The 115343-nt window shown below is 41.5% G+C and carries 82 protein-coding genes (1 of these 82 running past the window's edge); 22 read left to right on the forward strand and 60 right to left on the reverse strand.

Annotated features, from left to right (window positions below; all coding sequences use genetic code 11):
* Positions 1-241: 241 nt before the first annotated feature.
* On the forward strand, positions 242-397 hold the full coding sequence (locus AC1D0K_RS24145) for a hypothetical protein (RefSeq protein ID WP_477399748.1): 156 nt from the start codon (positions 242-244) through the stop codon (positions 395-397).
* 65 nt (positions 398-462) lie between these two features.
* Here the strand turns inward: AC1D0K_RS24145 and AC1D0K_RS24150 are convergent, their stop codons facing one another.
* Positions 463-642, reverse strand: a complete 180-nt coding sequence (locus tag AC1D0K_RS24150; RefSeq protein WP_477443199.1) for a hypothetical protein — start codon at positions 640-642, stop codon at positions 463-465.
* Between the two features lie 438 nt (positions 643-1080).
* On the opposite strand from AC1D0K_RS24150, the gene AC1D0K_RS24155 reads away from it, so the two are divergent.
* Complete coding sequence (locus tag AC1D0K_RS24155) at positions 1081-1323, forward strand: hypothetical protein (RefSeq protein WP_477399752.1); 243 nt, start codon at positions 1081-1083, stop codon at positions 1321-1323.
* On the opposite strand, the gene AC1D0K_RS24160 is transcribed toward AC1D0K_RS24155, so the two are convergent.
* From AC1D0K_RS24160 to dgoD, 5 genes are all read right to left on the reverse strand, one after another.
* A complete protein-coding gene (locus AC1D0K_RS24160) occupies positions 1306-2127 on the reverse strand; it encodes an alpha/beta hydrolase (protein WP_477443201.1) in 822 nt (273 codons plus the stop codon). The genes AC1D0K_RS24155 and AC1D0K_RS24160 overlap by 18 nt on opposite strands.
* A 191-nt stretch (positions 2128-2318) precedes the next feature.
* Complete coding sequence (locus AC1D0K_RS24165) at positions 2319-2975, reverse strand: bifunctional 4-hydroxy-2-oxoglutarate aldolase/2-dehydro-3-deoxy-phosphogluconate aldolase (RefSeq protein WP_477397104.1); 657 nt, start codon at positions 2973-2975, stop codon at positions 2319-2321.
* Positions 2972-3949, reverse strand: coding sequence for a 2-dehydro-3-deoxygalactonokinase (locus tag AC1D0K_RS24170; RefSeq protein WP_477397106.1), 978 nt, complete (start codon positions 3947-3949; stop codon positions 2972-2974). Before AC1D0K_RS24170 ends, AC1D0K_RS24165 begins: the two co-directional genes overlap by 4 nt.
* Complete coding sequence (locus AC1D0K_RS24175) at positions 3933-5237, reverse strand: MFS transporter (RefSeq protein ID WP_477397108.1); 1305 nt, start codon at positions 5235-5237, stop codon at positions 3933-3935. The genes AC1D0K_RS24170 and AC1D0K_RS24175 overlap by 17 nt, the downstream gene beginning before the upstream one ends.
* On the reverse strand, positions 5231-6379 hold the full coding sequence (gene dgoD, locus AC1D0K_RS24180; RefSeq protein WP_477397110.1) for a galactonate dehydratase: 1149 nt from the start codon (positions 6377-6379) through the stop codon (positions 5231-5233). The genes AC1D0K_RS24175 and dgoD overlap by 7 nt, the downstream gene beginning before the upstream one ends.
* Before the next feature lie 580 nt (positions 6380-6959).
* On the opposite strand from dgoD, the gene AC1D0K_RS24185 reads away from it, so the two are divergent.
* Positions 6960-7937, forward strand: a complete 978-nt coding sequence (locus AC1D0K_RS24185) for a formylglycine-generating enzyme family protein (protein WP_477443203.1) — start codon at positions 6960-6962, stop codon at positions 7935-7937.
* Here the strand turns inward: AC1D0K_RS24185 and AC1D0K_RS24190 are convergent.
* Positions 7934-12118, reverse strand: coding sequence for a hybrid sensor histidine kinase/response regulator transcription factor (locus AC1D0K_RS24190; protein WP_477397115.1), 4185 nt, complete (start codon positions 12116-12118; stop codon positions 7934-7936). The two genes, AC1D0K_RS24185 and AC1D0K_RS24190, sit on opposite strands and share 4 nt — an antisense overlap.
* 319 nt (positions 12119-12437) lie before the next feature.
* Between AC1D0K_RS24190 and AC1D0K_RS24195 the strand changes: the two genes are divergently transcribed.
* From AC1D0K_RS24195 to AC1D0K_RS24215, 5 genes are all read left to right on the forward strand, one after another.
* Complete coding sequence (locus tag AC1D0K_RS24195) at positions 12438-15557, forward strand: SusC/RagA family TonB-linked outer membrane protein (RefSeq protein WP_477397117.1); 3120 nt, start codon at positions 12438-12440, stop codon at positions 15555-15557.
* 19 nt (positions 15558-15576) lie between these two features.
* A complete protein-coding gene (locus AC1D0K_RS24200) occupies positions 15577-17082 on the forward strand; it encodes a RagB/SusD family nutrient uptake outer membrane protein (protein ID WP_477397119.1) in 1506 nt (501 codons plus the stop codon).
* Between the two features lie 91 nt (positions 17083-17173).
* A complete protein-coding gene (locus AC1D0K_RS24205) occupies positions 17174-19750 on the forward strand; it encodes a glycoside hydrolase 5 family protein (RefSeq protein ID WP_477442660.1) in 2577 nt (858 codons plus the stop codon).
* 47 nt (positions 19751-19797) lie between these two features.
* The gene (locus AC1D0K_RS24210; protein WP_477397124.1) at positions 19798-22155 is read left to right on the forward strand and encodes a glycoside hydrolase family 2 protein; all 2358 of its coding nucleotides are present in this window, start codon (positions 19798-19800) and stop codon (positions 22153-22155) included.
* A 32-nt stretch (positions 22156-22187) separates the two neighbouring features.
* Positions 22188-23198 (forward strand): SMP-30/gluconolactonase/LRE family protein, encoded by a 1011-nt coding sequence (locus AC1D0K_RS24215; RefSeq protein ID WP_477397126.1) that lies wholly within the window; start codon positions 22188-22190, stop codon positions 23196-23198.
* A 428-nt stretch (positions 23199-23626) separates the two neighbouring features.
* Here AC1D0K_RS24215 and AC1D0K_RS24220 read toward each other — a convergent pair whose 3' ends face one another.
* From AC1D0K_RS24220 to AC1D0K_RS24280, 13 genes are all read right to left on the reverse strand, one after another.
* Positions 23627-25144, reverse strand: a complete 1518-nt coding sequence (locus AC1D0K_RS24220; RefSeq protein WP_477442662.1) for a glycoside hydrolase family 28 protein — start codon at positions 25142-25144, stop codon at positions 23627-23629.
* Between the two features lie 83 nt (positions 25145-25227).
* Complete coding sequence (locus tag AC1D0K_RS24225; protein WP_477391337.1) at positions 25228-26895, reverse strand: RagB/SusD family nutrient uptake outer membrane protein; 1668 nt, start codon at positions 26893-26895, stop codon at positions 25228-25230.
* 29 nt (positions 26896-26924) lie between these two features.
* Positions 26925-30230, reverse strand: coding sequence for a SusC/RagA family TonB-linked outer membrane protein (locus AC1D0K_RS24230; RefSeq protein WP_477391338.1), 3306 nt, complete (start codon positions 30228-30230; stop codon positions 26925-26927).
* Positions 30231-30478: 248 nt separating this feature from the next.
* A complete protein-coding gene (locus AC1D0K_RS24235) occupies positions 30479-31486 on the reverse strand; it encodes a FecR family protein (protein WP_477391339.1) in 1008 nt (335 codons plus the stop codon).
* 81 nt (positions 31487-31567) lie between these two features.
* Positions 31568-32146, reverse strand: a complete 579-nt coding sequence (locus tag AC1D0K_RS24240; RefSeq protein ID WP_477391340.1) for an RNA polymerase sigma-70 factor — start codon at positions 32144-32146, stop codon at positions 31568-31570.
* A 218-nt stretch (positions 32147-32364) separates the two neighbouring features.
* Positions 32365-34662, reverse strand: coding sequence for a GH92 family glycosyl hydrolase (locus AC1D0K_RS24245; protein ID WP_477391341.1), 2298 nt, complete (start codon positions 34660-34662; stop codon positions 32365-32367).
* A 134-nt stretch (positions 34663-34796) separates the two neighbouring features.
* Positions 34797-35735: a glycoside hydrolase family 43 protein gene (locus tag AC1D0K_RS24250; RefSeq protein WP_477391342.1), complete on the reverse strand. Its 939-nt coding sequence runs from the start codon at positions 35733-35735 to the stop codon at positions 34797-34799.
* Positions 35736-35818: 83 nt separating this feature from the next.
* Entirely contained in the window at positions 35819-38290 is a 2472-nt protein-coding gene (locus AC1D0K_RS24255) for a glycoside hydrolase family 95 protein (protein ID WP_477463111.1), read from the reverse strand.
* Between the two features lie 12 nt (positions 38291-38302).
* A complete protein-coding gene (locus AC1D0K_RS24260) occupies positions 38303-39802 on the reverse strand; it encodes an alpha-L-fucosidase (RefSeq protein WP_477391344.1) in 1500 nt (499 codons plus the stop codon).
* A gap of 365 nt (positions 39803-40167) precedes the next feature.
* Entirely contained in the window at positions 40168-41637 is a 1470-nt protein-coding gene (locus AC1D0K_RS24265) for a RagB/SusD family nutrient uptake outer membrane protein (RefSeq protein ID WP_477391345.1), read from the reverse strand.
* Between the two features lie 19 nt (positions 41638-41656).
* The gene (locus AC1D0K_RS24270) at positions 41657-44776 is read right to left on the reverse strand and encodes a SusC/RagA family TonB-linked outer membrane protein (RefSeq protein WP_477442668.1); all 3120 of its coding nucleotides are present in this window, start codon (positions 44774-44776) and stop codon (positions 41657-41659) included.
* Positions 44777-45516: 740 nt separating this feature from the next.
* Positions 45517-46947, reverse strand: a complete 1431-nt coding sequence (locus AC1D0K_RS24275; protein ID WP_477391347.1) for an arabinose isomerase — start codon at positions 46945-46947, stop codon at positions 45517-45519.
* A gap of 70 nt (positions 46948-47017) precedes the next feature.
* On the reverse strand, positions 47018-50257 hold the full coding sequence (locus AC1D0K_RS24280) for a family 78 glycoside hydrolase catalytic domain (RefSeq protein ID WP_477391348.1): 3240 nt from the start codon (positions 50255-50257) through the stop codon (positions 47018-47020).
* Between the two features lie 559 nt (positions 50258-50816).
* On the opposite strand from AC1D0K_RS24280, the gene AC1D0K_RS24285 reads away from it, so the two are divergent.
* The 4 genes from AC1D0K_RS24285 to AC1D0K_RS24300 all read left to right on the forward strand — a co-directional run bounded on the left by AC1D0K_RS24285 (position 50817) and on the right by AC1D0K_RS24300 (position 59585).
* Complete coding sequence (locus AC1D0K_RS24285; RefSeq protein WP_477391349.1) at positions 50817-51710, forward strand: helix-turn-helix domain-containing protein; 894 nt, start codon at positions 50817-50819, stop codon at positions 51708-51710.
* Between the two features lie 147 nt (positions 51711-51857).
* Positions 51858-54002 (forward strand): glycoside hydrolase family 31 protein, encoded by a 2145-nt coding sequence (locus AC1D0K_RS24290; RefSeq protein WP_477391350.1) that lies wholly within the window; start codon positions 51858-51860, stop codon positions 54000-54002.
* A 254-nt stretch (positions 54003-54256) separates the two neighbouring features.
* Positions 54257-56779, forward strand: coding sequence for a glycosyl hydrolase (locus AC1D0K_RS24295; RefSeq protein ID WP_477463112.1), 2523 nt, complete (start codon positions 54257-54259; stop codon positions 56777-56779).
* 28 nt (positions 56780-56807) lie between these two features.
* On the forward strand, positions 56808-59585 hold the full coding sequence (locus AC1D0K_RS24300) for an alpha-L-rhamnosidase (protein WP_477391352.1): 2778 nt from the start codon (positions 56808-56810) through the stop codon (positions 59583-59585).
* Positions 59586-60007: 422 nt separating this feature from the next.
* Here AC1D0K_RS24300 and AC1D0K_RS24305 read toward each other — a convergent pair whose 3' ends face one another.
* From AC1D0K_RS24305 to AC1D0K_RS24340, 8 genes are all read right to left on the reverse strand, one after another.
* On the reverse strand, positions 60008-61009 hold the full coding sequence (locus AC1D0K_RS24305; protein ID WP_477391353.1) for an NADP-dependent oxidoreductase: 1002 nt from the start codon (positions 61007-61009) through the stop codon (positions 60008-60010).
* Positions 61010-61043: 34 nt separating this feature from the next.
* Positions 61044-61811 (reverse strand): SDR family oxidoreductase, encoded by a 768-nt coding sequence (locus AC1D0K_RS24310; protein WP_477391354.1) that lies wholly within the window; start codon positions 61809-61811, stop codon positions 61044-61046.
* A gap of 45 nt (positions 61812-61856) precedes the next feature.
* Positions 61857-62957 (reverse strand): alkene reductase, encoded by a 1101-nt coding sequence (locus AC1D0K_RS24315; protein WP_477391355.1) that lies wholly within the window; start codon positions 62955-62957, stop codon positions 61857-61859.
* Between the two features lie 214 nt (positions 62958-63171).
* Positions 63172-63762, reverse strand: a complete 591-nt coding sequence (locus AC1D0K_RS24320) for a TetR/AcrR family transcriptional regulator (protein WP_295715151.1) — start codon at positions 63760-63762, stop codon at positions 63172-63174.
* A 175-nt stretch (positions 63763-63937) separates the two neighbouring features.
* Positions 63938-64522: a TetR/AcrR family transcriptional regulator gene (locus AC1D0K_RS24325; protein ID WP_477391356.1), complete on the reverse strand. Its 585-nt coding sequence runs from the start codon at positions 64520-64522 to the stop codon at positions 63938-63940.
* A 59-nt stretch (positions 64523-64581) separates the two neighbouring features.
* Positions 64582-65874 carry a TolC family protein gene (locus AC1D0K_RS24330; RefSeq protein ID WP_477391357.1) on the reverse strand — a complete coding sequence of 431 codons (1293 nt, stop codon included), beginning with the start codon at positions 65872-65874 and terminating at the stop codon, positions 64582-64584.
* A gap of 10 nt (positions 65875-65884) precedes the next feature.
* Entirely contained in the window at positions 65885-68992 is a 3108-nt protein-coding gene (locus AC1D0K_RS24335) for an efflux RND transporter permease subunit (RefSeq protein WP_477391358.1), read from the reverse strand.
* 9 nt (positions 68993-69001) lie between these two features.
* Positions 69002-70060, reverse strand: a complete 1059-nt coding sequence (locus tag AC1D0K_RS24340) for an efflux RND transporter periplasmic adaptor subunit (RefSeq protein ID WP_477391359.1) — start codon at positions 70058-70060, stop codon at positions 69002-69004.
* Between the two features lie 292 nt (positions 70061-70352).
* Between AC1D0K_RS24340 and AC1D0K_RS24345 the strand changes: the two genes are divergently transcribed.
* A complete protein-coding gene (locus AC1D0K_RS24345) occupies positions 70353-70943 on the forward strand; it encodes a TetR/AcrR family transcriptional regulator (protein ID WP_295715161.1) in 591 nt (196 codons plus the stop codon).
* A 285-nt stretch (positions 70944-71228) separates the two neighbouring features.
* Here the strand turns inward: AC1D0K_RS24345 and AC1D0K_RS24350 are convergent, their stop codons facing one another.
* The 22 genes from AC1D0K_RS24350 to AC1D0K_RS24455 form a co-directional block, all read right to left on the reverse strand.
* Positions 71229-73505, reverse strand: coding sequence for a histidine kinase dimerization/phosphoacceptor domain -containing protein (locus tag AC1D0K_RS24350; protein ID WP_477391360.1), 2277 nt, complete (start codon positions 73503-73505; stop codon positions 71229-71231).
* 467 nt (positions 73506-73972) lie between these two features.
* Positions 73973-74428: a cupin domain-containing protein gene (locus AC1D0K_RS24355; protein ID WP_295715166.1), complete on the reverse strand. Its 456-nt coding sequence runs from the start codon at positions 74426-74428 to the stop codon at positions 73973-73975.
* 94 nt (positions 74429-74522) lie between these two features.
* Complete coding sequence (locus AC1D0K_RS24360) at positions 74523-74978, reverse strand: hypothetical protein (RefSeq protein ID WP_477391361.1); 456 nt, start codon at positions 74976-74978, stop codon at positions 74523-74525.
* Between the two features lie 219 nt (positions 74979-75197).
* Complete coding sequence (locus tag AC1D0K_RS24365; protein WP_477391362.1) at positions 75198-75749, reverse strand: DUF1569 domain-containing protein; 552 nt, start codon at positions 75747-75749, stop codon at positions 75198-75200.
* Positions 75750-75867: 118 nt separating this feature from the next.
* Positions 75868-77496 carry an MFS transporter gene (locus AC1D0K_RS24370; protein ID WP_477391363.1) on the reverse strand — a complete coding sequence of 543 codons (1629 nt, stop codon included), beginning with the start codon at positions 77494-77496 and terminating at the stop codon, positions 75868-75870.
* Entirely contained in the window at positions 77493-78542 is a 1050-nt protein-coding gene (locus AC1D0K_RS24375) for an HlyD family secretion protein (RefSeq protein ID WP_477391364.1), read from the reverse strand. The genes AC1D0K_RS24370 and AC1D0K_RS24375 overlap by 4 nt, the downstream gene beginning before the upstream one ends.
* A 30-nt stretch (positions 78543-78572) precedes the next feature.
* On the reverse strand, positions 78573-79922 hold the full coding sequence (locus tag AC1D0K_RS24380; protein WP_477391365.1) for a TolC family protein: 1350 nt from the start codon (positions 79920-79922) through the stop codon (positions 78573-78575).
* A gap of 32 nt (positions 79923-79954) precedes the next feature.
* Entirely contained in the window at positions 79955-80575 is a 621-nt protein-coding gene (locus AC1D0K_RS24385) for a TetR/AcrR family transcriptional regulator (protein WP_477391366.1), read from the reverse strand.
* Positions 80572-81291 carry a pirin family protein gene (locus AC1D0K_RS24390; RefSeq protein WP_477391367.1) on the reverse strand — a complete coding sequence of 240 codons (720 nt, stop codon included), beginning with the start codon at positions 81289-81291 and terminating at the stop codon, positions 80572-80574. The genes AC1D0K_RS24385 and AC1D0K_RS24390 overlap by 4 nt, the downstream gene beginning before the upstream one ends.
* A gap of 272 nt (positions 81292-81563) precedes the next feature.
* Positions 81564-82436 carry a helix-turn-helix domain-containing protein gene (locus tag AC1D0K_RS24395; RefSeq protein WP_477391368.1) on the reverse strand — a complete coding sequence of 291 codons (873 nt, stop codon included), beginning with the start codon at positions 82434-82436 and terminating at the stop codon, positions 81564-81566.
* Between the two features lie 135 nt (positions 82437-82571).
* Positions 82572-83144, reverse strand: a complete 573-nt coding sequence (locus AC1D0K_RS24400; protein ID WP_477391369.1) for a cupin domain-containing protein — start codon at positions 83142-83144, stop codon at positions 82572-82574.
* 101 nt (positions 83145-83245) lie between these two features.
* Positions 83246-83542: a cupin domain-containing protein gene (locus tag AC1D0K_RS24405; protein WP_295715186.1), complete on the reverse strand. Its 297-nt coding sequence runs from the start codon at positions 83540-83542 to the stop codon at positions 83246-83248.
* A gap of 52 nt (positions 83543-83594) precedes the next feature.
* Positions 83595-84056, reverse strand: coding sequence for a hemerythrin domain-containing protein (locus AC1D0K_RS24410; RefSeq protein WP_477391370.1), 462 nt, complete (start codon positions 84054-84056; stop codon positions 83595-83597).
* Between the two features lie 12 nt (positions 84057-84068).
* Positions 84069-84362: a cupin domain-containing protein gene (locus AC1D0K_RS24415; protein WP_295715191.1), complete on the reverse strand. Its 294-nt coding sequence runs from the start codon at positions 84360-84362 to the stop codon at positions 84069-84071.
* Positions 84363-84467: 105 nt separating this feature from the next.
* Positions 84468-84878: a cytochrome C gene (locus AC1D0K_RS24420; protein WP_295715193.1), complete on the reverse strand. Its 411-nt coding sequence runs from the start codon at positions 84876-84878 to the stop codon at positions 84468-84470.
* On the reverse strand, positions 84875-85141 hold the full coding sequence (locus tag AC1D0K_RS24425; protein WP_295715194.1) for a hypothetical protein: 267 nt from the start codon (positions 85139-85141) through the stop codon (positions 84875-84877). The genes AC1D0K_RS24420 and AC1D0K_RS24425 overlap by 4 nt, the downstream gene beginning before the upstream one ends.
* 20 nt (positions 85142-85161) lie before the next feature.
* On the reverse strand, positions 85162-86199 hold the full coding sequence (locus tag AC1D0K_RS24430) for a cbb3-type cytochrome c oxidase subunit II (RefSeq protein WP_477391371.1): 1038 nt from the start codon (positions 86197-86199) through the stop codon (positions 85162-85164).
* A gap of 13 nt (positions 86200-86212) precedes the next feature.
* Positions 86213-88369, reverse strand: coding sequence for a cbb3-type cytochrome c oxidase subunit I (locus AC1D0K_RS24435; RefSeq protein WP_477463113.1), 2157 nt, complete (start codon positions 88367-88369; stop codon positions 86213-86215).
* 432 nt (positions 88370-88801) lie between these two features.
* Positions 88802-89920 carry a sensor histidine kinase gene (locus tag AC1D0K_RS24440; protein ID WP_477391373.1) on the reverse strand — a complete coding sequence of 373 codons (1119 nt, stop codon included), beginning with the start codon at positions 89918-89920 and terminating at the stop codon, positions 88802-88804.
* Complete coding sequence (locus AC1D0K_RS24445; protein ID WP_477391374.1) at positions 89917-90276, reverse strand: hypothetical protein; 360 nt, start codon at positions 90274-90276, stop codon at positions 89917-89919. Before AC1D0K_RS24445 ends, AC1D0K_RS24440 begins: the two co-directional genes overlap by 4 nt.
* 9 nt (positions 90277-90285) lie before the next feature.
* Positions 90286-90693, reverse strand: a complete 408-nt coding sequence (locus tag AC1D0K_RS24450) for a hypothetical protein (RefSeq protein ID WP_477391375.1) — start codon at positions 90691-90693, stop codon at positions 90286-90288.
* A gap of 245 nt (positions 90694-90938) precedes the next feature.
* Positions 90939-92897, reverse strand: coding sequence for a sigma 54-interacting transcriptional regulator (locus AC1D0K_RS24455; protein WP_477441471.1), 1959 nt, complete (start codon positions 92895-92897; stop codon positions 90939-90941).
* 641 nt (positions 92898-93538) lie between these two features.
* Here AC1D0K_RS24455 and AC1D0K_RS24460 point away from each other — a divergent pair.
* Both AC1D0K_RS24460 and AC1D0K_RS24465 read left to right on the forward strand, forming a co-directional pair.
* Positions 93539-94414 carry an AraC family transcriptional regulator gene (locus AC1D0K_RS24460; RefSeq protein ID WP_477391377.1) on the forward strand — a complete coding sequence of 292 codons (876 nt, stop codon included), beginning with the start codon at positions 93539-93541 and terminating at the stop codon, positions 94412-94414.
* A gap of 356 nt (positions 94415-94770) precedes the next feature.
* On the forward strand, positions 94771-95010 hold the full coding sequence (locus tag AC1D0K_RS24465; RefSeq protein ID WP_477391378.1) for a hexameric tyrosine-coordinated heme protein: 240 nt from the start codon (positions 94771-94773) through the stop codon (positions 95008-95010).
* Between the two features lie 483 nt (positions 95011-95493).
* On the opposite strand, the gene AC1D0K_RS24470 is transcribed toward AC1D0K_RS24465, so the two are convergent.
* Together AC1D0K_RS24470 and AC1D0K_RS24475 are read right to left on the reverse strand one after the other, a co-directional pair.
* Positions 95494-95934: a carboxymuconolactone decarboxylase family protein gene (locus AC1D0K_RS24470; protein ID WP_477391379.1), complete on the reverse strand. Its 441-nt coding sequence runs from the start codon at positions 95932-95934 to the stop codon at positions 95494-95496.
* Between the two features lie 227 nt (positions 95935-96161).
* On the reverse strand, positions 96162-96800 hold the full coding sequence (locus AC1D0K_RS24475) for a hypothetical protein (protein ID WP_477391380.1): 639 nt from the start codon (positions 96798-96800) through the stop codon (positions 96162-96164).
* A 253-nt stretch (positions 96801-97053) separates the two neighbouring features.
* Between AC1D0K_RS24475 and AC1D0K_RS24480 the strand changes: the two genes are divergently transcribed.
* Positions 97054-99615 (forward strand): tetratricopeptide repeat-containing sensor histidine kinase, encoded by a 2562-nt coding sequence (locus AC1D0K_RS24480; protein WP_477391381.1) that lies wholly within the window; start codon positions 97054-97056, stop codon positions 99613-99615.
* A gap of 235 nt (positions 99616-99850) precedes the next feature.
* Here AC1D0K_RS24480 and AC1D0K_RS24485 read toward each other — a convergent pair whose 3' ends face one another.
* The 4 genes from AC1D0K_RS24485 to AC1D0K_RS24500 form a co-directional block, all read right to left on the reverse strand.
* A complete protein-coding gene (locus AC1D0K_RS24485) occupies positions 99851-100576 on the reverse strand; it encodes a PAS domain-containing protein (protein WP_477391382.1) in 726 nt (241 codons plus the stop codon).
* Positions 100577-101561: 985 nt separating this feature from the next.
* On the reverse strand, positions 101562-101861 hold the full coding sequence (locus AC1D0K_RS24490; RefSeq protein ID WP_295715218.1) for a DUF3892 domain-containing protein: 300 nt from the start codon (positions 101859-101861) through the stop codon (positions 101562-101564).
* A 261-nt stretch (positions 101862-102122) separates the two neighbouring features.
* On the reverse strand, positions 102123-102788 hold the full coding sequence (locus AC1D0K_RS24495) for a response regulator (protein ID WP_477391383.1): 666 nt from the start codon (positions 102786-102788) through the stop codon (positions 102123-102125).
* A gap of 11 nt (positions 102789-102799) precedes the next feature.
* Positions 102800-104470, reverse strand: a complete 1671-nt coding sequence (locus tag AC1D0K_RS24500; RefSeq protein WP_477391384.1) for an ATP-binding protein — start codon at positions 104468-104470, stop codon at positions 102800-102802.
* A gap of 215 nt (positions 104471-104685) precedes the next feature.
* On the opposite strand from AC1D0K_RS24500, the gene AC1D0K_RS24505 reads away from it, so the two are divergent.
* From AC1D0K_RS24505 to AC1D0K_RS24515, 3 genes are all read left to right on the forward strand, one after another.
* Positions 104686-104916 carry a hypothetical protein gene (locus AC1D0K_RS24505; RefSeq protein ID WP_477391385.1) on the forward strand — a complete coding sequence of 77 codons (231 nt, stop codon included), beginning with the start codon at positions 104686-104688 and terminating at the stop codon, positions 104914-104916.
* Between the two features lie 562 nt (positions 104917-105478).
* Positions 105479-106423 (forward strand): hypothetical protein, encoded by a 945-nt coding sequence (locus AC1D0K_RS24510; RefSeq protein ID WP_477441476.1) that lies wholly within the window; start codon positions 105479-105481, stop codon positions 106421-106423.
* Between the two features lie 300 nt (positions 106424-106723).
* Complete coding sequence (locus AC1D0K_RS24515; protein WP_477391387.1) at positions 106724-108175, forward strand: PQQ-dependent sugar dehydrogenase; 1452 nt, start codon at positions 106724-106726, stop codon at positions 108173-108175.
* Between the two features lie 526 nt (positions 108176-108701).
* On the opposite strand, the gene AC1D0K_RS24520 is transcribed toward AC1D0K_RS24515, so the two are convergent.
* A complete protein-coding gene (locus tag AC1D0K_RS24520) occupies positions 108702-109592 on the reverse strand; it encodes a winged helix-turn-helix domain-containing protein (protein WP_477391388.1) in 891 nt (296 codons plus the stop codon).
* Positions 109593-109832: 240 nt separating this feature from the next.
* Here AC1D0K_RS24520 and AC1D0K_RS24525 point away from each other — a divergent pair, with 240 nt between their 5' ends.
* The 3 genes from AC1D0K_RS24525 to AC1D0K_RS24535 all read left to right on the forward strand — a co-directional run bounded on the left by AC1D0K_RS24525 (position 109833) and on the right by AC1D0K_RS24535 (position 113263).
* On the forward strand, positions 109833-110930 hold the full coding sequence (locus AC1D0K_RS24525; RefSeq protein ID WP_477391389.1) for a WD40/YVTN/BNR-like repeat-containing protein: 1098 nt from the start codon (positions 109833-109835) through the stop codon (positions 110928-110930).
* 418 nt (positions 110931-111348) lie between these two features.
* Positions 111349-112209: an AraC family transcriptional regulator gene (locus AC1D0K_RS24530; protein ID WP_477391390.1), complete on the forward strand. Its 861-nt coding sequence runs from the start codon at positions 111349-111351 to the stop codon at positions 112207-112209.
* Between the two features lie 64 nt (positions 112210-112273).
* The gene (locus AC1D0K_RS24535; RefSeq protein WP_477391391.1) at positions 112274-113263 is read left to right on the forward strand and encodes an aldo/keto reductase; all 990 of its coding nucleotides are present in this window, start codon (positions 112274-112276) and stop codon (positions 113261-113263) included.
* 46 nt (positions 113264-113309) lie between these two features.
* Here the strand turns inward: AC1D0K_RS24535 and AC1D0K_RS24540 are convergent, their stop codons facing one another.
* The 3 genes from AC1D0K_RS24540 to AC1D0K_RS24550 form a co-directional block, all read right to left on the reverse strand.
* Positions 113310-114113, reverse strand: coding sequence for a helix-turn-helix domain-containing protein (locus AC1D0K_RS24540; RefSeq protein WP_477391392.1), 804 nt, complete (start codon positions 114111-114113; stop codon positions 113310-113312).
* The gene (locus tag AC1D0K_RS24545) at positions 114110-115156 is read right to left on the reverse strand and encodes an SDR family oxidoreductase (protein WP_477391393.1); all 1047 of its coding nucleotides are present in this window, start codon (positions 115154-115156) and stop codon (positions 114110-114112) included. The genes AC1D0K_RS24540 and AC1D0K_RS24545 overlap by 4 nt, the downstream gene beginning before the upstream one ends.
* Before the next feature lie 138 nt (positions 115157-115294).
* A protein-coding gene (locus tag AC1D0K_RS24550) for an alpha-L-rhamnosidase-related protein (RefSeq protein WP_477391394.1) crosses the window boundary here: on the reverse strand, positions 115295-115343 show its 3' portion. The gene runs 2309 nt beyond the window's last position; only the last 49 of its 2358 coding nucleotides appear in the window; its start codon lies off the right edge, out of view — the gene reads right to left on this strand; the stop codon is at positions 115295-115297.

A 115343-nucleotide genomic window follows, 5' to 3' on the forward strand; every position in this document is an offset into this window, starting at 1 on the left:
GATTCAAACATAGGTTCGTTGCCTACGCATACCTCTACACTTGCAAAGGATTGAATGTCAGATTCCATTCTTACTTGCTTTCTTCCCTGCTGCACCCATGCAGTTGCCACCTGCATAAATGAGGAAAGTGTTTTCATCTGTTCAAATAGATGGAATGGTGTTTCCATTCACCAGATAATCAGTTATTACAAAGAACATCTTGTAATGTCCGCTTACTTTACTCACGGACAACAAGTCACACATGCCGCTCTTATCCCTGATGCCCCCCGATGCCCTTTGCCAGGCCCTTACATTCGCTATGCTGCATTCCGGACCAGACCGGGCTGCGCTGCAAAAGCCTGCCTGCCGTATGCCCGGTGCCAAACCCGGATCAGACCGTACGCGCTGCTTAACCTGACTGATCCCTCCCGCTTATCCCTCAGGCAGGCATTTGCTTTTCCAACAGGCTTTGGCGTTTACTGACTATACTTGCGAAGCCTGCTTGCCTTTTATCCGGTTCATCATTCCGCCCTGCTTCATGCTTTCACCAGATGCGGCCGGCGGAGCAAAAGCCTGCCTGCCGTATGCCCCGCACACCATCCGGATCAGACCATACGCTTCCGCTCTTAACTGATCCCTCCCGCTCATCCGGCAGGCAGGCACTTGCTCTTAACCTGGCTTTCGGGTTTCTCCACGGTTCAAAAACTGTAAACAGGTTTCCGCTTGTGTATCAATCTATGTTCAGCGCTCCGTATTGTTTTTATCGAACGGATAAAAAGATGTCAGCCAGGAAGAAATTTACCGGATGTTTTTTGGTATTGAACAACTGGAACAGAATTATCACAAACGCCCCTTCAGTAAATTCAAACATGACATTCTGAAAGAACTGCTGCTGATAGGCTAAAAACCAATTTATAAAGAAGCAATTTTCTTCAAATCTTCTATAATGGTGTTCGAGAACTGCGGTCGGACCGTCCGGATAATTGTATCATCCCCTATCTGATTTTATGCGATTAAACGCCCCAAAAGCTGAATATCCTCCAAAAGGTGATTGTATAGCTGTATCGTTAAGTGTACTTAAGAATCGACACAAAGCCTGGTATGAAAATATCAGGCTTTGTTGTTTATATCAACACCACCCCAACCGGGATTAATGGTGAAAATCAGGAAATGAATATGAATATCGACTTGCGCAGTATTACCGACCAATCGCTCAAGTTGATCACAGATGACCGAGGATCTTTAGGTTTGAAACAACAGGATATCAAAAACGGGTTATCGCTTACAATTCCAGGCCTCACGGAATATCCGACACAGCACTTTCATTTATTCTTTTCCATTTAAAAAACCATTGTCCACCAACCAAAGCCTTACTTGTCCGGGCCACTCTGTGTAAGAACCTTTATTTGTTTCCCGGATGCCAAAGCCATGCCCCACGCTTGAGTAAATATGCAACTCTGCTGGTACACCGGCTTCTTTATATTTAAGATACAGTTGGGCTACCCCTTCTGATATATCCTTCCTATCTTTATAACCACCGGCAATGAATACAGGGGGAGCTGCCGGGCTTACAGAAAGTCTGTTAATATTGCCGGGATAAATTAAACACTGAAAATCAGGCTTATCGCTTTCACGATCAATAGGATCTTTGGCGCTTTGATCTTTTGCTGTATAGCGCATTGCCGCTAATGCTGCAAGCTCGCCACCAGCCGAAAATCCCATAACTCCTATCCTGGCGGTATCAATTCCCCATTCTTTCGCCCGGCTTCTTACTAATCTGATAGCACGTTGAATATCAGCCACCTCTTCCTTATCAACCGTATAAGTTGAATTGGTATCGCGCGCCAGGCGGTATTTTAAAACAAACGCAGCAATGCCACGATCCCTGAACCATTTTGCCGGGCTATAGCCTTCGTGACTTATCCACAGCTCACTGTGGCCTCCGCCGGGTGCAACTATAATAGCAGTTCCGGTAGCTTTATCAGCGTCGGGCAAATAGGGTGTTAAAGAAGGTTTATGCACACTTGAAATTATGATATCGCCTTGGTCGGTTACGCGTGTTTTTTGAGGGGCCGTTTTTCCCGCTGATCCCGGTGCGCCATTGGGCCAAAGTAATATCTCTTTCGGCTCATCGGTAACTGCGATCATAGCACAGAATAAAAAAAATGTAAAAACTGATTGCAATAGCACTTTATATCTCATAACAGTAAGGCATTAACTTTATAAATTGGTTTTGATGATTTGCAAAGCTAAATAACTGTAAATAAACCCTATTTTATTGTGCTATTGATTATCATTTTGGTGCTATTGATTTATAATGTAATAAATCAGTTACTAACCTATACCGCTTTAGTATTGACGTATGCTTTATATCGCTCCGTGTATAAAACATAAATTTCCTGTAGTTTATCCCAGTCTTCACTTTCCAGGATATCTTTTGGAAACAGGTGGCTGCCAATTCCAACAGCCTTTGCCCCTGCTGCCAGGTAGCCTGTAAAATTTTCAAGATTTATTCCGCCGGTTGGCACCAGGCTTATATGATTTAACGGGCCTAATACTTCCCGGATATATCCTGTGCCTAAAGTAGTCGCCGGGAAAACCTTTACCATTGTTGCACCCAGGCTCCAGGCTTTATATATTTCGGTAGGCGTATAAGCCCCCGGAAAAACAGGTACTTTTTGAGCAGCACAGGTACCAATGACATCTTCATTTACAATTGGTGTAACAATAAATTGAGCCCCGGCATTTAATGCCTTTTCCAGATCCTGAACGGTACAAACCGTTCCGGCGCCAATATTTAATTTATCGCCATATGTATTAACTAATGATGAGATTGTTTCATCCGCATCGGCAGAATTCATTGTAACTTCAAGGCAGGTTAAGCCCGACTGCTGATAAACTTGGCCGATGCTTTCTGTATATTCCCTGGAAATATTCCTCATAATGCCGATAATGGGCATCCGGTTAAAAAGCTCCCATGAAAATTTGTTGTTCATTGCATTGTTGTTTTAAAAATTTTATGTTGACCGCGCACAACCGCTTCATCAGCCCAGATTGAATTCACTACCCGTATTTTTGATGAAAGGCCTAATTCTTCCAGGGCGCATCGGTAATATTCACCCAAATTTGAGCCGCCAAGGAGGTTTATTTTTTGTATGCCCGAGGCTTTTAAATCCTTTAGTTCAGTTGCTATCAATAAACCGCTCAGGTAATTATAGTTCTCCCTGTTTGATGGCTTGTTCAGCAGGCTATTTGTTCTTACTTTAAAAGCAGCGTTTAATAAGTTGGCATCAATTGCATCATTCACCCCCATCTTAAAGCTGGCGGAAGTTTGTGGATCTGTATGCTCATCATTATTTTCAACACTTAGCCTCAATATACTTTTTTGCGACAGCAGTTCAAAAAACTCCCCGGTCATATAGGTCCTGATGCCAGTTATTTGATCATTTGATACAAAAATATGTTTTGAATGCGTGCCTGGGAAAATGAACAATTCATCATCGATTTTTCCGTATGATGGATCAATACAACCAATCAGCTGGGTTTCTTCACCCCTAACTACATCATCATCAGACCGCAAACCCGAAATAACCATCACATCATGCGCAAAATGCCCATCTGCAGAAATAGATTGTGTTTTAATATTCGTTCCATCTGTACCAACAGGCAGCTGACTATAAGGAATATCAATAAAACCTATCGTCGAAGATGCCATCCCCGAAATGATGAGTTGCACATCACTTAGGGACCTACTTGTTTTACTTTCAATCTTTTTGATGGATTTATTTATTACATCCAGATAAAATGAACGTCGTTTTTCTTCGGGTTGGCCACTTTGTTTCCATAAAGCAAAAGTGGCTGCAATACCGTTGGTATCTGTTTCCTCGGCTAATATTTGATATTCGTTCACATCAACCAGCCGCAGCCTAAAGCTGGAAGTTCCCCAATCGCAGCTAAGAAACTGTTTCATTATGCAGTAATTTTAAATTTGGATTCTCCTGATCTGGATTGTTGACATTACCAACTAAAAACAGGTATGATATCACACCTGCAAAGGCTAATATTCCTATAAATAGTATGGAAGATGTAAAACTACCGTCTTTAGCTAAATAACCGATAACCAGCGGAACTATTATTGATGACAGGCCACCCATAAAATTAAAAACACCTCCCGTAAGGCCGATAAGGTTTTTGGGAGCAAGTAAAGAGACAAACACCCAGGCTATTGATGCCAGGCCGTTCCCAAAAAAGGCGATAGTCATGAATAAAATTACAAGCGTGGTATTGTTAACATAGTTTGCCCCAATAATAAACGTTGATAGCAGCAAACCAATTATTACAGGCGTTTTCCGTGCTTTATTGAATGAGATGCCTTTTTTTATTAACCGATCGGAAATTAAACCGGATAATATGACCCCGGCAAATGCAGCCAAAAATGGTATTGAAGATAAAAACCCGGATTTTAAAAAATCAAACCCGCGATATTTAACCAGGTAAGTTGGAAACCAGGTTAAAAAAAACCATAAGGTTGATGTAACCGCAAACTGGCCTAAATAAATACCCCATAATTTGCGATTGGTTAGTACCTGCTTAAATTCCTTTCGGGTGATTTTTTTTGAGGGAATGTTAACCGCCAGAGTATCATTTTTTGTAACAGGTAGTGCCTCATCTATTACGGGATCTCGGTAAAAGCTATACCAAACCAGGCTCCAGGCTATGCCAACTACACCTGTACTAATAAATAAACCACGCCAACCCCAGTAATTTTGAATAACTGCTAAAAGAGGAGTTAAAAATGCGAGCCCGATGAATTGTCCCGAGGTATAAACAGCTATTGCGGATGCCCTTTCGTTTTCAGGAAACCAGCTGCTGACAACCCGGTTATTTATGGGGTATGAAGGTGCCTCGAACATACCGGTGGCCATCCGGAGACCTAATAAAGAATAAAATCCACGGGTAATACCCTGCAACAACGTTACAACCGACCAACTGCATAATGTTATGGCATATAATACGCGGGGGCTAAAACGATCGATAATAATTCCACCCGGAATTTGGAAAGCGACGTACATCCAACCAAAAGCCGAAAATATCAGCCCCAATTGTATGGTGCTTAATTTCAGGTCGGCACTGATTGCGGTGGCCGCGACCGAAATATTGCTGCGGTCCATATAATTGATAATAACGTTTATAAATAAAAAAGCTAATACCCGGAACCTGGTTCTGCTATATTTATTGTTGTTTACCGTAGTTACCATTCCGCTACGCTCCCATCCTCATGGCGCCAGAGCGGGTTAGTCCAGTTATGCCCAATAGCTGCCATTTTGCGTACATGGTCTTCATTTATTTCGATGCCCAAACCTGCGCCTTCCGGTATGTTTACAAAGCCGTTTTCATATTTAAATACATCTTTATTGGTGATATAATCCAGGATATCACTCCCCTTATTATAATGTATACCCAGGCTTTGCTCCTGTATAAAAGCATTGTGACACGTCGCATCAACCTGTAAACAGGCAGCCAGCGCGATGGGGCCAAGCGGGCAATGCGGCGCGGCTGCCACATCAAAGGCCTCGGCCATTGATATGATCTTTTTACATTCAGTTATCCCGCCGGCATGTGACAGATCTGGCTGGATAATATCTACATAGCCCTCTTTTAAAAGGGTTTTAAACTGCCATTTAGAGAACATCCGCTCGCCGCAGGCTATTGGGATAGCAGTATGCCGGGCAATTTCGCGCATTACCTCGTTATTTTCGGGCAAGGCCGGCTCTTCAATAAACATAGGGCGAAATACTTCCAACTCCTTAGCTAATATTTTGGCCATCGGTTTATGTACACGGCCATGAAAATCAATACCGATGCCCACATAGTTACCAACAGCTTCGCGTACCGCTGCTATACGGCTAATGGCTTGGTCAATTTTTTCATAGGAGTCCACGTATTGCAGTTCTTCGGTGGCATTCATTTTTACCGCGCCAAAACCGGCTTTAACCATTTCTTTTGCTGCATTACCCACATCAGCAGGTCTGTCTCCTCCTATCCAGGAATAAACTTTCATTTTATCCCTGGCTTTCCCCCCAAGCAACTGATGTACCGGCGCATTGTAATATTTCCCTTTAATATCCCACAGCGCCTGATCAATGCCTGCGATAGCACTCATTAAAATTGGACCACCTCTATAAAAACCACCTCTGTACATTACATTCCAGTGGTCCTCTATATTCATGGGGTCTTTACCAATAATATAGTTCATCAATTCTTCAACAGCGGTTTTAACCGTTGCTGCTTTACCTTCAATAACAGGTTCGCCCCAACCCGTTATACCTTCGTCGGTTTCTATTTTAAGAAATAGCCAGCGTGGGGGTACTGTGAATAATTCAAAGCTTTTTATTTTCACTGCAAATGATATTTATCGGAGTAAGTTATTTTTAATGTAGGTTGCGCTTTTGGCAATGCTTATATAAGGGTCAATATCGATATAATTTTCCTGTTCAAGAATATTTCCAGCATTTCCTGCGCGTCTCTCGCCATATAATGATCGCTGTGGTTTATAATCAGGTCGCAAAGCAAATAACAGCCAAAATGGCTTTTAATGATTGTTCAATTGTGCATATTTTTAATGCAATCGGTTTTATTTAATGCCCAATACAAGTGTATCTATGCTTTTATTTCTAATGTGTTATTTTCACTAAACGGCAGCATAAAAAACACATTTTTAATTAGCTTCAAGATATCTATCTTAATATAATAAATTGATTTACAGAAACTTAATTAAACAATCTTTCAATAAAACACCTTCAGGTTAAAATTTATAATCTCATAATAATATACCTGTATTTAAAGCTTTAAATGAACGATATACCCGCCTGCCGAAAACTCACCGGCAATTCAAGGGATAATTTTTGCTTAATGTGTTTTCTATATTTAACCAGCAATTGGGCCTTGATAAAACGCCTTCAGTCACCTTAAATATTGATATGAAACCATTATTATTGATCTCCTTATTTTTTGCCACGTTATATTTATATCCCGGCAACCTTTCGGCGCAGCAAAATACGGATTCACAAGTCCCTATTGCCGGTAAGGCCTGGCAATTATCTTTGAATGAAAAGGCAATATTACCGATGAGCTGGATCCCTGCGGGCACATTTGTTATGGGCAGCCCCGAAACTGAAGCTGGGCGAAAACCAGATGAAAGCCCTCATACAACGGTAACGTTAACCAAAGGCTATTGGATTGGCAATACCGAAGTTACTATTGGAGAGTGGAAGGCCGTTACAGGAATGAATGTGCGTGATAAGGTTAATAAACTATTGAATGATACAACGATGTATGATTTTATGGGGAAAAGGATGCTGATAAGGGATTTTATGCATTTTGACAAAAATGATCCGGATAAAGTACTGGCTAATGAAAACGATGAATTGCCGATGTATTTCGTAAACTGGAACGAAGCTATGCAGTTTTGCAAAATGCTTACCAGCCAGGAACGTGCTGCACACAGGCTGCCCGCAGGCTATGAATATACATTGCCAACAGAGGCCCAATGGGAATATGCCTGCAGGGCTGGCACCACCAGTGCAATATATGGCAGTACCACTGATCATATAGCCTGGTATGGCGGTAATAGTTTTAAAGATTATAAGGGCAAAGGGTTTGGCAATCCTGTTACCGGTTCGCGTAATGTTGCCGCAAAGCTGCCCAATAAATGGGGTATGTATGATATGCTTGGCAATTTATGGGAATGGTGTTATGACTGGTACGGGCCATATACCGGCGGCCAGGTAACGGATCCTGTTGGCCCGGCAACCGGGATATACCGTGTAAACCGGGGCGGTAGCTTTGGCAGCGGCAGCAATGATGAACGAAGTGCCAACAGAGCCACAAATCCGCCTAATGAAGACAGTGCATGGCGTGGCTTTCGCATTGTGCTATCGTCAGCAAAAAAATCTTAATTCATTTTTTTACCGGTTTTAATTTCGCTTAAAAACTGCGAAGGCGTTTTACCGAACTCTTTTTTGAAAGCTTTGGTAAAATAGGATTGCGTTTGTATGCCTACCCGATACATGACATCCGTTAACAAAATATCCTCGTGCGAGATAATATAAGCCGCTTTTTTTAGTCGAAACGTTCTGACAAATTCACCGATGGATAAGCCGGATATCTTTTTTATTTTATTATATAGCTTTGTTTTACTCATGCCCATTTCACGGCATAGATGATCCACATCCAGATCCGGGTTGCCTAATTGCAACTCTATTACCTGAACCAATTGATCCAGGAAACTATTATCGCTTTGCTGATCCGTGGCTTCATGTGCCTCGATGAAATAGTTCTTTATATGGCTTTTTTTGAGTGTGCTCTGCTGTCTGAAAATGTTATGGATTGAAAGCAACAACAGGTTTATGCTTACAGGTTTTGGAAAATAAAGATCGGCGCCAGACTCCGCGCCTTCAATTTTAGACTCAAGCGCATCTTTTGCAGAAAGGATAATAAACGGTATCTGGCAAGTTTCCGGATGTGATTTAATTTCCTCGCAAAAATCGATGCCGTTCATTCCAGGCATCATCAAATCACTTATGATCATGTCGGGAAATTCAGTTTTTACCTTTTCAAGGCCATCTATACCGTTTACAGCTTCTATTACCTCGTAAAACTCATCTAAGCTATGATGAAGAAAATTTCTCAGTTCATCATTATCATCAACTACAAGTATCTTATTCAACTGCCCCTTTTCCCGCCTTTCTACTGGATCAGTTTCGGCTGTTTTGTAATTCTGGTGCAGAAACGTGCTGATGCTTTCCAATTGTATCCCGCTGTTATCAGCATTGTTAATCCATCTTTCCTCAATTGCATAATCCGCTTTATCAACGGGTATTTTTACGATAAAGTCGGTGCCTTTATTTTTCTCGCTATAAGCAATTATACTTCCTTTGTGTATCAGGATAAGGGTTTTTACAAATGCAAGCCCCACTCCCGACCCCATGTGCGCATCTGTAATGCGATAATACCTTTCAAACAAATGATGGATCGAGTCATTAGAGATGCCAATACCGTTGTCTGAAACCCTTATGTAGATGTATTTTTTTGCACGGTAATTACTGTTAACCATCATGGAGTGCTTATACGCGGTTTCAAATCCATCCGGGTTGGCATAAAGCTCAATGGTTATTTCGCCGCCTATATTGGTGTATTTATAGGCATTATGTATCAGGTTAATAATGATCTTTTCAATTATCTGCCTATCAAACCATGTCTCTCCAAGATTGCGCTGGGTAGTGAGGTGCAATGCGATGTGTTTTTCGGAAGCAAGACTCTTGAAATCCTCCACCACTTCAGAAATAAACTGGTCGAGATTACCGGGCATAACTTTCAATTTTAACGATCCGCTTTCTGCTTTCCTAAAATCGAGAAGTTCGTTAATTAATAAAACCAGCCTATTCGCATTTCGGTGTATCGTATCATAATACAGGCGAAAGACCTGGCTTTTATCTTCGCTCATTATTTTTTCGAGCGGACCCAGTATTAAACTTAGTGGTGTTCTAAATTCATGGGAGATGTTTGTGAAAAACTGCAATTGGATTTTGTGCATTTCCTCACGTTTGTTTTCTTCTATTTTTTGCAAATCGAGGTTCTTTTTGAAACGCAGTAAATAATAGCTGGCCGTAATACCTGAAAACAAAACAATTAACCGGAACCACCATGTTGACCAAAACGGAGGCGAAATACTGATATCAATGTAGGCACTTTTATTATTCCATATCCCATCATTGTTTGATGCCTTTACGTAGAAGGTGTAATTACCCGGGCTCAAATTGGTGTAGTTGGCTTTCCGTTCGGAGGTGTATTGCCAATCTTGATCAAAGTTTTTTAGTTTATAAGCGTAATGGTTATTCTCTGAAGCAGTGTAGCTTAATATGGCAAAGTCAAATGACAAGGTAGACCGCTTGTAATCCAGCTTGATTTCATGAGTTAAACTAATATCACTTTTCAGTGGCGATTTCTCATCACCTGGCAGTATGTCTTTATTAAAGATCTGTAAACCGGTGATATATACCGGCGCCACAAAGTGATTCACCCGGATGTCCCTCGGATAAAAGTGGTTTACGCCGTTAATGCCGCCAAAATACATTTCACCACTTTTAGTTTTCATGTATGCGCCGGCTTCAAACTCAAGGCCCTGTAAACCATCGGCTACATTGTATTTCTTTAACTCACGTGTATTGGGATTGAATTTAGTGAGGCCGTTTGAGGTACTGATCCACAAAAAACCAAAGTTGTCCTCTGTAATCCCCTTTATAAACTCGCTTGATAAGCCCCCCTTGTTGGTATAAATATTAAACTTATTTGTAGTTGGGTTAAAAAGGTACAACCCTTCCTGCCCAACCCATATCCGGTCTTTGCTGTCAGTAAATATTACCCTTATATCAGGGGTTTTATCCCCGCTTATAAAATAGTGCGTAAATGTTTTTTTAATAAGATTATAGCGATTCAGACCGCCGTCATCGGTACCTATCCACAGATTCTTTTCTTTATCCTCATTTAACGCAATAATGTTATTTCCGTATAAGCTGCTTTTGTCGTTTATCGTATTGGTGAGCCGCTTAAAAATATGTGTCTTCGGGTCAAACAGATTTAGGCCCCCATAATATGTCGCCACCCAAAAATTTCCTTCGCTATCCTGCAGTGTGGTTTGTACGTAGTTCGAGCTTATAGAATTTGCGTCAGAAGGTTTATTTACAAAATGGGTAAAGGTGCCCATTTTTCGGTCCATCAGGTTTAAGCCACCGCCCCAGGTACTAATCCAAAGGTTTTTGTTCCTATCCTCGGTGGTGTTTAACACCGCGTCAGAACTGATACTGGTTAAGTCAAAAGCATTATATTTATAATGTTTGAAGTTATTTGTTTGTTCGTCGTATTGATTCAGTCCTTCATCATCGGTACCTATCCATATAATTCCTTTACTGTCCTCGTAAAAAGACTTTACATCATTGTAGCTCAGGCTATTTTCGGTAGCGCCCTGCTGCAGTAGCTTAAATTTTTCGGCAAGTGGCGCATAAAAATTTACACCACCCCGATGGGTCCCTATCCACAGGTTGTTTTGATTATCCTGAAACAATGACGAGACTGTTTTTTGTGACAAGCTGAGGGAGTTACCCGGTTCATTTTGCGCATGCAGAAAAGTGTTACCCGACGGGTTCAAAAGGTCAAGGCTGCCATTAACTCCTCCAGTCCACACGTTTCCTTTATTATCAACCAATAAGCTCCTGATTAAATTGGTGCTGATGCTGTATGTTTTTTTGTCGTCATGTAAAAATTGTTTAAAAACGTGATTGACCAGGTTTACCATCACTAAACCATTGTTTATGGTTCCCAGCCAGATATTACCTTGCTGATCTTCCTGAAGCCTTAATGTTGGAAGGCTTATCACGAAAGCGGGGTTGTTATTAAGGTTAAAACTTGTATTTACAGTTCCCTTTTTTTTATCGAGCAAGCCCACACCTTTATCGGTGGCTAACCAAAAATTATTTTTGCGGTCTTCAAGAACACTGTTTACATCAAAATTATCAATTGCGAGCGGCTGGCTATTTTTGGGCACAAAACGTTTGAATTCATTTTTTCCGGCATCGAACACGCTCAAACCACCGCCATTGCTACCAACAATAAGCAGCCCGCTTTTAGATTTATAAATACAATTAATACCATTACCCGGAAGACTTTGATTATTAACCGGGCTATGGCCATATCTTGTAAAAGTGTTTTTGTAAGCGTCAAAACGGTTTAGGCCATCGCTGGTACCTATCCACAAATTATGGGATGCATCTTCATTGATACATTTTATAAAATTATCGCTTATGCTGTTTTTATTATTAGGATCGTTCCTGAAAACAGTAATCTGATAGCCATCATATTTATTCAAGCCATCCCTTGTACCAAACCAGATAAACCCTTTGCTATCCTGGTAAATTGATTCAATGGTGCTGTTTGATAACCCCTGGCCTATATTGATGTGCTTAAATTTGAGGTTCAACGTTTGTGCATGGGCATATCCCGTTGTAAAAAGCAGTATGAATATAATTGATTGCGGTAACAGGCGCAGGTACCTGCGTGTTTGACTATGATTCTTCAGCAGCATGATTTCCCGGTGTGGTGAAATGATTGTAGTAATTGGTAATAACAAATTAATATGCAGATAAAGTTATACATAAAAGGAAAGATGAAAACTGCCGAAGGACTTGTTGTATTCTAAATGTCCGATTGAACAAAATATATGAATAATAGCACAAATCATATCATAGTAAATAGTCTTTCATTTGTTCACCAATTTAAGCGCCCCATTTCACGCTTCGAAAGATTGCAGGACTTGAATGTGTTTTAACAGTTGCTGTTATTCGGGCGGAGGCTTCTTTCATTGGGGAGGAACTCTAATATAAACCAATTAACCCTAATTTATTATGCAAAATTTTACTTTTTTGTTTAAAAGGCGGTGGCCTTTGCTCCTGTTCTTACAATTGTTGTTTTCAATTTCAGTTTTCGCGCAGCAAAAAACCATTACAGGTAAAGTTACTGGGGCTGCGGGCGAGACATTGCCTGGCGTAACCGTTACCGTAAAAGGTACCCAATCCGGCACGCAAACAGATAATGATGGAAATTACAAATTAACCGTAAATGGCAATACGAGTACGCTTGTTTTTTCATTTATAGGCTATATCACTAAAGAAGAAGCCATTGATGACCGTGTAAAAATCAATGTTCAGCTAACATCCGATAGCAAATCATTGAATGAAGTTGTTGTACTGGGCTACGGCACATCAACCAAGAAGGATGTAACCGGCTCTGTTGTTTCGGTAAAAACGTCAGATCTTCCGCAGGTAGCCCAAACGTCCATTAACAATTTATTACAAGGTCAGGCGGCAGGTTTAACGCTTGATACCAGAAGCGCACAGCCGGGCGGCGGTTTAACCGTAACCATCCGCGGTGCAATTTCACCGCATGGCGCCAACACCCCCCTCTACATTATTGATGGTGTTCCCATAACAAATAACAGTTCTGCAACACCGTCTATAAACGATAAAGACCTCGGGTTTTCTGGTGGCGTCGATCAGGATCCCTTGAGTAGTATCAATCCTTCAGATATCGAAAATGTAACCGTACTTAAGGATGCCAGCGCCACTGCCATATACGGTGCCGCGGCCGCTAACGGTGTAATATTGGTAACTACCAAAAGAGGAAAAAAAGGAAATGCGGTAGTTTCATACAGTGGCAGTTATACCATACAAAAACCAAAGTCGTATTTTAATCTGTTGGATGCAACCGGCTTTGAAACTCAACAGGTAAGGTTGGCACATGATAAATATTTATTCGATAACGGCCTTGCTCCTTACGGCAATAATAGTCCGGCTGCAGCACCGGGATTTACGCCGCTGTTTACCCCTGACCAGATTGCATCTGCAGGTAAGGGAACAGATTGGCTGGGGTCGATCATAAGAAATGGTTATGTTGATGAACATAATATTTCCGTATCCGGCGGCACCGATAAAACCAAGATATTCTCATCATTCAACTTTTACGACAATAAGGCTATCCTGCAAAACTCCAACTTTAAGCGTTATTCGGGTCGTGTAAACATCGATCAGCAATTGGGTGAAAGGGTAAAATTTTCATTAAACCTTACTTTCAGCCAAATAAACAGCAACAATGCATCTACAGGAAGCAACAGCGGTGGTGCCGAAAAGTACAATCAGTTGCAGGCGGCTTATTCATTTGCACCTAATCTCAATGCTTTCAATAGCGATGGTTCGTACACCAAAAGTTATGACAACATTATAACAAACCCAGCAGCGTTTCTAATCATACAAAACAATACAAATACCAACCGTTTTATGGCATCGCCAAATATCGAAGTAAAGATAACTGACGATTTAAAATGGAATACAGTAGTAGGTATTGACAAACAAACCAGCGAACTGCAATTTTTCCTGCCTGTAAAAGCACAAAATTACCAGTTACCTACAGGTATGGCTCAGTTAACAAATAACCACATACAAAACTATAGTGCAGAGTCATTTTTTACCTACAACAAAAGGATAAACAGTGATAACAACTTTTCGGTAGTTGGCGGTGTGGGCTACTATAAAAGCTCGAATGAAGGCTATGGTCTGGAGGCTGTAGGTTTCCCGACAGATGCGCTTGGATTTTATAATGTAGGCCTGGCAAGTGATAAGGACAAAAGCTTTGATTTCTCCAATCGCGACCGCGATTTAATTAAGGTTTCAGGTTATTTCAGGGCAAATTACTCTTACAAGAATAAATACCTGTTAACAATAACCGGACGCGAGGATGGTGAAAGCTACTTCGCTACCAACAAACAATTCGGTTTCTTTCCGGGTGCCTCACTGGGATGGAGAATAAACCAGGAAGATTTTCTTAAAAACTCCAAAGTTATTTCATCACTGAAACTACGTGCAGGCTATGGTACATCAGGTAACTCACCAATTTTAGGATCGGGTGCATTGCCGCTTTACGGATCGGCAGGCCCAATTTTTGTTATCGGCAGCACCTACTATCCGGGTATCGGCATTACCCAGATTGCCAATAATAATTTAAAATGGGAAACCGACAAAACAATCAACTTTGGTTTGGATTATGGCTTATTTAATGACCGTTTAACAGGTTCGATAGATGTGTTTCAAAAGACAGCATCAGGCCTGATAGATTATGACCCTCTGCCTGTAAATAACGAGGTAGGACAGGTAGTGACCAACATTGGTTCAACCCGCAGCCGCGGTATCGAGTTTTCAATATTATCGCAAAACGTAAAAACCGAAAACTTTAACTGGACAACTAACTTCAATATATCAGCCTATAAAAACTACTGGGTTGCCAGAAATCCAGAAACGCCTTTGGCCTCATACATCGGCTATAAAGATCCTATAAGGGAAGTATACGGCTGGCAAACTGATGGCATCATCCACAATAAAAGTGAAATTCCATCATACATGCCAAATGCAAACCTGGGTAACATTATCTACAAAGATCGTAACGGTGATGGAAAATTAGATGTGAATGATGTTATTGCATTGGGTAACCCTGACCCTAAGTTTTCACTTGGCTTTGGCAACACATTTACCTATAAAAACTTCGATCTGTACGTATTTATGTATGGCAGCTTTGGCATGTATGAAGTAAATAATTATGGTGCATTTTATGATCCGGCTGTAATTAATGAATCAACAAGGCCCCATAACACGCTGGCAGGTGCTGCGAATATATTCTCGGCCGACAATACAAACGGAATTTATCCGGGTTATGCAGCTAATGTTTATACCGGCAATAACCCAAGCCAAACAAATAATTTTTACGGGCAAAACGTCAACTTCCTGCGATTAAAAAATGTAACCCTGGGGTACAAATTGCCTTTACATGATAAATTCATCAAAACGTTAAGGTTTTTTGCCGATGCGCAGAACCTGTTCATCATCACCAATTACAAAGGATACGATCCTGAATATACAGAAACAAACCCCTACCCTTTGGCAACATCAATTACGTTTGGTGTAAACGCTACTTTTTAAAATTTTAAACGCTAAATAAATGGAAAGCTTAAAAAATAAACGAAATAAATTAGCGAAGTACACTGTACTCCTGCTAAGCTGCTGTACACTGGTGCTGTTTGATTCAGGTTGCAAAAAGGCGCTAAACTCAAAGGTTTACAGCCAGATATCCCCAAGTAACTTTTACAAAACCGAATCGGACATCAACGCCGCGGTGATAGTCATTTACAGTCCCTTCTCTTCAAACTGGGACCAAACAGATTTAGGCAACAATCAGCAATCGGCATCGCTTTATAATGCCGATATAAAAACATATCTGTTAAAAAGCATAATGACAACCGATGAAGCCAGTACGGATTGGGATCAAAATTTAACCAACTTTACCTGGGGTCCGGCTACCTATCAGGGGCTTAATAATTCGGTTTATCCGTACATAAGTTATGTGGCTAAGGCAACCGACGTTATTGACAATATATCCAAAGTTACTACCGTAAGTGATCAGATAAAAAAGAGATATACTGCCGAAGCAAAAGTTTTACGCGCCTGGCTGATGTTTGTATTATATGACTTTTACGGCCCGGTTAATGCAACAACCGACGCTACAAAACTGGCCAGCCTTACCATTGCACCACGCCCCACTGCCGAAGTATATTCCGCACAAATGATAAGCGACCTTACTTCAGCCATTCCAGATTTGCCGGCAAAATATAATACCGACAATGCCAACTGGGGCCGTATGTCGCAAGGTGTTGCGCAAATGCTGTTGTTGAAAATTTATATGATGAATAAACAATGGGATAAAGCAGAAGCTACAGCTAAAACCATTATGGGCATGGGCTACAGCCTGATGCCAAATTATGCCGATGTGTTTAATGTAAAACAAAACAATGAGCTGATATATGCTACCCCTACCAACAGTGCAAGTCCTAATTATTGGGTACAGGAAGTACTGCCAGGCGATTTTACCGCTTCACCGCTTTTAACAAGGGGGCCGGGATGGGCAGGTTATTATATGCCCTGGGCATTTTACAATAAATTTGATGCAGCCGACAGCCGAAAAAGCACCATTATAGCATCATATACCAACACCAGCGGAAAAACAATTAACCAGTCAACCGGCTTAAGAGGCGCTATTCCTGTAAAATATACCGGTGTGCTGGGCGATGGACCAGGCTACTCATTTGACGTAGTTGTGTTTAGATATGCCGAAGTGTTGCTATCATTATCCGAAGCCATTAATGAACAACGTGGCCCGGCCGATGCTTACCAATATGTAAATATGGTACGTAAACGTGCAGGAGTCAGCAATTTTGCGGGCATGAGTACAGCCGATTTCCGTGCCGCATTGATCGACGAAAGCGGCCGCGAGTTATATTGTGAAGGTTCACGCCGCCAAACACTGATAAGGCAAGGCGTATTGATATCTAACGCCAAAGCACGCGGAAAAACAGCTGCACAGGATTTCATGACCCTTTTCCCGATACCAAGCAACGTAATGATACAAGGTAACGGGATACTCAAACAAAATCCGGGTTATTCTCAATAATATACCTCCCTAAGGTTTGGCCTTTCAATTTATCAAGTGCTGCCCCAAGGCAGCACTTGATAATAACCTAATACAACTTTTACCTTCATCTATGAAATACCGCATCTTACTAATCATCATTTCCATTTTCTTAGTGTTCGCCCAGCCTACCCATGCACAACAAAGCAAGAATTTAGTGTATATGGATAAGCAAGGCCGATTGCGATGGGAAAAGGATCAATCAGAAGTTTATCTCTTCGGTGTAAATTATACTGTGCCCTTTGCTTATGGCTACCGTTCCATGAAAGCCATGAATAAGGATATTGAGAAAGAGATTGATGAAGATACCTATCACATGGCCCGTATGGGAGTGAACGCTTTCAGGGTACATATCTGGGATACAGAAATCAGCGACTCAACGGGCAACCTGTTACAGAATGAGCACCTAAAACTTTTTGATTATCTACTCTATCGCTTAAAGCAGCGTAATATTCGCATTATTATCACCACCATAGCTTTTTATGGCAATGGTTATCCTCAAAAGGACGAACCTTCGATAGGGTTTTCAGCAAAATACGGCAAAGGCCCTGTTACTCGGATTGAAGCAGGGATTAAAGCACAGGAAAACTATATTAAACAGCTTTTACAGCATGTTAACCCCTATACAAAAATAAACTACCGCGATGAGCCCAATATTATCGGTGCCGAACTAAATAACGAACCGGCCCATAGCGGCCCAAAAAGCGAGGTAACAGCTTATATTAACAGGTTGGAGGCGGCAGCACGCAGTACCGGCTGGAGTAAACCTATATTTTATAATATCAGCCAAAACCCCTCCTATGCTGATGCGGTTGCCAAATCAAATGTTAATGGTTTCAGTTTTCAATGGTACCCTACAGGGCTGGTAGAGGGGCACGAACAAAAAGGCAATTTTTTACCCAATGTGGATCATTACCATATTCCTTTTGATACCATACCCGAGTTCAAAAATAAAGCACGCATGATATATGAGTTTGATGCCGCCGATGTTTTACAATCATGCTTATACCCGGCAATTGCGCGCAGCTTTAAACAAGCCGGTTTTCAATGGATAACACAGTTTGCATATGATCCCTTGGGGAATGGCTATGCCAATACAGAATATCAAACCCATTATCTTAACCTTGCTTATACCCCCGCAAAAGCTATTAGCTATTTAATTGCCACCAGGGTATTCCGCCAGCTTCCACAGGAAAAAAACTATGGTACTTATCCGGCCGACAGCGTTTTTGATGCCTACCATGTAAGCTACAATCAGTCAATGAGTGAGATGAATACGGCCAGCGAATTTTACTATTCGGGTACAACATCTTCAGCACCTGCCGATGTGAAAAAATTAGAGCACATTGCAGGCTTAGGCTCTTCAGCTATAATACAATACAAGGGGTACGGCGCTTATTTTTTGGACAAGCTTGAAAACGGTATCTGGCGGCTTGAGGTTATGCCGGATGCCATTACTGTACGTGATCCGTTTTCAAAACCATCACCGGCACGTGAGGTAGTGCATATTCAATGGCATGACCAACCAATACAGATTAGTTTAACCCAACTTGGAAACGATTTTAACGTTAAGGCAATTAACGCCGGCAACAATTACAGCACAACGGCGGCCAACGGCTCATTCATCATAAAACCCGGAACTTATTTATTATCCAAAAAAGGCAGCTCAATCACAAATAGTGCAGATAAAAAAATATTGGATATTATTGGCCTTAACGAGTTTGTTGCCCCGCAGTCTTTCAGCAAGGAACCATTCGTTCGGCATAGCCCTGCTACAGAGATCAGCGCGGGAAAGCAATTTACAGTGAAAGCGAAAATCATCAATATTGATCCGGATGCAAAAGTAACCCTGCTGGTAAATAAACCTTTTGGCGGGCCGGCTGCAATCGTTATGGAAAAGAGTACACCATATGATTATAGTGCATCCATCCCTGCGGCGCAAATAATATCGGGCTTGTTAAATTACCACATCCTGATACAGCAGAGCGATAAATACCTGTCTTTCCCCGGAGGGCACGAAGGCGACCCTGCTTCATGGAATTATCTGAACACCGAAAGCTGGCAAACTTCTGTTGCTGCCCCACTGGGGAATTTAAGCTTGTTTAATGCTACAACTGACCGGGAAAATGCGAACAGTTATTTTTCAGGCTCGGGCCGCAGCGGCGGAGTTCGGTACGTCAGCGGGGAAGTAACGGGCCAGCTTGCCTTTAAAGCGGCAACCACAAACATCAGGAAAAACCAGGAAATGGGTTTTCAGCTTTATATAGGCGACAAAATAAAAGATCGCCTGCCTGAAGTTGCATCCTATAGTAAAATGGTGATAAGGGCACGCATGCAAACTGGCCAAAACGGTAAGCTTCGGGTGGCCTTCATAAACAAAGATGCATCAGCTTATGCAGCCTACATCAATATGAGCGATCAGTATAAAAATATAGAAATACCACTATCAGCATTTAAGCCTGATTCTAATCTTATGGTGCCAAGACCTTATCCCGAATTTCAGGCACTATGGTTTAAAGCCGGCTCTTTTAGCGGATTAAGCATCCCCCAATTTGATAAGCTGGAAATCACTACTGTTGATGATCTCAGCCCCGATCAGTTTAATAAACCCTATGGTATAGAAATAGAATCAGCATGGCTGGAAAATTAATAAAATCGCCCGAAAATATAATATTCACTACCTTTTATACCCTTTAAATGAAAAAGCTCCTACTTTGTATATTGCTGATAACCGGCTATTTAATAAAAACTAAAGCACAACTAAAAATCCCATCAACCACCGGCTTTAATGCTAACTGGGAGTTTGTAAAAGATATTGATACAACAAATTCGGCTCAGTTGCTGAGTAATATCAGCACCCCTAAGATTAACTGGGAGAAAATATCATTGCCCCATACAGCCCATATAGAACCTGTTAAAAAGGTTAAAGAACAATGGCAGGGCACTTGCTTTTACCGCAAGTATTTTACCATACCCACTGCAAATAAAGGTAAACACATAGCTATTAAATTTGATGCTGCTATGCATGAGGCAGATGTTTATCTTAATGGTAAGCATGTATATAAACATTTAGGCGGTTTTTTGCCATTTTACATTGATATTTCAGATCATGTATTATTTGGCAAAACAAATTGTATCCTGGTTAAATTAAACAACCAGGATAATCCGGAAATTCCGCCGGCAAAGCCAATAAAGGATCTGGATTATAACTACTACGGAGGAATTTACCGTAATGCCTGGCTAATTATTAAAAATAAGATCTATATTAATGATGCGGTACAGGCCGCCCATGAAAATGGTGGAGGCATTCTGCTGCATGACGAACACGTAAGCGATAAGCTGGCCAGGCTGGTTGTGAAAACAGAGGTCAATAATGACTTTGATCAGCAAAAAACAGTAAGTGTAAAAATTAGCCTCACAGATAAAACAGGCAAAACAGTTGCTACATCGCTTGCCGGTAAGCAGTTGTTAAAAGCCAATTCTTTTGGATCTTTTACTCAAAATTTAACAGTCAATAATCCAAAGCTCTGGTCGCCCACGCACCCTGATTTGTATAGTGTACTGGTACAGGTTTTAGAAAACGGAATAATCATTGACGAACAAAAATTTAACACCGGCATAAAGACGTTTAAGTTTGAGGCGACCGGTTTTTATCTGAATGGTGAAAAATTCAAAATAGTTGGTACTAACCGCCACCAGGAATACCCGTATATTGGATATGCCCTTTCAGACAAGGCTCAATACCGGGATGCCTGGAAAATAAAAAACGCAGGTTATAATTTTGTGAGGTGTTCTCACTATCCCCCATCGCCTGCATTTCTGGATGCCTGCGATGAATTGGGCATACTGGTCATGGATGCCATCCCCGGATGGCAGTTTTTTGGAGGCCGTACATTTCAGGCAAACAGCTTTCAGAATATCCGTGATATGATTCGCCGCGACCGTAACCATGCTGCTATTGTTTTATGGGAGGCATCCTTAAATGAAACAGATATGAGTAAGCCTTATATGGATACTGCAAACAACATAGTGCACCGCGAGCTTCCTTTTAAAGATGTTTTTTCAACCGGGTGGGAAGATTATGCATTTGATGTTTTTAACCCTGCCCGCCAGCATTTAAAAGCGCCGGATTACTGGAAAAAATATAATAAAAATAAACCATTACTGATTGCGGAGTACGGCGACTGGGAATATTATGCGCAAAATGCAGGGTTTAACCAAACAGAATATCAAAACTTAACTAAGGAAGAAAAATCATCAAGGCAGGTGCGTGGTTATGGGCAGGAGCGGTTATTGCAACAAGCCCTTAACTACCAGGAGGCGCATAATGATAATTTTAACGGCAATATTGTAGGCGATGTTAACTGGCTAATTTTTGATTATAAAAGAGGCTATGCCACAGACATCGAGATGTCGGGTGTAATGGATATTTTCAGGATTCCAAAATTTGCCTATCATTTTTACGAAAGTCAGCGTAATGCTGATGAAAGCCGGCCTATGCTTTTTATAGCCAATTACTGGAACGACCCAACTGATACGGCTGTTAAGATTTATAGCAATTGCGATGAGGTTGAACTGAAGCTAAATGGCACTCTTATCGCCAGGCAAAAACCAGATACCGGGATAAATACCAATAATTTAAAACATCCGCCATTTACGTTTAAGGTTGCCAAATATCAGCCCGGAAGTTTACAGGCAACGGGATATATTAATGGCCGGAAAATGATTACTTCAACATCGGCTACGCCAGGAAAGCCTTATAAAATTGTATTAAAGGCAGATTACAGCGGCAAACCCTTTAAAGCCGGAGCCAACGATGTGCTATTTATTTATGCTTATGTGACCGATAAAAACGGGATAACAGTGTCTGATGCCACAAACCTGCTGAAGTTTTCGGTCAATGGCAGTGCAAAGATTATTGGTGACAAAACAGGCAATGCGGAAGCCGGAATAACACCTGCATTGATAATGGGGACGGATAAACCCGGGAAAGTTTTGATAAAAGCAACTGGCAATCAACTTGTTTCAGGCAACCTATCGGTGATTTTGCATTAACTTAGATAAACCTTTAAACCCAATACATTAATATGATAACGTGGAATAAATTTTTACCGGTTACCCTGGGTATTTTAATAAGCGGGATTACCGCGGGTTATGCCCAGGCTGCAAAACCATTGATGACAACGGAACAGATTGATCCGCAGTTCAGTGCTTTAGTAAGTAAAACAGCAAAGGCCGAAATCTTAGCCGATGGCTTTATGTGGAGCGAAGGACCTGTATGGATACAGCGCCACAACATGTTCCTTTTCTCTGATGTTAAAAAGAATGTCATTTATAAATGGACCAAAGAAAAGGGTAAAGAGATCTATCTGTCCCCTTCGGGATATACCGGTAAAAAGCCACGTGGAGGAGAGTTAGGCTCAAATGGTTTAGGTTTAAATTTGAAAGGGCAGTTGGTTATATGCCAGGATGGTGATAGGGCAGTATCCATAATGGATGCCCCTTTGGATAAGCCAAAAGCGAAATTCATCAAGCTGGCCGCCAGCTTCCATGGCAAAAAATTTGACAGCCCTAATGATCTGGCTTTTTTGAACAATGGTGATATTTACTTTACCGACCCTCCTTACGGCCTCGAAAAAAACGTGCATGATCCACTAAAAGAAGCCAAATACCAGGGTGTTTACAAAATTTCGGCGAATGGCAAAATAACCCTGCTTACAGATACACTTACACGACCAAATGGCATCGCTTTTTTTCCTGGCGGTAAAACCATACTGATCTCAAATTCTGACCAGGGAAAAGCCAACTGGTATGCCTATGATTTGGATAGAAATGGTTTGTTTACGCATGGCCGGATATTTTACAGCGCAAATTCGGCAACCAAAACAGCTGTAGGCATGCCCGACGGGATGAAAATTGATAAAAAAGGCAATGTTTTTGCTTCCGGGCCGGGAGGCTTATGGATATTTAACCGTACCGGTAAATTGCTGGGAAAAATGATATTTAATGATGTAGTATCGAATTGCAGTTTTTCTGCTGATGAAAAGACCCTCTATCTGACGTCCAATCACCGTGTTTTGAAAGTAGATTTAAGATAGGTAAATCGGTTACTCTTATCGAATTTGACGAGCAGGGTACTTTAAATTTGGCAATGATTAATGGTGTCGGTACAATTAACTAAAAAACTATAATAGTAAACAAAAATGGTTCAATGAACTTCCCGTCGCCCTTAATAAAACAGGCAACAACTTGTAAAGATGTTGCCTGTTTATATTGACCTTAATGCTATCAATCTGGTATAATATCAATAACCCAATATTTCCCCTAATGTTAATTTTTTAACCTCTCCACACTGCTTTAACATTTCGGGCGTGATCTTTTTTTCTGAACCTAAAAAACAGTAGATGTGATGTTTACCTCTGCCATATAACAAAATCGATCTTTTCATGCAACCTCAACAAATTTTAAAAAGGTCATTAATGTTGTGTTGGTAACGAATTCCATCAAACACCGATGAAGACACCTGTTATTGCTTTACTATCAACACTTTAATATCTCCGGGCATATTAACATCTTTCAGTAACGGCTGTAAAACCTTGTTCATAATAATAGCCGGCGATTGATTTACTGTTGGGATGATAATTTTATCCAGTTTTAAGCCATTTACATCATCAAATACCAAAGCAGGCCTAAAATCTTTTGTACTCACTGTAACCTTCATGTTTTTAATTGTAATTCCGGCGGCATGCCTAACATAAAAACCCCAGGCCGGCAGTTCGCCAAACATGGTAAACTCAGGATACCCGGCTGCATTTTCGGTAACCTGGCCCAGGTTATCGGTGCTGATAAAAGCCATATTTTTATCGGCGCCACCAGCATAATTAAGCTCAATATTTTCCAATATCACATCCTCTACCGGATGGCCGGGCAAGCCAGTAATAGATGCCGGAACAACATTATGCGGTGCTACTTTTGGCGGAGGTCCCTCCATCGGATAACCGATGTCGGGCTTACCGGCGGGTATCTCTGCTTTAACATTCGCAATGTACACCCGGCGTAAAGTACTATAACGATTATCGGTATTACGGTGGCCCAGGCGTATAAATATAGCGTTGCCTGTATTGGTTGACGTTACGTTGCGGATATCAATATCTTCCAGCACAGCGCCATCCACGCTTTCAAGCGCAATTGCCGATCGGTAAGTATTATAAACCTTTATGTTATTAACCCGGATATGTTTAAACCCACCTGTAGAACCAGTGCCTAATTTAAACCCACTTGCGCTTGAACGCAGGATACAGTTTTCAACCACAATATTATTGCATTCGTCATTGGGGTCATCTGATTTTATACAGACAGCATCGTCAGCGGCGTTAAATGTGCTGTTGATAATTTTTACATTTTTACAATCAGTAATATCAATTCCATCATTATTCCAGTAAGCAGTGCTTTGTACCAATATGCTATCAATTAACACATTTTTGCATTTATTATAACTTTGCACCCATCCCGAAGCATCTTTTAAAGTAACGCCTGTTACTTTAACGTCATCGCAGTTGCTAAATGAAATTAGTGTAGGTCTGTTTTTTTCACCAGGCCTTTTAACTTTCCATTGAGGATCTGTTATTATGCCTTTGCTTAATAGTTCCAGTACGTTTTCAACTAATTCGCGCCCCTGCCCGTTGATGGTGCCGCTGCCGGTCATGCTTATATTTTGCTGGCCCCCGGCGCTAATTAACGCCATTAACTTATCGTTAAAATCCATCCTGTTAGTTGATCCTAACAACACGGCGTTATCTGTTAAATGGAGTTCAACATTTGATTTAATAATAATTGGGCCGGTAATATAATTACCATCCGGAATTATAACCCGCCCTCCCCCGGCATTATTTGCGGCATCAATAGCTTTTTGAATAGCAATGGTATTGAGATGATTTTTATCAGCCTTTGCACCATAAGCTATTATATTATAATCCTTTTTTTGTGAAAAAGCGGTAGTTACCACTAATAACAAAAGGATGCTCGTAAAAATATTTTTCATCATTATAAATGGTTAAGCTTTAAAAAATAAACATCGGGCGGCAAAAATCCTCCGGACCAAGCCGGAGGATCATTGTTCATTATTAATTAATACCCTGGATTTTGTGGAAAAGTTTCGCGGTTTAAATCAATAACTGCCTGCGGGATGGGTCTTAGCAAATGGAATGCCTTTATTGCATTTGCAGCTTTAGCTTCATCGTTATAAGTTAACACCCGGGCTACCAAAGTACCTGTGCGTTTTAACTCAAACCACCTGAATTCTTCGCCGGTAAGCTCTCTTACTCTTTCGTCAAGTATATCGTCAATAGTTAATGTTGATGCCTGCATTTCTGTACTATAAGCAATCCCGGTAAGCGGGTTGTTCCCTGGCTTGGCCGCCCTTACGCGAATGGCGTTAAAATATTGTAACGCTTTAGGCAAATTACCTGTTTTAAGGTACGCTTCAGCTGCTATTAAATAAGTTTCTGCAAGACGGAAAACATAAGTGTCGCGGGTGCCTCCGCCATCAACATAGCCCGGTACTCCGGGGTCGCGGAATTTTTTAAACTGCGGATAGTTACGCTGACCAGATACAAATGGCGAATTACGATACTCATCCGGATTGATAACAACATACTTTTTCTCCGCTTTTTGTGCTGCCGTAAACGGCACTGCAGGGTAATAAATTAAGGTATCGCCTACCGCAAAAGTTTTACTGTTATAAGATCCTGCAACCTGTACATAAACCACATCATATACATTAGCTAAATAACGGCTATCGCGCGTTTTGTCAAACAAGCTAAACCAGTATGGATCCAGAGAGGCCGCGTTATTTGTTTTTCCGTAAAATGTACTTCGGCCAACCAAACCTGTATTTTGTGTGTCCCACATAAAATATTGCTGTAAGCTGTTGCCTGATCCATTTGCACCTGCGTTGGTGTTGGTGCTGTACTGTACAGAAAAGATCACTTCATTGTTTACCTGAAAATTGTTTATAGCAGGATCAAACAGATCGGCATATTTAGTTTTTAAGGAATAAGGACCCGCCATTACAGCTTCGGCATTGGTTGCCGCCAACTGAAAATCGGCATTACCGCCGCCATAGCTTTTATAACCCCGTGTTAAATAAACTTTTGATAATAAGTGTTGCGCAAAACCTTTGGTTACACGGCCAAAATCTGTAGTTGTAGCAGGCAGTACGGCCAAAGCATCATTCAAATCCTGTATAATCTGGGTATAAACGTCTTTTTCGGGAGTGCGGGTAAATATGAAGTTAATAACCGTGGTACGGGTTAAAACTACAGGCACATCGCCAAATGTTTCGGTTAGTAAATAGTAATAGTAGGCGCGCAATGCTTTAGCCTCGGCCACGCGGATATTAATATTTGCGGCATTACCGTTGGGTACCTTTGTTGCCCAGTAAATACTGTTATTAGCAATATTGATTGCCGAATAAATCTGCCTGAAATAACCGTCTACATCGCCATTAAAAGAGTTGAGATTGGTATTATAAAGGTTTTCGCTATTATTATCATTAATGCCGGGCGACGAAAAAACATCGGTTCCGATAAAATAAAGCCCCCCAAAGTTAACTATGCCTCTTAAAGTACTATAATTGCTTTTTACCAGGTCCTCGAAGCCAGCGGGTGTATTATAATAGGTTTCGGCTGTTTGCCCTCCCAGGTTGTTTTCATCAGTAAATTTTTTACATCCGCTTATGCTGAATAGCACAACAGCAAGGCTAAGCAGCAAATGTTTTTTATTTATATATTTCATAACGAGTTATGTTAAATAATGATCAATAATTATAAAGTTAAATTTAAGCCTAGCATAAAGGTGCGCGTTTTGAAATCCTGATTTAAAGCTGAGGTACTGCTTGGATTTTCGGGATCCCAACCTATAAACTTACTGAAGATGAAAGGATTGAATGCATTGGCATACACTCTTAAATTGGTGATTTTCACCCTGCTCAACAGCTTTTTGGGGATGGTATATCCTAATGTGATATTGCTGATCTTAGTATATGATGAGTTTTGCAATACTGCAATACCGCCATATTGGGTTTCTAAAGCTGTGTTGGCCCATTTGTTACTTGGGTTGGTGGGCGTCCAATAACTGCGGTCAAAGGCACCAAAGCGCGCCCTGCGCTGGTCGCCATTCATAGCCTGGTTTAAAAACTCACTGCCCTCAAGTGTACCCTGCCGCGTATATACGGTAAAACTGAAATCAAAATTGGCAAAATTCATGGTGTTGGTTAAGCCACCAAACCAATTTGGTATATCGCTACCTAACACCTGGCGATCGCCTGCGTCAATTTTATTGTTGTTATTAAGATCCTGTATTTTGTATGTACCTGGTTTTTGTCCATAAACGGCAGCCTGAGCAGCTTCGTCGGCTTGCCACACGCCAATTATTTTATAATTGTATTGTACGCGTACTTTTTGACCCAAAAATCTGGCTGCTCCAACGTCATCCTTACCAGTTCCGTACAGATCAACAATTTTGTTGGAGTTAGCTGCAAAATTGATATTGGTAGTCCAGCTAAACTTACCCGACCGTACATTCACCGTATTCAGACCAATTTCTATACCTTGATTTCTTACTGATCCAAGGTTGGTGGTTTGGGCCGAATAACCATTTTCCGGAGGCACCGGCTGTGACAAAATCGAGCCATTAGATGTTTTGCGATAAAGATCAACCGTTAAATTTACCCTGTTATTTAAAACGCCTAAATCAAGTCCGGCATTAAATTCGTCAGTTTTTTCCCAGGTAAGATTCTGATTGCCAAAATTTGGTGCAAACCCACTGGCTTGGATGCCATTGAAATCATAAGGTGTTTGATAAATAGTAGATTGGGTAACATACGGATAGAATATAAGGTTTTGCAATGCCGCATTGCCCGATTTACCATAGCTTAACCTTATTTTTAATAGATTAATAGGGGTAACATTCTTTAAAAAATCTTCTTCACTGGCTATCCAGGCAAATGCTCCCGATGGGAAATAACCCCATTTGTGGCCAGGTGCAAAAATAGAATTGCCATCAGCCCGCATAGTAGCGGTAAGCAGATACCTGTTATTGAAGGTATAATTAGCCCTGCCAAAATATGATGCAATAGTTTGTTTGGAGTAACCGCTGCCTATACCTACAATTGGTATTTGGCCTAAAACGTTTTGATAAGTACCTAAATTATACCAAAGCGACCTGTAAGGCAAACCAGTAACCGATATAGAGGAAAAATCTTGCTGATGATATTCAAAGGTGTTACCTAAGGTAATATCAAATTTGCTTTTACCTATCTCTCTGTTATAAGATAGCAGGTTTTCCCAGGTGTAGTTAACCCATTTGTTTGAACTGCTTTGCCCCTGTGCCGGCTTAGTGCCCGCCTGTTGTTTAGTAAAAGTATCATCATACTGGCCCTGGCGCTGAAAGGTAATATCCGGGCTGAATGAGGTACGTACCTTTAACCCTTTTATGATATTAGCCTCGGCATAAACGTTTGGCAATACGTGTACATATTGCTGCTCTCTGATCTCGTTTTTAAACTCAAACAAAGGGTTAGTGATCTGGGCTTCGCTTTCATAAGCAAAAAACCGAGGAGAGCCATCAGCATTATAAGCACTGCCGGTAGGGCGTAAACGGTAAGCCGAACGAAAAACTTCGGCGCTACCTAAGTGATTGTTTACAAAAATAGAATATATTGAACCACCTGCTTTAAACGTGTTGTTAATAGTTTTATCTAACCCCGTCTTTAAAGTATATTTTTTAGAATCCTCGGCCTTAGTTGTACCCTGGTATACCTGATACCCGCCAGATAAAAAATAGGTAGTTTTTTCATCCCCTCCGGTTATAGAAAGGTTGTGGTTGGATTGTGAACCATTTCTTTTGATCAGGTCTATCCAGTTGGTATAGGTTCCGTTTTTAATATTGGTTAATTCAGTTGCCGAAAATATTTTATCATCTGCAATCGGGATAGCAGGGTAACCGGATAAGGCATTATAATAATCACGTGCGTAAGTAACAAAAGTTGGCCCATCCATTACCGGAGGTAAATGATAAGGATTTACCACGCCGTAATAGCCATCATAAGTGATCTTAGTATTACCCTTAATTCCCCTTTTGGTGGTTACCAATACTACACCATTAGCACCGCGTGATCCGTAAATTGCGGTAGATGATGCGTCTTTTAATACATCAATCCGCTCAATATCGGCAGGGTTAATATCATTTACCGGGTTGGTAGCGCTACCGTTTTGACCAACGGGAATACCATCAATTACATAAAGCGGTTGTGTACTTCCGGTTATTGAATTGGCGCCCCTGATCTCGATATTGAAATCAGACCCAGGTTTACCCGATCCGCGTTTGATATCCACACCTGCTATACGGCCCTGCATTGCTTCCTGCGTACCGGAGGCCCTGGCCCTAACAATTTCGTCAGATTGTAAAGAACTAACAGTTCCGGTAAGGTCAATCTTCTTTTTTGTACCATAACCAATTACTATCACCTCGTTAAGTGATTTTTGCTCGGCAAGCATCTGCACAGCCATTGGTTGGTTAAGGTTAACAGGCACCTCTAATGTTTGGTACCCAACATACTTAAATACAAGTATGTCGGTTTTGCTGTTAACGTTTATTTTAAAGCTACCGTCAATACCTGTTATAGTGCCGCTGGTTGTACCTTTAATGGTAACACTAACGCCTATGAGTGTTTCATTTTTTTCATCAATAACTTTACCGGTAATTGTAATATCTGCATCAGCATCCTTTTTTGATGATGCAGCTGTTTGTTCGGCATCAATTAAGATAATTTTGCTTTTAAAAACCTCGTACTTAATATGATATTGAGTTAATAGTTTATCCAATACATCTTTAAGGTTTGTATCATTAAAATCAACCGAAATTTTATTGGTGGTTTTTATAACATCCTGGTTGTAAATAAATTCAACATGATGTGTTTTAGATAATGTTTTCAATACGTCGGACAGTGTTTTATTCTGAGCCGTAAGACTAATCTTTTTATTAAGTACCCCCTGCGCCCTAATCGGCTTTGAGTAAGTGACACCAGCCATTAATACGATGATCAATAACTGAACAAATGTGATTCTCATAATCTTGTACCAGAAATGCGAATGTTGTAAACAAAAAATCATAAATTTGAGTTAGTTGTATTTTGTGAAAAAATATAATAAACGGCCCTATCACCAATTTTTATTGATGTTATCCGAGGGCGGTGAAATTTCCTGGTACAAGAGTGTTACAGCACTCTTGTACCTTCTTTGGAATAATAAAGTAGCTTATCGCTTTAAGATGGTTTGGGTTTTCTCATAAGTTTAAATCTTTAGGGTTATTTACTAATTTAATTGGTCTTTTTTAGTACAATGAGATTGTTGGAAATCTCATAATCGAGTTTCATCGAAGCCTTCAATACTTCTAAAACTTCGGGTAAGTTTAAATCGGTCAAATCTGCGGTCATTACCGCTTTATCCAATTCTCCAGTCCCGATCCTGATGTTTACATCAAATTTTTTATTGAGCACCAATACAATATCTGCCAGTTTAGCATTATCAAAAGACAAATCTACGTGCCTGTAAATCGTCAAATCAGATATATCGGCTTGCTTACTGGTAATAAGTTGGGTGTTTTTAAGAATAACCTGTTCTTTAGGATACAGTATCACTTCGCCGGCCATTAATTGCGCGCCGGCATTGGCTGCGTCGCTTCCTTTTTTACTTACCGATACCTTACCGGTAACCACCGTAACGGCGGCCGCCCTAACATACTTGCTATCAACCACCCTGAAGCTGGTACCCCAAACTTTAGTTACAATATGCTCACTGCTGATAATAAATGGCCGGTTTGGATTTTTCGTCACTTCAAAAAAACAGTCGCCCTTCATAGCAACCTCCCGCGATTTAATCCGGAATTGCTTAGGCCAGCTTATACTGGCATCAGGACTAAGCCATACCACGCTGCTATCGGGCAGCAATTGCTTAACAATATTGTGGGTGTGATTACTGAAGGTATTATCTAAACTTGCCACTTGTGCCTCTTCTACAGGCTTTAAAGCCTTATCCAGAAAAAAGAATTTAACAAAAATGAGCAATGCTGCCGCAGCCGCAACCCCTATCCACCATTTGCGGTACATCGGCCATACTACTGCAGTTTCTCCGGCAAAGGTTTGCTGGCGAATGGCATTAAACATTTTTGCTTTCAGCAGCTCTTTTTTATCGTTTGATAAGTTTTGGGTATAACCGGCCTTATCGGTGTATTGCCTGTACCACCGGTCAATCGCTTCCGCTTCTTCGGGCGTACAAGTGCCATTAAAATACTTATCCAATAATTCAGAAAGTTGAACTTTATCCATGGTAAAGAAAGTTTATAATCAGGCTTATAAAAGGTAAGTCGAAGCAAGGAGAGACAACCCTTGCTTTTTTTTGAAAAAAAATTATTTCAGTAAAAAAACCACTAAGAGTACTAACGTATCGCCAACAGCTAAACGAATATGCTGCAATGCTTTGGTAAGGTGCCACTCCACCGTTTTTTCGGATATATTTAAAATTACAGCTATCTCTTTATTACTTTTATGTTGTAACCGGCTTAATTCATAAACATTGCGGCATTTAGGGGGTAATGTGTTTATGATACCTTCCAGGTGTTTTTTAAGGTCGTTAAGAAAAATACTATCTTCCGTTGCATTATCCATATCGGGATTATGCTTGCTGGCAGATGCAAAAGAACTTTGCAGCAGTTCTTTACGATAATGATCTATAACCTTGTATTTTACTGCAGTATATAAGTAGTTTTTTAAGCCGGTAGTTAAATTCAAAACAAACCGCTTTTCCCATAGCTTAACAAAAAGATCCTGTATAATTTCTTCGCAAATGGCTGTGTTTTGCAGCCGCTTGTAGGCAGAGTCAAATAGCTTATCCCAATAGCGTGTATAAATAGTTTCAAAAGCCCCTACCTGATCTTGCTTTAGTAACGAAACAAGGTCTTCATCAGTATGTATTAAATAATTGCCCATTTAGATAAGCTACTTACACTGATTTTTAAACCAGGTTAATTGGTTAATGATTTTTAAAGTACTTTTTTATTTAAACAAAGGTGGTATAATATTTCCTGAAATTAAATTAATTTGATTTTCGATCAGGTACTTTAATTACATATTAACTAAACGATATTTGATTATTCCTGATGAGACAAGCAACAGCAAAACCTATTCAGAACCCCTCCTTTTCCATATCATTTTTCCAATGCCCCTGCAGGCTGGTATTGTGGTTGGGCAGCCCATTTCTTATCCGGTTTATCCTGCATGAAAATATCAAGACTTCCTCCCGCCATCATGTTTTTATAATTAATGTAATCGTTCCCGCTTAATTTCCCGTTCCATTTCACCTGGTGGATGTATGCCGAACTTTTACTTTTTTTGTGGCAAGTTATTACCAGCTCCTTCCCTTTCGGCAGTTTCAATATCACCTTATCGAAAATAGGGGCACAAATAAGATATTCGCCCGATATGGGGTTCACCGGGTAAAAACCCATGGCCGCGAACATGTACCATGCCGACATTTGCCCGGCATCGTCATTGCCGCCAAGGCCGCCCGGGCCATCACTATACTCTGTAGCAAGTATCTGGCGAACCTGCTGTTGCGTTTTCCAGGGCGAAGGGGTGTAATTGTACATAAAAGGGATCTGGTGGCCAGGTTCATTACCATGCCAGTATTCTTTTTTCAAAAACAAACTATCCAATGCAGTTTCCAGTCGGGCGGGGCCTCCCATCAATTGTGTAAGGCCCGGAATATCCTGTGGAACATAAAATGTATATTGACGGGGCGTGCCTTCGGTAATATAGCTTTCTTTTTTATCGGGGTCGTAATCTGTTATCCAACTACCGTTGGCATAGCGGCCCCGTACCAAACCCGTAGTAGCATTAAATGTATTTTTATAATAACCGGCACGTTTTAAAAGTGATTTATAATCTGCTGTTTTATTTATCTTTTTGGCGAATTGTGATAGCGCATAATCGTCATAAGCATATTCCATAGTGCGGCTAACCTGCTCTTTTTTATGAAAAGCATCGGGTACGCTATCTTCCAGAGGTATGTAGTGATATTTTAAATAGCTATCTAATGCCCGGCGGCCTTTACCTTCTTCATAATCACTTTTATTTGCAGGTATGTCAAAAGCATTGTGCCGCAATAAGCCATAGGCTTCGTTTACATCATAATCCCTGATACCTTTAAGATAAGCCGAACTTATTACCGAAGCCGTATGGTCGCCTATCATTTCTGACGTGTAATTGTTCCAGCACGGAAATATTGGCATCCAGCCTCCCTGCCTGCCTTTAATAATCAACGACCTGACCAAATCATTCACAAAAGCGGGTTTCAATATTTCATACAAAGGAATTTCGGCGCGGTATATATCCCACATCGAAAAATCATCATAATAGTCGCCTTTGGCCAGCTTTGCTGTTTTATAATTGCCGGCAAACATAGGGTAGCTGCCGTCCGCATCATTAAACAACCGGGGTTGCTGCATAGTGTGGTAATAAGCTGTATAAAAAATATTTTTATCCTTAAGGTTATCGGTAGTCACACTAATTTGGCTTAAGGCTTTTTGCCATATCGATTTACAAACTGCAACCGCTTTATCAAAATTAAACCCGGGCATTTCTGCCACTAAGTTCTTACGGGCGCCATCCAGGCTGGTAAAGGATGTACCTATGCGCATCACCAGCTTTTCGCCCTTGTTCAGTTTAAAACCTGCAAACGCACCTATTCCCGGCTTATCTTTTACACTTGTGGCAGTTAAAATCTTATCCCCTGTAAAAGTGCCTGCCCTGCCGGCAATTTTTTCAAACCGGATCACAAAGTAGCCGCTAAAGCCAGCGCTTTTACCCCAGCCCTGGTAAATACGATGGGCAGGATTATAACCACTAATTTCGCCGCTTTTTTCATCCACCTTTATGTAACCTTCATGCCTATCGCTGTTGGGCATAATTAACAAATAAAGGCTATCTGCCTTATCCATTGTAAACTGCATCATGCCACAGCGTGGTGTTGCTGTTACAGCGGCATGTAAGTTATATTTAGCTAAATTAACCTGGTATAAATATGGGGTCAGCAGTTCGTCGGTATGTTTAAATGGAGTTTCGTATCCCCTGGTGTTTAATTTACCGGTAAGGGGCATAATGGTAAAACTACCATAATCCTGCGTACAGGAACCGCTTAGCCAATGCGAACCGCGAATCCCGTAAAACAAGCTATCTTTATAAAGATAGGGCGGCACACACTTATTTTCAGTAGCCTGGGTCTCGGGCGTCCACTGTGTCATTGCAAATGGTGTACTCACCGCAGGTATAGTATTGGCTTGTGACGCTGCATACCCCGAGCCATGTTTTAGTGCCGACGCTGTTGTAGCAACAGCGGTACCCGCCAAAGGCTGCACATATTTAACTACATCCTGCGCAAATATGGATGTGGTTACAACCGACAATAATAAAGTAATATATAAGCGTAACTTTTTATAAAGTATCATATCATTCATTTAACCCAGAGTGTATTTGATAATAAAATTCAATATTAACATCACTTTGGGCCATTGCATCTCTGTATTAAAAAAATATTTTATTTCGGTATAAAAAGTACCACGGGTGGTACGCTGTATCAGTACTATTGTTTCAGTTTTTCCAGCTCTGCCGGTGTTATTTTGATAATAGTACCGTGCCTGATGCCTTTAGGGAGATCGATCTGATCAGAAATATCTGTCCATTTTTTCAGGTCAGTTGAAGTGATGGCTCCATATTTATGTTCGGTGTATTTATCAAAATAAACAATCCACTTATTGTCAATTCGCAAAGTAGTTGGTCCTTCGGCCCAATATTTACCGGTTATAGGGCCCTGAGGTTTTGAGTAAGGGCCGGTTAAGTTTTTAGCATAAGCTATTTTGATGTTTTTTTGCACAGGATGCAGGGTTTCATCTTTAAACACCATTACAAATCTCTTTCCATTGGGCACAATGGTTGCATCAATACTGCTAAAACCCGGATCGAACAGCATTTTTGCCGAAGTGTAGGTTTTAAAATCCTTAGTGGTGATGTAATAAATACGATGGTTATACTTACTCTCGGCAAGGCTATCCGTTACCGGGAACAAACCATCAACAGAAGTAGCCCAATAGATCATATATAGCCTGGTGACTGCATCATAAGTAATTTCTGGAGCCCAGCAGTTACGTGCACCTGGCTGTTGTTCCATAACTGGTAATTGTTGCTGCCCTGACCAATGTACCAGGTCTGGTGAGCTGGCATAGCCGATGCCTTTATCTTTCCAGCTATCCGTCCAAACCATATGGAATAAGCCGTCGGCACCGCGGATGATGCAGGGATCGCGCATCAACTTATCATTGGATACCATCGGCGTTAAAAATGAGCTGTCATTTTTTAAAGCCGACCATTTAAATCCATCATCGCTATAGGCCAGATGTAGTCCATCCTCGCCGTTATTTTTAAAATAGGCAAACAAATAAACCTCTTTTTTTTGATGAACCTGGGCATGAACAAATGCGCCAAGCAACATCAAAACAACAAAAACGATTCTTTTAAATATCATGGTTAGGGAATTTAAACTTAAAATAACTGATAAGATTACAGTAATGCTCTTTTTATTTCGGATCATTTTAAATGGTGATAGGATCATTTGATTAGTTGGTAGGATTTACCGCCGACAGTTGCAAAAACAAGTTCGAAACCACCAGCAACTTTTTTTGCCTTAATAGCGGCGTTTTTTAACATTAAAGGGGTTTTGGAATATACGCGGCATTCTCCCCCGTTTCTGGAATAAACCGAGGCACTGCTTACCTGGTTGTTTTGCCAATTAATATCTACCACATATCCGCCCCTGGCAACCAAGCCTTTTACCCTGCCTGTTTTCCAGGCATCCGGTATTGCCGGTAACAAATTAACTGAGCCATCCTGACTTTGTAACAGCATTTCGGCAAGTCCAGATGTTCCACCAAAGTTTCCATCTATCTGAAATGGTGGATGGGCATCAAACATATTGGGGTATAAACCGCCGCCTTCGTTATAATTATAACCACTCTCTCCGGTAAGCCTTAAAAGGTCCTGGTATAATTTATAGGCGTGGTTACCATCAAGCAAGCGTGCCCATAAATTCACTTTCCAGGCCAAACTCCACCCGGTACTTTCATCCCCCCTAAGTTCCAGTGACCTTTTTGCCGCTGCAGCAAGATCGGGTGTTTTTGATACCGATATTTCATTTGCCGGGTAAACGGAATATAGATGAGACACATGCCGGTGATGCGGATCGGGTGATTCAAAATCTTTAAACCACTCCTGTAACTGACCCTTGCTGCCAATTTGGTAAGGGATGAGCCTTGCTTTTTTAAGCGTTAAGGTATCTCTGAAAGCCTTGTCAACATTAAGCACCTTGCTGGCCGTTATTAAATTATCAAACAAGTCTCTTATAATGCCCATATCCATGGTGGTTGAAATGGAAACATCTGCAACTTTGCCTTTGCCATAAATAAAATCGTTTTCGGGTGACATGGACGGAGCAGTGACGAGGTGACCGCTGCTATCCGGGATCAACCAGTCAAATGTGAACCTGGCTGCGTTTTTCATAATCGGATAGGCAGTATTTTTTAAAAACTGCTTATCGCCTGTATATAAATAATGCTCCCATAAATGACGGGTAAGCCAGTCGCCCCCCATAGGCCAATTAGCCCATTTTGGATCACCGTGCCCAAAATCGCCAACCGGGTTAGCCAATGCCCATATATCAGTATTATGATGTGTAACCCATCCGCCTGCATGATAAAAATCTTTTGCAACAGAGGTACCCGTTACCGATAATGCCTTTATAAGATCAAACAAAGGCATGTGCATTTCGGTCAGGTTACAATCTTCGGCCATCCAATAATTCATTTGAACGTTGATATTACTGGTATAATTTGAACTCCATGGCGCGCGCAATTCTTTGTTCCAGATACCCTGGAGATTTGCGGGAACACCAGCGGTTCTGGAACTGCTGATCAATAAATAACGGCCATATTTAAAGTACAAAGCTTCAATTCCAGGGTCTTTCCCCGTTTTTGTGTAAGCGGCAAGTCTTTCATYGGTAGGAAGATTAGCCCTGCTGCCCTCATTATTATTCAATGTTAATGAAACACGATTGAAAAAACGGTGATAGTCTGCAAGATGAGCAGCCAGTAACTTTTGATACGGCTTTGCAGCGGCTTTATGGAGGTAATTTAACGCGATAGCGTGCTCGTCGTTATCCGGGCATTTATCATAGCCATTAAAGCTGGTTGCTGCCGAGAGGAACAGTGTAACTGCAGAAGCTCCTTTAATTGTAATTCCGCTTGTATCTGCTGTTATTTTCCCATCATCACTTACGGCTTTTGTTAACAATTCATAACGCATTCCTTTACAAGGATCATTATCATCATAAACGATGGGTTCCTGTTTGTAATCGACATAACTTGGTTCAACGTGGGAAGGTGCTTTTCCCTTAAGTATTAATAAGTTATTTTCTGACAACTCCTTTTTAAAACGAAGCTGGCTTGAAGCCGTGATCTTTAAGTTTAACTGTTTAGGAATGCTCGCTGTTATTCTAACTACAATAACCTGGTCTGGCGCCGATGCAAAGATCTCTCGTTTATACTTTACACCGTTAATGGTGTACACCGTGGTGGCTACAGCATCATCAATATTTAAGTCCCTGTAATAAGCATTTGTTTTAGATGTATTTACATCTTGTTTGATGCGCAGATCTGCCAGCGGTAAAAAGCTTTCAGAATATACCCCCTGCATTTTTTTGTCGAGATCATGTGCCAGGTTGTAATCGCCCTTAAAAAGTGCAGATCTTACCTTTTCCAGGTAACTGAAAGCCCCGGGGTTCGGGTTTTGTTTAGCAGGCCCACCAGACCACAACGTGGCCTCGTTCAGCTGGATAAGTTCATCACCGGGATTCCCGAATACCATAGCCCCTAAACGCCCGTTTCCTAAAGGCAAAGCCTCCGTCCACAGTTTCGCCGGTTTTTTGTACCATAATTTATTACCCTGAGCAAAGCAATCAAAAGTTATTAATTGAACGGCAATAAAACAGACTAAAGTAAACGTGCGCCTGGTTATCAAATATTTCATATAAGTTGAATTTTATTTAAGCACTTTAAATGTTATTTTGAATGCAGCCGCATTTTGCGTGGGATAAACCGCGCTATTATTGATTATCAGCGCATTCTTATTCTGTTTCCATTTAACTTTAACGTTACTGCCCAGAAGCTCAACGCCGGCCACAGTTCCATTTCCGGCATCGGAGCCCAGCGAAGTGATAGATACCGTTTCGCCCGGTGCAGGTAAGCCAAGTGTTATGGCATAAAGTTTATCACCCTTTACTGTAAACCGAATATCTTTTGAACTAAAAGGTATTTTTTGATCTACAAACTGGCCGCTGGCCGACCTGGTTGGTCCTTCCCCATAAACTTTCCACGGACGAGTGCCATAAATAGCCTCGCCGTTTACTTTAAGCCATTTGCCTGTGCCAAGTAACACCTGCGTTTCTTCGTCGGTAATACTGCCATCAGGCCGGGGACCAATATTTAATAAGAGGTTGCCATTTTTACTTACAATATCTATAAGGTTGGTTATTACATATTGAGCCGTTTTAAAGGTATTTCCGTTCGCGTATCCCCATGAAGTGTTTCCAATAGCGTCGTCTGTTTGCCAGGGCAGTTTGTGTATCCCATCCAGCTTTCCGCGCTCCATATCAAATACAGCTGTTCCCTCCGGGAAGGCTACATCATTTTTATAATTGAGGACAACGCCCTTATTCCATTCAATGCCTTTATTATAAAAATAAGATGCAAATGATTTACGATAAGGCTCAAGTTCCGGTTGTTCTATCCACCAGTCAAACCAAAACAATTGTGGTTTGTACTTATCGGTCAATTCAATATTGCGCATTAACCAGTCGTTCATAAACTCGGTGCTCATTATTGGCCTTACATTATCGGGGCCTTTACTAAACGGGTCATACACTTTTGCAGGGCCATAAAAATCTGCAAAATCCGGATCTCTCACATCCGAATTAAACTTTGTTCCTTCTCCCATAAACCACCAATGTTCTATCCTGTGAGATGAAAGGCCGAAAATCAGTCCATTTTTACGTATTGCGGCTGCCAATTCACCTATAATATCCCGTTTGGGCCCCATTTCTGCAGCGTTCCATTTAGATAAAGCTGTTTTATACATGGCAAAACCATCATGATGCTCGGCAACCGGCACCACATATTTGGCACCAGCTTTTTTAAATAAAGCTACCCAGGCATCGGCATTAAATTTTTCGGCTTTAAACATTGGTATAAAATCCTTGTAACCGAATTTGCTTTCCGGGCCATAAGTGGCTACCTGATGTTTATATTCATCACTCCCTTCACGGTACATATGCCTCGGGTACCATTCGTATTTATATGCAGGAACGGAGTATACGCCCCAATGAATAAATATACCAAACTTGGCGTCCCTGAACCATTCGGGCGTCTGGTATTTCTTTAATGAATTCCAATCGGCCTGAAAGCGTTCCTGGGCATTGGAACGTGTAATACAACAAATAAAAAAGCAAATAAATGCCAATGACCTTAGTATTGTCTTGTACATATTGGTAGATGCGTAAAATAGTTATAATTTATTTTTAATTTGGTTAGTAATGGTTGCTTTATGAAGGTAAATGAACTTTTTTTATTTCCATTCTTTACACCCTTGCGTTGTATACAGTATTCTTTTTTGATGTTAATTGCCTTTATGAAGCATGAATTGCTTTATTCTTAAACTGATTTCATTTACTAACTGCACTGTACTTACAAACCCTAAAATTTAGCTGGCTTGTTCATAATGATCAATAAGGACGAATTACTCACTGGAAAACAATTGGTGATTACCCGGATAGGGTTAATGCATGTTAAAAAAGGAGTACAGCCCTAAAGCTATACTCCAACCAACTATTAATCATTATAAACCAATTATCAGTACCCAGGATTTTGTTTAAGCTTGGGATTTATATCTATCTCTGTTTGGGGTAGCGGAAATATTAAGCGGGTTTGTGTAATGTTTGTATATGCAGCCGTAGGAAGGTAAGGCTGCTGCTGCTTAATCTTAATTCCAAAAGCTGTCATTACATTTATAGCCTGCCCGGTGCGTACCAAATCAAGCCAGCGGTGATTTTCAAAAGCCAGCTCAACACGGCGCTCTTTTGCTATGGCGGTACGCAAATCTGCCTGGGCTAAAGCAGTAGTAATGCCCAGCCCGGCCCTTGCCCTTACCTGGTTAAGGTAAGGAATGGCCTGGCCTGATTTACCTTCTTCGTTTAAGCACTCGGCCAGCAACAGTAAAACATCGGCATAACGGTAAACTATCCAGTCGTCGCCGGTATTGTTAAAGTTTGCATACGGCCCGTGAGTGTATTTTTTGCAATAAGTATCATTTACCGTATTGCCGTCGCCATCTACATAGCTAAAAGCAATAGATGCTGCTTTACGGGTATCTCCTGTTTCATAGGCGGCAATCAAATCCGGGGTTGGTTTGTTCCAACCTCCGGTTGTTTTATTATCTCCAGACGGGCCTAAAATATTTTTTATGTTTGAAATATTAGGCGCAAACTGAAATGCGAAATTGCTTTGCTGTCCTTGCGGCCCCTCTAAATACTGCACTTCAAAAATAGATTCGGCTGTATTGCGGCTGGCAAAAATATTTGCGTAATTGGGCACCAGGCTATAACCCAAAGCGGTAACATCTGTCAAAGCGGTTTCGGCCTCAGGATATCGCTTTAACGTCATATAAACGTAGCCGAGCAATGTTTTAGCCGAACCTTTGGTAACCATACCAACGGTAGTTTGCTTTGCCGGCAATAAACCGACGGCGCTGGTGGCATCAGCAATGATCTGTTTGTACACATCATCTGCAGTTGAGCGTGGTAAAGAAGCTTCTGCTACCGAGGTAACTTCTTTTAAATGGAGGGGAACCCCTCCAAAATACTGCACAAGCTCAAAATAATAATAGGCACGTAAAAACTGCGCCTGCCCTTTTAAATTGGCTTTTACAGCAGCATCAATGGTTGAATTATCAATACGATCTAAAATAGCATTGGTACGGGCTATGCCAACGTAGCAATTTGCGTATTTGTTAAGGCCGTTCATATTGATAGTTATATCCAAAAAGCCCGAAATGTTCCACTTATCGCTGAACTGGCCACCCTGCAAACCGGGGCTGGCAAAATAAGTAGCATTGTCTGATCGCATTTCGCCCATTACATAGGCATCACTGTATATATTGCGCAAAGGCACATATGATCCTACAACTGCCTGGGTATAGTCATTGGCTGTTTTAAAGTAAGTTGCTTCGGTTACAACCGTTTGGGGCACTAATTCAATGAAGCTTTTTTTGCAGGCAGATAAGCTTAATGCCAATGCCGCCGTTAATAATATCCTGACTCTCATAATTATATGATTATATCTTTTATTTTAAATTAACATTTACACCAAAACTGATAGTGCGCGGCACCGGGTATGAGGTATTGTCGATACCGATATTCAAAGGGCTGCTACCTTCAAGTCCGCTTACTTCCGGGTTGGCACCCTTGTATTTTGTAAATACAAACAGTTGCTGGGCGCTGGTGTAAACCCTTATACTTTTAATATAATTATTGCTTTTATTAAGCGGGATAGTGTAGCCTAACGTTACGTTTTTAACGGTAAGGTAACTGCCATCGGTTACCCATCTTGAATTGGTATACCTTGCCAAAGCGGTACCTACAACAATGCGGGGATGCACACCGGCACCAGGGTCTGTTGGCGATTTCCAGCGGTTAGCAACATCTTTGGTTACGTTAAATACACCATCCAGATTCTGAGTATACTCCAACGTACGGTTTTGCAGATCGCCACCATAAGCGCCAGATACGGTAACACCAAAATCGAACTTTTTGTAATACAGGTTATTTGTCATACCGTAGGTAAAATCCGGGTTAGGGTTACCGATAAAGGTTTGATCTTTAAGGTCAATTACGCCGTCTTTATTGATATCAGCATATTTAACCGTTCCAACCTGCGACGGAGAATCGCTGCCAAGGTATTTTGCCGAGCTATCAAAATCTTGCTGGTTTTTATACACACCAATAAATTTATAGCCATAAAACATTCCTAATGGCTGGCCTATCATTTCGATATTGGAACCATTTGTATTTCTTGGCAAATAACTACCGTAAGGGCCTAAATTCAGGATCTTGCTGCGAACAAAACTGATGTTGAAATTAGTTGTCCATTTTAAATTGCCAACTAAATTTTGGCTGGTAATAGAAAATTCATGGCCATGAAACTGTAGTTTGGCAACATTGTCAGATATATTGGAAAAACCTGATTCCTGCGGCACGTTAATCTGGTACAACAGCGAAGAGGTGATTTTACGGAAATAATCGTAACTAATACTTATGCGCCCGTTAAGCAAATTAAAGTCGGCACCAATATCCAGCTGCCTGGATTTTTCCCAGCTTAAATTATTATTACCGATATTGGCAATAGAAGTCCCTGGGGTTAAAGTTCCGTTGAATGTATAGTTACTTGTTTGGGTATTAGGTATGAACCCGTAGTTCCTGATATTAAAATTACCATTAACGCCATAACCAGCTCTCAATTTAAGGTCGGATACGAAGGAGACCTTCTGCATGAAGGGCTCTTCAGAAACATTCCAGCCAATTGATACCGCCGGGAAATTTCCGTACTTGGTGTTCGGTGCAAAACGGGATGATCCGTCCCTTCTGAATGAGGCAGAAACCAGGTACCTGTTTTTATAATTATAATTTAAACGCGATACAAACGAAGCCAATGACCATTCCTGGATATCCGTTTGAGGATTATTAAAAAGCGTGGCGGCTGCCAATGATGGTATGTTATCATTAGGAAAACCATAGCCGGATATATAACTATTATCCTGGTGATATTTTTGGGCTGTATAACCTACCAGTACATCAAAATTATGATCCCCGAAAGAATGTTTATAATTCAGTGTATTTTCGGTAAGCCATGAATAGTAAATGTTGCTTCTTGAAGATGCATTGGCCTGGTTTGGAGGTGGGGCAAACAACCCGCCGGATGTAGAAGGATTCCAGACTTTATTTTGCTCATTTACATAATCGATATTTAAAGAGGTCCTGAAATTCAGATCTTTTATAATTTCCACGTTAGCATAAGCGTTGGATAATAAACGTCCCTTTTGCGTGTTGTTCTTTGCTTCTGTTGCTACACGGTACCAGTTGGGGTTACCAAAAAGACCAGGCGACTGTGAAGTTAAAGGCAAAGAACCATCTGCATTTTTATAAGGTGATAATGGCGAGCTGGTTATCGCGTTTTGAATGATACCGCCGCCAAAAATATTACCATCGCTATTGCCGTTAGCCTGTTTTTCATAAGTTGGCGCTACGTTTAAACCAACTGTAATTTTACTATTAAACTTATACTCCGAATTAACACGCAGAGAATATCTCTTATAATTTGATGCGATAAGTACACCGTCCTGGTTAAGCATGCCGAGGGTAGCGGTAGTGGTTGATTTTTCGGTACCGCTGTTTAAAGCCAGGTTGTAGCTTTGAATAGGCGCGTTACGCAATAAAACATTATACCAGTCGGTACCTTTACCTGCATATTGCGATGGATTTTGGTATTCAACAGGGATGCTTGTAGCCTGCCCCAGACGAATTTTTTCTGTAAACACATCTTGCTCATATTGCGCAAACTCCTGTGCATTCATCACATCTGGCCGCCCCTTTTGCGGAACACTTTGCACACCATAAAAAGCGTTGAAAGTCAACGAGTTTTGACCCGGCTTGGCATGTTTAGTGGTAATGATAACCACACCATTTGAAGCCCTTGAACCATACAAGGCAGTTGAAGATGCATCCTTTAATATGGTAAAGGTTTCTATTTCTTCCGGATTAAGGTTATTAATATCGCTCACCAAAGGCACACCATCAACCACATATAATGGCTGGGAATTGGTACCAAAAGATGCCGCGCCACGAATTCGGATCTGTATACCCTGACCCGGTATGCCTGTTGTTTGATTTACCTGCACGCCCGGCGTTTTTCCCTGTATCATTTGCGTAAACTGGGTTACCGGTTGGTCTTGCACATCAGTAGCCTTTATAGAAGTTACCGCACCCGTTATATCTCCTTTTCGTTGCGATCCGTAAGCCACAACCACAACTTCATTGAGGCTTTTGGAACCACCTGTTAATTGTATATTTAATACAGATGTGTTATTAACCGCAACTTCTTTTGTTACATATCCAATGTACCTTATTACTAAAACGGCACTGCCGCTGCTCACTTTAAGCTTAAAATTGCCGCTTACATCGGTAGCAACACCGTTGGTTGAGCCCTTTTCGGTAACTGTTACGCCAACCAGAGCTTCGCCATTTTCGCCGGTTACCTTACCAGATACTTCAAAAAGTGGTTTACTATTTTTTTCGGTGGCTATCGCCATTGGGGATGCGGCGCCTACGAAAATCAAAACCAGCATCGAAAAACAGAAAAAGCGATGCCTGCCTCCTAAAAAGGAGGGTAAATTTGTAAAAAAAGTCATAATTTTGAATTAGGTTAGTTATTTAATTGATTGACTAAATGATTGTATTATCTATTCGACCAGGCAATAAAATCATTTAACTAAGCGGGGTATTTCTAAAATATCCCGCTTATGTTTTTTTCTTTTCTTTTTTCAAATTATCTTACTAAGGGTTAGCGTAGTACAGTAACAATTATTATTGAGTTACCTATACTGCGACAGGTTAAAAATGAATTCTATTACAATTGGTTTATGAGACGAATTTGAGGAAGGAACTCCATAATCATCTTTATCAAATTTATTGCAGAATATATCTAAAAGGATATATAAAATGACATTTCTCTTATCTAATTTGATATAAATAACGACGCTGAAAAACGGTAAGATTCTGATGTTTAGCTTCCTGATTACCGGGTAATCCTAAAAAATAAAATCAGGAAGCTAAATTTAAAATTCAAGCTAATTATCCATCGTGCCTTACACCTGGCTAAAATCAGGTACATATAAACCTTTGGAGATTGAAAGAAATAAAAAGGACAGGTGAGTGTTTATCACAAACTTGAGGAAGGGAGAGGGGCCGGTAATATCTGACGCCCCCCACGCGCGGTTTGGAACCCCCAAATTACACTTACTGATCACCTTTTTTTAGTTGTCTATTGCGGTTTTGTTGCGATTTGCAAAATATAAAAATCATTAATCTACTGATTATTAAATAGAAGCATTTCCTCTACTGTTTCGTCGGTTACACAACGTTTTTTAAATTAACAAACCTTCACCACATCCAGCCCAAGCAGCTGACCAAATTTTTTTAGTTTGGAGCTAATGTGACCTATACCTACCGCACAATGGTGAGCAGGCCCGTAGCTGTTCCAATCGTTAACAAACCTCCTGGCCCCGATAGGAAATTTATAACGGCTGTTTGTATTGCCGATTTCCAAAATTGGCCCGGCAACCGATTCCCCCTCTGCCACCAGCAGCATCAATTTGCCGCCAGCCTGTTCAACTACCGAAAGCAACGTAACAGGCCCATTCTTTACGGACATCTCTACCGAAAGGCCCTGCCCCACCTTGCCATGGTAAACCAATAACGGCCTTACTTTGGTTTTCCCTTCCGCTATGGCTATATGGCCCGGGCCATCGTGGCCCATTAATACAACGTCTGCGTTAAAATCCATAGCGTAATATTCAGTAAACGAGCCGCCGGCTCCAAAACTGTCCATAATTTTCATGGCCTGTGCATTTTTTATTTCATACTCACCCGCCACAGGGATTCCCCTGGCTGTAAGGAGGGAGTTACCCAGGATGATAGAACTGATGGTATCCTCGTTATCAAAATTCCCTGTCCCTTTGTAGTAATAAGCCAGCGAACCAAGCTTATGGTTTTCTACCAGTTTATCAAGTGCCAGCGAAGTGCGGGCAGCACGTTGCAATTCCACTACTGTACATCCCTCCTGCACATCAAACTGATCTTTAAATAGCAGTACCCTTTCCTCAATTGCTTCGGATAATATGTCTTTACGCAAACTGGCCAGCTCATCTACCTCCAGCAACTCAATGTGGCCCCCAAAAGCGGCGTATTGCTGCGTAAGATCTGTATATATATCAAGCATCCCGCTGTAATAGTGCCCCATACATCCCAGGCGGTTAAAAGCCATGATGTTGGCAACCCTGGCCGCTTCAACCCATTCTGTTACTTCATCCCAACATTCCGGATCGTTATGCAACATGCCCGTTATCTGGTGAAATTTGATGCCGGTACGTTTAAATACATTAGCAAGCTCCGGTACAGGGCAGGCAGAACAGAAAGCCAGCCACTCACCAGTCATACGGGTACGATCACTCATGCTGTTAAAAGCTGCGTAATCAATTGCAGCATCCGGCGATAGGTTTAATATGATCACCGGCACTTTGGCCCGCTGTACTACCGGTAAAACTGTAGATGAAAGCGCATAGGTAGTAACGTATAAAAAAATTATATCTACATCCTCTCTGCGGAAGGCGCTACCGGCAGCAAACGCCTTTTCGGGAGTATCTATCAATCCAAGATTGATCACCGATGGATGTATATCGGCTATTTTTTTCTCTACCACAGATAAATAGCCTTCAAGGCGCTCTTTTAATTCATTAAACTGCCCCCAGTAAGCATCCAGGCCAATACCAAATAATCCGATTTTTAATGTGCTTTGCTGCATGTAATATTTTTAATACTTGTTATTTTTAATTGATTAATCACTTTTACGCTATATGAAGCGCACATTTCTACTATTTTCCAATTGTTTGAGATTCATTACTAACGAAAGAAAAATGATAGCTGCCAGATGCAACTTCGTATTTTAACCTGTTATTGCTGGCGCCAAGTAGTTTAACTCCTTTAACACTTGAGATTGGCTTACCTCCCTCTTGAACATCCCGCTTATTAATTGCTGGCAAATAAACTGTTGCCGTGGTATTTACGGGTACTGTAATATTAAGCGTTAGCTTTTTGCCCGCTCTTTGCCATTCACATTTAATGTCCCCGCTAACAGATGAATAAGAGCCTTTTACCCAACTCAGGTTACTCAACATTTCGGGTTTTATAATAAACCGCCTAAAACCCGCTCCTTGTATATCCGGACTTATTCCTACCAGGTCATTGAAAAACCATTCGTTGATCTGGCCAGACATAAAATGATTTTGGGAGCCGAAATTGCCAACTCCCGCATCCCACTTTTCTGTAAGGCTGGTAGCTCCCATTTTTAGCTGATAACCATATCCGGGACGTTCTGATTGATTATTCATATCATAAACCACATCCGACCGGCCTTCATCGGCTAATGCACGCAGCAAAAACCGGTACCCAACCTCACCCGAAGTAAAGCTATTGTGATTTTTACGGATATCATCCACAAGCGCTGTTAAAAGTTGATGCCTGTTTTCGGTATCGACTATATCGAAAAATAAAGGCATCGCGCTGGTAGTTTGCGAACCGGTTGCATATAAACCCTTTTGCTTGTTGTAAAACGTTTTATTAAAAGAAGCCCGTATCGCTTTACTGGCCTGATCAAAGCTTTCAGCATCCTTTTGATTGCCCAATACCCGCGCAATTTTACTCATGATCCAGTTATCGTAATAGTAAATTGCAGTACCTGTAAATGAAACAGGCGTTAGCTGCGATCCCCAGGGTTCTTTAGGCCCTATATCATACCAATCTCCAAGTCCGGTATAAATGATGTTGTCTTTTGCTTCGCCTGATAAAAAAGCCAGGTAGTGCTTCATCCTGTCATAATAGCGTTCCAACAATGAAATATCTCCCGAAAACAGGTATTGCTGCCAGGGCACAATGATAAATGAACTCCCCCACTCCGGAGAATTGCGGAACCCGTTTGTCAGTTCGGGCGACCCGGCGATAAAATACTCGGGAGCTATATTGGGTATCAATCCATTATCTAACTGGGCATCAGCCATATCGTTCATTGTTTTCCTGAATAGTTGCGCCATATCAAAATTGTACCTCAAAGAAGGGCCGTTTAAATGATTTTCTTCCAGCCACCCCATTTTTTCGCGTTGAGGGCAATCTGTCATAAAACTCATCATATTACTCCTTTGAGCCCAGCGTACCAATCCGTAAATGTTGTTGAACAATTTGTTTGAACTGGCAAATTTCCCTATTGGCTGGGATGCAGAATGAACAATTATATCATTTAATTCTTCAACTTCAGGATATACACCATCAGCTGAAGGATACAACTCAACCTGCAGATACCTTGCCCCCTGGTAAAAGAATTTCGGGAACCATTTTTCTTTGCCCCCTCCTTTGAGTGTATATTGCCACCAGGCAGGCCGAACGCCATCCTGGGTTGCCGAACTCCTATCCGCAAGTCCATTTGCGCCCAAAAGCTCAGATGGGATCATTCTTACCGATGAGCCCTTAGGACCGCTCACCCTAAGCCCTGGCATCATCGAAGCATTTTGGCCAAAATCATATATATAAAGCTTATTACTTATCCTGGTTATTTTAGCCGGCGCAATGGTATCTATTGCAACAACCGGCGGTGCCGCGCATGATAAACCTTTTAGGCTTCCCCCCGGACCATCGGTTTCCATAGCAGAAACCCATTTATCTCCCGTTGAAAAGCCTGCCTTATCCCACCGGTGGGGTTCAAGAGTGGCATTATAATCTTCGCCACCATAAAAATTTGAATATGTAACAGGGCCGGATGAAACATGCCAGCTTTTATCGGTACAAACGGTCTCTACAGTATTATCGTCATATACCAGCCTGAGTTGCGCGATAGCTTTTGCCGGCCCGAAAGTATTTAAAAACTTAACATACCTCAGGGTATCCGGCTGAATATTGTACATGCCATTCCCTAAAATAATTCCCAGGGCATTATCACCGTTTTTTATTTTATCGGTGATATCAAAAGTATCATATAGTACTGTTTTCCTGTAATCCGTCCAACCGGGGCTAAACAGGTAATTACTCGCTTTTTTACCGTTAATGGTTAGTTCATATGCCGATAAACCACTAACGGAGATCACCGCACTTACCAGGCGCTTTTTCACTTTGAATTCTTTTCTTAAAAGCACAGAGGAGTAATTGGGTATGGTTTTATAATCCTGTGGCCTATCTGTAAGATTGCTCTTTTTAAAGCCTTCACTTTCATTGCTGTCTGATGCTTCAACTTTTTGGCCCGCCGCTATATTTTTGCCGTTGTAAATAATTTCTATTTGCCTTAAAGCAAAAGCGTATCCCGCTCCTTCAGCTGCAAGTTTACTTACTGCTAATCTTACATACCTGCCGGTAGTATTACCTTTATAAATTCGCGCCGGGGCATACCTTTCAGCTTTAAAATCGCTGGCGGTATAGTCGGCAATGGTAACTACATTTTCAAATGACGATTTATCCGATACCTGCAATTTAAACCTGCGTGGAAAGGCATATCCTCCCCTATCTGCATAAAACAAAGGGTATAACGCTACCTCAGAAAAAGGCTGGGACCGGCCAAGGTCAATCTGTACCCATTTTTCCGACCTTTCAGATTCGGCGTTTGCAGATTTGTAACCAACTGAACTTAACGCATACTTATCCGCGCCATCGGCACTTATCCATTTGGCTTGCCAATCACCTGCTTTTAATATGCCCATCGTCCAACAGGCAGGTTTACTCCATGCAGAAATTTTACCCTGCTGATCCCATACCCGAACTTTCCACCAACATTTTTGATTAGATGTCAAAGATTTTCCTGCATAACTGATATACGCCATCCGGTCACTAATTACTTTCCCCGAATTCCAGAGGTCCGAGCCCTGCTTAAAGTCTGGGGTGCCAGATACCATGATCTGATAGGCTGTTTGCCTTGTCCCCCGTTCATTTATGTGGCTATTGATCAGCATATAGCTTAAACCGGGGTTGCTAACATCAATCCCCAGCGGATCATGACGAAGCTCGCAAGCTAACTTTACCGGGAATATTTGAGCATAAGCCGCCAATCCTATTATATTAAGAAAACATAAGACCATTATTTTTTTTCCCGGTAATTGCATTTACTAAAATCTGTTGATGAATATAAAAAAACAGTTTGTATCATAAAGATACATGGCAACAATAAGTTGCCATGTATTTGATATTTAAATTAAAAATAGGGGATTAAGGGCAGCTTCGGAATTAGGTAATGGAACAACCCTTTTTGAAGGAAATCATCTTTTAATAGATTCATGATCTGGAACTAATTATGATTTAGGATAAAGGTTTTTTTGTTGGCCAGCCGGGCTATACGGCATTACACTTATTCCCGGTTTAAAGAGGTAAATTTTTCTCATAAATTTAATTTGGCTTTAATTGGCTTATAACTCCCTGATATTCAATAATAGATAACTACCTGGTTTTACAAAATCAAATCTATCCTGAAGTGAGCGTTCAGAATTATCCTTTTTGATAAATAGGTTATACTTTCTGACAAAAAGATCGGGATGCTTTATTTTCAGCTTATTTAACCTTTTATTTGTATTGCCCAACCCAGCAAAAAAAGGGAACAGGATAAAACAAATCGTACTGTTTTTTCACAAACCAATTATTCAAATGACAAATTATTGTAAATACCTGCCCGTAAATCCGGAAGATGAAGCATGGGGTTTAACAATATTGAATGCGGGGTATACTCACATCCCTAAATCGGCTATTTACCCAAGCAAGGACCATCCTTCCAATTATTATTTTACCTGGAAAAATGGCCGGGTGTTGCATGAATATCAAATCATCTATATAACCCAGGGCGAAGGAGTTTTTGAATCTGAGCATTGCAAACTAAAGCCTGTTGAAGAGGGTAGTATAATTTTACTATTCCCCAATGAGCGCCATCGGTATAAACCAAGTGAAAAAACCGGCTGGCATGAGTACTGGATAGGCTTAAAAGGTCCTATTATGGAAAACATCATGCTAAATGAGTTTTTTAGCATCAATTCGCCGATAATAGATATTGGGCTTAAAGACCCCTTATTTAACCTGTTTACAGATATTATTGAAAAAACCAAAAGCGAAAAGCCCGGATATCAGCCTGCTATATCCGGCGCGGCAGTCCATTTGCTTGGAACCTTGTTTGCCGAAATTAAACAAGCCTCATTTGCAGACGAAGATAATATACAGCTTATCGTTGATCGTGCCCGTTTTTTGTTACGCGATCATATGAACCAACGCATTACACCCGAAGACGTTGCTAAAGAACTACAGGTAGGATATTCCTGGTTCAGGAAAGCATTTAAAAAATATACAGGGATGGCTCCAAATCAATACCTTATTCAACTTAAAATTCAGCAGTCAAAAGAGTTGCTGTTAGTTCCTGAAAACTCAGTTAAAAGTGTTGCTTACCTCTTAAATTTTGAATCAATACCTTATTTCTCCAAGCTGTTCAAGATAAAAACCGGGCTAACACCGCAGGATTACAGAAACAATGGCTTGAAAAAATACGGCACATAAATGAACTTTATTTTACAAAACCTTTTTTCGGGATGATTTTCAAATAGCAATCAGCTAACGGTTTTCTTTTTACATGCAACCGCAAAATTCAATACACCATCCTTTGACAACGAAGAACGATATACATTTCTTAACTTTCTATTAATTATGAGGCTTATAAGGAGCACTTTAACTTTTTTTATTTTATGCAGCGCTATATCCTGCCTGCATGCCCAGGACATCAAATGGAACGAAATTGAACCTGGAATTTGGAAAGCAACTGTTGGCAAACCAGAAAGCTTTAATCTGCTAACAGCTTCGGGCGCTATTGCGTATCATGCCGGGTTAACAGATATGGGAGGTACGCCATTTCCGCTTTTGGAAACAGATATTTCTGCTAAGGTAACTGATGGCAAAACATACCTGCGTTTTCCGTTGGACCGGACCGAACAGTTGTACGGTTTTGGCCTGAATTTTAAAACTGTACAACAACGGGGCAAAATATTAACACTACACGTAGATAACTATGAAGGACGGGATAACGGGCGAACCCATGCCCCTACCCCATTTTATTTGTCATCAAAAGGGTACGGCGTTTTTATAAACAGTGCAAGATATATTAAAATTTACGCCGGTTCGGCAGTAAGAACCGACAGTAAGAATCCTCCCGAAGTGCAGGACAGGAATACGAATGAAAACTGGTCGGCACGCCCCTACTCTGACGGCGTGGAAATGTTGATACCTGCCGAAGGGGTGGAAATTTATGTTTTAGGAGGTCCAACCATGCTTGATGCTGTGCGCCGGTACAACCTGCTTAACGGCGGCGGGTGCCTGCCACCGCGCTGGGGGCTTGGCTTTACACAACGGGTACAACGCTTGTCAAACGCCACCGATGTAGCTAATGAAGCGAGGGCATTCAGTGAGCGTGGGTATCCGCTTGATTTTATAGGGCTTGAACCAGGCTGGCAAAGTAAATCATACCCCTGCACTTTTGAATGGGATAAAACCCGTTTCCCAGATCCCCGTACATTTGTCCAGGGAATGCTTAAACAGAAGATACGATTAAACTTGTGGACCAATCCATATATTTCGCCCGAAGCAACTATTTACAAGCAAATAGCGCCATATACAGGTTCGCATAGTGTTTGGGTAGGCGCGGTTACCGATATAACAATGCCCCAGGCGAGGAATATTTTCTTTGGCGAAATGTCAAAGAATAAAATAGATATAGGTATCAGTGGTTATAAAATTGATGAAGTTGACGGCGGAGACGAATACCTGTGGCCCGATGTTGCTACTTTTCCCTCCGGACACAGCGCCGAGCAAATGCGACAAACCTATGGTTTAATGATGCAGCGTTACGTAACGCAAATATATCACGAGAAAAACGAGCGTACTTTCGGGCTGGTAAGGGCATCAAATGGTGGTGGCTCATCGTTCCCTTTTGTTATCTACAATGATTATTATGATCATCGCGATTTTATTACAGCGCTTATTAATAGTGGTTTCGCCGGCGTGCTGTGGACTCCTGAGGTCCGGGATTCCAAAACAGGGGAAGAATGGCTGAGAAGGTTTCAATCCAATATATTCTCGCCCATGGCTATGATTAACGCGTGGGCAAGTGGCACCAAACCCTGGTCATTCCCGGAAGTTGCAGACCAGGTAAAACAATTGGCAACCTTGCGCATGAAAATGATGCCTTATTGGTACAGCGAATTTGCAAAATACCATTTTAAAGGCACCCCGGTTTTTAAGGCCATGGTATTGGAAACAGGCTTTGCAAATAGCGAACAAAAAAATAGTGTAGATAACACAAACCTTAAAGAAAACCCTTACGGCAAATTAACAACAGAAGAAATTAAAGACCAATATATGGCGGGAGAATACCTGCTGGTAGCGCCAATGTTTACAGGCGAAACCTCCAGGAAGGTCATTTTACCAAAGGGTAAGTGGTATGACTTTTATACCGGCAAATACGTGGGCAACGGCGAAGTAATCAGTGTTACTCCGGGTTTGGATAAGATCCCCGTTTATGTAAAAGATGGCGGAGTTATACCCATGATGCCGGCTATGTTGCACGCGCCATCCAAAAATGAAAAGGTTAACCTCGAGGTACGCTATTATGGAGAAAAGCCAGGGCATTATTTATTATATGACGATGATGGCGAAACTTTTGACTACGAGAAAGGCGCATACTCTTTCAGAGAGATCAACATAGTTTCCAAAAATGGCATTTTAAAAGGTACACTTTCAGCACCCGAAAAAGGAAAACCTAACACTATTGGAAAGGTAACTTTTAAAAAGATGGAGTAACCCGTTGGTTCTTGATCATTAAAAAGAGTTTACAAGGGCGATTGAACAAATTGTTGTACGTGGAATGCTTATTAACTTAGCTGCATGCTATTTTGATTACTAATTATCAAAACAGATAAGCTAAATATCAAAATGGGTAATATGAAATATTGCAATCCACTTAGATTTGGCATCAGATACCGTTATAACCAATAATAACCTATTTAATTCCACGTCAAACCAATTTGTTCATTTTTTAAGCCCATAATCATTCCATGAGTTTTTTTAAACCTTTAAAATGCCTTTTGTCCGTATTTTTTGTTTTTTGGGGATCTATCACCCAAGCACAGCAGGATAAACCAACTACAGGCGGCAATATCCAAAAGCAATCGTCCAACCCAGCAGAGGTATTTTTGTCTCCTCCGTTAAGTGCAAGCCCTGGAGTATTATGGATGTGGATGGGATCTAACCTAAGCAAAGCCGGTATAACCAAAGATCTGGAGGCATTGAAAAAAGAAGGATTTAACAGCACAACGATGTTTAGTCTTGCAGATGCCACTACTCCATGGGCAGGAGAAATTAAAAAAAGCCCGACGCCCGAAATTATTTCGTGGACCGAACCCTGGTGGAAAATGGTGCGTCACGCGGCAGAAGAATCAAAAAGGCTTGGAATGGACTTCGGGATGTTTAATGGACCTGGCTATGAATCAAGCGGTGGCCCGTGGATAACTCCGGAAAACTCGATGCAGGAAATTTGCTGGTCAACAGATACAGTAACAGGTGGAGTATCTGATCATATTAAGCTCGCCCGCCCAAAAGTAAACCCACGAGGTCATACCCCCTACCCGGTTTATAATGAGGAAACTGGCCTTGTTGAAATTCCTAAAATTGCAGCGCGAAGTACCTACTATAAAGATATAGCTGTATTGGCTCTGCCGGTTAGCGGCATTGTACCTGCTGATAAAGTAATAGACCTTACCAGTAAAATGCAACCCGATGGTCAATTAAATTGGGAAGTGCCAGCCGGAAAATGGATTATATACAGGTTTGGCCATACTACAACCGGCACGTTAATACAGCCCGCCCAATGGAAAGCGACCGGACTTGAATGTGATAAAATGAGCCGGGAGGCTGTAACCTTTCATATTGACCACGTGGTGGGCGAAATAAAAAAACACCTTGGCGACCTGATAGGTACAGGATTTAAAAGTGTTCATTTTGACAGCTACGAAGCCGGTTACCCTACCTGGACCCCAAAAATGAGCCAGGAGTTTGCTGCCAGAAGAGGGTACGAAATTACTAAGTACCTGCCAACATTTGCCGGCAGGATCATAGGGACAGATCGCCGCGATTCATCATTATTTGTAAACGATTTTAATGTAACTGTAAAGGATTTGTACAGGGATGTTTACTTCGCCATTATAGCGAAAAAACTACGCGAAGCAAACCTTATATTTTTATGCGAGCCCTATGGCGGCCCCTGGAGGCAGGATGAGGTGATGCCTTATGTAGAGCGGGTAATGACCGAGTTTTGGACTTTTGGCGGGAGATATTCTCCTTATGAGCTTCAGCCAACTGTGGCTGCGTTAAGAAAATCAGGACAGAATATTATTGAGGCAGAAGCGTTCACCGGCGATCCGCACGATAGCAAATGGGATGAAACACCGGAATGGCTGAAACCAATGGGCGATGCTGCTTTTTGCGACGGCGTAAACCGCATGGTAATACACCGGTTTGTACAGCAGCCATGGGATGACAAATACAAACCAGGGCTAACTATGGGAGAATGGGGTACCCATTTTGACCGTACTCAAACCTGGTGGGAACCTGGCAAAGCCATGATCAAATACTGGCAGCGGTGCCAGGCATTATTACAATGGGGTACAATTGCACTCCCATCGGCAAATGATTTTTTGGTAAGTCAATCTACCGGGAATATAGTCGTTAAGCACATTCATCGCAAGCAAAAGCTTGTTGATGTGTATTTTGTAGCCAACGTTTCGCGCAATGCGGGCAAAGCCGTTTGCAGCTTTAATGTGATGGATATGCAGCCCGAGTTGTGGGACCCATTAACAGGTACCATGCGCGATTTGCCGAATTTTAAAGCAGATGGCGTTAACACAGAAATCCCCCTTGATTTTGATAAAGCACAAAGTTTTTTTATAGTATTCAGAAAAAAGGCAGTTACTAATACTGCAGCCCATAAAGAAAATTTTCTGCCAAGAAAGGAAGCCCTTGCTATAAATGGCCCGTGGGAGGTTAAGTTTGATAAACAATGGGGTGGTCCTGCAAAGCCTGTGACTTTTAAAACGTTGCAGGATTGGACCCAACAACCAGAAAAGGGTATTAAATACTTTAGCGGTACAGCTGTCTATAAAAAAACATTTGATGCACCTTTAAACAACAGCACAGATTCGTTATACCTTGACCTGGGTGTGGTAAAACATCTTGCCCGCGTTATTTTAAACAATAAAGACCTGGGTGTTTTATGGACCGCGCCCTGGAGTGTAAAACTACCAGCCAATTTACTAAAGCCAAAGGGAAATACACTTGTTATTGAAGTTACCAATGTATGGGCCAACCGCCTCATTGGCGATGAGCAGGAACCCGCTGACACAGAATGGCTGCCCGGCCACCGCGAAGGTCATTTTTTAAAGGAGTTCCCGGATTGGTTCCTTAATAACCAAAGCCGGCCATCAAAAGGGCGTTACTGTTTTACAACCTGGAATTATTTTGATAAAAACTCGCCGTTGATATCCTCGGGATTGCTTGGCCCGGTAACTATTACCAGTGAATAATTTTAATTCTTTTTAATAAATAAAATATATGAGCCGAAGTGTTAAAAATGTTTATGTATGTGGTTTATTGCTATTTGCGTCGCTAAAAATATCCGCCCAGGTCGCTGTATCGGCTTTACGGTGCGAATACAGGGATGCGCCTATGGGCATCAATACACCAAATCCGCAGCTTAGCTGGCTTTTGTCATCTAAAGCCCAAAATGTTAAACAAACTGCCTATCGCATATTGGTTGCTGATGATCCATTGCTGTTGCAGAAAAACGAGGGAAACATTTGGGACACCAGGAAGACGGTGTCTGATCAATCCATACAAGTTATTTTCTCGGGCAAAAAATTAACAGCTGCAAAGGTTTATTACTGGAAATTGATGGTTTGGGATAATCATGGTAAACCATCGGTCTGGAGCAAGCCTTCAGAATGGCAAATGGGTTTATTAACCGCCGATGACTGGAAGGGTGCAAAATGGATAGCCTATGAAAAAATTCCCGATTCATTGCGTATTGTGCCCGCAATAGCTAACCCGGATGACAGCAGGTGGAATAAAGGCAAAGATATTTTACCCTTAATGCGCAAGGAGTTTAGTGTAAACAAGGAAATTAAAAAGGCGACTATATTTATTACCGGCCTTGGTCAGTTCGATTTGAGTATCAACGGCAAAAAGGTTGGCGACCATTTTTTAGACCCAGGTTGGACCCAATATGATAAGCATGCTTTATACGTTTCTTTTGATATTACTAACAACCTGGTAAAAGGCAATAACGTGTTTGGAGTGATGCTGGGGAATGGTTTTTATTACATCTCCGGCGAGCGCTATCATAAACTGAAAGGTGCTTACGGCTATCCCAAAATGATATGCCGTACATTAATTGAATACAAAGACGGTACAACAGAGAATATGGTGAGTGATGAAACCTGGAAGACTGCTCCTGGCCCCGTTACGTTTTCGAGCATTTATGGCGGCGAGGATTACGATGCCACCTTATACCGCGAGGGTTGGGATAAAACGGGGTTTAATGATACGCAGTATAGAAAAGCGGTTGTGGTATCTGGTCCGCCGGTACTTGAAGCACAGGCAGAGGAACCGTTAAAGATATTTGATCAGTTTACAGTTAAAAAAATTACGCAACCCAAGCCAGGGGTTTGGGTATATGATATGGGCCAAAATGCATCGGCCATTCCGCAAATAACGGTAAAAGGCAAGCGTGGAGCTGTTATAAAAATTACACCTGCCGAGTTATTGGATGATAACGGATTGGTTATGCAGGCACCCGTTGGAAGCCCTGTTTATTTTAATTATACGCTTAACGGCCAGGGTACAGAAACATGGCATCCGCAGTTTATGTATTATGGTTTCCGCTATGTTCAGGTTGAAGGCGCGCTGCCTGCAGACCAGGCCGGGAGTTCGCAACTGCCTGCCATTGTAGAAATCAAGAGCCTCCATACCCGCAATAGCGCTGCTACAATTGGATCATTCAACTGTTCAAATGAATTGTTTAATAAAATATTTAAGCTGATTGATTGGGCTATAAAAAGCAATACAGCCAGTGTTTTTACAGATTGCCCTCACCGGGAAAAGCTTGGTTGGCTGGAAGAAGCGCACCTGGTTGGCAGCTCAATACATTATAACTATGATATAGCTACGCTTTGCCGCAAAGTGATAAAGGATATGATAAACGCGCAAACCAAAGATGGCTTAATACCAGATATAGCGCCCGAGTTTGTGCAGTTTGGTGGTGGTTTCCGCGATTCGCCGGAATGGGGAAGCAACGGTATTATTTTGCCCTATTATGTTTACCAATGGTATGGTGATAAACAAATATTGCAGGAAAGTTATGATATGATGACCCGTTATGTTACCTACCTTGAAAAAAAATCAAAGGGCCATATCCTGTACTTTGGTCTTGGCGATTGGTATGATATAGGGCCGAGGGATTTGGGGCCGTCCCAGTTAACGCCATCAGGAATAACCAGTACCGCTATTTATTATTATGATTTAACACTGCTATCAAAAATTGCCCGGATACTAAACAAGCCCGAAGATGAAAAAAGATATGCTGCTTTAGGCACCGAGGTAAAAATGGCTTACAACAAAACCTTTTTTAATCCGCAAACAAGCCAGTACGGTACAGGTAGCCAGGCTGCAAACGCTATGTCGGTGTATATGGGGTTGGTTGCGCCCGGGTATAAAAACAAGGTGGTGGCCAACATTGTACAGGATATTCGTAACCACAACAACGGAATTACAGCGGGCGATATTGGTTACCGCTATTTATTAAGGGTATTGGATGATGCGGGCCGATCCGATGTGATATTTGATATGAATAACCGATCAGATGTGCCGGGTTATGGCTACCAGATTGCGCAGGGAGCAACATCGCTTACCGAATCATGGCAAGGAAACCGCATATCCAGCAATAACCATTTTATGTTGGGCCATTTAATGGAATGGTTTTACAGTGGCCTTGGGGGCGTCAGGGCAGATACCGGATCAATAGGTTTCCGCCATATCATCATTCGCCCCGAGCCGGTAGGTGATGTAGACGAGGTGAAAGTAAATTATCAATCCCCGTATGGTAATATTAGTAACGAATGGAAAAAAACAGCCGCTACGTTTTATATGAACACAACTATCCCGGTTAATGCCAGCGCAATTATTTATTTACCGGCTAAAAAAAATAGTTTAATCAGGGAAAGTGGTAAACGCATAAGCACCAATAAAAATATAAAGCTTTTACGATTTGAAAATGGCAAAGCGCTCATTGAAGTGGGATCCGGCAATTACTCCTTTTCCGTAATTGATAAATAGCAAAATGAAAAGGGTATTGCAGGAAAAACAAGACGCTCGTAACACCTTTGCGTATAACACGTTCTACGATTTTGTCATAGTATCAATTTAAACCAGGTCGCAGCAAAGATTGCTGATAGCCCTTTATCTTTCTCCTGTATAAGCGTTGAGGTTGTTGCATTATGAAGGAGCGGCAAAATGCTGAGGCGCTGTAATTAAACGTTTGAGCACACTACCTGTTAATGCATCAGTTGATTTCTCATCGCTGGTAAAGCATACATTGTCGCTATTGCATTACTTTGCCCTTTCCCAGGCACTTGTCCGGCCCAATAAACACATACCAACGTATCCCCTGATATTCAGCTTAGTACCCTTTAGTTTAAAGGGTACATCTGTATATTTCACCTCTGGGTTTAAAACATTGTGTTGAACAAGCGGCAACTTTATTTAATTTTAATAACGACTTTTCCTTTGGCCCGTCCGCTTTCAACATAAGTGATTGCTTCTTGGATCGATTCGAACGGAAAAACTTTATCTAGAACAGGTATGATAGTACCGGAATTTATAAGAGAAGTGATCTCCTTTAGCTGGGCCCCGCTTGCCTTCATGAACAGAAAGGAAAAGCCCACATTAAGCTGTTTGGCTTTTTTTCTTACTCCAGCGCTCAAAAGGCGCATGATTAATTTTACGTACCAGGGGGCCCCGATTTCTTCTGCAAAGTCCCGATCAGGCGGTCCGGAGATCGAGATGAGTTTTCCACCCGGTTTTAATACACGCAACGATTTTTCGAGCGTCTTTCCATCCTGACTATTCAAAACCAGGTCGTACCCATGCAGCACTTTCTCAAAGTCATCTTTCTTATAGTCGATAACCACATCTGCTCCGAGGCTTTTAACCAGCTCGGTGTTAGCTCCACTTGTGGTGGTAGCTACGGTAGCACCCAAATGTTTCGCCAGTTGAATGGCAAATGTGCCCACGCCACCGGAGCCTGCCTGGATGAATACTTTTTGACCTTTTTTCAGGTTCCCTTTTTCGATCAGTGCCTGCCAGGCGGTCAGGCCCACCAGCGGGATGGATGCGGCTTCTTCCATGCTCAGCCTTTTCGGCTTAAGCGCTAAATCAGCTTCCTTAACAGCAATAAAATCCGCAAAAGTTCCAATCCGATGATCTGCCGGTCGCGCATAAACCTCGTCCCCAACTTTAAATTGTTGCACCCGGGCCCCAACCTTGGTCACAACACCTGCCACATCATGGCCCAAAACAAACGGGGTTTTATACGGTAAAATGAGTTTGAACTCCCCGTTGCTGATTTTGGAATCCAGAAGGTTGATACCGGCAGCGTGTACTTCCACCAATACTTCATCTGCCTGTGGTTCCGGTACAGGCATTTGCCCGATGCGTCCGCCATTCTTGCTTTTGTACTTGTCTATAATGAATGCTTTCATTTTTTTATTTTTATATGTTTGATGAGAATGGTTTCTACGATTGTAATAGCACGTAACTTTTCTTGGGATTAACCAAACCAAAAGCAATTCCTGGAAAAAGCCGGTTGACGATAAACAATGCTTTTGTATCACCTACACGGATGGTAAACTGATCCTTCTTGATACCTGCAATAAGCGCTTTTACCAAACCTTCTGTAGTCATTTTTTTGCCGTTCCTCTCAGCCGTCATTTCTGTAGCCACAACAGGAGGTAAAAGTTCAAATACTTTCAGGTTACTGTTTATAATTTGCAGGTGCTTTCTCAATGTTTCTGTGTAAAACCGCAATGCTACTTTAGAAGCTGAGTAAGTTGCTTCCAGTAATGATGGAACATAACTAAGTATGGAAGTTGTGTTGATAATGGCGCCTTCCGCCCTTGATTTCAGCATATCGAGGAAAAGGTTATTAAGCCGAATCACCCCCAGGTAATTGACGTTCATTTCATACGCCGCGTCTTCAATATGCTGATCATCTGCTATTCCCAGGTTGATAGGGGCAGTTAACACTCCTGCGTTATTATATAAAATGTCTATACCGCCCAGTTGCTGTACCTGGGTTAAAAGCTTTTGGGCGTCACCCGCATCCGACACATCACTTTTAATGGCCGTGATAGCAGGATACAGTTTCTTTGCTTCATTTAACTTTTCCTGGTTTCTGCCGGTGATGATAACCTTTGCGCCATTGGCTAAAAATTGTTTTGCTGCTTCCAGCCCGATACCTGATGCACCACCTGTGATCAATACCGTTTTTCCTTTTAATTGCATGGTTTTATTTCTTTTGTTAATTCTATTTATTATCGTTTTTGCTGACTATGATAATTGAACTAGCGTTGGATAATCCGTATAACCTTTTTCTCCCGGCGTATAGAAAGTCGACGGGTCGGCTTGGCTGAGCGGCGCGTTTGCTTTAAAGCGATCAACAAGATCAGGGTTGGCAATAAAGGGAACCCCAAATGATACCAAGTCGGCATCACCGTCTTTCAATACCTGGCTGGCTGTAATCTTGTTAAATCCGCGGTTAATGATAATAGTGCCGTCATAAAGCGGGCGGTAACGTTTGGCGACTTCTTCAATAGCCCAAGGATTGCCCGATACATCGGTAAAAGGTTCGATCAGGTGCAGGTAAGCCAGGTCGTATTCATTCAATTTGGCAACGATGTAATCGTGCACAGCCACGGTTTCCTCGTCGAGCATCATACCCTGGATACCGTGAAGAGAAGGGTTTAATCTTACGCCTACTTTCCTTATGTCCATCACCGTGTGCAGTTCATCCAGGATGTCGAATAATATGCGCGCACGATTCTTGATAGAGCCGCCGTAGTGATCCTGGCGTTTATTGGAATAAAGATTGAAAAACTGGTGCAGCAGGTAACCATTGGCTGCATGCAGTTCAACACCGTCGAAACCCGCCTCCACGGCGTTTGCAGCAGCCTGTTTAAAATCATGAATGGTCTTTTTGATTTGCACCGGTGTCATCGCCCTGGCATCTACCGTGTCCTTAAACCCTTCGGGCGTGAAAGCCTGGGCCAGGGGATTGAGTGCTGATGGCGCCAGCGGAAGCTCGCCGTCAAGCAGATCGGGATGTGATAATCGTCCCACATGCCATAATTGGGCGAAAATCTTCCCGCCCTGCTGATGCACCGCACCTGTAACCAGTTTCCAGCCTTCAACCTGTTCTGCTGTATAAATTCCGGGTACATTAAGGTACCCTACAGCTTCACGGCTTACATAAGTTCCCTCAGTGATGATCAGGCCGGCCGAAGCGCGCTGCTGATAATAGAGTGCCGTCAGTTCTGTAGCCACATTGCCCGGATTAGCCGAACGGCTGCGGGTCATCGGTGCCATTACCATGCGGTTGCTCAGAGAAAGGCCATTTAAATTATATGGCTCGAAAATTATTTGATCATTCATTGTTTTGCTTTTAAATAGTACCAGGAAGCAGGTTTGCAGCCCTGGTTCATCGTTGTTTAATTGTTATTTTATACCTTTTAGTATATTTTTTATCGTTCTGATTGCTTGTCGTCTTTACTAAATAATGTCTGCGGAAGCGGACTGAGTACGCTGTCGAAAAATAGCTCCCGTGTTTACAAAAAAAACCTTTTAGTATATTTTATATTAAAAAAAATTATATCGCATAACTTTCTAACTCCGCTTTCAGGCTCCTGAGCAAACCGGCCATCGGCTTTGCCGTATTCATCGCCCTGCACATCACAACTGCTCCCTCAACTGCCGACACCGCTTTGAACGCATAAACAGCCGGATCAAGCTGGTCAGAAAATTCACCGACGGCAATACCCTGGTTTAAAATACTCACAAACAATTCCTGTCCATGTCGGATGACTCCAGCTATTTTTTCTTTAATAGCCGGAAAGTTATCATCAGATTCCACCGCAATGTTAAATACAGGACATCCGCCTTTAAGGTAAGTATTCAAGGGATCTTTATAAAAATCGAGAAAAGCAAATACCTTAGCCTTCGCTGTTTTACCCTTGCTGATAGTTAACAACATTTTCTCGCCGTTAGTGTTCAGCATGAAATCAACTACCTGTAAGGCAAGGTCTTCTTTTCCTTCAAAATGACCGTAAAGGCATCCTTTAGTCAATTTTGTGGCAGCAAGCACGTCGTCTATATTAGCGCCGGATATTCCTTTCTGATTAAAGATAGGGGCTGCTGTTTCCAGGATGAATTGCTTTGTTCTTTCGGCTTTAGTAAGCATGTCAATAAATTTTACAATACTAAAATATACTAAAAAGTTTAATTAAAAAAACTTTTTAGTATATTATATTCTTTATGATAGGAGGATGACAATCATGGTGGTCCTGAAAATTAACTGAAGTCGCGCTACCTGAATAATCTGCTTAACAACAGGTTATAAACCGAGCCGTTTGCTTTTACTTATTATAATTTGCGAGAACACGACGCCCGTCATTGGTAATTATGCCGTTTATAAATAACTGGAGCGCTTCAAATATATCAGCCGGAGTCCTTACAGTATTATTAAACAGGTAAAAGTCTACTACCGATATATAGATGCCCGCAGTGGCCGGCACATCCAGACCAGTCCGGTACAATCCCACTGCAATGCCATTTGATAAATTTGATTCAATAACCGTCTTCAGGTGATTGATTTTAAATTCATGGAACGCTTTCATAGCCCTCGGGTACCTTTTCAACATCATGTCGTTAAAAAGGTACCGTAAGACGATCAAATGTTTAAAAAGACCTTGCTGAAGAACCAACTCCTGCACGGGGTCATCCGAGGCGTCGGTATTTGAGCTGATGATATTTTTAGATTGTCCTATCAGCTGGTCAACAACAGCTTCGACAAGGATTCCCTTATTGGCAAAACATTGGTAAACGGTTTTCTTTGACATACCGGCAGTACTTGCCAGTTCATCCATCGTTACACTGATGATACCATGGTTGATAAAAAGCTCAATAGCAATATCAATCAGACGTTTTCTTTTATCTTCCATTCCGGTTGCTTTAGTTGTTGACGGCTAACGCTTCAAGGACACTGTTTCTTAAACTGGCTTCAGGGCTGATTTTCTGTTTTCGCAGTAACATAATTATATACCGCTGACCTTACATAAAAATCAGCAAATGCGGTAGCAACCGTGCTTGATGCCTGCTGGTAAGCAGTCTGAGCATCCAGTACCTCAGAAATGGTGGCCAAACCAGCCTTGTAATTATCCTGGTTAACTTTCAGATTTTCGGTAGCCTGTTCCAGGTTGTCTTTTGCATAGCTGATCTGCGTAAGCTGGTCCTGCATATCATACCAATAGCGTATTATGCCCACTCTCAGCTGGTTTTGTCCATCCCGGAAATCATTTTGAGCTATTTGCTCATTGATCCTTTGCTTCTGCATCTTTTGCTTACCCCGGCCCCATAAACCGCTGGAGATGGGAATACTTAAAGTGACAAAACTGGCGGGTGCAAAATTACTCCCGATCCCGCTGTTGATCGATCCCGTCTGCGATGCACTTAAACCGACTGCCAGGCTCGGCAGGTTGTCGGCACCCGCTAACCGGGTCTGTAGTTTTTCACCCACTATGCGTTTGGTCAATAACTGATAATTGGCATTGCGGGCCAGGTTGGTATCGGGCTGCAAGGTAGGCAATACAGGGGTGCCGTTTTTATTAAGGGTGTCCTGCATCACCATGAGTGAATCAAAGGCAATGCCGGTGTACATAGAAAAATCCAGCAGGGCCACCCGGCGGCCATTCTGCAGCTTGCTTTTATTAACCAGCAACTGGCTAAGCTGAACTTTTACTTTGAGCAGATCGTTCCGGGCAATCAACCCGGATGCCAGCATATCTTTCTGCGTTTTTAGTACCGCGTTAAGCAATGCTTCATTGACCTGTATGGTTTTCTGTTGTTCCTGTATGTTTACCAGGTTCCAGTATTTCTGCTCGGTAAGCAATATTACAGAATCTGCTGATTGTTTTTTCCTGATCTGGCTGACCTGTAGCTGCAGTGCAGCTAACTGGTTCCCCGTTTTAATTTTGCCGCCAGCATACAGGGACTCCGTACCGGTTACGCCAAACAGGTAAAAGTTATTGATACCTTTTTCCAATAATGGCGGCGCGGCCGATATGAAGTCTTTAAACCCGAATAAACCCACCCCGGTTGCGCTGACCGATGGGAGATAATCTGACTTGGCTGCAGCTACATCGGTTTTTGCAGAGCTTATCCTCAGCTCACCATTTTTTAAAGCGTAACTGTAGGCTATGGCAGCCTGTTTACTTTCCTGCAGGGATATGATATGCTGCTGGGCACCAGCCTGCAGACATGTAAAAGTGAATATTGATAATAGGAATGTTTTCATGATAATGAGCTTATGCAGTTACAAGTTCCGGTGTTTTGCTTTCAGGATGCTTTTGATCCTCCTTGCGGAAGAACAGCCAGTATAGCGTTGGCAGCACGAATAGAGTCAGCAACATGGATAACAGTAACCCGAAACAGATCACAGTACCCAGCGGCCCCCATAAGGACGACCTGCTGATCACCATCGGTATTACACCCACAGCCGCTGCCGAAGAGGTTAAAAAGATTGGCCGCATCCTGCGTTCGGCAGAAAGTTTTGCAGCTTCAAAAACAGATTTACCCTCATGTAATCGTAGTTCTTCCGCAAAATCTATCAGGATGATACCATTACGAACTACAATTCCGCAGAGCGCAAGTAAACCGAGGAATGACGTAAAGCCAAAGGGATAGCCCATAATAAAAAGGCCAAAAGAGGCACCCAATAAGCTTAATGGCATAGTAGTAATACTCAATAGGGCATGTTTAAGGTGTTTAAAGTGCCATAATAAGATCAGGAATATCAATACGATACTTACACCAAGCGCGGTACCCATTGGGCCTTGGTTCTCTCCCTGCAATTCCAGTTCGCCCCCGTAACGCAGTTCAACGCCGGCGGGAAGTTTTATTTTTTCGATGGCCGGTTGCAGTTCCAGCAATACGGCATTGGCAACAGCTTCCTGGGTTACGTCCATACGTACTGTCAGCGTACGTACACTGTTTCTGCGGGCAATCTGGCCATCATTCCACTCCGGGTTTACGTCTGCAACCTGCCTTAAAGGGATCAGGGATTTAGTTTGTGGGGCTACGATATTCAGGTCACGCAGGGCTGAAAGGTCACTCCGGGACGCTTTAGGCGATTTGATCTTTACATCTATGGCGTAATTGTTTTCCCAAACTTGTGTGGCTGTAATCCCTTCTGAATGCATGGCTACTGCGTTGGCGATATCACTCTTGCTTAATCCAAGCCGTGCAGCTTCCGCTGTTTTTACATCTATTTTAAGGGTTGGCTGGATCTCGTTATAATCTGTCCGGGCCCAGGTAACCTGTTTATGCGTTTTACCAATGGCTAAAACCTGGTTAGCTACCTGTTTTAAGGCTGGAATATCATTTCCGCTAATCCTTACCTCGATAGGTGCCAGCGCATTGATCATGTTTAATTGTTTCATCCGAACATAAGCAGCCGGAAACAGGTTACTGTATTTATGCTGATAGTCAACAATTACCTCTGCGGTTGCGTCTTCAGATACTGTTTTGATCAGGATCTGCGCATAATTTTTTGATGGAAGATTTGGAGCATATACCGAGTGGAAACGCGGTGAACTACTGCCGATAAAGCTGGTATAATTAAGAATACGTTTATCCTGCTTTAATATCTTTTCCATTCCCTTCACCACGCTATCCGTTTGCGAAAGCCTGTAGCCCGATGGCAGGTAGATCTCCATTGCAAATTGGTTTCGCTCTACTTTAGGAAACAACTGTTGCGGCAGTACTCCCATAATCCCTATGCCGATCACTACTGACAGCACCGCAAAAAATACGGTTAGCTTGTAGTGTTTCATGGAATTGCCGATATGGTTATTAAAGAAATCCTGTAATCGATCCAGGAAAGATCTTTTTTCATCCGCCTTATTATGCAGCAAGCCTTTTTTGATGAACAGCGTATTGAAAAACGGCACCACCATCATGGAGATGATCAGCGACAGTGTCAAAGCGATCATGATCGTTACCGGGAACAGGCGGATAAAATCTTTTGCCGTACCGGTCATAAAAAATGCCAGTGGTACAAAGGTTGCTGATATGGCCAGCGTAGCAGTAAACACTGATGGAAACAATTCCTTGGCGCTGCTAATGGCGGCATCCCAAACGGACATGCCGTGGTCCAGCTTTTCTACGTGGTTATCAATTACAACAATAGGGTCGTCAACCACAATCCCCAGTACCACAATCAACGCTGCAAGCGTAACGGTGTCCAGTTCTATACCGGTCATATACATAATACCCAGCGTTGCGGCTATGGTAATCGGTATAGTTGCGGCTGCAACCGCGGCAACCCTGAAAGGAAGCAAGAGTAAGGCAACGCACACCACGCCGATAAGCGCAAAAGCAAACTCTTTCATAAAGTGGCTGATCGAATCATCCACCACCTCCGGCTGATCGGCCAGTTTTACCAATTGAATATCGGGCGGCAGGTGCTGCTTTACTTTTTCGATATGTTCTTCCAGTTCTTTACCAAACTGCACAATGTTTTTGCCGGTGATCATTTCCAGCGATATCACGATAGATTTGGTACCGTTTGATGTTACATAGCTGTCCGGCTCGTCATATTCACGTTTCAGGCTAGCTACATCGCGAAGACGCACCGAATTGCCGTTAGCGTCCTGCCGGATGATCTGTTCGGCAAGTTCGGCTTCGGTTTTATAGTAGGTGCTTAAATGAATAGGCTCATCTACCACCTTTCCTTCTACTTTACCGGTGGCGTTAATAGCGCCTTCATTTTGCAGTACCTGCATCACATTATTGACCGATATCCCTTTTTGCAGCAGTTTATTATTATCTACATAAACGGTGATCTGCTCGTTCAGGTTGCCGGTATGGGATATCTTGGCAACATCCTGTACCTGCCTCAGTTCTGCCTCTATGTCTTCTACATTACGGAGCAGTTCTTTATAGGGCCGTGTCTTGGATTCTACAGACAAAAGCATGGCAGAGGTATTACCGAAATCACTATCGATATAAAAGCCTTTAACTTCTTTAGGAAGCTGGCTTTGCAGGATCAGCATCCCGTTTTTGATTTTGTTCCAAAACACTTTAGTTTGGATAGCATTTTGGTTATCCGCGACCTCCACAAAGATGTACATTACGCCATCCCGCGAAAAGGAGTAAGTTTTTTTCTTGTTAACTTCGTTATTACTAAAAAGGTATTCTTCTACTTTTTTTGTCAGCTGCTCTTCTACCTGTTTTGATGAAGCGCCGGGGTATTGCCCTACGATAAGGCCCTGCCTGATGGTGAAATCCGGAAATTCGTTTCGTGGCATATTGAAAAGCCCGGATAAACCAAGCAGTACGAGTATGGCCGAAAGCGCAAGCGGGAATACATGGTACTCCATTGCCCATTCAATTAAATTTGAGTTCTTTTTCATGATATGGGCTTATTTACTGACAATTACAGGGGTTTGATCGGCAAGTTTCTGATAACCGGAGGTGATCACCTGCTCATTTCCGGCAAGTCCGGATTGGATGGCAATACCATTACTGTAAAGCTGACCGGTAATTACATCTTTCCGCACTGCTTTATTTTGAGCGTTCATGATAAATAAGAAGTTAGTCCCTTTATCATCTACCTGCACAGCCTGTACGGGTACAATAACTTCTTTAATATTAGAGGAGGAGACAATGCCGGCAGTTTTGTTAAATATCACTTTACAAAGCATGCCCGGTCTTAACTTCATATCGTTATTGGCCAGCGATATTTTAAGGTTATAATTAGCGCTGCCATTAAGCGCTAAAACGCCAACTTCAGATACCTTGCCCTGCAAAGGCTGATTCCCTAAGGCATCAATTTTTACCGTAGCCGGAGTTCCTGCTTTATAGTGGTTGATTTCACTTTCGGGCACTGCAACCAGCACCTTCACCGAACGGGTATCCAGCAACTGCAAAACCGACTGCCCAGGGTTAGCTACGGCACCTGCTTCAGCTTTCTTTTCACCAATATACCCGCTTACCGGTGCATAAAGGTGTGTATGGGCTATATTCTGGTAAGTTGCGCGGGCAGCGGAAGTTGCCTGTTCATAATTTGATTTAGCCTCCAGCATTTTTATTTCGGAAATGCTGCCTTTTTTAAATACATCGTTGATACGGGTGTAATTTTCTTCGGCAAGTTTAGCCTGAGCCAGCTGCGCATTATACTGGTTGCGGTATACCGTTTCATCTACAGCACCTACCAGTTGTCCTTTTTTAACGTAATCGCCGGTTAGCACCGGGAATGACAGGATAGTTCCGGAAACCTGAAAACTTAAATCAATTGTCTTTTCAGCTTCAAGAGTTCCGTCGTAAATGATCCGGTCGCCGGTTGACATGGAATCCGCACTCAAATTGAATACGTTTACTGCTAAAGTGTCCGGCCCGTTCTTTTGCTCTTTTTTACCTGAGCAGCCGGAAATCCAGATAGCGGCCATCATCGCTCCTGCAAGTGTAAGTTTGATTTTCATATAATTAAATTGAACATTATTTGTATTTATGTCGATTGTTATTTCATTGTTTATTAATCCCTAAACTGATTGTACTGAGCTATAAAAAATTAAAAATGAACTTAATATTTAACTTTTACTCTTATTTTGAAATCGTATCTGATTAAATAGCAAGTTCAAATACCTTCGACAAATATACGTTATTTGTTTTTATGATGTTTTTAATAATTGTGTCATATTAATAATTCGCATATTCAGCTAAGCTTATAATTGGCAAAAAAGCCACAAACAAAAATTGTATTTTTGTCGAATCATGAAATCAGATCAAAACGATAGCATAAGGGAAGAGATCATCGCGGCAGCGGACGCGGTGTTTGAGCGTTACGGCTTTGTAAGGGTATCTATGCAGGATATATCAAATGAATGCAAAAAAGGGCGAAGTACGCTTTATCATTATTTTAAGAATAAAACAGAGGTACTTGACGCTTTATGTCACAAAATATTTTCCCAATGTCTGGAGGAAAGCAAAGCCACGATAAGCAAACGACGTTCTTTTTCAGCCAATATAGAATCATTTAACGAGGTAAAGATCAAACGCCTGCGTGAAGTCGTTTTAAAATATAAGCTGGTTATAGAAGATATGAGGCAGGATCCATCGCTGTTGATCATGCAGTCCCGCATTATGTCTGAAGAGGAGATTCTGGTGGTGAAACTCATGATCAGCTGGGCATTGGAAAACAAAGAAATAGCGGAGCTAAATGAGGAAGACAGCCAGTTTTTGGCGGAAACCTTACAAAGCGTTTTCAAGTGCTTTGATCAGGAAATTATTCTTTTTGGAAAGTTTCCGCAATTTGAAAGCAAAATAACCTGGCTGGCGCAGATAATGCATAAAGGCCTTATGTAATTGGTTTAGTTTTAACCGGATAATCAGGTCTAATTTATTTAGTCAATATCGCTTTGCCCGAACTTGATATATTACAGCGCGTAAGCAATCATCCCACTCATAAGGCATTAGTTATCAAACCCATTTAGGGGTATTATAAATCCGCCCTTAACCCCGAACATAAAAATAACTAAAACGGAACTTGCTGCCTTTTTTCAAGCGTTTTTTAGTGCTCAAACAATGCTGTTTCTCAGTTGATATGGATTCATTGAAAACATCGGATTGCTTTATGCCCACGTTAAAAACTTAAGGGAAGCGGGACACTGTATTAGCAGAAAGAACATTCTGCAACTGAAAAACTATCGTGACGGTAGCACCAAGTTCACTTTTTATTTGAAAATTTCCGTCCAACTGCTTACTCAATGCCTTCATAATTTCCATACCTAAAGAGCTGGCTAATTTGGCATCAAAATCTTTTGGTAATCCCTTACCATTGTCTGATACGGTAAGTACAACAGAATTATTCCCGATAGATTGGAGTGCTACAATTATTTTGCCGCCTACTTTGCTAAACGCATATTTTATAGCGTTCGTTATAGCTTCGTTCAAAATGAGTCCGATTGGAACAGCCTGCGCTAAGTCTATTTCCATAGCGTCAACTAGTTGCTCAAAACGGATCCTGCGGGCATTAACATTGAAAACATCTCCAAGATATTTTATAAGGTCAGAAACGTAAGCAGCCATATCAATACTGGCCACATTACTACCACTATATAATTTTTGATGGATCAATGAAATTGTCTGTACCCTGTTCTGACTTTCTCGAATAGCTTCAAGCGCGTCAAGGTTTTTCAAGTAAGCAGATTGGGTATTCAGTAGGCTCATTACTATTTGCAAATTATTCTTTACACGGTGGTGCACCTCTTTCAATAACCAATCCTTTTCTATTACAAGGTTCTCCAATAGTTTATTCTGGAATTGAATTTCAGATTGTTTAATTTGTAATTGTACATTGTTTCTTTCTTTTAGCCGGTAACGGCTGTAAACAAGGCCTAATAATAATAACAACAACAGAGATCCGATTATTGTCCAGTTACGGCTTAGCTGTGCTTGTTGAAACTGAATTTGCCGCAATTGCGATTGCTTTTTCAGCAAATCAATATTTTTCATTTGTAACAGCAACGCATTGTTCTTTTTCTGAGTTTCAAATTGCACCTGTAATAACGACGTTTGTTTATTCCGTTGTTCATTAAAGTTAGAATCTGCGAAGGTCTTATATAATTGGTGATGCTTTATCGCACTATAATATTTACTAAGGCCAGAATCTGCTTTAAACCACAGTAGTTGTGCTCTACTCATCCCAAGCCAAAAGTTTGCTTGTTTTGATTGGTTGTAATATTCTTTTATTAACGGATAGCTACGCCTATATTGGTGTGTTTCCACATAATATTTAATTAAAATAAATCCTACCTGGCCGCCAGGTTTCACATTTCCTTTGCTAAATAGCAAAGCTTCCAATTCATTGGCATAAACTTTGGCCATTTGATAGTCCCCAAAACCAAGATAAATATATAAAAATCCATAAAAAAGGTTGATTCGCCTCTCTGGTTGTTTATAAAACCCCATGGATGCCATACTTTTTAACAAAGAAAGAGCTTCGGAATACCTTTTCATATAATATAAGGCTTGAGCCATATTACGGCCAACCACATCAATATAATTTTCATCCTGATATTTCCTGGCTATGGTAAGCGCCAGCTTTAAATATTGATATGCCCGGGTATAATTTTGGAAATTGAAATAGGCTATAGCTACCCGATTATATATTGTGCATAATTGTAGTGTCTTGTCCTGCTGTTCTTCGGCTGTCTCAACAGCAAGTAAACCATACTTTAATCCGTTCACCACATCACCTTGAAATGTATAATTATCTCCCATTAGGCTATAAAGGCCCTGTAATTTTTTATAACCAATAGATTGGTAAATTGATAGCGCCGCGTTAAGATTTGCAAGCGGTTCGTCGACTTTTCCTTGTTGTTGTTGGAGGTCTGCCAAATCAATAAGTGTAGTAGCGGCACGCTCCTTTTCTTTCAACTTTAGAAAAACATCAATAGCTTTTTTATAATAAAATATTTTTTGTTCCAGAGTGCTTTCCGTATTGCCATAATGTTGACCAATAATTATGTAAGCATCTGCCACACCTTTAAAATTCTTTATTTTTGTGAATAACGACAAAGCCTTTTGCGATAATGTTAATCCAATATCATTCTTACCTTTTTTATTTGCAATTAGCGAAGCTATAAGAAGACAACGGCCTTGACTTTTGACGTTTCCCAAATTGGCACTTAGTTTTTCTGCCTGCTTCAAAAGAATAATCGCACTATCAATGTCATTATTGTTTGCACCGGATCTTAAGACAAGTTTTTTGCTTAAAGCCAGCAGTAACTGTACCTTGATGGTATCGGGCTCACTAAGGCTAATTTTCCCTAATAGATCTTGAGTAGACTCATCCTCGAGGGTTTGGCAAACTGCATGAAAGGATAATGCAAATAAAACAAAGGAGATGAGTAGTATTTTCAACATAACTTTTAAAGTTAATTGCCCCGATCAATTGGCCGCAAAAATTGGGCTCGCCTGGATCTGAATACATACCTTATTGCTATAAATTTTACAAATATTAAGATCAGCTAAAATTTTTCTTAATAGTAAATTACCCGAGAATGGTTGAGCCTCAATGGGGATGATATACTGACAAAAGATAAGGCGGTTTCTGAACATTGTAAATATGTATAATTGCAAAAAAATGGCTATTAGTAGTCTTCTTATTCGGTCCATATGCAGTTATAATACTTTTCAACTAAATCCATGCCACCAGTATAAAATATTAAATATCAAAGAGTTAAAAATTAACCTACCGAAATAAGTTACGAAATATCATATCAAAAAAAATAGCTACGAAATATCGTAACTACCTGTCAAACATATGGGTGTTAATACAATAGCTCAAAAACCCATATCAAACCCAAGAAATATTCTTTTTGTTCTACTTATCACATTTTATGTACTGCCGGAATCACCGTTGGTTTATCACTGTCTTTAACATATACCACAAGTAATTTTGCCGGTTGGGTAAAACTGTCATTTCTGGCATCACTATGAAGGCCGTTGGGCGTTTCATAAAATGAATCACCTGCTTTGTAATGGTAGGTTTTTCCTTCAAAAACAGAGACTATTTCGCCTGAAATTAAATAGCCGAATGTAGGACAAGGATGCCGGTGAGCGGGCGATTTACTTCTTGGCGGAAAATCAACAACCATCATTTCCACCGATTTATTGGTAAACCCTTTTTCTTTAAGCAGCTGTGTCAATATAACATTATGGGCAGTGGCCATGTACTTTGTGCTATCGCCAACTGTTTGTTGGGTCTGCGAATACGCAGAAACGCCAGTGAACAGCATAATTATTGCAAGCATGCACCGCCTGCCATCAATTTTAAATTGTTTCATAATTGTATTGATTTTAATTGTTTGCATATTGACCATATCAACTTTTTTCACTTTTGTAGCTGCGCTGATAAGTATTTGTGAAGCATTGAACAAATCACATTGAGAATTCCGTCATTTTCTCTATATGGTAATCAATGCTCCAGCGGTGTGTTGGGAGCAGTGCCAGCAACAAACATGCAGCGCTATCTGTAAAAACGGAATAGTTAAAAGGCGATTTTATTCCTAAGAACATGGCCATACAAAGAGCAAAGGAAAGCAAAAGCAAAAAACCACACATAGCCGCTTCTTTAATCCTAAATCCGATCAGAAATAACAACCCAATACCGGCTTCGCCTATTGTAGCTACAAAACCCAAAATGCCTGCCATTGAACGGTTAAAAAAAGGCATAAGGCTATTGGTATAAGTCACAAAGTTTTCCCAGTTTCCCCAATCCACAAAGTTTCGGCCAGCAGGGCCGAGCCAGCCCAGGCGGTCGGCCACCGGTAAAACAAACCCGATGCCTAAGGCCAATCGGAGGTAAAGCTGAGCTCGCTGGTAAGTATTTTCCATACCGTTATAATTTGATTACAAAGATATTTATGCAGTAAGCTTTCGTTGATTAATCATTTTCATATTGACATAGAAAGGATAAAACGGAAACTTTTTTGCCATTCATCAAAAAAGTGCGCACAAATCTGCGTGGGGCAATAAAACCCAACACATCTGATCACAACATTCACTATAAGAACTTGCGCTGCAGGTTTAGCAAATAACACAAAATGCGCTCCGTTACGCCGAAAACTGCCTTAAGTGATAATCCAGATGCATGGAGCAGAGTTTACCCCACTGATTTACCGTTAGTGTTCCAAAATAGCAATGCGGATTCCACTGGCTCTGCAGGGTAGCATTGCTGGCGGCATCAAGTATTTTAAGGAGTTGTTTCTTTTCATCTTCAAAATCAAACCCTGATTCGGGCGAAATTGCCATGCATAAAGGTAACCGGAGGCCTTTTGGTTGTGCATTATATAAATTGATCACTATCCATTTGATAATGGTCCTGGAAAAAAAATAACTTTCATCAGGTAAATCATAAAAGCCTTGCCCACTGCCCATGGACAGATTAACATGATGCAGCATTTGTTCTACCCGCATAGTGCCCCATTGCCCTGGTGTCCCCTCCTTTAGTTTTTCTATTCGGGCCTTAAGAGCCCGATATTTAATTTTCGTGAAAAAATCAGCGCCATTCACACGCTTTACTGTAATCGACTCGAAAAAGTATCCTGACAACGCTATAAAGGAACTCCAGAATTGCTTGTTGATAATTGACCTCTTTTTTTTCATTTTTCAATCGTTTAGCAGTATTATTTATTACGGATTTGATAAAAGCAAAAATCAATGTTTAGAAATGGCCACGCATTCCCATTGTTTTATAGTAAACAGGGAATGTTATGACAACTTATCAGGTAGCCACATTAGTTAACTGAATGTTTTCCCCGGCAACAACATTTTTTTTGGCACTAAGAATTGTTCTTACCGTATTAACTGCCAGGGTTATTAGCGCAAGCACCAGTATAACCGCTATAATAGTGGCTATAAACAAAAATATGGCCCGGTTGGTAAGCAGCTGGCTTTGCATTCCGAGTGTCTTCCCCAATGAGGCGTTCGCGGCGGCGGCGGCCTGGTCTGCAGAAAACCCCTTGCTTGCAAACAATTGTTTAAGACTTTTTAATCGTTCATTCACCTGATCATCAACAACCGTAAGGTGAAACAGAAAGCTTTCTTTGAAAAGTTGGTTGAAGTAAAGCTGAAGATTATAAAACCCGGCGCTGGCGTTCAATAACGAAGTGAAGCGGGTAAAGGCTGCTATTATTAACGCGGTATAACCAGTTGTGGCCGGTACAGCGGTAAGGGTAAATATCATAATGGGAACGAAAAGTATCCCAGAGGCGGCACCCTGAAAAAACATCGGCAATATCAGATCGGTAAATGCCAGATCAGGAGTAAAGATCAAATACATCCACAGATGGTATACTAATGACATCGTGAACCCGGCAATCAGGAAGTATATGGTGGCATCTTTTTTTCGTATAAGAATCTGTGCAGTGATGATCATGAAAGTAATTAAACCGGCAACATTGCAGAGCCCCAGGATCATCTCCTGTGTCGAACTCCATTGTAAAACAGATACGGTATAACCATAAATAATATTAATGCTTTCTTTTGAGCCATAGTAAAGTGCCAGCAATATCAGGCCCATCCAGAATTTTTTGTATTTGAATACCTTTAAATCGATAAGTGGCCTTTTAACCAGGTATTGTCTGCAGAGGTATAATACCGCATCGGCAACAGTAATCATTGTTGATTGCTGAATGCGGATATCTGTGAACCAGTAGTACTTTGAACCATATACAATGGTGTAAGCCAGGCCAACCGATCCCATAATAAAGAAGACAGTACCTACCCAATCAATCTGGTATAAAGGGTACTTACGAATTTTTGACTGAACATTGAAACCAAATAACACCACCAGTATAACAAGAACCTGGAAAATAATGAGGTAATAATAGAGGTTTGTAAAATCGGAGTTGAGTGTAACTGCCGAAGCGATGAGGCCCAAGAGTACACTGCTGCTTAATACCGTACCGTAAAATACAGTTGAGCCTATTGCGCGGCCATGCTCCGGCCTCAAAAAACTTGGTATAATCACCAACATACTTCCTGATAAACAAGCGACTACACACCCCTGAAAGAAACGAATAAAAAAGAATACCGTGATATTAGTATTAACTATAAATGCAACATTTAACAGGATAGAAATAAATGTGATAAATAACAAGTAATTTCTTGTTTGGAAGTACCTCAGGAATCTGAACTGTATAGGCAGTACAGTTATAATAGCCGCATAAGTCAACTGTACGCCCCAGATAGTATCCTCCGGTTGGGCACCTAAGTATGAAAGCACATAATTCTGACTTAGCGCGATTGACGCAAATTCCATAATTGAAGACAACAGAATAAGAAATAAAGTGATCCTTACACCCCAATTCCATCTCAACAACCAGGGCTTAATATATTCAGGCGCGGTCATATTGCTTTCTTTTTTACTGATACCAATACATTCATCCCGGCTTTTACCGGCTCAATATCGGTGCTGGTAAATTTTATTTTAACCGGCACACGTTGTACTATTTTAACAAAATTGCCGGTAGCATTATCAGGAGGCAGCAATGAGAATTTGGCCCCTGTTGATGCAGATATGGCTTCTATTTGCCCATGGTAAACTTTATCGTCAATGGCATCAACCCTGATATCAACCGGCTGGCCAACGTACATGCCATATACCTGGGTTTCTTTAAAATTAGCGGTGATCCATTTTTCTTTTTCATCAACTATAGATACCAAAGGCTGACCAGCCTGAATCTGTTGACCTTCTTGAATGGTTTTACGTCCCATTTTACCGGCATATGGCGCTCTAATAACGGTATATTCCAGGTTAATATGTGACAGATGAAGCAGCGCTTTTTTTCTTTTTAAATCCGCTATTAACAAAGCCTTACGTGACCTCAGTTCGGCAATTTTAGCGTAGCTGGTTTTAAGGCTATTTTGGGTGGCGTTGTAATCGCTCAATGAAACATCATAATGTGATTGTACTACTTCAAGGTCTGATCCTGTGATAGCCTCTTCCTTGATGAGGTTTTTATAGCGCATGATATCGGCATGTTGTTGAACCAGGCGGGCTTTTGCACCATCTATCTGGTCTTTATTAACCAGTGTACCAGTTTCTGCAGAAGTTATACTGGCAGAGAGTACAACTAACTGCGCATTTGCATCATCAACAGCGGCTTCGGCTTCGGTAACATGCTCTCGGTATTCGCGATCGTCGATAACAACCAGTGTATCTCCCTGTTTTACTACCTGATGCTCATCAAACTTAACTTGTTTAATGTAACCGCCCGCGCGGGCCGATACCGGGTTAATATATGATTCTACCTGGGCATCGTTTGTTTCCAGGTATTTACTTCCCGTTAAAAAGTAATTGGCAAAGTATATCATGGCACCTATGACCACGATAATAGCTACAATGGATAATATAATATTACCGGGATGAGCTTTTTTAGTATTTGGAGTTTCCATATATTGAGATTTCGTATTTTTATGATCTGTTTATAATTTCCCTGAAGTGAATAATAACCTGTAGTAAATAAACTGGGCACTGGTTTCTGCCTGCACCAGGTTGTACCTTGTTTCCTGGTATAAATTGTCAGCGTCCAGCAAATCGGTCAATAAGGCCAGTTGGTTAAAATATTTAGCACTTACAATTTTATAGTTCACCCTTGCCTGTTCAATTGATTTTTGGGTAACTACTATCCGGTTTAAAGCTTCGCGATATTTAATGAGCAAGCTGCCTGCTTCCTGTTTTATGTTATCGCTGATGTTTTGTTTTACAAACTCAAGCTCCTGCAGCCTGATGCGGCTGGCCGATGCTTTATGCTTGTTTTGGTAAATGGACGAAATGTTATATTGAATTTTAAAACCTATAAAACCAATGGAATAGCCCTGATCAACCGGCGGATAAAATATGGTATTGGGATAGCTGAAACCGTAGGCTGAGTACAATGACGCTGTTGGGAAAAAGTTACTTTTTACACCCCTGATCCTGGCCTCCTGGATCCTGATGCTTTCACTGCTTTTACGGATAGCGTAGGCATTTACGGCCGTTGCGGTAACTAAACCAAGCAGGGTATCCACAACAGGCCTTGGCATAGCGGCTGAGTCGGTTGTAATAATACGGGTTGAATCTGGCAGGTTAAGCAGCACGTTCAATTTCTGATTGCTGATGGCAATGTCGTTTTGAACCTGGTCGAGATTTAGATTTACTGCCGACAGGTTAAGTTCGGCCCGCAAAACATCGCTGCGGGTAACTTTTTGGTTGCGATATAGCGCGTTAATATTTTTCAACCTTGTTTCTGCACGGATGATTTGCTCATCGATAAACCTTTTCTGATCATTTAACCTGATCAAATCCAGGTATTGAGCGGCCGATTGCAGGCTAACGCTGCCTGCCTGCTCCTGAGTGCTAACCGCTGCCAGGTCTTTTTTGCCGCTTTGCTCGGTTTCAAAGGCTTTTTGCCTTCCGCCTGCATACAGGTTAAAATTGGCCGATACACCCAAATCAGCACCATTTGAAGTTGGTCTTTTAGGTACCGAGCGCACATCGCTTAATCCGTGACTGTAAAGTGTTAAACTGGTAAAGCGCTGGTAATCGCCGCTGGCCAGTATGGTGGGCAGTGCTGCGGCTTTAGCATCTTTAAAGTCAGCATCGCTGGCACTCTCTTCGCTTTTTGCAGCCTGTACCTGCTTGTTTTGAATTTTGGCGAGACTTACCGCTTGTTGCAATGAAAGCGGGTATACCGGATTTTGCTGGGCCAAAACAGGCAGCTGGCATACAAAAACAAGGCAAAAAATGATTCCGGTAAGCCTGCTTGTAGCATGCCTAAATAGTATGATTTTCATGAAATTTATATTTAAGAATTAGGATCTGTAGATTATTCCACTTGATTGTTTTGCAGGGTATTATATAAGTAGGCCTTAATTTTTTCAACGGTGAACATCTGCCCGCCCGGATCAAAATGAGTATTAATGATCTCGTTCAATGGCGACTCGCAAACCAGGATTGTGAACAGGCCAAGAATACCAAAATAGGCCAGGTGTGTATCGCTACTACTAAAATAGCCTTCTTTTACGCCATCATTTACAAGCGTTTTTACTGTAGTTAAAACATTATCCCAGTAATTCCTGATCAGATCTTTTACCGGTGACACGTCCGAAAAATCAAATTCACGATTCAATAAAGTGTAGAATTTATTATTGCTGGTTGTTGCTGCGTAAACATCAATGAATCCCAAAAGCCTATCCGGTACTGAGCCGGCCAATTTAGGGATGGCTTGTAAGGCTGTATTTAATTGCTGCAACCTGATGCGGAAGATCTCTATCAGCAGTTCATGTTTTGAACCAAAATAGTAGCTGATCAACGACAAATTCAAACCTGCCGCTCCGGCTATCATACGGATGGACGTTCTGTCGAATCCATATTCAGCAAAGAGTTTTTCGGCCACATGGAGCAGCAGTTCCCTGGCACCACTTTTTTTAGTTATTAATGTATTCATTTTAAACTATCATTTAAATTGTCTGGTAACTGAATAATCAGCAGATCTGTCTCTTTTTCAAAGTGGATGGTAATTTTCTCCTTTAACGACAAGCTCATTCCATCCCGGTAGGTCATTGGCCTGTTATTGACGGTCATAGAGCCGCTTAAAACAAACAGGATGAGGTTATCATTTAATGAAGTATGGTCAATAACATGGTCGGTATCCCCTACAAATCGCCCCCTCCACAACCAGCTGTCAGTGTTCAAATCAATGCTGTCATCGTTTAGGGCTGGTATTGAAAATGAAAGTTTTGCTTCATCTTCTTCGCTTACCCTGGCCGGAAAAAACTGTCTTCTTCTTTCGGTAGAGTCTGTGGTCAGCCAAATCTCCAGGAATTCATTTTCCTCGTTCTCGTTGAAATTAAAGATGATAGTTTGAACCCCATCGTTGCCATAGCTGGCTAAAAGCGTGTCGTTCTCCTTCAGGACTTTCCGATAGCCTGTTGAATCGTAGTAAGCAGCTGCCCCATTGATTAATATGATCACCATTAATATGGGGCTGCCCGTAAAGTTTTGTATATCCTGCCTTCCGGGTAAAATAATTTTGTCATCAAACCTGAAAATATTGCCCCATGCGGTATCTGTGGGAGGAAATTTTACCGGAAAAATAGAATGATGAACTTTCAGGTCTATCATATCGATAAATTTCCTGTCCGTTTCTGCAATCTGTTTCATAAACATTGGTTTTGCGGTTTCGGATCAACTAAATCCTTTCCTTTATTGTACAAAACAAATGTCGGCACAATCAATGCCCTAAAAAGGGCGGCATGGCTGTACTTTTAGTCGTTTTTACTGTTCCTTCAATGTGTAACCGCTTATTTAACAGATTGCAATCATTTGAACGTTAAAGAAATCTTTCGCATTTGTTTAAATAGATATAATCAGCGAGGGCGATGACTTAACCCGCTACTGCTTGAGACGAAGAAAAAAAGAAATAAATAACTTATTTACAATCGTTTCCGATACTCCAAGGGAGAGATCCCTTCATGGGTTTTGAAAAACTTCCCAAAAACGGACTGGTCGGAAAAATTTAGCTGGTCACTCACCTGGGAAATACCGAGTTCTTTGTTCTGAAGCAATACTTTAGCTTCAAGAATAATGGCGCGATCTATCCACTCTCCAGCAGTTTTACCGGTTTGTTTTTTAATTAATTCTGAAAGATATTTTGGAGTAACGTTTAAATTATCAGCGTAAAAACTCACCGACCTGTGTCGCCAGAACTCTTTGGTCAGTAGGTTGCGGAATCTGATAAAAATCGAGCTCTGATCATCCGTTTTACTTACAACGACCGTCCTGTTTTTGTGCATGGCATCTACCTCGTGAATAAGCAGGTATGAATAACTACGCATTAATACCAACTCGTTCGGATGATCTTTGTTATAGGTGGCGGCTATCAAATCGAAAATAGCGCTCAGCCTTCCCATTTCATGTTCATTGAGAACTAGAAAATGACGGTCATTATTTTCAAAAAAACGGTACTTATTAAGGTAAAATATATTAGCCCTTGTTTCCAACAGAAAGGAGTCCGTAAAAAAAAAGATCAATATTTCGGTCTCCCCTTCGCATTGCTGAAAGCTACGCGTAACGTTAGGGCCGATAGTTAATACTGCGGGTGCATTTATTGTAAAATGGGTAAGATCCGCCTGAAGATGCATACATCCCTTTTTTAGCAGCAGTATGGTATAAGTTTCTGTACGGAACGGCTCATCATTATATAGCGGATCTTTGCCCTGCCCTACATAAAAATAATCGGTTTTTCTAGTCGCAAGCTCAAAAGCCTTTTGCAACCTTGAAATAGAATATGTACTGATCTCGTCCATGGATAATTAAATTTACTGGGATTTAATTAGAGTATATCATAACCCGATCCATTTTAAACTTATGATGACATATCCCGTCGAAATTTGCCGGTAACCGATAATTGGTACATCGCCACAAACGAGGAGATGCCGTTTTTATAGCTGCTGCCCTTTTTTCAACGAAAGATACCTTTTGTAATAAGGCCTGTAACCTAAAGCATATGCAAAGGGCTTTAACAGCACAAAAACTATTCGTTGCAGCGCAAATGGCGGCCGCGCCAGCCGTAGAACATTATTGAATTTGCCAGCCGTAAGTACCATCTGTAAAAACCTGGGCGTGCCCTGTTCATTAACTTTGCCATCATTAACCAATGCAAACATAGTTTCCAGTAAAAATTCTGTATTCATAGGCCTTGTAACTTTCCAATTTACAGCAGCCTTGCTCTCCCCATCGTTCCAAATGCTATGAATGCGGTTTGGTGATATGTGAAAACTTTCGCCTGCCTTGTAAACACTTATTTTGTTATCCATCCGCACCTTTATCCTGCCAGAAATTATTCTGAAATCTTCCGCACTATCAGGATGATAATGCATAGGGGGTTCTTTTGACAGCGCGCTATAAGTTGATTCCATCTCGAGCAATTGGCCTGAAGTATCCCAACTTGTTTGAATGAACTTGATGCTTTGTCCCGTTACCGGATTATAAATTATTTGATTTTGATAGGCCACCTTTATAAAAAATTATTTGTGTGTATGCGATTAGGTTAGAAAGTAGAAAAAAAGATGCCTTGTGAATCCAATCAATTAATTATCATTAAACAGTCTGTTGCTCAGCCCTGTATTAAAAAACAAATGCTATCTTCTTTGGCCAGCAACCCATGCAGCACATTTACAGGTATTTCAAAATCATCATCCTTTTTAAGATCAACAGTACGCTCCAGTTCGGAGTAAAGAATATGACCTTCGCTTACGATCAGGGTAGCTGGCACCCCGGTTTTATGTTCTTTCCAAACCATCCCTTTTTTTAAGCCGATGACTATCACCTTATAATGATCTGTATGTTTTATAAGTTTAGCTACTGGCCCCTGTGTAAGTTCAATTTGCTCCCGCACTTTTTTAATTATCATATATATATTATTTAAAATTTAATTATAGATGCTTCTGATTTTCCTTGTCAACCTAAAACTCATCTTTATAAAGCTCTGTGTAAGGCTGTTGGTGTGATTTCGTCAGCGCTTCACCAACATGGGCAAGCGTTTCCGGCGATAACTCGCTTTCGAGGCAAGGAAAAAGTTCCCGCTCTTCAAACCTGATATGGCTGATGAGTAGTTCAACAAACGTTAAGTATTCATCATTACTGCTCAGTTCGTTATTTTCAGCCTTGACGAACCAGGCCTCAAGCTCTTGATGTTCATGCTTAGCCTTCTGAGTCAGTTCATTATCAAGCAGGCAAAATAACAGATGTTCTTCGTCTTGGAAATGGCTCCGCAGGTGCGTTGTCCAAAAAAATCCGATATACTCATTGATGCGAGAAAATGCGATCTCCTTTTTAACCCCTTCCTTGATTTTCCATCCAAATAAAAGACCTGAATGATGATCACGGGAGAGTGGCATGATATGCGCGTTTCTTTTGATAGGCATTTCTGATCTCGATTAATTAACGACAATGGATTCTGGTTCTGCGTATCTGATCTGCGCGCCTTTTCCCAAAACGATCCACGCTTTAAAATCCGCGATGATCTTTAACATATGTTCTTCTCCCGAAGGAATCAAAAATGTTTGTCCCTTGTTCAATTCGTAAGTTTCGCCTGCGTAAATAAGCAAAGCGCTGCCCTCCCCTACAATCAGGCAGGCATCGGAAGTTGCTATATGCCTTTTCATATGTGTCCCGGCAGTCAGTTCAATTTTAACCACCTGAAAATTTTCATTTGCTTCAATCTGTTTCATTGTTTTAATTTTTAAAACTTATATATCTGCAGCTAAACAATCACTTTATCTGCTTCGTCTCCTACTTGCCTGCTCGCTCTGAATCATCCCAGTAAAAAAGTTCCTTTAATGAAGTTTAACGGAGAGTGATGTGATGATGAAATAACCCGTCCACGCTACAAAAAGGATGATGCCCACCACCAGCCACCATGGAATACTATGAGGCGTTTCGCTGCCTTGCAGCATAAAGCTTTTTTGATCGCCTTTGCCGTATGCGTTTATCATAAGAGGTAACACACCCTCCACAACTTCATCTTTTCTTAAACCCTCAATGGCAATAGCTGGGCCGTTACGTACTACAAATGGAATAAACTTAACCCCTTCTTTACCCAAATGATCTTTGCTTACTACTTTAAGCACATGGTTACCATCTGTTAATTTTTTGGTATCCAGATCAAATGCAACAGGGGCCGGAAACTCGCCCAGCGGCCTTGGGTCATCATCAATAAATAAGGTTATAAAACTTTGATCTCTCATTGGTTGGCGTCATTTAATATCATTCGTTTGATGTGCTCTTTATTCTTCTCCGCAGGGCGGGCTAAACATTTGATAGATGCTATCAAAACATACAAGGTTATAACAACCATAATGCCTACTATCAGGTAATCCCAGTCGCTATCCGGTCCGCTGCCATGTGTAATACCCCTTAGTAATTTGGGCTGCTGCTTATCACAAGCATCACAGGCTAATGCATTTATTTTAATTGATATTATGAGTAGCAGTATTGTGATTTTTTTCATTTTGCTTCTGTTTAATGATCCTATTTTTTAGCCGTTGTGGCTTCCCCTTTACCAAACGACGCAATGATCTTCTTCACCTCATCGGCAGTTACCATTTTGGAGTTATTACCCCAACTGCTTCGCTCGTGGTTTACAATAGCGGCAACCTCTTCGGGTTTGAGGTTGTTGTTAGTACCCACTGGCGGCATAACGCCGTAACCCTCACTTGCCCTGCCGTTGTAACCTTTCATAATAATAGTTACCTGTACCTCTGCACTTGGGTCAAGTACCACTTTACTATCTTTTAATGGTGGGAAAGCGCCGCGTAAGCCTTCGCCGTTTTCCTGGTGGCAAGCCTGGCAATTGGTTGCATACAGCGCGGCACCATCAAGCCCGGGTTTGCCTGTACCTGGTTTACCTGGGGTTGAACCTGAAATTTCCGCAGTTTTTCCGTAAAGGAATATTGGCACCGGTTTACCATCGGGCAGTTTAACCTGTTTTAATGATTTTAAATAGGCCACCAGCGCCAGGGCTTTATCCGAGGCTACTATCCGACCGGTAATCCCTTTCCTGAAATCATCGGGTACGTTAACAACAACTTCACCTGGCCATGGATAATCCCGAACGGTAAAAAGCCACTCATACGAGGGCATAATTGAGGCCGCTACAACTGAACGCGGATTAAATAAATGCAGCAGATGCCAATCGGAACTGGGCTGACGAAGACCAATATTGGTTAAATCGGGGCCGGTACGTTCAGACCCCATCAATGTGGCGGTATTACGCCATACATCCGTGCGGCTATTGTTTGCATAATCGGCCGAAATTCCTGGCCGAGTGCCCCAAACTTTATCCATATCCAGGTTACGCACCTGCTGGGTATGGCATGCAACGCATCCCTCGGCAATAAAAACGTTCTTACCCTGGGTTTCCAGTTTGGTTAGCGGGATGCTGCCCGGTAAGGGTGCATTGTTATTTTGGTTTGATGTTGCGGGCACAATGGCTACAAAAAACGTGAGCAGCACAAAAAAGCACAGGGCAACGGTAAAAAGTTTTCGATGGTTATTGTAAATCTCCATGGGGCGGTGCTAATTAAATTTCTGCGTTTATGGGTGTGTGACTCAATTGATCAAAAATCTGGTTCTTCATTTCAGATTCGGTACGGTTGCCGGCAAACATTACATACATGTTCCAGGCAAATACCAGGTGCGATGCCCACATCAGCGAGCCGCCAATTGCACGCCATAACCAGTAAGGTGCCATTAGCACTACGCCATCAATAAAAGGCTTACCCTGGGTCCAGGCTATACCTTTTAAAGTACCGCCAATCATCAATGGGATAGTATAAAATAACACGCCAATTAAGGCCATCCAAAAATGCGCACCTACAAGGCCCTGTTTGGGTTCTTTACCGGTAAGGCGCGGTACCAGCGTATAAATACATGCCCAAAGCATAAATGCGATAATGCCGTACATGGTAAGGTGCGAGTGGGCTACCGTAAAATCGGTAAAGTGCCAAACGAGGTTGGTGCTCCTGAAAGCTTCAGCTGTTCCCTGTGTTGATCCTGTAAAATAAAACAGGACGCCCACAATGTAAAACGGCAGTGTATAGCTTCGGCCTATTTTATGGTAATTGCCCTTAAAGGTCATTAAGAAATTGGTAGTGCCGGCAAAAACCGGGATCAACATGCCCATGCTACCCACAATAGCCACTGTTTGCAGCCACCATGGTATCGAACTGAATAAAAAATGATGTGTACCTATCAGTGTATAAAATAAAATTTGCGCCCAAAAGGCCAGGATACCCAAGCTGTAAGAGTATATGGGAGTATTTAGCTGCTGTGGCAAAAAATAATACACTAACCCCAGGTTAAAAAGCATAAACCACATCCCTACTGCCTGGTGCATATAATAGCCTTGTATAATAGTTTCGCCAAGACCATTTTGATATAAGGGAATATAGCCAACTACAGCAATCACCGTGATAAACATCATGGCCGAAATGATATACCAATTAGAGATGTAGATCTCTTTTGTTTTACGATCTGCAACGGTTTGCAAATAATTTACAAGCGATATCACAATGCCGGCGGCAAACAGCCCCATTACCGGCCATGTGTATTCCCTGTACTCGCCGCCACCATTATTAATACCCGCCATTAGCGATAAGCTGCCGGCAACTACTGCTGAGTTAATAAGCACCAGCGATTGATACCCCCTTTTGATGCTGCGTATTGCGGTATTACTTACTGTAGAAACTACATAATAACCCAGACCGATCATCGCCAGAGAGGACCAGCCCCAGAAAACCATATTAGTATGCACCGGCCTTAAGCGCCCAAAACTTAACCAGCTTACATGATCTGCATCGGGCGCTACGAACTTTATTCCTATATACTCCCCAATAGAGGTACCTACAACCAGCCATAGCGCCGCGGTACCTAAATACCACATAATAAGCTTAACCAATTTTGGATCGGCTTGGTGCCTGGCCGCCGCTTTGCGTTTGGCAGCAAAGAAACGCGGAGAATTAATTTCACCTACATTAAGCAGCATACCCCTCTCATCTTCCGGATCAACGTTACCAGAAAGCTCTTTGTTCGTCAATTTGTAATCAAGCGCTTGCTTTCTCTTTACCAGTTCTTCAAAAACAGCATCGTCGCTATCAACCGTTTCCGCCAGGTCATGAGTTTCTTTTTTGATGCGGCTATACCGGGTTTTATTAGCCAAATGCTGAAGCCTTACTCCAACAAAAAACATCACAGCCAATAACGGGATACAAATCAGCGCAAGCATAATGATCATGCCCGGGCTTGTTAAAACATGCTCTCCGCCACCCTCTGCGGTTTGCGCCCTGGCGGCTATGGATAACATGCAAAACAATATCGCAATGACGGTAGCTTTAAGTCCGGGCCGTTCAATATTTGGCTTACCCTTTCTTTTTTTAGAGTTCCTCCGTCTGATCAACAGCTCCAACTGCCTGGAGTCTAAGCCGTTAATCTGCCGAAATCGCCATTTTTCCACCGTAATTTCCTTACTTGAAGCGTCTTCATTTAACTCTTTTGCAAGGCGGGTAATCCATAATACCATCAGCAGTATCAAAAAAACTGTGAACGCCACTATAAGACAGGCTATCACATTTACCTGCGGATTGATCTCAACCGGCACAACGGCATATACAGTATTAAAGGGGCTACAAGCCAGCAGGGCCGTAACCAAAATAAAAAATAAATAAAATCTAATTTTCATAATAAAATACATTAATACCTTTTATTTTTAGGATGAATTATTTTAAACACTTATTTTCGGACATCAAAAGCTAAAGTGGTTGCAGATATAAATCTGCTACCTCAAAAAATCAATTAATTTCAGAGTACCTGGGTTCAAATCTTCATTGAACTATCCATTGGTTATATTTTGTAGCATGACATGCAATTGGCAGCCATTCGTCAAAATCAAAGTCCGGAGAAATCCACCCGTTAAAGACTATTGCCAGTGTCTGCTTCGAGGCGATTTCTATCTTATATTTCTGCAGTTTGCCGGGCGATAAATAAAACTACCCGAACTGTATACTCACATCTTTTTTTAATATTCCCGTTGCTTATAAGCAAAAGTAAACATCAGAATCGATAATAAAAGATATTTTTATCTTTTATTATCTTCTTGCTTTTGGATGACTGTTCAGGCCGTAAGTTTCACCGCCTCCTGAAGGGGGCAATTAAGTGTAATTTCCTGAAATACAGGCAAACTGAAATAAAATACAGCTCCTGCAACAGGGCCATTTTCTGCCCATACTGCCCCTCCATGCTTTTGAATTATGTTTTTTACTATGTAAAGACCAAGTCCTTTACTGTTTTTTTGCCTGGTAGATTGGCTATCGCACTGATAAAATTTTTGAAAAACAAGCTGCCCCTTTTCCTCATCAATTCCCGGCCCTTCATCTTGTACAGATACCGTTATTTCGGACGGTGTTTTGGTGACGCTGATAATAATCTTAGAACAGGCAGGAGAAAATTTGGCTGCATTGGTCAGGTAGTTGATTAACACCCGAATGATCTTGTATTTATCTGCCCTTACAAGGATTGTCACTTCTGCCGGGACTTTACGAAACCGGTGACCAGGATAAAGAAGCTTTACTTCATTGATAACTGTATTCACCAGGTTATCCAAATCAAAAACAGTTAAATTGAACCGGGGTTCCCGCTCATCATCAGTTGAGGTTGTAAGGTATTCATCAATAAGCTTTGTCATTCCATCAACATGATCATCAACCATATTTAAAAGCCTTACCGGCCGCTTATTAACACAATGCGACAGCTCGTTTATCAGGAATTGGGTGTTTAGTTTAATAAGTGTCAATGGAGATCGCAACTCATGGTTTACTATTGCCATGCTCAGGCAGTCTTCTTTAACTTTTTGAGTAACATCCTCGATAGTGCCAACCATCTGTTCCGGTGCTCCCCATCTTCGGGAATAAAGGATTCCCGAGAGTTGTATCCATTTTTCGTTCCCAAACTGAGTAACTATATGTATCTGTTTTTCGAAACGTGTACCATTAAAACAAGCCAGTTTAAATTCATGGATAAGCTTTCCTGCATGTGGCGACTTTACCTGGGTCAAAAGATCTTCCAGGCCTTCATAGTCTCCTCTTTGCAACTCCAGTATTTTACGCATACGCGGGCAGATAGATATTTTACCGGAGCTGAGTGCTATCTTCCAGTTACCTATATAATTGCCGCCAAGCATATAGTCGTTTAAAATATGCTGTTTATTGGCCTTGTATCTGATCTCCTTACTCATACTAAAATTCTTTTTTCGCTTTTAGACAATCCACCTGTATTTACATTTATCCTTAAAGTATTATTAAACTTTGGCCACAACGGGATAAACATTCCGTTGATATATGACTGATATGTGCTCATCAAAATACCTTTGATATCGTAATTAGTCAGGATTATGGCATATACGAGGCTGCCATTTCCATTTGTCTTTTTACTTTCGCAATAGAATGTTTCTACGATTTCAAAATCTTCGGCTGCTATCAGCACATTGCATTGCAAGCAACGGATATATTTTTGTTCCACGATAAAATCGTGATCGAATCCGCGTTCGTGCAGTGAAATTATGATATCAATTATTTTATCATCGTTTTTCATACCGATCTGTTAAACACCTTCCAAAACAATCTGAACTGCATCCGGAATCGGCAATACGTTTTCTCTGTTTATTACATTTTCGGTTTTACGATTAAGAGCAAGTAAGGAAACCTGCATGATCAGAAGATATAGCGGAAATACTTCCGTACCGTTACGCACTACGATCCATAATCCAATGGTAATGTCCGCAGTCAGGAAACCAAGTGCGATTTGCTTTAGACCGGCTTCCGATGGTAATAGGGCAAACGTGCCTGCAGAATATTTTACTGTCAGCAACAATTGCAATATAAATAAGGTCACACTACCACCCAGCGCCAGTCCGGTTTGATCCTGTACCAACTTAATGGATAAACTTCCAAAGGAAAATGTGATAATGCCAGCTATAAAAGCGATTAAAAGACAAGTATTCTTTTTCATTTCAGGAACGATTTAATTATCCAACTAATGATTTGTCACTTATCATAAACTGTTGTAAAGTTCCGTTTGAATTGTTTTTTTATCAATGTATCAATTATGCATATAATAGTATATTTTACATATTTCGCCGCAATGAAGAAATTGTTGCAAAAAAACCCGCCCCTTAGTGGGGCGGCGCTTATGAGTTAATTTGAATGTTGAATAATACTTATTGAGTTAAGCAAATTAGCCGTCACTGGTGTATATCAAAATAAATCTTCTTTTTTTATTCCCAATTTTTTTATTCTTGAATGCAAAGTAGTAGGTTGAATATCCAAAATTTCTGCAGCACCGCCTTTTCCGCCAATCCTTCCTTCGCACTTTTTTAATACCGTCAAAATGTGCTCCCTGCTAATTTCATCTATTGTTTTCAGCTTTTCCGTGTCTTCAAACATTTTAACAACCGGTTTATTGCCATTGCCATTGTAGGGCTTTGGTAAAAACACCTGCCTGATCACCGTTTCGTTGGTGAGCAGCACCGTTCTTTCAATAAGATGTTCCAGCTCCCGCACATTTCCCGGCCAGTGGTAGTTACGAAGTTGATCCATCACTTCTGGAGATACATCCGTTACACTTCTGGAGCTTTTAAGTGAAAACCGATGAATAAAGTGTTTCACCAAAAGAGGCAAATCTTCAATACGTTCTCTTAATGGCGGAATGGTTATGGGAAAAACATATAACCGGTAATAAAGATCGAGTCTAAAACGCCCCTCTTCAACCTCTTTTTCAAGCACCCGGTTCGTTGCAGCTATAATGCGAACATTGATTTTTATCGGAGCCTTACCTCCTATCCGCTCAATTTCCTGTTCCTGTAATACACGCAACAGCTTTACCTGCAACTCCGGATGCATTTCTCCAATCTCATCCAAAAAAACAGTTCCTTTATCGGCAAGCTCAAATTTTCCAATTCTTTTTTCGTTTGCACCTGTGAAGGCCCCCTTCTCGTGGCCAAACAACTCAGACTCAATCAGCGTTGCCGGAAGAGAGGCGCAATTAACAATAATCAAAGGTTTGGTGCGCCGGGGTGATAAGTTATGTATGCTTTTAGCTATTCGTTCTTTTCCTGTTCCGCTCTCTCCTAATATCAAAACCGAGGTATCCAGCGGGGCAACTACCGATACAAGATCCTGAACAGTTAAAATTTGATGACTGTTCCCTATAATGCCATCAAAAACAGATATTGTTGCCGCAGTTTGATTATTAACCGTCACCGGTAACGATATAGGCCTGTCTTGTCCGCTATTTTCGAGTTTCAATATAGATTCGACAATGTTTGTAAGCGTTTGTTGAAGGCGGCTGAGCAATGCCAGGTGATCATTTGTATAGCAATTGCTTTTTCGACTGTAAAACGAAAACGTCAGCACTTCACTATCAGCCATTAACAGCGGATAGTTTAAAAAGGAATTCATTTGAAACGTATTTGCTATCGCCTTTTTAATTGGGTATCGTTCACCTATTTCCCTGAACTCGGTATTATTATAGAATTTTGTTTTAGTACTTAGCGGCGTCTTTTTTACCATGTTCTCAAGATCCTGTGCCGACAATCTGGCAGCGGTGAGAAAATCCTTAGCTCCCAACATTTGATATTCATCGAAACCTGTTCTGTAAAATGATATACCTTCAAATGATGATACGGTATCTACATTCAGGATTATACTCAAATAATCAAATGGTAGATATGGTTGCAAGCTGCTTGATATTTTGCGCAATTTTTGTCGCCAATCAATTTGCTCCTGCTCAATAGCTTTAAATTTCTCTTCAAGGGCAAACTCGCGTCGGAACCTCGATTCCATACTATTCCGGTGGCGGTAAAAGGCAACCTCTATTGCAATCAGTAGTTCGTTTTCTCTAAAGGGTTTCACCAAAAATCCATACGGCTGCGTACTCTTTGCCATATCCAATATACTTTCCTGGAAATTTGCTGACAGGTAAACAAACGCAATGTTCTGGGCGGTCAGATCGCGTGCAAGGTCTATCCCTGTTAGTGGGCCTTTCAGAAATATATCCAGTAAAACCAATTCCGGCTTCTCCTCATTAATAATTTCCAAGGCTTCTTTGACAGAATCAGCGATTCCGCAAATTTGATATCCGGCCCTGGTTAGTATCAGCTTCAGATCAAAGGCGACTAATGATTCGTCCTCAACTATTAGTATCTTTTTTTCCATAGTGAATTACCTAATACTATTTAATCCTTCTGCACGGTATTTAATCTATCATTGCGACAACCTATCTCACTAAATCCGCAGCCAAATGCAAAACATGATACAACTCTACAATGATACTTCTAAGCCGCTATTGCCTTTTCATAAGCTTATTAAATAAAAATACGTTCTTTTCATCATAAACGTAAAAACTTTCCTCAGGAGCAACGTGAGGTTGCCATCGCGATGAGCAGTTCTTCAAGTGGTTATATCGAAAAAGTTTAAATCCATTTAACTGAATATTTAGCATTCTCCGCAACACAGGTAGTCTTGTAACTAAAATTACGCTGCGTTAAAAATGAATGATATTATGTGATATTAAAATGTACCCGTTATAGATTCTAATGTACTATTTACACCTTGCTTAAACTCTGCCGATTAGCTTTCCATAAGCTCTCTGTCGTTTCGGGTCCAGCCCCGCTGTATATGTTCATCAAATGGAGATACGAAATATCGTAATTCAATTTGCCGTTTTCGATATTTCGTATTTAAAAAAAGGTCTTAACTTTACAACTATACTAATAATCAACCAATTATAAACTAAAATATAACTGGCATAGAAATAGAACATCGTTTACCGCCTTGAAACCCCTAAAATCAAAACCATGGAACAGTTAGAAACATTTTCGCCTTTGTATGTTGAAAACAAAAGAAGTGATCTTCCCTTTGATATGCAGAACCTGCACTGGGTTAACGAGGAACTTGGATATAACATAGACAGGTATCGCTCAAATAACCGCTACACCATAATATGGATTGTAGATGGTTTTGGCAATTATCATCAGGGTTTCAACGAACAGATAATCGGCAATGACCATTTATTGTTCATCGGGCCAGGTGAATTGGCCAACCTGAAGCTTCCTAAACGTCTCAAGGGTTACATTATATCATTTACATCCGGATTCTTCGATTTTAACGACCATGACCATATCAACACAAGAATTCATCAGCTTTTTCACCAAACTCATTACATGGAATTCAATAATGATACTATAGATGAGTTTCAGGATATTATGGATATCGTTATGAAAGAATTCAATAAATACAACCTTTACAGGCCTGAAATTCTCAGGCGCTATTTCACCATATTCCTTATTTATTTATCGGGGCAGGCTCAGCCGCAAATTACTGCAAGGTATTCCCGAAATGAAGAGATATTTCAAAACTTCAGTTCGATTGTTAACAAAAACTTCAGGACACAGAAGATGGTCTCTGATTATGCTGATCAATTATTTGTAACTCCCAATTACCTGAACCAACTTGTGAAAAAGCTAACCGGCTATTCGGCAGGACATCACATCAGGCAACGAATTGCCGCCGAAGCCAAGCTTCAGGCAACTCAACCAAATAATTGCATGAAAGCTATAGCATATAATCTGGGTTTTGCCGACATGGCGCATTTCAGCAAGTTTTTTAAAAATACAACAGGAATTAATTTTTCTGATTTTAAGAAAAACAGCCCAATCCCCCAGCCTATTTGATCATTAATTCTGCAAAATGAGTAAAACACCAACCAATAAGGAGTTAAAATGTTGCGATCATCGGCGGAGGGCTTGCGGGAATGAATAAGAGGATAATTTATCTGCATTCAAATATTTTGAAAAGGGCTAAATAGCTATTGCAGGGCGTCAAAATGCAATGGTGGACATGTCCGAACAGGTAAAGTGCATGAGAGCGGCATTGTTATGGCTTTTGGTACCCCTGATATCAATTATACAAACTAAGTAAAGACATCGCTTAGCTGGATTACCGCTTATCTAACAAAAAATCAATCATTAAGAATGATTTTTTGGTCATAATTATAATCAACAAAACAATTAACTCAAAACCAAAAACAATGTCAACATTAGTAGAACTTATCCCCGGCAATTCCCTGATCACCGCAACGCCCGAAGAAGGCAGGCAGCTGGCCATCAAATTATCCAGACTCATTATTAAAGTCACACAACCTGACGCGGCAATACGGGAAAAACTACGCCCGGTTTATGCGGAAGATGCAGCGATGCTTATAGCTATCGGCCAGACAGTAGCTATTGAGTTTGCAACTATTGCAGCTGCAAACAACTACTGGAAATGATAATGGCTTTCTGATTCAAAGGCATTGCATAAAAGTTCAGGTAATCATAGTTGTTTCCTCGACTTAGGGGTTAATATTGCCTGCTAACTCGCCCTGTTTAACTTTAACATCGATGTTATTATCATAGATGCTAAACAAGATATTACGAAAGAATGTGAAGTGCAGTTATTAGTTCCTCGCAATCTTGAATTGATCAGCATGGGCATGATCAAGCAAGTACTTCAAATGGAAAAGTCACCGATGACTTTTCCATTATTATGCACAGATAGTAAGAAGCTCCTATAAAAACGGCCGGCGCACGTAACAGGTTAGTTAAACTCAACTGCCAGAAATAAATGGAGATACAAATGTGCCCAGGGGATTTTTCTTTAAGGCCGATGTCCGTGGCCATGGTTTCTGATACCATTTACCCCGCTATTATTACCGGCTATTTTTGACCATTTCAAATCGCATAATAGCAGGGGTAACCAAATTAAAAAATAATTATTCTGGTTGATTTCCAAAAGATACCCCCAGCCTGTTCCATGCGTTCATCATGGTAATGGAAAGGATAATGTTCGCAGTTGTTTTTTCTCCAAAAATTTCAACAGCTTTTTCAAAGAGCTCATCGGTCACGCCGTGATTAGCTATCAATGTAACCTGCTCCGTCAGTTCAAGAATAACCTGGTCCTGCTCGTTAAACCAATTCCGTGCTTCGCGCCAGGCACTCATCACAAAAATACGTTCCTGCCTTTCACCATATTTAAGTGCATCTTTTGAATGCACATTAAGGCAATAGGCGCATCCATTGATCTGCGATGTGCGTATCTTAATCATTTCCTTTTGAATTTTGGTAAGCTCTGTTTCGGCAAGAAGCTTATCAAGTTCTATTAAAGGTTTGTAAACTTGAGGCATTACCTGCGCTAATTTAAATCTGGGTTTCATAATTTATAAGTTTTATTATTATTTTAATTATTGTAATTAACCATTGGCTATCAATGGCCCTATGAGCCTTTTAATTCATCCTATCGTTTGTTCCTTAACCAATTTACATGGCAATTCGTAGCACTATCGAATATCTTACAGAACTGAGATAATTTATGTTGTTTTGCGGCTTTCACTCCCTAAAAACGGACGAACAGAAAAAGCATGGACTGCAAAACAGATTCGCATTAACCCCTACTCCTTACTTTGTTTAAACGAATTGCAGATAATAAGTAATAAAATGCGCCAAATGCCGCATATCCGGCCAAACTTGCAATTCCCATTGTCGGCATATGTGCCAGAATAATAAAAGAGCTGCCACCAATCATCGATTGTCCGCCGCTAATTATCATCGGCCATTGGCCGGCAACCTTCTTGTTGCGCCTTACTGCCATAATCAACTGTATGAGACCTGTCAATATCGCCCAGGCACCGAACACAATCAGCGCCTCAGGGACTCCGTTTTGTAGTGCTATTGCAACTGCTATTGTGGTTATAGCACTGATTATAGCATTAAAATACTGCGTTTTGCTATTCTCTACGTTGTCGGATACTTTGATGTCAATCAACGTGCCGACAACATCCCATGCCGGGTACAAGATTAAAAGGCCTATAGCTACTGATGCGTTATTTTTGGTGAAAATTGAAATTAATACCGCCCAAATTACCGAAAAAGCACTGCGGAGATAATAAAGGGTTCGCAAATTGGTTGCAACGGTAATATCATGTTCAATTAAGTAGGAATTTGATTGAATTGTTGTTTTCATTTTTTGTTGATTTAATTTTACTTGTAAATAATACTGTAAGGCCTTGTGATTCAATTTCATTCGTAACTTTTTTTCCTTAGCTTTAAATTAAATCACATAGCAAAGATGAGCAGATTACAGGACCGAAAAAGGTCAATAATGCTGTTAGTTTAGTCGGAATAGCTGTTTTGGTTAATTAACCTGTTCCAATTAAGATGTCCCAGGATACAAACCACTTATGCTCCTATGTGATGACCAGCCGCATTACTCATCAAATTTTGACCGATGCTTATTTATGGGTAAATTAAATACCAGTTATCAAATTAATTACACCGTGAAAACAAAGTTTCTAATTTGTTTTTTGTGTTTATTTTCAACTTTTAAAGTATTTGGGCAAAATACTTTGGGTGGCTTAGAAGTCACTGCTGAAGATGTTACATTATTAAATAAATATGTTAAGAACCTTGATCGCGCAACGACCGATACCGAGAAGGTTAAATTGTGCCTTAAGTTAAGCCGAATTTACTGGTATAAAAACACTGTAGGTGCTAAAGACAGCAGCATTTATTATGCTCAAATGGCCTATGACATAAGCCCTTCCGCAAATATGAGCGCTTCAAGAAAGGAGGCCCTTTTTCTGATCTGTAAAGCAATGGCTGAGAAAAATAACGTCGCAGGGGCCGATAATTTGATAGCAAGCGTAAGTGGTGAAGAACGCGCCAGGCTAATGCTTGTAATGGGTGAACATTTCGTATTCTCCAACCACAAATCGATCTATCAGCAGGAAAAAGGGTTGCCCTATATCTTTCAGGAGATTATCTTAAGTAAAAATATCAAATCAGAAAAATGGAAACATGAAGGATTAATGCTTTTAGGAAAATATTATTTCTCGCAGGGAGATTTTAATAAAGGGAAAAAAACCATTTTCGAAATCATATCGGACTATAAAACTACCGGTAATGCAAAGATGGAAGCACATTACTGGTCAGAGTTAGGCTTGTACATGCCGGAAACTGACAGCACTTACAAAGAAAAAATATTTTGCCATCAGGCAGCCTTTTCGATATATTATCGAATTAAACTTTACAAAGAAGCTGCTTACACCTTACGCGATATAGCTGTTCTTAACAAAAACCATAACAACCTGGATACCGCTGAAAGGCAAATACTTAAAATGCTTGCTATCCTGAAATCGGTCAATATCCGTCCTTCATTTACTACTTACCGGATAGCAGGAGATATTTCCCGGATTAAAGGTGATTACAATAAGGCGCTTTCTTATATCCTGGAAGCCCTAAACACTCCAGAGATATTACTTGACAGAAAAATGAACGGCTACGAAACATTGGCCGATATTTACAGTGAATTAGGTTTACCTCAAAAAAGCCTGTATTACTACAGGTTAGTGCTCAATTATGCAGTTTCCAGCGATAAACCTGGGATATTCCTGCTCTGTTATGAAGTGGTGAGAGAACAGATCAATAGCGGGGATGCCAAAAACGCTTTGCAGTTTTTAATACAGTTTACAGTTAAACACCCCCCAATTCTTACGATACAGAAAGAGTTATTAGCCGGCGCATACGGAGATGCCTACAGTGCTATGAATCAGTTTTATAATGCTGAAAAATACTATCTCCAGATGGTTAGTCTTGATCGGGTTGTGCAAAAAGAATTGAAAAAGGAAATAGGTGATCATAGCTCAATTTCTGGAAGTGAGGCCTATTTTACAATTACAGGCAGCGAAGCGTATTATAACATTGGCAGGTTTTATACAGCGTTTAAAAGATATAAAGATGCAAAACCTTACCTGCAGCAGTCGTTGACATTATCACCAAATTTACCCTCGGTAAAAAGAATAAAAGATATTGAATTCTTGCTGTTCAAGGTCGATTCAGCGTCCGGGAATTATTTATCTGCAATTAACCACTTTGAGAAACATAAAAATTTAAACGATTCCATATTTAACGCCACTAAAAGTAAACAGTTAACTGAATTACAGTTAAAATATGAGAGTGCCCAAAACGCCCAGTCCATCAGACTTTTAAAAATTAAGAGTCAAAGCCAGCAAACCGAAATCCAAAAAGTAAATATGCAACGGAATATTACTTTTGGAGGTATTGGAATGCTCATGGTTATTGCAGGCATTACCTTTTACAGTTACAGGAACAAGCAACACACCAACCTAATGTTACAGTTTAAACAAAACCAGCTTGAAAGTAAACAAACTGAAATAAATGACAAAAACATCTGGCTGCAGAATTTACTCCATGATAAGGATAAGCTGATAACCGAAAAGGATTGGTTGTTAAAGGAAGTTCACCATCGTGTAAAAAACAATCTGCAGGTCGTCATCAGCCTGCTCAATACACAGAGTAATTTTCTTAGCCAGGGGCCAACATTTAATGCGCTGCGTGAAAGCCAGAACAGAGTGCAGGCAATTGCATTAATTCACCAGAAGCTTTATGGATCCAGTATGACAACGTCTATTGAAATGCATATTTATATCAGTGAACTGGTCAGTTATCTCAAAGCTTGCTTTGATACTCGGAAAAGACAGATCAGTTTTGAACTTGACATTGATCCAATTTCCATGGATGTTATTCAGGCGATCCCTATCGGCCTTATTTTGAATGAAACGATAACCAATTCCATCAAATATGCTTTTACGGAACAGCCCGGTGAAATTAAAATTGAACTTAGCAAAAAAGATGAAAAAAATCTGTTGTTAACAGTCGCAGACAATGGTAAAGGTCTTCCGGATTTATTCGACCCCAAAAAGGCAAACACGATGGGCATGGAAATGATCAAAGCCCTTAGTAAACAAATCAACGGTATTCTTCTGTTTAGTGGTAACAACGGGACTATTATCTCTATTGAATTTCCTGATAAAAATTAAATTCACTGTCCATTTAATTGAAGCTTCTCAGCGCACAATATTAAAAAGAACGGAAGGTACAATATAGCAGTAGAAGCCCCTATCAAGAGCCCCCGTACTGGTACCCATGCATAAAACAGGAAGTAACCGACAATATCCTTTTCCTTGTATCTTTACTTGCTGTTCCTTCGGTAGCTTTCTAACGGCGTTAGTTCAGTTATATATTACTGATAGCATTGTTTAATTGCGTTGAATATCAAATCTTCTTATGTTCAGCGGAGGTAAATGTGAATTTGCCTTCCAGTTTTATGGGAGTACCGTCACTAGCATAGGTGACCTTTCCGAAGGATCGGATCCATTTTTCCGGCTTTCCATCCTTAGGTATAATTTTATAGGTCATAGAGAAGTCTGCTCCGGTCTTTAGCGAAATGGCTATAGCTGCCTCCACCTGCTTTCGGTATTGATTATCAACCAGATCCAGGGATTCCATCCATGTGAGTTTTGTATTCTCGGGATAACCACGAATCCGCAAACCATAATCAGAAAATAAAAGCTCATTGCTATAAAAATCGATCGACCAATTCCATAACTGGTTGTCATAGGACATGTTTAAATCCAGGCAATCCAATATATCTGATAATTGATCGCTAAGCCGATTCGATTTCATATGCATTAGTAATAATTCCTCTCCTAATGTCATCACCTGGTTTTTTAAAGCGGCAGCTTCTGCTTCTAATTCAATGTTTCGTTGGAGTAGGCCTTCATGTGCTAACTTATTGATTTGATCAAAAAAAACATCCTCCTTGAGCTTGCCGTTATTTCGAATTTCTTTTTCAGCTATACGTCGCCTCCCTTTAACTAAGATTATATTTATCAATATCAGTAAGAGTATTAAACTATAAAATATTATGTTTTGTAATAAGCTTCCTACGCTTAAATATTTTACAAAAAGTTTGCAGAGTTGAGCGAGCTTAATATTCATGATAAGAAGATAAGGATAGGCAAATTAACAGACGAAAGTTAACGATTAATGGTGTATTATCTGCTATCCTGGCATGTTGAGTGCTTTTTTAGTGACCCTTATATTTTAAGCTGGGGCGCTAGTTTTCCAACGCGTACGACTAATTGTAATATTTGATCTTTAAAATCCATGGTGATATTTTATTAGGGTGTAGTATTAGTCAGATTAATTTCATGATGCCCGGAACAGATTAAATAGTCTGCCAAGGGCGACGATTTATACTCCCCCTTACCCCCACCAGGAGATTCGGCGTTGGTATTAAAAAAATGGACCCGGTGTTTTCCGGGTCCAAATGATTTGCGATAAGGCCAACTCATCATTGGGCAAGGTTTAGGTTAATTTTTTTTTCATAGAGACTCGAAATTCCAAAGCATTCATTGTTGTTTGCAAATCTTTCCATAGTTTCCCTCGTTGTGACTTTTCAAAAGTAGCCAAGACCACCGCGTTTTTTATACGGGAAACCGTAAATCACGAATTATTTTATAGATAATCAAACGCTATTTGACAGATGTCCATACACTTTAGCTGTCTGATTATTGCCGTTACTCTTATTTGAATTCAGCTGGGGCTTTTTTTCGGAACGATCAACAACGACGATGTTAAAATGGGAACAAAGAAAATAAGTACGGCAACCAGACCACAAATAATATTTCACCAGGAACTTATCATCAGAACAGTTTATCAAGAAGATTATTTTTCCCACCCGCATAAAGTTTTTTGTTCTTTCTTTGCTCGCTCCAGCGTTATTTTTATGGTGCAGCCGGTACAATTACTCAGTCCGCGACAGGTTGATTTGTAATGGTACGTGTTGGCGTTCCTGCTATCACAGATGTAAACTATTGTTGGTCTTTTGCAGTTGATACCGGCAAGCAAAATCAGCACAAGTAAGGCTGTTTTGAGGTATACTGTCCTTCACATGGCAAAAGTCCTTCCGTTCATGATGGGGTTATAACCAGGCATAATTCATCAGGTGAGCAAGATTGTCGGTCATCTTATTATCCGGGTTTGATCTTAAATATTTCCTGTTGAACACTTCTACCTGCTCTCCATCCCGCCAAAAGCAGGTTTGGTAATCCCATATCCAGGTTACCGCTTCGTTCAGCGGATTACTGAGTAATTTTAAGGCGATAGTCTTGTCTGTTTTTTCTGCCCTGTAAATAATTGGTTCGATTACTTCATGAACTGCATAGTGCGTGATCACACCATTCGCATCTTTCCATACTCCTGAAATTTTAAACTTTGCCATTTTTTAATAAATCTCTCATTGGTTTAACAACTCAAAGTTATCCTGTCGGAAAGTTTATTTTTTACGGGAAACCGTAAAGGCTGGAATTATTCTTTTCTGGAGATCAGCGCTTTATTATGTTGACAGTTTAATAGTGTATTTAACGGCTCCTTATATTTATCGTGCTATCTAAATTATGCAAACCATGCCAATCGGCATAAAACCTGGGTAAGATATGCTGTTGGCAACGTGGAACGACCGGTATTGGGGCAGCGCAAACAATCAGATAATTCCCATGTCTTTGCAATAGGCGACCAGCTGTTCGTTCTTGAAAAAGCCGAGGGTTTCCCTGATCTGGTTTAGCCGTTTTTCCATACTGCTTAAGCTGGCCGGGCGTACCTGGTTTTGCTGGAGATAGGCCGGGATATCTTTTTGGTGCATGCCTTTGGAAAGCTGGGAAATGATCAGGATATCATAAGAGGTAAAATCGTGTGCGTTTTTTTGTTTCATGGCCTGCCGGAACTCTATGGGAAAATGTTGTTTGTCTTTATAGATGTTCTCGATGGCGGCTTTGAGTTCCTGGGCATCACGCCGGGCTTTGCGAACGTAACCGTTGATATGACAGCCCTCCACGAGGTCTCCGATAACGGCTGTTTTATGCTCGGCTGAAAACACGATCACTTTCAGGCCGGGCTGCACCTGCCGGGCGGCGGCAATAAGGGCCGCCCCGCCAGCGAGTTTTTGCTCCCGGCCATCGTCCTCAAAAGAAAGATCGGTAATCAGCAACTCGTAAGGCTGCTCATCCCGAAGGCCTTGTTGGATGCGCAGGAGGGCGTCATCACAGTAATAGGCATAGTCTACATCGACGATACCGAGGTCCTTCAAGGTTCTTTGTACTGAAATATTGGCGCTTTCCTGGTCTTCTGCTATGAGTACGTTTTTAAACATAATGGTGCTGGTTAGGCAGTCGGGAAGGCGATCTGAATGCCGAGCCCTTTACCTGCGTTGTTGTCAAAAATAATACTGCCCCGGATCACTTTTATACGGTTTCCCGTATTGTTCAGGCCATTTTTATGCGGCGCGTTTTTGGGGATGCCGACGCCGTCATCACCATAGTGAATACGGATCCGGTGATCGTGCCTTTCAAACAGGATAGCAACATTAGCTGCCCGGCTATGTTTTTTCATATTCACCATTAGCTCCTGCAGAATATAGTATAATTCCTGCCGGACAGTCACACTGACCGCTTTCCATAGCGCTTCGGTGTTTCCGACCAGGGCCACCCGGACCTGGTCTGTGGCGAAGGAGCTGAGCAAAGCAGATACCAGGGTATGGAAGTCCTGTCCGCTGAGCCAGGGTTCGTCATAGGAGATATCCCGGGATTTTTCATACATCTCCTCTATCCAGTCCAGTAAATGCTCTTTATCCAGATCGACCTGATTTTCAATCTCCGACATCATCCGGTATAAGCCGTTGGCGACGACGTCATGTACTTTTTTGGAGGTCCGGAGCTGGTTTTCCCGGATCTTTTCCTGGGCTTGGCGCTCCAGTCGCCTTTTTCGTTTTCGGTACCACCAGGCAGCAAAAACAGATCCGGCTGTCAGCAGAAAAAGGGAACTATACAGCAGCACGCCCTGTTTGAAAAGCTGGTATTTTTTTTCGGTATTGTCTTTTTGCAACCGGAGGTTGTCTGCTTTGTTCTTTTCCACGCCATAACGAATGAGCGCGAACTGGTTTTTGGCCGCCTTGCGTGCCGCCTGCACGCTGTCACCGAGATGCTGGTAACGTGTAAAATATTGCCGGGCATCAGCTGGGGCAGCTACCCGGACCAATTTCTCCAGGGCTTCCAGCTGGTCGTCCGGGCTGTTCAAACGCCGTGCAACATCAAACATGGCCCGGGCATAAAACAGGGCAGAATCCGGCTGCGAAGGAAGATAATAATCGGCCAGGTGGGCAAAACTCGAATTTTGTCCCCAGAGGTCTTTTTCCTGCGTCCGGATATTCAGGGCCTTTAATAATTCGGGAGCAGCATGATACCCCGGATCAGCAAGCCATTTCGTTGTGGCCATATTGGTTAATATCCGGGCATAACCCGAACCATTTGTTCCTGTCTGCCTGATTACCGAGCTGTAAAGTTTCAGCGCATGCGGGTAGTCTTTCTTTTGCTGGTAAGCATTGCCTTTATTGTTCAGGATAATGGATAACCGGAGGCTGTCATCAGTAAACCGGATAGCCTGGTCATAAAAAGCGATAGCGGCATCCTCATTTTTAAGGTTAAAGCTGGTCATCCCCAATTCATTATAATCGTTAGCCAGGCAACTGCGATCCCGGGCATCCTTTTCATCTAAAAATTTTAAGGATAGCGACAGGCTTTCCTGGGCCCCGAAATCATCGCCGGCGTCGGACTGGATCACGGCCATATTATTGTAGGCCATGGCGATCTGCAGGCTGTCCCTGGAACTGGAAACGATTTTATTAAAATAGTAAAACGCGGAATCATTTTGCCGGGACAGCCAGGCATAGGCTTTCTTGTAATCGCCCCAGTTGCTCTTCTGTACCGGTCGCTTTGTATGCTGGCAGGAAAACAAGATCAACAGGCAAAGGGGAACGAAAACCAATAGTTTTTTCAAGGGGGATATTTTCTGCTAAAAATATAAAAAGCGTTCCGGAACGCCAACCGGGTTGCCCAGTAAAAAGTAAGGTAAAATTTACTATGCTGGTCCCGCCGCTGATAAGAAATAAATTGCAGGTGCAAAAGACCATTACAGTTAGTGGATTTATTACCAGGCGCATTATCAATAATAATGGGAGTATACAGATTTAGCTGACGGTGACTAACCTGGTAGTGCAAGCGCTGAAAAAATACTCGGAGCACGGAATCAAAAAGATCGAATTGCTGCAGGCCAAAGCGGCGGCAGGTTTCCGGGATGTCTACAACTGGCTGAAAGCAAAGATCATCAACGAAGAGCCCTTTAAGATTGGAATCACCATCGGAAATCCGGCATTATTGACAATCACATCAAGCACCAGCTCCGCGAGTCTATCGGCTTTTACGACATGCGTTTTCACCGGATGATCAAATAAAAAGGCAGGCAAGCCGGGGCCTGCCTGTCTATGAAATTTAACTGCCCGGGGGCGGCGGAAGATGTCCGTTATCGCCGCCGGTATCCGTGGTGGCGGTAGTCACTGTACCGCTGTTATTTTTATTATGGTGGCCTTGATTATGTGCAGGGCATGCGAAAGCCAGAAAGAGTGTAAAAAACAGGTTAAACATTTTCAAAAAACTTAAGAGTGAATAAATCCTGCAGCGGCCCGACAAACCACTTGGGAGCCATACTGCAAACCGCGTAAGAAGCGCTTCTTATCTTTTTTGGGAAGTGTGGGCATTGATCGCGGAGGCCGGTAACTGCTTCCCAAGCCGGCTGACGGCATCCGCTTTCTCTGCTTTTAATGAAACCTGCCTGGTGCACCAGACCCTGCCAGCTATGCAGGTTGTTACTGATTTCTGAAGCAAATGTAGGGCGGCATAAATCGCTTACCGGCAAGGGATTCCGGAAATTCCGATCATTCCGGCGGGATTCCGGAAATTCCTTGAGGATTCCGAGAATTCCGTTAGCTTTACCTTAAATTGTTTTGGAATGTTTACTGATTACCAATCACAAGTCCTGCTGACCTATCACAAAAGAAAAGCCGACCATCAGCTTTCGCCGAATTTATTGCACTCTACTCCGGCTAAGCTGCGGGCAGAATGTGTGGCGGTGTTCAATGAAAGATATCGGCAAAAGGATGAGGAGATACTCAAAATATTTTTTGGATCGCAGGAAAATGAAGCCGCGTACATGCGGACGATACGAAAATTCGAGGCAGACAAGTTTAAACCCCTGGATAATTACCTGAAGGGTAATACAGCTGAAACAGATGAAAAAAATATTGAGTTGCTGGCCTGGCTGATCGATTTTAACGCAAGGCCCTACAGGTGGGATTTCTCCTATCGATTTGCGGACACCGACGGTAAACACACAGCTGACCCGGAACAAAACGAGCCAGAGCAGGTACCGGTTACACCAGTTCCACTTAATTTCGCCGAACAACCAAAGGGCATTCAAATGTTCGGGGTGTATGAAACGGATGACGTACAGCCAATATTCGAAGCCAACAAGTTGCACGCCAAAACAATACCGGTACCCAAACTCAGGAACGCGATCATATTATTGCTCATGATGACCATCGCAGGCGGAGGAGTTTACATGGTAATTAACCCGACCGGGCAGGAGAAATGTATGTACTGGACCGGCGACCATTATCAGTCCGTTTCCTGTAACCAAAAAGCAGGCGATGTCCCGGTATATGCCCTGGACACGCTTAGACTCACTCATTTCAGGAAGATTACAACACCCGACACGATCACCCGGAAATCTTTGGGAAGTGTCTGGTATTCAAAAATAGATAATGTGGTAGAATTCTACACCGCCGATGGGTTTCATCCGATGCACACCGAGAGGAAGCTGAAACCACTGACTGACTATATATGGGAAAAGTATATTGTTGGTAAAAAAACAATACTATCAGCTTCCAGACATTAAAAGCGGCGCTGGCAAATCCGGTAAAGAGTTTAAGTGGCGAATGATCGATTTCGTTTGACCGATCACTCGTAACAATCTGTTTTGACAGGAAATAAAAAGCATTGCTTTTGTGCCCTGCCTTGTCCAGGGCTACATACTGCGATATTTGGATACTTTTTTTAGGTTTATAAGTAAATATTGCCTCTGATTTTATATTTAGCTTCGGTCAATATCAGGTTTAGTACAAATTCCCCACCGTGGTCCTGGCCAGTTTTTACTATAATTGGTAATCACTTATCTTTAGGACAAATACTACCGTTTATGAAAAAGACCCTAATGATATTAGGCCTGCTGGCCATCCCTGTATTATTCATTTGCAGTCAACGTAGCGGTCATCAAGCAGGCGACGATAAAGGTTATGTGATTGATACTTTAGCGTCAAATCTTGTTGTACCATGGCAGATCGTGTTTTTACCCGATAAATCTTTGCTGTTTACGGAGCGGCCTGGACGGGTGCGTTTGTTTCGCAACGGTAAACTGAGGGATAAGCCGATCCTCGTGGTACACAATATACCATTGCGCAATAAAACCGGCATGTTGGGAATGGCCATCCACCCCAACTTTCTCCAAAATCATTTTGTTTACCTGGCGCATGACTATGGGACTGCTGATGCCATGAACCTAAAAGTTGTGAGATATGAGTTCATGAATGACACCTTGATCAATCCAAAGATCATCATCGACGGATTGCCTGCCAATCAAAATCATACCGGCTGCCGGCTGGTTTTTGGTCCAGACCATAAATTATGGGTGACTACAGGCGATGCCGACCAGCCCATACGGGCGCAGGATTTGAAGTACTATAACGGAAAGGTGTTGCGCATTAACGACGACGGCACTATTCCTACAGATAATCCTTTCTTTAAAAATGATACCGCAAAAAAAGAAATATGGACCTATGGACACCGTAATGTACAGGGACTGGTATTTGAACCCGGCACCGGCACGCTGTTTAACACCGAACATGGCCCAACTGGCGGCGATGAGATCAACATTGATAAAAAGGGGGATAATTACGGCTGGCCTATTATTCATCATCGGGAAAAGCGCGAGGGTATGCATTCGCCGCTGGCAGAGTTTACACCCTCGATAGCACCAGGAGAAGCCTTGTTTTATACCGCAGGTGCTTTTCCGCAATTAAAAAACAATTTGTTAATAGCCTGCCTGAGAGGTGAGGGTATATTGCGCGTAACACTTCATCACGATACGGTTGCCAGTGAAGAGATGCTGCTGAAAAACACATACGGCCGGATCAGATCGATTGCAACCGGTTCTGACGGATATATCTATTTTTCCACTTCACAGGAAGACCCGGTTGAAGGTAAGCACAGGCCTGGTTTCGATATGTTATTACGTATGCGGCCTGCAGGAAGCAGAAATACTGGTATAGCGGGGCAAAAGCTCATGACAACTGCTCCGCAAAATACCAAACCAATAGCTGCAAGAACAGGAGCCGCGCTCTTTCAACAATTGTGTGCCAGTTGTCATGGAGACAGGTTACAGGGCAAAATTGGCAGCACGCCAAACCTCGCCGCAGGCAAATTCCTTCATGGGGCAGATAAAGCGTCCATTAACCGCAACATTACCAACGGCATTATGAACAAAGGTATGCCGTCATGGAATGGCGCCATCAGTAAAGCAGATATTTCGAAGTTGACCGCATATATTTACGCGCATAACCGTAAACACTCAATTAAAAAGACCAGTCATTGATAACTTGCAATTCAGGCACTTAAACCTTGATTTCGATTGCGTTCACCAGAAAACATGCATCTGCATGCGGTTTATTCACTAAACCGCTAGTCAAAAACTGGAAGAACAGAAGACAGAAAAAACAGGGCGTTGTTCAGGTTTGAAGCTAAATACTAACAAAAAAAGGAAGACTTGCAAAAAGAGGAAAAGCTGGTTGAAATATAGAAAATTCTTTGAGTTTCCCTATTCAAGACGAAAGCAATCACAATTGATTTATTAAAACAGAATAAGTAATGTTAATAAATTTTTAAGCAGCCAAAAGCGGACGAGACCCTACGCACTAACAACTCCAGGTCATTGACAAATTGATTCGAAATCTGCATCGTCACGAGTACTAAACGGGAAAGATCGCAATGGCTTGCAATCTTTCCCGTTTTTTTAAACGATAACTAATTGTTAATCTGATAGATTATGGATCAGTCCGAGAATTTGTGGAATAATGAAATAAGTATTTATTGGGGGATCAAGTTGAATTCTAATATTCTTCTTAAGCGCTAACTTCAAGCTTATACCCCTTGCCGCGTATAACAACAATGTTGATATTCGGATCAGGTTCCAGTTTTTTTCTAAGTTTTGATATGAACATATCCAGGCTGCGCCCCACAATAACCCCTTCATCTTCCCAGATCTCTTTTTGCAGCCGGCTTCTCTCTATTGTCTGGTTAGGAGACATCGCGAAAATAAGCAGCAGACGCGTTTCAGTTCCAGTCAGGTCTATGGTCTTTTTATTTATTATCAACTGCCGTTTCTGCGAATCAAACAAAACTGAGCCTATAGTGAGTAACGTTGTAAACTGACCTTTAGGTAAGGCGCTCCGCGGCTTAACAGATCTCAACAAAACAAAACCAACAAATGCTAAAAATGGCAGGCTGCCCAGAAGATATCCATTCTTTGCGGTATTTATGCCCGCCGGTTTGAATTTAATATTGATCATGTAACATGCTCTGGGTTGCTTTCTTCCTTTACACGCTACAATATCATCTTTTTTACTTCCGGATATAGCAAATCCATAGGCAACACTGGCGTTGCTACAGTTCAGAACGTTGACAACATAATCATATGCGAGCGGGTCTTTGGCCAACAAACGCCGGGTAGTATTCACCAGGGAGTCCGGCTGAAAAGTAAGCTCATTCTCAAACCTGATCTGGTATTCATTTTCTGCGATCTTCTTTACCGGGAGCACTCTTGATGTAATGTCGCCCGACTGTAGGAGTAATTCATCGCCGACCTTTCGGAGCAAAACTTCCCTTCTCGCGATATTAAAGTCGTCACTGCCGATCATACTGAAAGCCGCGCAGATTACAGAGATAAATGAGAGCAATATTAATCCGCACAGGTACTTGCGTTTCCCAGAGAGGAGATTTCGGCTATCAAACATAATATTTGCAATTTATTTACAAAGTTTACATTTTTATTTACAATCCACATCTTTCAAGCCGAAAAACATCAAAGTAGATTTGCTGAATCAATTTTGATAGAATATGAAAAATAAAAGAAACGTTTTGTCCTGCCTGATTATTTGATTTTAAAAGTAAAGGAGGGCAGATTTTAAGTGTATTGCCCGACCTGCTAATTCCGCTAATTACTAATCAATATGTTTTACTTTAAATTTAAAAAAATGAAAAGATTATTTGTATTTGTTCCGGCTATTCTCCTGGTATTATTTCTGCTAAATTCTTTTGTGCTAAAAGAAAAGGAAGCAGGGGAGAAAACAACAAAAGGGACTAAATCAGGGCTTGAAAACATCGTTTTAAGATCCACTGATGGCGGACAAACATGGGAGGACATTAGCAAAGGGCTGCCTGAAAATTTGCAGAGAACAGGTGTGTGGAGTCATGGTTTATTTGCAAATGACCGTGGGCTCTATTTACGTGCTGGCAATAGGGTTTATCACAGTGAACCAAATTCCACAACTTCTTTTTGGACAAAAGAGATTTTTACTGGTGAACAGCGTGAGATTGCCCCTGGCAGGAATGGGATATTTGCATACAATTTCAGGGGACAATTTTTAAAAAAAATAAACGGAAATAGTGATTGGTCGCCCATGTACACAAACTTTCAAGAGCAAGCCGTACGCCTAAACGGAACGATAGATTGGATGTACAAGAATTATAAAGAGAAACAAGTATCCAGCTTTTTTGAAACTACGGGAGGCACAGTTTTCATCGGCTCCAACAATGCCTTTTATAAATCCACTAACAGTGGAAAAACCTGGAAATATGTGCATGTTGGAGGCTGGGTAATGAAAATGGTAGAGTCAAACGGTGTACTCCTGGCTGCCAGCACAACGGGAATATTAAGGTCGACCGATGATGGTGAAAACTGGGATCGTGTTATTAATGAAGGGGGTGCTGGTATCGCTGTGGAACGTATTGATGGAGGATTTGCTGCTATAGCCTACAACATCGTAACCCAAACCAACACAATACACATTTCACTGGATAGTGGAAAAACCTGGAATGACATAGGAGAAGGACTTCAGCCTTCCTGGAATAGTTCATTAATCAACCTAATAGGCGGACGTCAATCTCCGTCGAATATTTCATCAATCAAACAAGTGGGTAAATATTTAATATGTGGTCGCTCAGATGGTATATTCCGGTCATCTGATATGGGCAAAACATGGAAACTGTTACTTCCTTCTATAGAAAATAGAGGCTTCGATTTATCTGTTTCAGGCAACGTGATTTATGCCCTACCAAATAAAGGGTGTTGAAAAATTCCAAAGCCCTGTAATACAATTCATAAAAAAGGGCCGTCCGCGATATCAGTTTTATATTCAATAAACGTTTGGATATTCTTCCCGTCGGCTTATTCAAAATTACCGTTTTAAACAATTAAACGCATTAAAATTTCTAAATCCTCAATAAAGTGTTTGGAAATCTGCATCGTCATGAGTACAGCACGACGTACTATAAGGCTGTAAGTTTACTACTTACAGCTTTTCTTTTTACATCACATACGTATTTGCATACACTATTTTATAAAGCTCGCTCTATTATTATTTACCGATCTCATTATTGCAGTGATTTGAAAACAGATTAGGATTAGGCCGAAAAGTTGGGGGATAATGAAATAAGTATTTGTTTTGCATTAGAAAAACAAATACACATCGGCTTGTTTACATTTACTATATGCAAAACGGCGAATTCAATCTGGACCCATTTAAACAAAATAAAAAACTTTCGATTCGCCTGGTTTCTCCCTCCTTCGGCCATCTTTCTCCTGAGATCGCCGCTCCATTCGGTCTTACCCACCGCAAAACGTATTACTTCTTTCTTTTTATACTGGATGGCCATACCCAACACAGTGTCGACCTTCAGCAATTTGAGGTTGGAAGCAACGAACTGCTTTTCATTCTGCCACACCAAATGCACCAGCTGCCGGCCGAAAGCCATGGCAAAGACTATTTTAAACTCGGTTTTGATGAACACTGCCTTTCCCTGTTGCCAAAACAATATCCCTTTCTTATCAACCCATTTAACAGGCAAAAAATCGGGTTTAACCCAGCCGCCGCTGTAAGATTGAGCGCTATTTTCGACATCCTGCGCGAGTTATTAAGCGAAATGGACACTGATCCTGAGCTAATCCTGGCGCACCTCAATAGCCTGTTGACTGAGATCAATATGGCTTATTTTGCAGCAGACAAAAACCCTGCAGACGACAAACTCTCGAAATACATCCGTTTCAAACTCTTTGTAGAAAACAATCTTACCAGTCAGCCGGCAGTCGCAGCTATCGCTGAAGAACTCGCCGTTAACACCAACGGTTTATACCAGATCGTTAAGCGCCACTCCGGCCTTTCTCCCAAAGCATTTATCACTAATCGATTAATACTGGAGGCCAAACGGCGTCTTTACTATGCTGAAAGCTCCTCAATCAAGGAACTGGCCTTTGAACTCGGTTTCAACGATCCGGACTACTTCGCCCGTTTATTTAAAAAAACAACCGGCAAAACAATAGCTATGTTCGTTCAGGATTTGTCAGGGAAGTAATTCGTTTTGTCCGGGCCCTTTGCCGTTGTTCTCCTGACCTTTGTTCGAAATAAAATATCAATCCATGAACAGAAAATTGGGAACAAATGGACCACTGGTATCAGCAGTAGGTTTAGGATGTATGGGAATGTCCGGAGCATACGGACAAAGCAATGATACAGACGCCATCGCCACTATAGAAAAAGCCCTGGAACTTGGACACAACTTTTTAGACACCGCCGATTATTACCTCACAGGACATAATGAAGAGTTGATTTCCCAGGCCATCAAAGGCAAACGTGACAAAGCATTTCTTTCTGTAAAAACCGGCCAGCTGGTAGCCCCCGGACCTAACGGATCTATGGGGCCCGGGCCCGTAAATGGCCATCCTGATTACTTACGAAATGCTGTTCTTTACAGTCTTCGCCGCCTTAAAACGGATTATATTGACCTTTATACACCTGCCCGGGTAGATCCAAAGGTGCCCATAGAAGAAACTATCGGAGCGCTATCCGATCTTGTTCAGAAAGGCGTCATTCGTTACATTGGCTTGTCTGAAGCTTCGGCAGAGAGTGTAAGGAAGGCGGCTGCCGTCCATCCAATAACGGCTTTGCAAATCGAATACTCTTTGTGGAGCCGGGATATTGAAGCTGAAGTCCTCCCGACAATCCGCGAACTGGGTATTGGGCTGGTTGCCTATGCTCCTTTGAGCCGTGGTTTTTTGAGTGGAGAATTCAAAACGCCCGAAGATCTTAAAGATAGCCGCATGCACATGCCCCGTTACCAGGGCGATAATTTTTACAAAAATTTACAGCTGGTAGAAAAAATCAAAACGCTTGCTGACGAAAAAGGCTGCACCCCATCCCAGTTAGCCATCGCTTGGGTACTGGCACAGGGCGAAGATATTATAACCATACCGGGCACCAAACGCATAAAATACCTGGAAGAAAACATTGCGTCCGAAAACGTCAGGCTCACAAGCGACGACCTACAAAGCATTGAAGCAATTATGCCTGCCGGAATTGTTTCAGGTACCCGATACCCGGAAAGGTTTTTGAATGCCTTAAACAAATAAAGGATCATTTTCTGATTTTTATATTCATTTAGGCCTGGCAGAAAAATCATCGGTGGTAGATCGCTTCCTGCAACTGGGTCGCGGTTTGCCCAAAGGCCTTCTTAAAGGCGAACGAAAAATGCGACAGGTTTTCAAAGCCAAGATCCAGGTAAATTGCGGAAGGTTTCTGCTGCTTTTTAGTAATTAAAAAATATGCCTCTTTCAGTCGTTTCCGGGTCAGCCAACGGTTGGGGGTATCATTAAACAATTGTTTGAAATCGCGTTTGAAAGCGGACCGGCTGCGCCCGGTCATATACGCAAAGCGCTCGATGCTGGCATTGAATTTATAATTGCGGTTCATAAAGGCTTCGAGGTCGATCTTTTCAGGTTTTCCAAAATCAAAAAACACATTGACGAAGTCGGGGCATATGGTTAATAAGATATCCAGCAATTCCTTCCGTTTTATATCGGCCACCTGCTGGTCAATTTTTCCGAAACGGTCGTAATAAGGCATCAGCGAATTGATCAGATCAGGTATGCGTTCATCATGCTTCAACCGAATAAATGCAGATTCTGGTTTGGATGCTAAACTATCCGGAAAATGTTTGTCCTGTACCTTTTTAAGAAAAGCTTCATCCAGTATGATGACAACTTTCTCAAATTCGCCGTTCACCCTTTCCTTGTTGTACCGGGCCAGGTGGTTTTTGCGGACGAGGCAATATTCACCCGCACTTAAAGTGGATGACCGATGCCCGTCATAGCCATGTATCCGTCCTTTAGCTATATACAAAAAGAAATGTTCCGCGATGAATTGTTCGGGTGAAATCTCCGGTCCAATATAGCATGATTTGATCTCGCTTGTCCTCATCATTTGATAGTACCGAATCTAAGCATACTCTCCACACTAAGCAATATGGCTTTCGTATTAGTCGCAATAGGTTCCCAACCCAATTCTTTCCTGGCCTTTTCATTGCTTACATTACGGCTCGCCTGCAACATCGAGGCTATAGCTTTGGCTTTGGGGCTAAATAAGGCTAATAAACGAACCAGCCAGTCGGGTAATATTTTCCCTGATATTTTTTGCGATACTGCCGGCATTTTCTCTTTCAACAATTTGGCAATTTCAGGCAACGAAATTTTGCCTCCTGCAAGGGCCAGGAAACGCTGTCCGTTTGCTGCGGGGCTTGTCATAGCCCGGATATGCAGGTCAGCCACATCCCGCACATCGATGATATTCAATGTTAGATTGGGAATCGCTTTCATCGTACCGTCCAGCAAATTTTTCACAAGTTCGAAACCGCTGGAGATATCCGGACCTAATGACGGTCCGAAAATACCGACCGGATTGATCACGCTTAATTCCAAATTGCCACCTTCCCGCTGCATAAAATCCCATGCCGCCCGTTCAGCCATTACTTTAGATTTGTTGTAGGATGATAGCCCTTTTTCTTCCGGATTGGTCCAGTCTTCCTCGGTGATCGGGGTATGTGGGTCTTTATGGCTATAACCCACCGCACCGAAATTAGAGGTCATGACCACGCGTTTTACGCCTGCGTCTCTTGCTGCTTTTAACACACGCATGGTTCCGTCAACCGCGGGCCGGATCATTTCGTTTTCGTCTTTCGGCAAGGCTAAAAAGATCGGTGAAGCAATGTGCAATACATAGGTACAATCCTTTACAGCTTCGTCCCAGTTAGCATCTTTAGTCAACTCAGCTTCTATGAACTGCAGGTTTTCAAAAGTAGTTATTCCTCCGTTTTGAAGCATGCTGATAACTTCGTCCTTTCTGCTTAGTGAACGAAGGGTAGTTTTTACTTTATATTTTTTTTTCAAAAGTTGAAGAATAGCATGTACACCGACGAAACCTGTGCCGCCGGTGACTAATACCCAGGTATTTTTTTCAGAATTTTCCATGTAATTGTATTTAACAATACAAAGATCGGTCTAAAATTAGCGGCAAGTTTTGTTGAAAGGTCCAATTTTATCAGCCCATTGCATCCAGCTTATTGATGAGACTTGTTTTGAACGGAGTTTACCCAATTCAACTTTCCGCTAAATCACAAAAGAATTATTCCCGGCTTTCAGCAAATATTGTTTGGCC

The organism is Mucilaginibacter sp. P1_A3, assembly GCF_056406855.1.

Bases quoted from the DNA above. Each gene is read 5' to 3' on its own strand.
- AC1D0K_RS24145 (WP_477399748.1), top strand. From the start codon at position 242: ATGCCGCTCTTATCCCTGATGCCCCCCGATGCCCTTTGCCAGGCCCTT.
- AC1D0K_RS24155 (WP_477399752.1), top strand. From the start codon at position 1,081: ATGAAAATATCAGGCTTTGTTGTTTATATCAACACCACCCCAACCGGG.
- AC1D0K_RS24160 (WP_477443201.1), bottom strand. From the start codon at position 2,127: ATGATCGCAGTTACCGATGAGCCGAAAGAGATATTACTTTGGCCCAAT.
- AC1D0K_RS24165 (WP_477397104.1), bottom strand. From the start codon at position 2,975: ATGAACAACAAATTTTCATGGGAGCTTTTTAACCGGATGCCCATTATC.
- AC1D0K_RS24170 (WP_477397106.1), bottom strand. From the start codon at position 3,949: ATGAAACAGTTTCTTAGCTGCGATTGGGGAACTTCCAGCTTTAGGCTG.
- AC1D0K_RS24175 (WP_477397108.1), bottom strand. From the start codon at position 5,237: ATGGTAACTACGGTAAACAACAATAAATATAGCAGAACCAGGTTCCGG.
- AC1D0K_RS24185 (WP_477443203.1), top strand. From the start codon at position 6,960: ATGAAACCATTATTATTGATCTCCTTATTTTTTGCCACGTTATATTTA.
- AC1D0K_RS24190 (WP_477397115.1), bottom strand. From the start codon at position 12,118: ATGCTGCTGAAGAATCATAGTCAAACACGCAGGTACCTGCGCCTGTTA.
- AC1D0K_RS24195 (WP_477397117.1), top strand. From the start codon at position 12,438: ATGCAAAATTTTACTTTTTTGTTTAAAAGGCGGTGGCCTTTGCTCCTG.
- AC1D0K_RS24200 (WP_477397119.1), top strand. From the start codon at position 15,577: ATGGAAAGCTTAAAAAATAAACGAAATAAATTAGCGAAGTACACTGTA.
- AC1D0K_RS24205 (WP_477442660.1), top strand. From the start codon at position 17,174: ATGAAATACCGCATCTTACTAATCATCATTTCCATTTTCTTAGTGTTC.
- AC1D0K_RS24210 (WP_477397124.1), top strand. From the start codon at position 19,798: ATGAAAAAGCTCCTACTTTGTATATTGCTGATAACCGGCTATTTAATA.
- AC1D0K_RS24215 (WP_477397126.1), top strand. From the start codon at position 22,188: ATGATAACGTGGAATAAATTTTTACCGGTTACCCTGGGTATTTTAATA.
- AC1D0K_RS24220 (WP_477442662.1), bottom strand. From the start codon at position 25,144: ATGATGAAAAATATTTTTACGAGCATCCTTTTGTTATTAGTGGTAACT.
- AC1D0K_RS24225 (WP_477391337.1), bottom strand. From the start codon at position 26,895: ATGAAATATATAAATAAAAAACATTTGCTGCTTAGCCTTGCTGTTGTG.
- AC1D0K_RS24230 (WP_477391338.1), bottom strand. From the start codon at position 30,230: ATGAGAATCACATTTGTTCAGTTATTGATCATCGTATTAATGGCTGGT.
- AC1D0K_RS24235 (WP_477391339.1), bottom strand. From the start codon at position 31,486: ATGGATAAAGTTCAACTTTCTGAATTATTGGATAAGTATTTTAATGGC.
- AC1D0K_RS24240 (WP_477391340.1), bottom strand. From the start codon at position 32,146: ATGGGCAATTATTTAATACATACTGATGAAGACCTTGTTTCGTTACTA.
- AC1D0K_RS24245 (WP_477391341.1), bottom strand. From the start codon at position 34,662: ATGATACTTTATAAAAAGTTACGCTTATATATTACTTTATTATTGTCG.
- AC1D0K_RS24250 (WP_477391342.1), bottom strand. From the start codon at position 35,735: ATGATATTTAAAAGAATCGTTTTTGTTGTTTTGATGTTGCTTGGCGCA.
- AC1D0K_RS24260 (WP_477391344.1), bottom strand. From the start codon at position 39,802: ATGTACAAGACAATACTAAGGTCATTGGCATTTATTTGCTTTTTTATT.
- AC1D0K_RS24265 (WP_477391345.1), bottom strand. From the start codon at position 41,637: ATGAGAGTCAGGATATTATTAACGGCGGCATTGGCATTAAGCTTATCT.
- AC1D0K_RS24270 (WP_477442668.1), bottom strand. From the start codon at position 44,776: ATGACTTTTTTTACAAATTTACCCTCCTTTTTAGGAGGCAGGCATCGC.
- AC1D0K_RS24275 (WP_477391347.1), bottom strand. From the start codon at position 46,947: ATGCAGCAAAGCACATTAAAAATCGGATTATTTGGTATTGGCCTGGAT.
- AC1D0K_RS24280 (WP_477391348.1), bottom strand. From the start codon at position 50,257: ATGGTCTTATGTTTTCTTAATATAATAGGATTGGCGGCTTATGCTCAA.
- AC1D0K_RS24285 (WP_477391349.1), top strand. From the start codon at position 50,817: ATGACAAATTATTGTAAATACCTGCCCGTAAATCCGGAAGATGAAGCA.
- AC1D0K_RS24290 (WP_477391350.1), top strand. From the start codon at position 51,858: ATGAGGCTTATAAGGAGCACTTTAACTTTTTTTATTTTATGCAGCGCT.
- AC1D0K_RS24295 (WP_477463112.1), top strand. From the start codon at position 54,257: ATGAGTTTTTTTAAACCTTTAAAATGCCTTTTGTCCGTATTTTTTGTT.
- AC1D0K_RS24300 (WP_477391352.1), top strand. From the start codon at position 56,808: ATGAGCCGAAGTGTTAAAAATGTTTATGTATGTGGTTTATTGCTATTT.
- AC1D0K_RS24305 (WP_477391353.1), bottom strand. From the start codon at position 61,009: ATGAAAGCATTCATTATAGACAAGTACAAAAGCAAGAATGGCGGACGC.
- AC1D0K_RS24310 (WP_477391354.1), bottom strand. From the start codon at position 61,811: ATGCAATTAAAAGGAAAAACGGTATTGATCACAGGTGGTGCATCAGGT.
- AC1D0K_RS24315 (WP_477391355.1), bottom strand. From the start codon at position 62,957: ATGAATGATCAAATAATTTTCGAGCCATATAATTTAAATGGCCTTTCT.
- AC1D0K_RS24320 (WP_295715151.1), bottom strand. From the start codon at position 63,762: ATGCTTACTAAAGCCGAAAGAACAAAGCAATTCATCCTGGAAACAGCA.
- AC1D0K_RS24325 (WP_477391356.1), bottom strand. From the start codon at position 64,522: ATGGAAGATAAAAGAAAACGTCTGATTGATATTGCTATTGAGCTTTTT.
- AC1D0K_RS24330 (WP_477391357.1), bottom strand. From the start codon at position 65,874: ATGAAAACATTCCTATTATCAATATTCACTTTTACATGTCTGCAGGCT.
- AC1D0K_RS24335 (WP_477391358.1), bottom strand. From the start codon at position 68,992: ATGAAAAAGAACTCAAATTTAATTGAATGGGCAATGGAGTACCATGTA.
- AC1D0K_RS24340 (WP_477391359.1), bottom strand. From the start codon at position 70,060: ATGAAAATCAAACTTACACTTGCAGGAGCGATGATGGCCGCTATCTGG.
- AC1D0K_RS24345 (WP_295715161.1), top strand. From the start codon at position 70,353: ATGAAATCAGATCAAAACGATAGCATAAGGGAAGAGATCATCGCGGCA.
- AC1D0K_RS24350 (WP_477391360.1), bottom strand. From the start codon at position 73,505: ATGTTGAAAATACTACTCATCTCCTTTGTTTTATTTGCATTATCCTTT.
- AC1D0K_RS24355 (WP_295715166.1), bottom strand. From the start codon at position 74,428: ATGAAACAATTTAAAATTGATGGCAGGCGGTGCATGCTTGCAATAATT.
- AC1D0K_RS24360 (WP_477391361.1), bottom strand. From the start codon at position 74,978: ATGGAAAATACTTACCAGCGAGCTCAGCTTTACCTCCGATTGGCCTTA.
- AC1D0K_RS24365 (WP_477391362.1), bottom strand. From the start codon at position 75,749: ATGAAAAAAAAGAGGTCAATTATCAACAAGCAATTCTGGAGTTCCTTT.
- AC1D0K_RS24370 (WP_477391363.1), bottom strand. From the start codon at position 77,496: ATGACCGCGCCTGAATATATTAAGCCCTGGTTGTTGAGATGGAATTGG.
- AC1D0K_RS24375 (WP_477391364.1), bottom strand. From the start codon at position 78,542: ATGGAAACTCCAAATACTAAAAAAGCTCATCCCGGTAATATTATATTA.
- AC1D0K_RS24380 (WP_477391365.1), bottom strand. From the start codon at position 79,922: ATGAAAATCATACTATTTAGGCATGCTACAAGCAGGCTTACCGGAATC.
- AC1D0K_RS24385 (WP_477391366.1), bottom strand. From the start codon at position 80,575: ATGAATACATTAATAACTAAAAAAAGTGGTGCCAGGGAACTGCTGCTC.
- AC1D0K_RS24390 (WP_477391367.1), bottom strand. From the start codon at position 81,291: ATGAAACAGATTGCAGAAACGGACAGGAAATTTATCGATATGATAGAC.
- AC1D0K_RS24395 (WP_477391368.1), bottom strand. From the start codon at position 82,436: ATGGACGAGATCAGTACATATTCTATTTCAAGGTTGCAAAAGGCTTTT.
- AC1D0K_RS24405 (WP_295715186.1), bottom strand. From the start codon at position 83,542: ATGATAATTAAAAAAGTGCGGGAGCAAATTGAACTTACACAGGGGCCA.
- AC1D0K_RS24410 (WP_477391370.1), bottom strand. From the start codon at position 84,056: ATGCCTATCAAAAGAAACGCGCATATCATGCCACTCTCCCGTGATCAT.
- AC1D0K_RS24415 (WP_295715191.1), bottom strand. From the start codon at position 84,362: ATGAAACAGATTGAAGCAAATGAAAATTTTCAGGTGGTTAAAATTGAA.
- AC1D0K_RS24420 (WP_295715193.1), bottom strand. From the start codon at position 84,878: ATGAGAGATCAAAGTTTTATAACCTTATTTATTGATGATGACCCAAGG.
- AC1D0K_RS24425 (WP_295715194.1), bottom strand. From the start codon at position 85,141: ATGAAAAAAATCACAATACTGCTACTCATAATATCAATTAAAATAAAT.
- AC1D0K_RS24430 (WP_477391371.1), bottom strand. From the start codon at position 86,199: ATGGAGATTTACAATAACCATCGAAAACTTTTTACCGTTGCCCTGTGC.
- AC1D0K_RS24435 (WP_477463113.1), bottom strand. From the start codon at position 88,369: ATGAAAATTAGATTTTATTTATTTTTTATTTTGGTTACGGCCCTGCTG.
- AC1D0K_RS24440 (WP_477391373.1), bottom strand. From the start codon at position 89,920: ATGAGTAAGGAGATCAGATACAAGGCCAATAAACAGCATATTTTAAAC.
- AC1D0K_RS24445 (WP_477391374.1), bottom strand. From the start codon at position 90,276: ATGAAAAACGATGATAAAATAATTGATATCATAATTTCACTGCACGAA.
- AC1D0K_RS24450 (WP_477391375.1), bottom strand. From the start codon at position 90,693: ATGAAAAAGAATACTTGTCTTTTAATCGCTTTTATAGCTGGCATTATC.
- AC1D0K_RS24455 (WP_477441471.1), bottom strand. From the start codon at position 92,897: ATGGAAAAAAAGATACTAATAGTTGAGGACGAATCATTAGTCGCCTTT.
- AC1D0K_RS24460 (WP_477391377.1), top strand. From the start codon at position 93,539: ATGGAACAGTTAGAAACATTTTCGCCTTTGTATGTTGAAAACAAAAGA.
- AC1D0K_RS24465 (WP_477391378.1), top strand. From the start codon at position 94,771: ATGTCAACATTAGTAGAACTTATCCCCGGCAATTCCCTGATCACCGCA.
- AC1D0K_RS24470 (WP_477391379.1), bottom strand. From the start codon at position 95,934: ATGAAACCCAGATTTAAATTAGCGCAGGTAATGCCTCAAGTTTACAAA.
- AC1D0K_RS24475 (WP_477391380.1), bottom strand. From the start codon at position 96,800: ATGAAATTGAATCACAAGGCCTTACAGTATTATTTACAAGTAAAATTA.
- AC1D0K_RS24485 (WP_477391382.1), bottom strand. From the start codon at position 100,576: ATGAATATTAAGCTCGCTCAACTCTGCAAACTTTTTGTAAAATATTTA.
- AC1D0K_RS24490 (WP_295715218.1), bottom strand. From the start codon at position 101,861: ATGGCAAAGTTTAAAATTTCAGGAGTATGGAAAGATGCGAATGGTGTG.
- AC1D0K_RS24495 (WP_477391383.1), bottom strand. From the start codon at position 102,788: ATGTTTAAAAACGTACTCATAGCAGAAGACCAGGAAAGCGCCAATATT.
- AC1D0K_RS24510 (WP_477441476.1), top strand. From the start codon at position 105,479: ATGTTTACTGATTACCAATCACAAGTCCTGCTGACCTATCACAAAAGA.
- AC1D0K_RS24515 (WP_477391387.1), top strand. From the start codon at position 106,724: ATGAAAAAGACCCTAATGATATTAGGCCTGCTGGCCATCCCTGTATTA.
- AC1D0K_RS24520 (WP_477391388.1), bottom strand. From the start codon at position 109,592: ATGTTTGATAGCCGAAATCTCCTCTCTGGGAAACGCAAGTACCTGTGC.
- AC1D0K_RS24525 (WP_477391389.1), top strand. From the start codon at position 109,833: ATGAAAAGATTATTTGTATTTGTTCCGGCTATTCTCCTGGTATTATTT.
- AC1D0K_RS24530 (WP_477391390.1), top strand. From the start codon at position 111,349: ATGCAAAACGGCGAATTCAATCTGGACCCATTTAAACAAAATAAAAAA.
- AC1D0K_RS24535 (WP_477391391.1), top strand. From the start codon at position 112,274: ATGAACAGAAAATTGGGAACAAATGGACCACTGGTATCAGCAGTAGGT.
- AC1D0K_RS24540 (WP_477391392.1), bottom strand. From the start codon at position 114,113: ATGATGAGGACAAGCGAGATCAAATCATGCTATATTGGACCGGAGATT.
- AC1D0K_RS24545 (WP_477391393.1), bottom strand. From the start codon at position 115,156: ATGGAAAATTCTGAAAAAAATACCTGGGTATTAGTCACCGGCGGCACA.